Raw genomic sequence first — 115,343 nt, forward strand, 5'->3', positions numbered from 1 at the left:
TCGAATACCCGCGGAAGCAAGGCGAATACCCGCGGAAGCAGGGCGAATACTCGCGGAAGAAAGATAATGCTCATTCGAACTAACAGTGCAAACATTCATTGCAGTAATATAAAGTATTAGAAATGCTCATAAATAATATTTAACCAAAAGAGTATGCTCAAATCAGAGCATACTCTTTTTGGGCTAGGGAGGACGTTTGTCATGTTGTGATAATGACATTGAATTTGAAACATTTACCACATTACAATCGTACGATATAGTAATAACTATGCGGTTAATCGAATTCAACAACATTTGAAAAGAAGGTTTTATTATGTATAGCATTGGGAAATTTTCGAATCTGTGCAATGTTCCTATAAAAACTATTCGTTATTATAGTGATATTGGGTTACTTGAGCCATCCTTTATAGACCAAGTGACAGGTTATCGTTATTATGATTACGATAAAATAAACGAGCTGAAGACTATACAGGTACTTAAACATTGCCATTTTTCATTAAACGAAATTGAACAGATTATTAAAGGGAAAAATGATAAGCAAGATTTAGAGATGAGATTAAATGAAAAAGTTCAGGAATTAGAGCATCAACAAGAAGTAATCGCTGAACTAATTCAAAATATTGTCCAAGTGAAAAATTCTATAAGGAACACTGAAACGTTTAATCCAAAGCCAATATTATCAAGTTGTTACATAGAAGAACGACCAAAAACACAGGTGCTTTCCATCCGTGAAAAGATACATATTATTGAAATGGATAAGCTAGTTCAAAAATTATTTGAACGAATCTATGCGTATCAATTTGAGAAAGATGGGGAGCTTGTTGCAATTCTCCACCAACAGGACAGGAACCAAAATATAGCAGATGTTGAACTTCTGTTACCAGTAAAAGCAACTCAACAAGGGGAGTATATTAAAGTAATACCAGAAGGCGAGTATGCTTGTATAAATGTAAAGGGACCGTATTCAGAGTTACATTTTGGCTATAGTCGCTTGCAGGAATGGCTGACTGAGCAATCCCTCCAAGCAGAAGGGACTTTTATGGAGCAGTACATAAAGGGGTTAATACCAACTGAAGTAGTTAATCCAATTAATATTAAACCAAATATTGAGCTACATCCAAATGATTTTTTGACAAAAGTATTTGTGAAACTAAGAAACTAGCTAAACTCTCCAGTAGATGGAGACTTTATTCTGTATTTAGCAAGGTAAGAAATGTCTTGCTACTAAAATATAGAACGGGGTATATCGATGAAAACAAATACAGGACAGTTTGCATTTCTTAAAGGTAGTTCATATGAGATTGGACAATCACAAGCGAGAGAATTTCAAAATAACCCTTTTGCAAAATCGCTATTCTTTACGGAAAAATTAACTTCGGACAAAGCTTACTTTCAAATGCAAGCACAAATAGAGCAGTATTGCCCAGGTTTAAATAAAGAATTAGAAGGCTTTGCAGAAGGCTTTGGCTATGAGCCTGAACAACTAAATTTTTATCAAAATGCGTGGTTAATTCCTGGGGGATGTAGTTTAGGGGCTATTTTACCTGGAAAGATGGTAGATGGTAAAACATATGTTTTAAGAAATTATGATTTATCACCTGATATTTCGGATATGCGCTTATGTACTACTCGTGTTGAAGGGAAATATACTCATACAGGATTTTCTGTTTCAACATTCGGTCGAAGTGAAGGCTTAAATGAGAAGGGGCTATGTGTTGCATATGCATCATGTGGTATGCCAATTGGCAAATATCCTGGTATGAGACCTCCAGTAGTACCTGGGTTACAGTTTATGGTTATTGTTAGAGCCTTATTAGAGAATTGTAAAAATGTCGAAGAAGCAATTTATATGGTTAACAATATGCCAGTAGGAACGAATATGAATTTACTTTTGGCTGATGCAAATGGTGACGCGGCTTTGATTGGAACATATGACGGCATTAAAGAAGTAAAACGTGCAGAACTTGATTATCTTATTGCAACTAACCATGGCCTATTTTCCGCAATACAAGAAATGGAGCCAGGGAAGCTTGAGCATTCTCAATTAAGGTATGATATTTTAGAGGAGAAATTTAAGGAAAGTGGAAAAAGATCTATTGATGAAATCCAAGAACTTCTTTTAACAGAGTTTCCAAGTGGATTATCAGTTCATAATTATAAAGAAAGCTTTGGAACAGTGCATTCAATTTTGTTTAACCTTACTGATTTACAACTGGAATTTTCATTTGGCTCACCATTACAAAATCAGGTCAACAAAATAGACGTTGGTGAGAATTTAGTGAAAACACAAACATCTGTTGAATTTAATAATAAAAGCTATGGAACTGAATTTTGGAAAATAATAAAATCTTAAACAACAAAAAGACCTTTCCTTTGTGAGAGGCCTTTTTGTCGTGTCCGATTGTTAAAAAGAGAAAGAAATAAAACTCGCCAAATTTAACGCTAGGAGTTGACAATTACTAAAGCGTATTAGCTCGATAAACTTTACATATTATCAGTAGAAAAATCACTATGAGTTGAAATTTTACTTTATGGATCAAATATATTCTGGGGGCTGAGCGAGCTATACAGTGGCTATTATTCGTAGTCAATTCTCTTTATAGGACATACTTGTTTATTAACTTAATTCGTTCGTTACTACTTGGATAAATTCATCTCGATATTGTGATTCAAAAATAGTAACACCTTTTTCTCTGGAAAGTTGTTGTAACTTTTGAATCTTTGCTTCATCTTGCTCTATAAAGGCTTTTTCTACATTTTGTAAATCTTGCAAAATATGATGTATAAATGTATCTCCTTCTCTTTTGATATCTATAGCAATAAAGTCAAAAGATAAAAATGTTTTAGTAGGATTGATAATTTTATCAAACAAATAATTTAAAGCTTTAAAAGGGACATAAGGAATTCCTTTCTTATACTCATATTTCTCAATAATAGGTAGAACCTCATCAATAAATCTTTGTATTTTTTCTATATCGTAAAGCTTTGTATCTTCTAAATCATGCTTCTCAATAATCTGTTGTAATTTATCATATTGATTTTGTTCTAAAAGTTGCTTCATATAAAGGAGCTCTTCTTTGAATTTGGATCGCCCTTTTTTACTTAATTGTCGATGATCAATAACAGCGTATTCGATTAGCTCCCAGTCTATCTCTGGACCAAAATGTGGCCCTAAAAAATACTTAAGTTCTTCAAAATCGCTCACTTCAGTAACTCCCTTAATTAGTATTCTATTAATCGTGAAGTAAAAACAATAGAAAATTTCGTCTAACCACTCATCGTGTTAGGGTGGAATACCTTTGTTTTTACTTAATTTCCAATAATTATTTATTTTACATAAAAAATCATTATATAGAAACATATAATTTTATTTCATTTTTTTAAAAAATAAAATGAACCTTTTACAATCCCCATTTGTATAGTCAGTGAACATATAAAAAGGGAGGGTTTATTTTGGAACTTATTGTGAAGGATATTGTGAAAAAATATAATGGTGTGAACGTTTTGGATGGTGTGTCAGCCACATTTAAATTGGGCTATTGTTATTTATTATTAGGTCAGAATGGAGCGGGTAAATCTACTTTATCAAAATGTATAGCTGGAGATGTAAAACCTGATGGTGGTACCATTCTATTCAATGATTCGTCTAAAAATGTACAAGAGCAAGTTGCGTTACAATACCAATTTTTTTCGAGTTATCAGCATCTTAAAATTCGTGAAGTGTTGGCTCTTTTTACTACATTGACGAACAATAAAAATGATTTGGGAGAGCTATATGAAATATTAGGATTGCCAACTTATGACCACATCTTGTTGAAAAATGCATCAGGCGGTCAACGTAAAGCAGTATCCATCTTCCTTTCTTTTTTATTAAATAAACCAATCATCATATTAGATGAGCCGTTTGCTGATTTAGATTTAACAAAGAAAAAACAATTGATGTTTTACTTACAAGATGAAATTCGTCAACGTAACAAAATGATTATTATTATTAGTCATGAGGTGGCAGGGTTAGAACCTTTATTTGATTATGTAGTGATCTTAAAAGAAGGGAAGCTTATTGAAAATAGCACACAGGATGAACTCTATAGAAAATACACTGACGCGAAATTACCTGGAATCGAAGGTATCTACTATGAAGTGACAGGACAAATTTTAGGAGGAAAAGCGGGATGACTAAACAAATTGCAAAAATGTATATGTTAGAAAGTATTCGCAATCCAGGAATGACTATTGGGAATTTATTACCATCCTTTATATTTATGTTTACTTCAGTGATTTGTAAAAATATAGTGACTGGAGATGCGATAGATTTTATGATTAAAGGTCAGTTTTTACCAATTTCAATTTTAATGTTAATTTTCTCATTTGCATTTTCTAGCGCAACAATATATTTGGCAGATATGAAGGCCCATAGAACGTTTCAATGGGTACAGCGAACAGGCGTTAAGCCACACACTTACTATATTGGGATGGGAATCGGTGTTTTTACATTATTAAATATATTTTTAGTGTTACTACTCATTGGCTATTCCTTCATCATTGATATTTCATTTTCATCTTTTTTTATGATTATTTTGATTAGTAATTTTGTTTTACTGGCATTATATCCATTGAGCTTTATATTGGCAGGTCTATTTAAAAATGAGAAAGTAGCTCAAAGCATGTTAACGCCAATTATGATTTTATTCATGTTTTCAGTAACGATGACAACGGTGTTTTTAACACTTGCAGGGAAAAATCCACATGATTATTATATTTTTCTAAGCTGGAATCCAATGCTTTATTTAAATGATAGCTTGCAAGTGTACTTGAATTTAATTAACGAAACATGGCTTCCGCAATATCAATATTGTATAATTTTAGCAGTTATTAGCTTGGCGTTAGCGGTTATTGCCAAAAAAGTATTTAGAATGAGGTAGGTGATTCCTTTGCCAATTGGATTTATTTGGTCATTGGTTGTTAGTGGAATAATGATGATAATAATATTAACGCTTATGATTCCTATGGATAGAAAATATATTGTTCGTGAACATGGAAAAATAAATTATAAAAAAACAACGATTTATTTGCGTTGGAATGTATTTGATTCGCTAACACTTTTTTTATCGGTTTATACAATTTTCTGTGTGCAGGCGTTAAACATATTACTTTTTTGTGGAAGAACAATTGAAAATTCTTATGTGCAATTCTTTACAAATCAATCACAAGTTTGGATCATTATTATAGTAATTTATTTGGTACTACGTATTTCCGTGACATTAAAATCCATTAAGGCTCATTGGGGGGATGAGCTAGATGATGAGTAATGAGGAGTGGATGGAGGCCTATAAAAACGGTGAAGTAGAGGGCTTTGAACAGCTCTATAATCGTTTGTATGAGCCATTGTACTGCTTTTTATTTCGCTATACTCGGGAAGATCAGCTAAGCATTGATATTGTGCAAGATACCTTTGAGCGTTTACAATATATAAAAACAGATTTTGACCAGCAAAAGGGAACGATTAAGGCGTTTTTATTTCAAATTGCTTATCGCTTAATGATTAATAAATTAAATCGGCGTAAAAAATGGCGCACGCTCTTCCCGTTTTTAGTACCGACGTCAAGCCATCGAATGTCTGCTGACGAGAAATTAACGATTCAAGAAGCGATTCTTCGCTTACCGGATAAGCAACGAGCTGTTATTTTGCTCGTTTACTATCATGATTTGCCACAGGAGGAAATTGCACAAATTTTGTCCATTCCACTTGGTACCGTTAAATCGAGGCTACATAACGCGATAAGGACTTTAAAGGAAGAGCTAAAGGAGGATTTCGATGCTTAAGGATGAATTTCAAAAGGAACAATGGTTAAAAGACAGCTTAGATGATGATAAAGTGGAGATTCCCCAGCAGTTGATGAAATATAAGAAAAGTCGCTGGCAACGTTTTCTTCAGTATTTAGCCTCACCAACGAAGGATCCGTTAGAGTCAATATGTACATCTTCAGTTGGCTACACCTCTTTGAAAATAGTGCCCATTGTCGCGGCAGTATTTATTACAATTCTCCAAATTTTATTGCAATAAATTTTATGACTTACGTTAAATAAAACATTTGTAGCTGACGTTTTGCTTTCGCTACAGAAAATAATTGTAACTGCCGTTTCACTTTCAGTACAATTTGCTGAAAGAAGTTAAATTTCTCACTGCCACAATCACCCGGTTGTGGTATTTTTAATGAATAAAATACTATTCATTGCCCATTTTAAGGAAATATTTGGATTATTTGGAGGTAAATGCTTTGAGGGTTTTAAAAATGATTCCACATCCAAACACGATAAAAGGTCAGCTTCATCGAGCACTTGTTTGGATTACTTTTATTATTGGTCTATGTATTTTTATTCCAACGCTTTATATTGAATATCGGCAAACTATTCAACATCAAAATGAAGAGATGACATATTATTTGGATACCCAAACATATTTTTTTGAAAGCTGGTTATCAGAGCGATCCAGTGATATACATACATTAGCTAACTTAGATTTTATAAAGGCCTTTAATTATAAAAAATCACAAGCTTTTTTTCAAGATTTTAAAGAAAAAACAGATTTTACAGACTTAATATTCGTCAATAAAGAGGGCATCGTGCAATTTGATACAGTTACAGAAAATAATACATCTGGTGTTAGTGTGGATGTAAATGATCGTAAGTATTTTCAAATTGCTAAAAAAACGAAACAACCATACATAACAGATATTTTAATAAGTAAAGTTACAAAGCAGCCTATTATTGCATTTGCTTCACCGATTCTTAATGCACAGCAACAATTCAATGGTGTAGTTTTTGGCGCAGTAAATTTAGACACCATCGATCAACTGCTGCAAGAATCCAGAGTGGGCTTTTTAGGTCATGCTTATATTATAGATCAAGAAGGTACTATGCTCTCTGAATTTAACAATAAAAAACAACGATCTTCAGGAAATTATTTAGTTGATAAGCATATCCTAAACGCAGCCTTAAAAAATAAAACAAGCGGTCTCGAGCTTTATAAAGACGCGAATAATAAGTGGATTCTTGCTAAGAGTAAGCCTATAAATGGAGGGAAATGGTTTATCATATCAGAAATTGGTCTGTTAGAGGCCTATAAACCATTAATCAATAGATTTTTATGGATAACCATTTGTTTAGTAGTAGGGTCATTTTTTATGATTAAAATGATGTTACATCTCTCGAAAAGAATTGAAGAACCTATCCAGCAGCTTCTTACAGGTGTTAGAAAGGTAGAACAAGGTTTTTATGAATATCAAATAGATGATCAACAGCTGACGCCATATGCGCAAGAATTTCAGGAGCTTTGTGCGTCCTTCAATGAAATGAGCGACAAGGTGAGAAAAGATACTATTTTGCTAAAAGAATTATCGATTACCTGTCAGTTGACGAAGCTGTATAATCGTCGTTATTTGATTGAACAGGGGGAGCTTGCTTTTCAGAAATGTTTAGAAGAACAAAACCATTGTTCGTGTATAGCGATTGACATTGATTTTTTCAAAAAGGTCAATGATACATATGGACATTTAATCGGTGATGAAGTACTAAAGCACGTCGCAAACACCATTACAAATTCTGTGCGAAGAATCGACATTGTTACAAGGTATGGGGGAGAGGAGTTTGTCATTTTATCTCCAAATACTACGCTAGAGAGTGCAGTGGAAATTGCGGAAAGAGTCCGGCAACATGTTGAAGATCATCCTTATATTGCGGATGATTTTGAAATCAATGTGACAGTGAGTATTGGCATCGCAGGATACGGTCATTCTGAAAATATTTCAACATTTTACGAGCTGCTTGACAAGGCGGATCAAGCACTTTATATTGCAAAGGAAAGCGGTCGAAATCAACTAAGAGTATATGATAATACAGGTATAGTTGATATAGGACAAATGCTTTAAAAATTACATTTGGAAGTGGTTTTTATATGAAGGAAATAATACTTAGTAAATTAAAAGAAATTGAAAATGAGTATCAAGTGAAAATTTTATATGCAGTAGAATCGGGTAGTCGTGCTTGGGGATTTCCTTCTAAAGATAGTGATTATGATGTTCGTTTCATATATATTCATCAACCTCAGTGGTATCTTTCAATAGACCCTCAAGGGATTGGGGCAAAGAGGGATGTTATTGAAGTACCAATCAATGATTTGTTGGATATTAGTGGTTGGGAAATAACAAAAGCATTAAGGCTATTTCGCAAAAGTAATCCACCTCTTTTAGAATGGCTACGAAGCAATATTATTTATGACCAACAATTTTCATTTATTGACAATGTACGATCATTAGAAAAAGAAGTATTTTATCCAAATGCAAGCTTATATCACTATTTAAATATGGCAAAAAACAATTATTGTGAGTATTTACAGGGCTCTGATGTAAAAATAAAAAAATATTTCTATGTCCTCAGACCAATTTTAGCATGTAAATGGATCGAGAAAAACAATACGGTTCCACCAATTGATTTTCAGGAATTGTTAAATGAATCATTTCTGACGGCCCTTTAAAAACGGAAATTCAGCAACTTTTGCAGAGAAAGATGGCAGGTGATGAACTGAATATGGAGCCTCGAATTGAAAGTATTAATGAGTATTTAGATAAAGAAATAATGCATATTGAGACATACTGTAAAAATCTTCATGTTAAAGTCGATGATCCTACACAAAAATTAGATGCGCTATTTAGAAGTACATTGCAAGAAGTGTGGGGTTAATGGTGATAGAAAACTGAATAATATTTTATTGCAAGGTCATACTAAAAAAGGTTTCACTTATGAAATCTATATTGATGAGGAGGATGGCAAATGAGTAGGTTCGAACAATTAGACCCAAAATCTCAAAAAATCCACCGCAACTGGTCAAGGATTAAACGCTCAAAATCTCAAGTAAATGGTGAAACGGAGATTACCCTCCATAACCGTATCTTGAGAAGTGAAGCAAAAGCCCGTCAGTTTTAATCAGCTAGAAAAGTAAGTGTCATCAAGCCCAGAAATTATTCTGGGTTTTTTTATTTTTTTGGAATTATAAAAATGACCAATTATTATTCTATCTTCAATTATTTGTAATTTATCCGATATAGTCTTTAACACAAATAAAGGGGGGAGACATTTTTATTATGAAGATAACGTCCTATACTAATACGGTAAATTTTCTTCAATCAACGAATGTTCAAACTAAGGGGGGGAATTCTCGAACAGTAAAAAAAGAACAGGATGCTGTAACAATCGGAGCGGAAGCACGTAAATTATTCGATAATCAAATTCAATTGCAAGATGTACCAGACGAAATAGCTCAAAAAATAGCTTCAATTTTTAAGGATGGTGGGAAATTAAATTTTGTTGAAAGTGAGGAGCATCAAGCTATTCGTGCGGAACAGCAGGCGCGATTTGACGAAGCGATTGAACATAATGTTCTTGCTATAATTATTCCGCATATTCAAACAAATGAAAAGCTTGTCAATAGTTTAAATGGAGCGAGTCAGCAAGTACTTGATGCTACATACTCAACAATTTCTCAAAACTTTTTAGTGCACGATGTTGGCAATATGACTGAAGAACAACGTCAAGCTATGATTTCACTTGGTTTAGAAAAAGCACAATATATTGCAGATAACTATTTAACAGGGCAACAGGCAAAAGATTATATGGATGCCATGACAACGATTGCAAAATTTGCTGTCAATGGCGTTAAAAACGACGATGGCAAAGTAGTTTATGCGATCGAAAAGGGCCCTTTAGTACATGCACCTGATGATTATATTCATATCGATGATCTTGTGAAAGAAGCCTTCCCTGAAAAATGGCAGAGCTTTAAAGATAAAATAGTAGCAGCTACTGAAAAACAGGATCAAGACGCACTTCTTGAAGCATTCAAAGACTATAACCAACTAGTTAAATCCATTTATACAAATCAATCACATCTAGTACAAAAGAAAATTGAGAATTATAATGACTGGCAAGAAACAGTCAAAAATACAGTGATTTCAAATCATTTTAGTCAGTTAGATAAAACGTCTCTCTCTAATTTTGTTGAAGATATTATGACAAAAAATTCTTGGTTATCAAATGAATTTTTAGCGAAGGACTTAAAAAACTTCCAAAGATATCTGACTAGAAATCATTAAAATAGTCTCCTTGGGGTTCTCTACTTCTCCAAATAAGACTTTACGATAGACAATCGTAATTTCCGTTTATTAAATGAATTATCTAAAAAGGATTCTTAAGTATAAAAGGAGAGTGGGTTAATGATAGAAAAAATCAAAATTAGAGTTGCTTATCAAGAAGATGCTGAAGCCTTGTTGGAAATCCAAAAAGAAGTTTTAGCAGAAGAAACTTACTTAATCACTACAATTGATGAATTTCAGCGAACGATTGATGACCAAAGAGAGTGGATACAAGTGAAATTAGCAAATGAACGAGAAACAATTTTTATTGCACAATATCAAGAAGAAGTAGTTGGTTGGCTTGTATTTCAATCGCCACAAAGAAAACGATTAGCACATACAGGTACCTTTGGCATGATGGTGCTTAATAAATATCGTGGTCTAGGGATTGGCAAGCTCTTAATTGAAAAGTTACTAGAATGGGCAGGGCACAACCCTTATATTGAAAAAATTAGTCTTGGCGTATTTTCAACAAACGAAAGGGCTATTGCGCTCTATAAAAAGATGGGATTTATTGAAGAAGGAAGAAAAATAAATGACATTAAATTACATGACAATGAATATATAGATGATGTTTTAATGTACAGGATGGTATTAAAAAATTGAAAGGGAACTATGCTGACATGAAAAAATATAATTTCACACAAGAATTGGCCAATCAAATTAATAATTATCAATCGATAGATGCTTTTTATACGAAAATCATGAAAACGGTGGAACCTGCAAATATTGGCTTCATCTATATAGAGCCTGGTGGTGTTGTTGGGATGCATGAAGCGCCTGTACCACAGTTATTTATTGTGATTCAGGGTGAAGGATGGGTTTGCGGTGAGGATCAAGAGAAAGTAATGATAAAGTCTGGGGAAGGTGTTCTTTGGCAAACAGGAGAAGCACATGAATCCAGGAGTGATTCAGGCTTAACAGCACTTGTCATTCAATCCGAGCAAATCAATCTTGCATAGATTACATAAAAAATGTGTAACGGAGTAAGTTATAGCTCCGTTACACTAATTTATATTTAAGCCTAGTTTAACTGTTTTTAATAAATGACCATCAAATAACTCATCAAACTCCTTCAATATCTTGAAGCCCTTCGCTTGATAAAAGTTCATGCCAATCGTATTTTCCTTTTCTACACAAACTAAAAGTGATGTTAAATCTGGAAGCATTTTGATCACTTCCTGTAATAGGGCTGTACCAATTCCTTTGCCCTGAGTTTCAGGAAGTAAATATATTGAGTAAAGTTCTGCTTCACCATCTACAACATTTGAAAAATTCGCAAAGCCTACTATTGATTCTTCAAGTAAAGCAACTAAAAATAGACTTTTTTCTAAGCGACTTAGTAACCGATCACTACAATAAGCAGCTTCTAAAAAACGATCTTGAATCTCATTTGGGATAATGCCTTTGTATGTTTGATGCCAACTCTTTTTGGCAATTTCTTGCACAAAAATGATGCCATTCTTTTGCATATGCCGTATAATTGATATCAATACTTTTCACCTGCTATTCCAATTTTTCTATTTATTGTAACATCAAATCACGCGAAAGGGGATGACTTCATGCAAGTTGTTGAAAAGGCATTTGGCTATATTACGAGAGAGCATGAGGGTCAGTTACAAGTGCTAGTATTTGAGCAAAATACAGAAGGAGCAGGAATTCAAATTCCTAAAGGCACGGTAGAGGAAGGTGAAACGCCGCTAGAGGCAGTAACACGAGAGATGTTTGAAGAGACAGGTTTATCCTATTTAGAAGTGAAGGGGTTAATTGCCCAGGATTATTTTAATCATCATTCAGGGCTATTACAAAAACGCTATTTTTATCATTTAACGACAGATGAAAAACGAGATTCTTGGAAGCATTGCCCGACAGGCGTAAACGAAGCAGGCTTTGAATTTTCACTTTACTGGATAACAGATGAACAAGAAGTAACGTTGGCGAAGGGACATGGAGATTATTTATATAGAGTGTTAGCTCGTGTGAACAACTGATTGTTAAGCATAAACATATAGAAGGTACATTTAATGAACAAAACCGCGTTTCCGTAAATAGGAAACGCGGTTGTTTTGTTGTTTATATAGCCTTTGCGGCAATCACTTCCAATGCCTGAGCGAAATCGGCGATCAGATCGTCAACATGCTCAAGTCCCACTGAGAATCGTAATAATCCATCAGTAATACCACGTTTTGCACGCTCCTCAGGCTCCATTGCTGCATGACTCATTTTAGCAGGGTAGGATAAAATCGATTCAACGCCACCAAGAGAGACAGCGAAAACTGGAATTTTCATCGCTTCTACTAGCGCTTTTGCAGCTTCATAGCTTGGTAGGCGGAAGGATAGTACTGCACCTGCACTAGTTGATTGACTATGATGAATCTCATAGCCAGGATGTGTTGCAAGTCCTGGGTAGTATACTTGCTCAACAAGAGAACTTGCGGCTAAAAACTCCGCAATCTTTTGTGCCGATTCAGTAGAACGACTAAATCGCACATCTGTCGTTTTAATATTTTGCAATAGAGTAAAGCAGTCCTGTACACCTAAAATATTGCCAAATGAATTTTGGATAAAGTACAAATCCTGACCAAGCTTCGCGTCAGCTGTTACTGTCAATCCCGCGATAATATCAGAGTGCCCAGATAAAAACTTTGTAGCACTATGAATTACAACATCGACACCTAGCTCAAGTGGACGTTGGTGTAAAGGTGTCATAAACGTATTGTCTAAAAATGTTAAGCAATTATACTGCTTGGCAAGTGCTACTACTCCGCGAATATCAGTGATGCCAAGTGTTGGGTTTGACGGTGTTTCCATATAGAGTAGCTTTGTAGCTGGTGTAATGGCTGCTTCTACTGCCGCTAAATCTGTGAAATCAACGAAAGTGTGGGAAATACCGAAGCGTGGTAATACTTTGGAGACGAAGCGGTATGTTCCACCATAAACATCCTCCGTAATGACAATATGATCTCCCTGAGATAATAGCATTAATGCTGCAGATACAGCAGCAATCCCAGAAGAAAATGCATGGGCACGTACTCCGCCTTCTAGTTCAGATACTGCTTTTTCTAATGCATCCCGCGTAGGGTTGCCAGAACGTGCGTAATCATATTCACCGAATTCATCGATACTCTCCTGATGGAAAGTAGATGATAAATACATAGGCACATTGACTGCACCTTTTTTATTTTCATAGCCGTCACGGACACCTGAGTGAATGAGGCTTGTTTCAATATGCTGCTTCATTTTTAACCTCTTTTCTAAGGATATCAAATACTTGTTTTAAATCCGCAATTAAATCTTCAGCCTCTTCAACGCCAACAGAGAAGCGCAGTAATCGGTCACATACTCCACGTTCAATACGCTCCTCATAAGGCATATCTGCATGTGTTTGAGTAGCAGGATACGTAATAAAGCTTTCAACACCACCAAGGCTTTCAGCAAAAGTTATTAGCTTCAAGTTTCGAAGGAATGGGTCAATCCACTCCGCCCTTTCCAAGCGGAATGAAAGCATGCCACCTTTTCCTGTGTATAGCACGTCTGTTACAAGCTCTTCTTCCTCTAAATATGCGGCAATTGCTTTGGCGTTCGCATCGTGCTGCTTTAATCGAAGATGCATTGTTTTTAATCCACGAATAAGTAACCAGGAATCCATTGCACCTAAAACCATACCGCTACCATTATGAATAAAGCCAATGCGTTCGGCTAATTCAGCACCCTTTGCGACAACTAAACCAGCTAACACATCATTATGTCCGCCAATATATTTAGTAGCCGAATGAATGACAATGTCTGCACCTAATTCGATTGGACGTTGGAAATAGGGTGTATAAAACGTATTGTCGACAATTAACCATGCTCCATGCTTATGAGCTAATTCAGCATATACTTGCAAATCAAATTCCTGCATAAGCGGATTTGTTGGCGTTTCAATAAATAGAGCACGTGTATGATCATTGATTAATGCTTCTACCTGTTCAACTGATTCAAATTTTGAGTAGACAGGCTTAATATTATATGTGTCTTCAAAGAAATTAAAAAGTCGATATGTACCACCATATAAATCATCAGGCACCACTAATTCATCACCAGGCTTAAACAATGATAGAACTAGTTGAATAGCAGCCATCCCAGAGCTACAGGCAAAGCCCGCATCTCCGCCCTCTAAATCTGCAATTCCTTCTTCTAATAGAGCGCGAGTTGGATTTTTTGTACGTGCATAATCAAACCCAGTGGATTCACCGATACCTGTATGTTTGTAAGCTGTCGATAAATGGATAGGTGGGCTGACAGCGCCTGTTCTAGGATCACTTAAATTCCCAAGTTGTACAAGTTTTGTTTCAATACTTCTGCTGTTTGTCATGTCGTCACTCTTTTCTTCATCATAATAAAAGGGGAGTCTATTAAACCTTCTTTTCCCCATATTCTCAATAATTGTTACCAATTTAACATGTATACTAAAGAAGGACAAGATAATTTCAGAAAATTAGCGAGATTATTTATATTAAATCATCTAGGAATAGTAGGAGATAAAGGAGGGAAGAAAAGGTGGAACAGGAATGCTAAAAGATGTTTCTGTATGGCTTATACAGGAATTTGATAAATGAAGCTGAAAATGATTCGAAATTGTCACCTTTATTAGTTGACTATACTAATTTCAGATTTTTCGAACGGAAAAGCCCAATCCTTCAGGTGTGGGATGAGAGTGAGGTCGGATACGGAGTGCTACTAAAAAACTGAAAGGTTTAATTATGAAAAAGCTGAATCTGAAGAAGACTATTCTAAAGTTGCTGTAAGGGTACTGAATCAACTTAAAACATCTGATATATATTGAATTTCTTCTCGATTAAGATCATCTTTATTTTGGAAGTTCCTAAGATTTTTTACTTAAAATTTAACAGAACCTAAAAAGAATCTGTCTATTACCTCGGATAAGTAGTGGTAATTAGACAGATTCTTTTTAAGCTTGTTCTTTTTTTAATAAATCTCGAATTTCTTTTAGAAGCTCTTCTTTAGCATCCAATTCTGGTGCTGGTTCTTCCACAACAGCCTCTTCTTTTTTACGAGTTAGCTTTGTCATAAGTCTTAATGCCATAAATATTGCAAATGCAATTATTAAAAAGTCAAGGATTGACTGTAAAAATTCGCCTAATTTAACTTTCGCATCTCCTGAGCCAAACACAAAGCTCTCTGTTAAATCAATACCACCAGTTAAGACACCGACTAATGGCATTATGATATTTGCAACTAAGGAAGTAACAATTTTACCGAAAGCACCACCAATTACTACTGCTACTGCTAGATCGACAATATTGCCTTTCATAGCAAACTCTTTAAAGTCTTTCCACAAAATAAATTCCTCCTATTATTATCCATATAAAATAGTCGAATTATATTTTACTATATTTTTACCTTCCTTTTCAACTATTAAAGTAGTGGTAATTATATACTGAAAAATCTGCTATAGATTCGAGAATTTTGGTAATATAGAAATAGAATAAAAGATTAGGTGTGACATATGGCGAAAAAAAAGAAGAAAAAACCGATGCTATCGCCTTCCGCTCAATTAGGCATGATAGCTTTATTAATACCAATAGCGATAACTGTTTGTGTTTTCGCTTTTTTTGCATGGAAGGAGCTACAAACGTTACCTATATTTGAAAAATTAGCAAAGCAAAAAGAACTAGAAGAAATCCAACAAAATTTCGATATGAACATTCCTGAGCAATATATTCCCATCTATGTAGCAGCGGAAGAGAAATACGGCGTACCTTGGACTTTACTTGCCGCACATCATCGAATTGAAACACGATTTTCCTCAATGAAATCGCTCGTTTCACCAGCTGGGGCAGAAGGCCCTATGCAATTTATGCCTTGTACTTTTGTCGGCTGGCAACATCCTTCCTGCTCAGGGTTAGGAAAAGGGGATATATCGAAGGCTGAATTAATGAATCCAGAAACCATCAAAAAATATGGAGGATATGGTGTAGATGCAAATGGAGATGGTATAGCAGATCCTTATGATATTGAGGACGCTATATTTAGTGCCGCGAACTATTTATCGAAAAATGGTGCAGCAGATGGTCATATAAAGCAAGCTGTTTTTAAGTACAATCACAGTGATGAATATGTGAAAAAGGTGTTACATTATTTCAATTTGTATAATGACTATCATGATGAGTTAAAGGAAGCAATCGTTTATAAAGAAAAGTAAAATACCATAAAAAATATTGCAATTTGGCAAAGCGTGGGGTTGATTTCCGTTTCGACAGGGCGCTTTGTTGTTGCTGTCGCTACGCTTTCGCACAGAGCAAGCTTCCTGGGGGCGTCCGATGAGCCGCTTTACTCGCTTCAGGTCTCATCTGTGACGCTGATCCCTAAGGAGTCGCCCTGCCTTCACTCCAATCAACCACATCTCCTGGTATGTAATTTAAATTATTTGTAGTTATAAAAAGGAAATTCGATAATGGATATTTTACATGCGAAAAGGGACTCGACAAACTCATGTAAAGCGATGCCACATCAAAATATTTCCTTAATCATTTTATTTTCAAAAATATATGTAAAGAGCCATCAAAAATGATGGCTCTTTATTACATATTTAGGTTGCTTTACGCATACCCTTTAAAATAATGCTTACGATGAAGATCAGCACGACAGCACCGATTAATGCGGGGAATACGTAAAAATTACTAACTCGCCAACCCCAGTTGCCAAGAACCATACTACCGATCCACGAACCGACAACCCCTGCAACAATATTCCCAATGATGCCGCCGGGTACATTTTTACCTAAAATGACGCCAGCTAACCAACCTAATACTCCGCCGATGATTAAATACCAAATGAAGCTAATCATTTTTTTCATCTCCTTAAACTAAGATATAATGGCGATTATTTAGTTATGCCCTGAATGGAGTATATTACGCGTCTTGCTTCTTAGTAATTATTACAAATTCTCAATAAGGTTTTTATCTTCATTCAGCTTATGCTAACGCTTCGATTTTGCATAGACAAAAGTCATTTTCTGACGCTTCATTTTTGCGCAAAAAATATCTGTAAGTATTTTTTTCTGTAGCAAAGAAACTACAATGACGCCAAGGCAAATTGATTAATTAACAAACTGTTGCGCCTAATGTATGTTCAAAATGACGTAATGCCCATTCATGACCTGCAGCATCAAAACTTGCAACACCATCTGCATAAACAACAGTTGAAATGCCCAAATTATAAGCATCAACTGCTGTATGTAAAATACAAATATCAGTACAAACTCCAACTAAATGAATTTCTTTAATTCCTCGCTCATTCAATAAAATCGATAAATTGGTTCCGGCAAATGCGCTATAGCGAGTTTTATCGAGCCACAAAACTTTATCCTTGTGATGGTTATAAATTTCGCCAACTTGCCCAAATAAATGACGTCCTTTAGTGCCGCGAATATTATGTGGAGGAAATAGCTTTGTTTCAGGATGGAACGGATCATCTTCCTCATGTAGATCATTCGCAAAAACGACAAATTCGTTTTCAGTAATAAATTTTTGAATTAAGGATGAAATTTTTCTATCTAACGCTTGACCGGGCTCTCCACAAGTTAGTTTTCCATCAGAAGCGACAAAATCATACGTGTAATCAATGACTAATAAAGCCTTTTTCAACCTTTTCACTCTCCCTATAGGTATAATTTCACTTTTATCATGCCATATTTGGGCCTGTTTGTCAGAAAAATGATTCGATTTTAATATTACGAATAGTTTGAAAATTGATTTTTCTGAGAGTATAATGTGAAAAAAAGGAGAGTGGTCTATATGAATATGACAGCTATGAAGCGTTTAAATCGCCAAGGATTACTGATTGCAGGCTTACATCTGCTAGTATTGTTAAATTTAGCAGCGGATTTCATATTCTCCTCGTAATCTCTTAAAATAATAGAAAGGTGAGTTAAATGCTTGTCCATTATTAAAAACAACCGTGAAGGCAAATTTGATTACATGTCCACGGTTGTTTTTTATTGTCTAAATATAATTTTTAACAAGAATATCAAAGACAAAGTACAAATAAAGGAATGATAGCATGACCTCTAGATTTGATCACGCGTTTCATAAGCTTGAACGTCCATTTGCTTGGTTGGACTTTGATGCATTGGATCACAATATTTCAACCGTACACAATGCTTGTGGAGAGAAAAATATACGTATCGCTACGAAATCAGTTCGTTCTGTGGAGATATTACGTTATTTACAAAAAAGTCTACCCAATGTGACGGGATTTATGACGTTTACAGCGGCGGAAACAATATTTTTACTGCAACAGCATTTTGATGATTTATTACTAGGATATCCGGTGATGGAAGAAGCTGCTGTTCGTCAGTTATTACATTCCGTAAAGGCGGGAAAAACTGTCACTTTTATGGTGGATAAACGGGAACATGTCAATTTTTTGGCGGAGCTAGGGCAAGAGCTAGGCGTTCGTGTGCAAGTATGTATTGATATTAATGTATCCAATGATTTTAAGCTGCTTTATTTTGGTACGAAACGCTCTTCGCTCCATTCACTTGAGTCACTTACACCTTTCCTCGAATATATTAAAAATCAAGCATTTATTGAGGTAGTTGGAGCAATGGGCTATGAGGCTCAAATTGCAGGAGTCGGTAATCGTCCAGCCAATGCTGTTAAAGGAAAACTGATTGAAGTAATGCAATTGCAAGCTAAAAAGCAAGTTACCCAGTTTCGTAGATTAGCAATCGCGCATATTAAAGCATATTTTCCGAGCTTGCACTTTGTAAATGGTGGTGGTTCAGGAAGTATGGCATACACGGCACAACAGAAGGAAGTAACAGAAATTACAGTTGGCTCTGCATTTTATGCACCAGCTTTGTTTGACCAATTTACACATCTACAGCTAGAAAAGGCAGCTGGATTTGCTTTACGTGTAACAAGAAAGCCAGAAAAAAATATTGTTGTTTGTCATGGTGGCGGTTATACGGCGTCTGGGGCAATTAATATTGATCGATTACCAGTATTCTATGAACCTACCTTTTTTTCATATCTTAGCCTAGAAGGAGTAGGAGAAGTTCAAACACCTGTTAAAGTAAAGCGTAAAAAAGTTAATGTAGGGGACACGCTATATTTTCGACATGCGAAGGCTGGTGAACTTTGTGAAAGATTTCAACAACTACATGGGATTAGAGGAGACAAGTATGTAGGAGCTTATTCAACCTATAGGGGGGATGGTCAATGTTTTCTATAGATAAGTGGAAAAATGGTGAGAAGTGGACAAACTGGGCCGGTAATGTCATCTCATTTCCGTCTGAGATGTACTTGCCCCGATCAATTGAAGAGGTTACGGATATCGTGAAGCATGCACGTGAGTCAGGAAAAACGATTCGTGTCACAGGTGCAGCTCACTCTTTTAGCGCTGTGGCAATGCCTGAGCATATAGCACTTTCTTTACATAATATGCGTGGGCTCATAGCTGTGAATGAGGAGAAGCAAGAGGCGACACTTTGGGCCGGAACGTATTTATATGAAATAGGACCATTGCTTGCGAAGCATGGATTTGCCCTTATAAATATGGGGGATATTCAGGAACAGACGATTGCAGGAGCAGTGTCAACGGGTACCCATGGAACAGGTGTAACACTCGGTTCGTTATCCTCTGCCGTAACAAGGTGGGGTTTTGTAGATGGTACAGGTACTTATCGTGAGCATGTGAGAGGAATGGATGATTTATCTGAAGCTTTGCATGTTTCGCTAGGGATGCTGGGTGTGCTTGTAAAAGTAACGATTAAGGTGATACCTCTATATAGCTTACATTATGTGAGCACAAGAGATACGTTAGAAAATGGGCTGGCGATATTTGCTGAAAATATTCGACAGAATCGACATGTTGAGTGGTTTTATTTTCCGGGTAGTGAAACCATTCAAGTGAAGCGTATGAACGCTATAGCGCCTGTTTATCAGAGTAATTGGAATAAGAGAATCGAAACATTGAAACTTCAAATAGTAGAGAACGGTGCTTTTTTTGCTATGTCCGAGCTATGTAAATGGAGACCTTCGTTAAGTGGCGCTATGAGTAAATTTGCAGCAGCCAATGTTGTGGAGGGGGAGAAAACGGGAATAAGCTATGAAATTTATCCGTCTCCACGTAGCGTCAAATTCCAAGAAAGTGAATATGCTATTCCATTAACGCAATTTAAGGCATGTATGGAGGAGATCCACGCAACCTTTAAAAGTGGAATTTTTAATGTACATTTTCCGATAGAATGTAGGACGACAGCGGGAGAAGCAGGTTTTTTAAGTCCTACCCAAGGACAAGAATCAGCGTTTATTGCCTTTCATATGTATAAAGGAATGCAGGAAGAGCCTTATTTTGAATGGGTCCATACGATGATGAAGAAATATAAAGGACGACCGCATTGGGGCAAGCTAAGTCATTTAACTGCTAAATATGTCTACGAGCTATACCCAGATATCGAGAAATTTTTAGCCATTCGAAGTCAATTCGATCCTGATCATGTGTTTTTGACAGGGTACTTTAGAAAATTATTTACATTGTAAGGAAATAGCTATTCACTTACTTTTGAAGGATTTGGAAATATTATTAATGGATTATTAAAAAAATTAAAATTTGAACAAAATGTCAAAATATTCTCCAAAGCGAGATAAAAGTGATACTTAATGAGCATGAAAACGATTTCAAATTTTGTAAATTATTTAAATTGTTCAAACAATTCTAAAAATACTGTTGACTAGACCTTTTTTTCGTACTATGATTACAACAATTTAACACGTTCGTTACAGCAGTTAGTAATCTTCTAAGAGATTAACATATACGCAAACGGAATAGACAGAACATTTCGTATATAGCAACGAACATAGCAATAAAGAGGGGCGTTTAAAATGAGAAGTGACATGATTAAAGTAGGCGTAGATCGTGCGCCGCATCGAAGTCTTTTATATGCAACAGGCAAAGTAAAAGCGAAAGATTTAGGCAAGCCATTTATTGGGGTTTGTAATTCTTATATCGACATTATACCAGGTCACGTTCATTTACGTACATTTGCTGATGTTGTCAAAGAGGCCATTATTGAAGCGGGTGGTATTCCATTCGAATTTAATACAATCGGTGTAGATGATGGCATTGCAATGGGGCACATTGGTATGCGTTATTCTTTACCGAGTCGTGAAATTATCGCAGATTCTGCTGAAACAGTTATTAATGCACACTGGTTCGATGGAGTATTTTATATTCCTAATTGTGACAAAATCACACCGGGAATGTTAATGGCAGCAGTTCGTACTAATGTACCGTCAATTTTCGTATCTGGTGGTCCAATGGAGGCTGGTACTTCTGCTACAGGCAAGCAACTTTCATTAACTTCAGTTTTTGAAGGTGTAGGAGCTCATAAATCAGGCAATATGTCAGCTGAAGAGCTGTTAGATATTGAAAACAATGCATGCCCAACATGTGGTTCATGTTCCGGGATGTTTACTGCAAACTCTATGAACTGCTTAATGGAAATGTTAGGAGTAGCTTTACCAGGTAATGGAACAATCGTCGCTACTTCTGAAGAGCGCCATAAGCTTATTAAAGAAGCTGCTAAACAATTAGTCAGTATGATTAAAGAGGACATCAAACCTCGTGACATTATTACTAAAGAAGCAATTGATGATGCATTTGCACTTGATATGGCGATGGGTGGTTCGACAAATACAGTCCTCCATACATTAGCAATCGCCAATGAAGCTGAAATCGATTATAACATTGAAGATATTAATAAAGTCGCAGAGCGTGTGCCATATCTAGCTAAAATTATGCCTGCTTCAGATATTTCAATGGATGATATTAATAAAGCGGGTGGCGTTAGTGCCATTATTAATGAATTAGCATCTATCCCAGGTGCCATTCACCCAGATCGACCAACAGTTGCTGGAGTAACAATGGGTGAGCTTGTAAAAGATTATCATATTACAAATGCTGAAGTTATCCGTACGAAAGACAATCCGTATAGCCCAGTTGGTGGTTTATCGGTGTTATTTGGTAATATCGCGCCAGATGGTTCTGTTATTAAAGTAGGAGCTGTAGACCCTTCTATTAAAGTATTCAGAGGCGAAGCAATCGTCTTCGAATCACAAGAAGCGGCACAGGAAAATATCGATAACGGGACAGTTAAAGAGGGCCATGTAGTCGTCATTCGCTACGAAGGACCAAAAGGTGGCCCAGGGATGCCTGAAATGCTTGCACCAACGTCCGCGATTCAAGGTCGTGGTCTTGGCACAAAGGTTGCGTTAATCACAGATGGACGTTTCTCAGGCGCATCTCGTGGTATTTCAATCGGACATATTTCACCAGAGGCAGCAGAAGGCGGTCCAATCGCTTTAGTAGAGAACGGTGACATGATCACAATTGATCTACCAAACCGTACTATCAATTTAGAAGTTTCAGATGAATTATTAGCTGAACGTCGTGCAAAACTACCGGAATTTGAACCGAAAATTAAGCGCGGTTGGCTAGCAAGATATTCAAAATTAGTAACAAGCGCCTCTACAGGTGGCGTTATGAAAATTTAAAAAGTTAAAGCGTTGATGAGGTTAAAGGTTCTAGAGCCTTGTATTTACCAGAGAGCCGGTCGTGCTGGAAGCCGGCAATACAACTAGATCCGACATCCCCTCTGAGTGAGCTATTAAACGCGTATTCGCCATTAGATAGCTCCGGGCATAATCGAAAGTGCTCGTTATTAATGAATAAATAATTTATGACACCGTATTGGATGCGAATGATCTCGCATTGGTTCATAAATGCTAATATTTATTCACGAGGTAGCAATTATTTGCTATAAAAAAGGGTGGTACCATGGAAAGTCTTTTTCATCCCTACGTAAGGTAATTCTTTGCGTGTGGAGAAAAAGGCTTTTTATTTTTTTACGGCGTAAGAAAGAGTCTGTTATCTCTTTTCAAGGAGATGATCAGCTTGTAATACTTCAATGATGCGCATTACTAATGTGAAATTGAATGATAAGAAGGAGGCATATTTGATGAGTACGAATGTTTCTATCAATGAGAAAGAAGAATTAGCAACAGTAGCAAAAGTTGAACAAACCTATCAAGCGAAAGATGGTGCTGATGTATTAGTGCAAGCACTGCATGAACAAGGTGTTGAAATTGTTTTTGGTTACCCAGGTGGAGCGGTACTACCAATCTATGATGCGATGTATAAAAATCCGATTCGTCATATTTTAACTAGACATGAACAAGGTGCAATCCATGCAGCGGAAGGTTATGCACGTGTTTCCAATAAAACAGGTGTTGTTATTGCGACAAGCGGTCCGGGGGCAACAAACTTAGTAACTGGTATTGCTGATGCGATGATTGACTCCATCCCATTAGTTGTATTCACAGGTCAAGTTTCAACATCTGTGATTGGGACAGATGCTTTCCAAGAAGCGGATATTATGGGGATTACGACACCAATTACGAAGCACAATTATCAGGTACAGGATGTTAATGATATCCCGCGTATTGTTAAAGAGGCTTTCCATATTGCAAGCACTGGTCGGAAGGGTCCTGTTGTAGTAGATTTCCCGAAAAACGTTTCTCAAATGTTATTTGATGTGGAAAATCCACCACAGGCTCCTGATGAAATATATTTACCGGGTTATCAACCAACATATAAACCGAATTATTTACAAGTTCAAAAGGCCATTCAAGCGATTTCATTGGCCAAAAATCCAGTCATTTTAGCTGGAGCTGGTGTCCTCTTTGCAGACGCAAAAGAAGAGTTAACAGCATTCGCTGAAAAATATCGAATTCCAGTAGCAAACACTCTACTAGGACTTGGTTCAATCCATGGAGAGCATGAATTATTCCTTGGTATGGCAGGAATGCATGGAACCGCAACGTCGAACACAGCTATTACAAAATCAGATTTATTGTTGAATATCGGAGCTCGCTTTGATGACCGTTTAACTGGTAATTTAGCAACATTCGCTCCAAATGCAACAATCATACACATCGATATCGATCCAGCGGAAATTGGAAAAAACGTGCCGACAGATATTCCGATCGTTGCAGATGCTAAAGAAGCATTAAAAGCATTATTGAAAAAGGACTTCGATGGCCCTGATACAACAGAATGGCTAGCGTTCTTAAATAATCATGCAAAAGAATATCCATTATGGTACAGCAAGGAGTCAGCGGACAAAGAAGTTTTACCGCAGGAAGCATTAGAGCTTGTGCATAAAATTACAGAAGGTGACGCGATTGTCACTACAGATGTTGGTCAGCATCAAATGTGGGCTGCACAATATTATCGCTTAAACAATGATCACGGATGGGTAACGTCTGGTGGACTTGGTACGATGGGCTTCGGCTTCCCAGCTGCAATTGGCGCCCAGTTTGCGAAACCAGACAAAAAAGTTGTTTCCATTGTAGGTGATGCAGGATTCCAAATGACTGCACAAGAGCTTTCTATACTACAAGAATTCAACTTACCGGTAAAAGTAGTGATTATAAATAATAGCTGTCTAGGAATGGTACGCCAATGGCAAGAAACATTCTACGAGGAGCGTTATTCATCTTCATTAATGCCGATCCAACCAGATTTTGTTAAATTAGCGGATGCATATGGTCTTAAGGGCTACCGAATTAACACAATCGATGAAGCGGAAAGTATTTTCCGCGAGGCACTACTTTCTGATGAGCCAGTGTTAATTGATTGTCGTGTTAAACAGAGCCAATGTGTTTACCCAATGGTAGCACCAGGTAAAGGCCTACATGAAATGATTGGGGTGAAAAAGAATTGAAACGAGTAATTACAGTAACAGTGATTAACCAAAGCGGTGTATTAAATCGCGTAACAGGCTTACTTATGAAGCGTCAATTTAATATTGAATCAATCACAGTTGGTCATACAGAACAGCCAAACTTTTCGAAAATGACTTTTGTTGTAAACGTTGAGGATGAGCGTAAAATTGAACAGCTAGTGAAGCAGTTATCGAAGCAAATTGATGTGTTAAAGGTCAATGACATTACAGATAAATCAATCGTGCTACGCGAGTTAGCGCTTGTGAAGGTAATTTCACCACCAAACTTACGATTGGAAATGAATTCAATAGTTGAACCATTCCGTCCACAAATTATTGATACAGCGAAAAACGTTGTCACATATCAAGTAGTAGGCGATCCAGATAAGATTGATGCCTTTATTGAACTAATTCGACCTTATGGTATTAAAGAATTAACGCGTACAGGGGCTACTGCATCTGTTCGTGAAACACAAAAAATCTCAAATACGCAGCTCTCTATTTTAAAATAGTTTGCATATAAAATTCACAGCTTAGGATGCGTAGCCCTTGTTGGCTTACTTGCATCCGAGGTTGAAAAAACAAACCCAAAATTAGGAGGAAACAAACAATGGCTACTATGTACTATGAACAAAACATCAACGAGGAAGTATTAAAAGGGAAAAAAATCGCAATCATCGGTTATGGTTCACAAGGTCATGCACATGCATTAAACCTTAAAGAATCAGGATTCGATGTAGTAGTAGGAGTTCGTCCAGGCGGATCATTCGATGCAGCAAAAGCGGATGGAATAGATGTAAAAACTGTTGCTGAAGCAGCGCAAGAAGCAGATGTTATCCAAATTTTACTTCCAGATGAGCGCCAAAAAGCTGTATATGAGGCTGAAATTGCTCCACATCTTGAAGCTGGTAAAGCACTTATGTTTGCACATGGCTTTAACATTCATTTCGGTCAAATTACACCACCAGCAGATGTGGACGTATTCTTAGTTGCGCCGAAAGGTCCAGGACACTTAGTTCGTCGTCAATTCCAAGAAGGTGCTGGGGTACCAGGATTATTCGCAATTCATCAAGATGCAACTGGTCAAGCAAAAGATTTAGCTCTTGCATACGGTAAAGGAATCGGTGCAGCTCGTGGCGGTTTACTTGAAACAACATTCAAAGAAGAAACTGAAACTGATTTATTCGGTGAGCAAGCAGTACTTTGCGGTGGTGCTACACAATTAGTAAAAGCAGGTTTCGAAACATTAGTAGAAGCTGGCTACCAACCAGAATTAGCATACTTTGAAACGCTTCATGAACTAAAATTAATTGTTGACCTAATGTTTGAAGGTGGTATGGCAACAATGCGTTACTCAGTATCGGATACTGCAGAGTGGGGTGACTATGTGGCAGGACCACGTCTTATCGACGACTCTGTAAAAGCTCGTATGAAAGATGTATTAACGGATATTCAAGATGGTACATTCGCTCGCCGTTGGATTCAAGAAAATGAAAACGGTCGTCCAGAATATACAAAATTCAAAGAAGCTGGTGCAAACCACCAAATCGAAGAAGTTGGTGCTAAATTACGTGCTATGATGCCATTCATCAACGAAGGTAAAGAAAAGGTTGTAAGAGAAGTGGCTGCAAGTGCGAAAAATTGATATTTTCGATACAACACTTCGCGACGGCGAACAATCTGCTGGTATTAATCTAAACACAGCAGAGAAGATTGAAATCGCCAAGCAACTAGAGCGCCTAGGAGTGACAATTATTGAAGCAGGTTTTCCTGCTTCGTCACCCGGTGACTTTGAGGCGGTAAATCGTATTGCAGGAACAGTGAAAAACTCGATCGTAACAGGCTTAGCTCGCTGTATACAAAAAGATATCGACACAACTTGGGAAGCCATTAAAGTGGCCGAACAACCACACATTCATATTTTCCTAGCAACATCTCCCATTCATATGGAATACAAACTAAAAAAATCACCTGATCAAGTGGTAGAACAAGCGGTTGAAGCCGTAAAATATGCGAAAAAATTCTTTCCGCTTGTACAATGGTCTGCAGAAGATGCATTTCGCTCAGATCGTGATTTTTTAGTACGTATTATGAATGATGTTGTTGCGGCAGGTGCAACTACCATTAATGTACCTGACACAGTAGGATATGCATCACCACAAGAATATGGTGCATTATTTAAATTCCTACTTGAAAACGTAAAAGGTGCTGATAAGGTAAAATTCTCTGCGCATTGCCATGATGATTTAGGTATGGCAACCGCTAACACGATTGCAGCCATTGAAAATGGTGCCTCACAAGTTGAGGGTACGATTAACGGTATCGGAGAGCGTGCTGGAAATGTAGCGCTTGAAGAAATCGCAGTTGCCCTTCATATCCGTAAAGATATCTACCCTGTAGCAACAGGTATTCATTTACAAGAAATTAAGCGTACATCTCAATTAGTCAGTAAACTTACGAATGTGGTTATTCAGCCGAATAAAGCGATTGTTGGTAAAAACGCATTTGCACACGAATCTGGTATTCACCAAGATGGTGTGTTAAAAAATCCTGAAACGTACGAGATTATTACACCTGCCCTTATTGGTGAAGGGGAGGTACCACTCGTTCTAGGTAAACACTCAGGCCGCGCAGCATTCCGTGACAGAGCGGAAACAATGGGATTCAATCTTTCGGATGAAAAACTAAATAAAGCATTTACTGAATTTAAAAAGCTTGCTGATCGTAAAAAAGAAATTACAGAAGAAGATTTACTAACGCTTCTTACTGAGCAACAAGTTCAAATAGAAGATGTTCCACTCTACGAATTAAAGATGGTACAGGTACAATATGGTACAGAAAATATACCAACAGCAACAGCGATTGTTTTAACACCAGAAGGTTTGGAAAAGACAGTTGTGGCAACAGGTTCTGGCTCAGTTGAAGCTATTTTCAATACGCTTGAGCAACTTGTTCAAGGAGATATTCATGTGGTTGATTATCGAGTTAAGTCTGTTGGTAAGGGACGAGATGCATTAGGAGAAGCTGTGATTAATATTCGATATGATGGCATTTCAACAACCGGACGAAACTCATCACAGGATGTTTTAGAAGCATCGGCAAAAGCTTATTTAAATGCGATTAACCGTCATTTAATACAAGCAAGCCTTCGTACACAGCCTGTAAGTTAATCGATCACCCAGCTTTTTATGAATTTAGTAGATTTAACGGTAGTGAATTGAGTCAGCATCATTCATATCCCAAAGGCAATGTGCCAATTTCGTGTAGTCGTAATATTGATGACCTCACCTATTAATATAGGTGAGAGTCTTACTAAAATAGCGTAGTTCAACGCTATACAAAGAAAGGTGTTTTGACGATGGAGAAAAAAATTACAGTACTTCCTGGTGACGGAATTGGGCCAGAGGTTGTTGCTTCTGCTGTACGTGTATTACAGGTGATTGGTAAGCGATTCAACCATACATTCCATTTAGGTTATGCAACAATCGGAGGCGCTGCCATCGACCAACACAATAATCCACTACCAGATGAAACAATTGAGATGTGTGAAAATAGTGACGCAGTTATACTTGGTGCCGTTGGCGGCCCGAAATGGGATAATAATCCACCTGAATTACGTCCAGAAAAAGGATTACTACGTATTCGCAAACACTTTGACTTATTCGCAAACCTACGTCCAGTAAAGGCGTTCCCGAGTTTACTAGATGCTTCACCATTAAAGCGTGAAGTAGCCGAAAACGTCGATTTAATGATTGTACGTGAATTAACAGGCGGCGTATACTTCGGGGAACCACGTATGCGTACTGAGAATGGCGCGATTGATACAACTGTTTACTCAACTGCAGAAGTTGAGCGTATTGTTGAAAATGCCTTTGAATTAGCACGTTTACGTGGAGGCAAATTATGCTCAGTTGATAAAGCAAATGTACTTGAAACAAGTCGTTTATGGCGAGAAGTTGTTGAAGCGAAGAAAAAAGAGTATCCAGATGTACAGGTGGAGCACAATTTAGTAGACTCAGTTGCGATGAAATTAATTACTAACCCTGGTCATTATGATGTGGTAGTTACTGAAAATATGTTTGGAGATATTTTAAGTGATGAAGCATCTGTTATTACAGGCTCTTTAGGCGTATTACCATCTGCATCCATTCGCGGAGATAATTTTGGTCTATATGAACCAGTACATGGCTCAGCACCAGAAATTGCCGGTCAAGGCGTTGCAAATCCAGCCGCAACCATTCTTTCAGTGGCCATGATGTTACAATATTCATTTGGCTTAAAAGAAGAAGCAGCAGAAATCGAACGTGCTGTAAGTGCAGTATTTGATGATGGCTATTTCACAGCAGATCTTGCGCGTGATGGTAGTCGTATACTATCGACGAATGAATGGACAGATAAAGTCATTAACGAGATTGATACAAGCTTTGTTTCAGAAAGCATTATGACAACATACATTTAAGAAATAGGTGAAGATAATGGGCAAAAATATAATTGAAAAGATTTGGGATAAACATTTGGTTTATCAGGAAGAGGGCAAACCGGACCTGTTATATATTGATCTCCATTTAATTCATGAAGTAACTTCTCCGCAAGCCTTTGAAGGTCTACGAATGAACGGACGTCAAGTGCGTCGCACGGATTTAAGCTTTGCGACAATGGATCATAACGTGCCTACAAAAAATCTACCAACGATTCATGATCCGATTGCGCGTAACCAAATCGAAACGTTAGCTAAAAATGCTGAAGAATTTGGCGTTGAACTTGCGGGAATGGGCCATCCTGACCAAGGAATTGTTCACGTAATTGGACCAGAGCTAGGTTTAACGCAGCCTGGTAAAACGATTGTCTGTGGTGACTCCCATACGTCTACACATGGCGCGTTCGGAGCGATTGCTTTCGGGATTGGTACATCTGAGGTAGAACATGTATTGTCAACACAGACATTATGGCAAAATAAGCCGAAAACAATGGAAATTCGTGTAGAGGGTGAGCTTCCTGTAGGTGTAGCTGCCAAAGATATTATTCTAGCGATTATTTCGAAATTCGGTATCGGTGTCGGCACAGGACATATTGTGGAATTCACTGGAGAGGCTATCCACAAGCTTGCTATGGAAGAACGGATGACAATTTGTAATATGTCAATCGAAGCGGGTGCAAAGGCAGGGCTAATTTCGCCTGACCAAACGACTGTTGACTATATCCGTGGTCGTAAACATGCACCACAAGGAGAAAAGTTTGAGGAAGCAGCAGATTATTGGTTAAGCTTAGCATCCGAAGAAGATGCAACATATGATACAGTTCGTATCATTCAAGCTGAAGAAATTGAGCCAATCATCACTTGGGGAACGAATCCGTCAATGGGTTCAGGTGTTTCAAGTAATGTTCCAACACAGGCCGATTATGAGGATGAGTCAGATAAAGCTGCTCTTCGCAAAGCACTTGCCTACATGGGCTTAGAGGAAGGTCAACCATTAACTTCAATCGATATTCAACACGTATTTATCGGTTCTTGTACAAACTCACGCATCAGTGATTTACGGGCAGCTGCAAATGTCATCGAAGGGCGTAAGGTACATGAAAATGTAACAGCAATCGTTGTGCCAGGCTCATATTCGACGAAAAAACAAGCAGAAGCAGAAGGATTAGATAAAATCTTTACAGCTGCTGGCTTTGAATGGCGTGAGACAGGTTGCTCAATGTGTCTGGCAATGAATGATGATGTAGTACCAGCTGGTGAACGCTGTGCATCAACTTCAAACCGTAACTTTGAAGGACGCCAAGGAGCTGGTTCTCGTACACACTTAGTATCGCCACCAATGGCAGCAGCTGCAGCAATTGCTGGTCACTTTGTAGATGTTCGTGAATTCGTAAAGGAAACTGTGTAATTTCCATTTACACGGAAGGGATGATTGCAAATGGAACCAATTAATATCGTAAACAGTGTGATAACACCACTCGATCGTAAAAATGTCGATACAGACCAAATTATTTCAAAAGAGTTTTTAAAGCGTATTGAGCGTACAGGTTTTGGTCAGTATTTATTTTACCATTGGCGCTTTGATGCAGAGGGCAATGAAATGAAGGATTTTGTATTAAACAAACCTGAATTTAAAGACTCTAAAATTTTAGTAGCTCAAGATAACTTCGGCTGTGGTTCATCTCGTGAACATGCACCGTGGGCAATCTTAGACTATGGCTTCAATGTAGTAATTGCACCATCATTCGCAGATATTTTCCATAATAACTGCTTCAAAAATGGGATTTTACCAATCAAACTAACTGCAGCAGAGTGTGATGAAATTTTAGCAAAAAGCTTAGAAAATCCGTACAAGATGGAAGTCAATTTAGAAGCACAAACAGTAACGGGTGAAGATGGTACAGTTTATAAATTTAGCATCGATCCTTACTATAAAGAAACATTGCTAAATGGTTGGGATGAGATTGCTCTAACCTTTAAATACGAAGAACATATTGCTGCTTACGAAGCACAGCGTATTGTATTTTAATAGATTGAGCGCTGACCTTTTGACTGAAGACATATTAAGTTGTCTTCAGTTTTTTTTGTTGCTTAAAGAAGGGGGGGCTTTGATTGAAGTGGAAATTGCTCAGGTAACAGGGAAACCTCCTAACTCCTATATTGGTAAATGATTATTCCTTACTAAATAACATAGTTCCAATTAAAAACCACTTTAGTTATTTAAATGTTTATTTTCAAAAAACGCAACAAATTGAAGTAATATTTTGATAATATAAAAATAGAGTTACGGGGAATAAATGGAACATTATCCAGATTATTGTCCCAACACTATAAGTTAGGGATGACATTTGTTAAAACATATCTCGTGCATATAAGTTGGGACGGAAATTATCTACACGTTTTCGTGATGAGTCAGTTTATTTAAACATTTACCAGAATACTTTTGTGAAAAGTAATAAAGGGAGGAACTATATAATGAAAATCCTTCGAAAATACAGCTTATTAATTGGAGGCTTAGGTTTTTCAAAATTAGGGGACTGGATTTACCTTGTAGCGCTAAATTTATTTGTATGGCATTTAACACAATCGCCGGCAGCGATGGCTGGAATCTTTATTGTCGGACCAATAGCAAGAGTTTTAACAAGTTAGGTAGCTGGCTCTTTTATTGATCGTATGAATAAACGCAAGTTGATGATTGCAACTGATATTATACGAGGTTTCATTGTTTTTTGTATGCCGTTTATGGAATCAATTTGGCTCATCTATACACTGTTATTTTTAGCGAATATAGCGAGTAGTTTCTTTGGGCCTAGTAGTACATATTATATTACAAAGTTTGTTCCTTCAGAAGATAGACAACGATTCAACGCAATACTTGGCACGTTCAATTCAGGCTCGTTTTTAGTAGGTCCAGCTCTTGCAGGACTCCTCATCATGCTTTTTAATACAACATTTACGATTTGGTTTAACAGCTTTACATTTTTTGTTTGTGCTTTGATCATTTACTTATTACCTGATGTAGATGATGTGAAGGAAACTTCACTGCAACGTATTACTTGGCAAATACTAAAAAATGACTATCTAACTGTAATAGCTTTCATTCGACAAAATTCATTATTTATAATGATTTATTTACTGTTTCAAAGTACATTAATGATTGCTTTTGCGCTTGATTCTCAGGAAACAACATTTATAAAACAAGATTTGGCTTTATCCGATAGCTTATATGGAGCCTTTGTGAGTAGTGCAGGAGCTGGAGCAATTTTAGGTGGAATGGTTGCTGCAAGCTTCGCCAAAAAATGGTCCACTCGGTCATATATGGCTTTTGGTTTGTTCCTGACAATGCTGTTTTATACAGCTTTTTATGCCTCGACATCGAGTATTTTGACATTTGTAAGTTTCGTTTTTTTAGGCTTTTTTATGGCATTTAGTAATACTGGTTATGAAGCGTTTTATCAGCAAAATGTACCACCTGAAATGATGGGGAGATTCGGTAGTATTTCTAGTATTTTTCAAAATATTTTACAAATCTCCTTTACTTTACTATTAGGTCTGTTTGCAGAATTATTTACGCTTCAAATGACTGCAATTGTTTTCGGTATTATCAGTATTTTATTGTCAATCTCATTATATTTTGTGCTATATTCCCCGAAAAACTACATCGGGTTAAAGGAGGAAGTATCATGATTAGCTATAAGGTTCATTGTATTTTTTGTAAGAAAATATTTGAAGTTGTAGAAGGTACAAGGAAATATAAACTATATAAAGAAAATATGGACGGGAAGTTTTCCTGTGAAGATTGTGATAGAAAAATTGAATTAGAGGCAAGGAAAGGTTTATTGGGAAAAATTAATTGAAAATAACCCCATATTTTTCAAATGTAAATGACCTGTCCTTCTATTGTTTTCTCAGTTAAAATGGAAAAATAAGATGGAAGGTAGGTCAAAAGATGATTACAGTTATAGGTAGTATAAATATGGATTTAGTTGTACAAATGGGGGGTTTTCCAAAGCAGGGTGAAACGATTCTTGGTAAAGATTTTCAAACGATTCCAGGAGGAAAAGGGGCTAATCAGGCAATTGCTGCGGCACGTCTTGGAAGTGAAGTCACAATGATCGGCTGTGTAGGCTCCGATAGTTTTGGAGAAACATTGCGCACAGTTTTACAGCAGGAGCATGTTCAAACTGAAGCTATTACAAGCGTTTCGGCACCTACTGGGATTGCTAATATTTTAATCTACAATAATGATAACCGTATTATAGTAGTGCCTGGGGCAAATTATGAACTAATGCCTGCGCATATAGAGGCAGCGAAAGAAATCATTCAAAAAAGTCAAATGGTCATTATGCAGCTAGAAATCCCAGTGGAAACGACTGCTTATGCGATAAAACTTTGTAAAGAAGCGAATGTACCTGTTTTATTAAATCCTGCACCAGCGGCTAATTTTGATGTGCAATGGATGGAGGATATTACCTATATCACACCAAATGAAACGGAGTGTGCCGAAATTTTTGGAGATGATGTTGAGCGAATATTAGAAAAGTATCCTAATAAAATGATTATTACGCAAGGTAGTGATGGCGCACGCTATTTTGATGGTGAATATCCTATTCATGTTCCGGGTTATTTGACGAAAGCGGTAGATACAACAGGTGCAGGTGATACGTTTAACGGTGCACTCGCTTATGCTTTAGTAGAAGGGCAATCATTGGATCAGGCTGTGTATTTTGCAAATATTGCAGCTTCATTATCGGTGGAGGAATTCGGTGCGCAAGGTGGAATGCCAACACTTGGAGCGGTGTACTCACGTATGGCTGGAATTGAAGAATGAAGAAGAAACTAACTCTCTTACGAATTTATAATAATAATTTTTATTTCTTTTAGTCTGAATGAGTAATAATATCTGAGATAGTCTGTTCAATAGCGTAAGATTAATTACCTATTTGTGACACTTATATTTAAGTATATTGTCCTTTTTTGTCGTTATTTCTTAGTACTATGTATTAATAAGTGAATATTTTCATTTATAATAACTTTAGATACATACGAAAAGAGGTTTTGAGGATGACAAATATTGATAATGTGCCGATCGAATATACAGCCTCAGCGAATAATATTTTGCCACAGCTTGTTGATCATTTTCGACAATTACATGGCATTATTGTACAAAATACATATGTAAAAGATACAGCTAAACATTTAAATCGTATCATTCAAGATGCTAACAACGAAACGATGATTCTTATTGTTGGGAAAGAGCGTGTTGGAAAAACAACACTTGTAAATGGACTTTTAGGACGTCAAGTTTTGCCTGTTAGTGATCAGCATCCAACAGGGGTAAATACATTTTTGCGATACGGTGAGCATGAAGAAATAAAGGCGTATTTTTTAGATGGCGTTGTAGCAATATTCGATATGAGCAAGCTAGAATTATTGACAACTAGCGATACTTTTGCATCTCAAATACTACGAGAACATTTAGATTACTTAGAAGTATATTTGAAAAACGATTTATTAAAATCAGTAACAATTATTGATTCTGTTTCATTGGAAGCTGGGGGAGGAGAAATGGCCTACTTCCCAGAAGCATTAATGAACCGTGTTGACGAAATTTTTTGGGTATTACGCTCAGGTTCGATGGCTATTTATCCTGAAATTTTATTGATGGAAACGCTAAAAAACAAAGGTGTTGAGCCCCTTTGTGTCATCAATGCTATCGATTCAAATGAAAATACGCAGACGTTTATTAATGCTGAGAGAGAACGAATTGGACATTTAATAAGTGATTTTGTTGCTATCTCTGCAAGAGAAGCGATTGAAGCTAAACAGACTAATAGTGATGAGCTTTGGGAAAAAAGTCAGTATGAGCAATTAATTTCAGAAATTCATCGAGTTGCAGAAAATAGTGATAAGAAAACGTATGGCATTTTAATTCGCTTCTTGCAATGGCTTGAACGATTCCGCTTCGAATTAACTGTTATTCCACAAAGAGATCCATTCCAATCTGCGGTTGAGAACATTGAAAAGTATGCAGGCGATACACAATACGAATTTTCACGTTATCAACGTGATTTAGCGATTGTGACTGAATATGAGCAAGAATATGAGCAGGTTGCCAATGTATTTAAAAATGTTCAAACATTATACCAACTTTTACAAACCATTTCACAAAATGATTATTTACAGGATGAAATAGTGGAAAGCTTTACAGAAAAGGCTGTTTTTTATCAACAAATGTTACGAGAATATCGTAATATGCATAGCGATTATATACGTGAATATGATCGATTGGATGCCCAGCATAAAAAAATTCACGGAAAAGGTCTTATGAAGGCTATCTTTGGTCAGCATACACAAAATGGATTTTTCAAAGAACGTGTCAGCAAGTTAAATGAGCAGCAAGTTGTTTGTATTGCACAATATGAAAAAGTGCAAGAAGCGGAGGCAATGATGCTTCAGTCCATTAATTCAATACAAAGTTATCTTATGGAGTTAACGAAAAAACGTTTGGTACGTATTGAGCAGAAAGTGCAAGAGCTAAATCACCAACGTTCAAAAGAAAAACGCCAATTAAAGTTATACGCAAATAAATTAAATGAATTTTCTTGTTTAATAGAGGCGCAGGGCTATATTAAAGAAACTATTCAACCATTTTTAATGGACGAACAAATGCCGCTAAAAGAAAAAGATATTGTAATGCTAAAAGAAACGATTAACAGTATCATAAGCATTGACCTGACGAATAATGGTCTACTTGCACGTAGTCAAATGAACAATAAAATGGAGAGCACTGCGATTCCTTTCGATGTTCAGAAAAAATATCCTTTACATACGTTAGCTTTAGCAGAAGTAGATGTAAAATCAAACGATATACCAGAAATACCGAAAAAATTAGATATTCAATATGAAGAATAAACGTTAAAAGAAAATGTTCTAAAATTTATTTATAATTTTAGAACAATTTTTTATGTATTTTCTAGTTTTCTATAAATTGGGATTAATTATATAAAATTGAAACTAAATAAGACGATTTTCGTATAGATAGTAGGAGGGATTAAAATGATTCAAATTAAAGGACGTTTTACTGAAGCGAAAATTTATTCAAAGACAGCCTTACAATCAGCTATCGATCAAATTAAAGAATTGGCAAATCAAGCCTTTATGGAAGGAACAAAAGTACGGATTATGCCAGATTATCACGCAGGGAAGGGTTGTGTTATTGGTACAACGATTCAGCTTCAAAATCGTGTAGTGCCTAATCTTGTAGGCATTGATGTTGGTTGCGGTGTATTTGTAGCTGAGCTAAATGAGACGGATATCGATTTTTCTAAACTTGATGCTACAATTCGAGCACATATACCAAGCGGACAGAATATCCATCAGGAAGTATCTTCTGCACGTCATTTTGTTGAATTCGAGGGGAGACAGTTTGTAGCGAGTGGCTTAAAGGATGACTATACGAATCTATCGCTTGGTACACTTGGGGGAGGCAATCATTTTATAGAGCTTGCAAAAGACGAAGCAGGCACACATTACTTACTTATCCATACTGGGTCGCGTTATGTCGGAGCGAAGGTAGCGAATTGGCATCAAAAAAGAGCCTATGAAACATTACAACGAGAAGATTTAAAAGAAAAAATTGCCGATTTGAAAAATCAGGGGCGCGAAAAAGAAATTCAAGCAATGATTAAAGCTAGTAAAGAGCAAAACCCTATTGTACCAAAAGATTTAGCCTATTTAGAGGGTGAGTATTTCCATGATTATATTCACGATATGAAAATTGCTCAGCAATATGCTCGGATGAATCGTTGGACAATTGCTGAAACAATCTCCAAGCATATGAACTGGCGTTTTAACGAAACGTTCGATACGATCCATAACTATATTGATACAGAAACAATGACGTTAAGAAAAGGAGCCGTTCGAGCAAATAAAGGGGAGAAGCTCGTTATTCCTATGAATATGCGAGATGGCTCACTCATTTGTATCGGGAAAGGGAATGCAGATTGGAATTACTCAGCACCACATGGGGCAGGGCGAATGTATTCTCGCCGTGCAGCAAAAGAAGCACTAAACATGGAAGATTTTAAAGAGATGATGCAAGGTATTTGGACAACATCTGTAAACGAAGAAACATTAGATGAAGCCCCTATGGCATATAAGCCGATGTCAGAAATTACATCTGTTCTCGAGGAAACTGCAGATATATTAAAAGTGATTACACCTGTTTATAATTTTAAAGCTAGCGAAGTAGCTAAGCCTTATGAGCGGAAAAATAAAAATAATTCCTAATAATAGAAAGTGCTTGCATTCGTGGTTATCTATTAACAATATATCTGTAATGATATAAAATAGGCTTACAAAGATGAAGTGGGTGGTTTTTTGGTATCTTCAAAAGATGTGGCAAAGTATGCGGGTGTCTCGCAAACAACGGTTTCAAGAGTGTTAAATACTCCTGAACTCGTAAAGCCGAAGACTGTCGAAAAAGTAATGCAGGCTATTGAGGAATTAAACTATATTCCAAATGATGTTGCTAGATCGCTTGTACAGAAAAAAACAGGCATTATTACTTTGATATCAGGGCCTTTACATAATCCTTTTTTTGTCGATACAACAACTGCAATCGTTAATTATGTTAATGCTCGGGGCTATAAAGTAAATGTTTATTTTGGTACGGAAGATAATTTAGATTCTATTTATAATTCTGTTTTGGAAACCAGGGCTGATGCGATAATTTTATCGTCTATGTTATATGAAGATGACTTATTTTTTAAGCTTGAAAAACGAGGCATACCTTTTATCATGTATAATCGCAAGCATCAAGAAAACAGGTATTTTGTAGAAATTGATAATGTGGAAGCTGGCTATATAGCGACGAATCATATTTTAACTTTAGGTCATCATGACATATGCTGGATTGGCGGTCCACATGAAATAAGTACTTTTTATGAAAGGTACAATGGCTTTAAAAATGCATTAAAGGACAGCGGAATAGGTATAAATACAGTGCCAGCATTTTTTACAAATACTAAAAAAGACGATATTGAACGAATATTTGAAGAAATACTTAAGCTTCCTACGAGACCTACTGCTATTTGTGCCGCAACAGATGCAATTGCTATTGAAATTTTAAACCTTTGCTTAGAGAGGGGCTTTCATGTTCCTAAAGATTTTAATGTTATTGGCATTGATAATGTTGAGCTCAGTAAGCACCATTCAATTGCTTTAACAACAGTAGGTTTAGCATCCGAAAAAAACCTCGGATTTATTGCTATTGAAAAATTATTTGAGGTAATGGAGAAAAAAAGTACTTGCATCCAACAAACAGAATCTGTTAAGCTTTTCCCGAGAAATACAACATGTAAAAAAATAAACTGATGACCTCAGTTTATTTTTTAAAACTTAAAATGGTTACGTATTCATTTTTTTATTTTCAGAAATGAATACGTAACCATTCCGAAAGAGGAGTGAGTCAGGTCTTGAAAAAAAGCTTATTTATTAATGGACAATGGCAAATGACAGATGAATTTATGGAGGTTCAATCCCCCTACTCAAAAGAGGTCATTGCTCAATTTGCGATGGCAACTGAAGATGATGTACAGCGCGCAATTGAAAGTGCTCATTTAGCAGAGTCTGAAATGGCAGCTTTAACGGCATTCCAAAGAGCAGAAATTTTAGAACAATTATCTGAACTATTTGCAGTAAATAGAGATGAGGCAGCTAATATTATCTCATTAGAATCAGCAAAGCCGTTGAAGTATGCGTATGCTGAGATTGATCGAACGATTGAAACTTACAAATTTGCAGCAGAAGAAGCGAAGCGACTATCTGGTGAAATGATTCCGATGGATGCATCTAAAAGTGGAGAGGGTAGATTTGGTTATACAATCCGCGAACCATTAGGCGTTATTGCGGCCATTACACCTTTTAATTTTCCACAAAATTTAGTAGCCCATAAAGTTGGACCAGCATTAGCAGCTGGAAATACGATTGTTTTGAAACCTGCAACACAAACAGCTTTATCTGCTCATTTTCTAGCAAAACTATTGGCACAAACAAACTTACCAGCAGGTGCATTTAACTTAGTAACTGGGCAAGGAAAACTAGTAGGGGATGTATTTTTAGCACATCCAAAAGTAAAAATGATTACATTTACGGGAAGTCCTGCTGTAGGCATTTCTCTTCGTAATCGCGCAGGATTAAAGAAAGTTACATTAGAACTTGGTTCGAATGCTGGTGTTATTGTTGATGAAGGGATTCAACTCGATAAAATCATGGACCGAATTGTTATGGGAGCTTTTTCAAATCAAGGTCAAGTGTGCATCTCCCTACAGCGTATATATGTAAAAGAAAATATAATAGATGTATTTTTAGAAAAACTAAAAGCAAAAATAGAACAGCTAACAATAGGGGACCCACTAGATGTAACAACAGATTTAGCGATGATGATTTCAGAAACTGAGCAACAGCGTGCTGTCACATGGATAGAAGAAGCGGTAGCAGAAGGTGCCGAAGTACTGACGGGTGGTCGTATTGAAAATAATATTTTACTTCCAACAGTATTATTTAATGTATCCTCTCATAGCCGTGTATCTTGTGAGGAAATATTTGCACCTGTTGTAATTGTCAATACTGTTTCTTCAATAGAAGAAGCCATTGATGCTGTCAATGATTCAAATTATGGCTTACAGGCAGGAATATTTACACCTTCAATCGAGATGGCCTTTAAAGCTTCAAAGAAATTACAAGTAGGGGGTGTCATTATAAATGACGTTCCGACATACCGTGTTGACCATATGCCATATGGCGGCATTAAAGAAAGCGGAACCGGTCGAGAAGGAATCAAATATGCAGTTGAGGAAATGACAGAAATGAAGCTAGTGATTTGGAATAACAATTAACTTCTTCAGCGAATGTTTTATGTAGCGAAAGCAAAGAGTCGGCTACAAATGTTTTATGTAGTGAAAGCAAAGCGTCAGCTACAATTACGCCGAGGCACAAATGATTCAGAAATGGAGATGGTTGTAAATGAACATAATCAAACAGCATCCGAAATTGTATGTTATGGATAATGGAACAATGCGAATGGATAAAAACTATATGATTGCCATGCATAACCCTGCAACGATCGATCATCCAAACCAGCCAAATGAATTTGTAGAATTTCCAGTTTATACAGTATTAATTGATCATCCAGAAGGAAAAATATTGTTTGATACAGCTTGTAACCCAAACTCAATGGGACCTGAAGGACGCTGGGGTGAATTTACTCAAAAAGCATTCCCAATTAATATGCCAGAAGAATGCTATTTACATCATCGTTTGGAAGAGTTAAATGTGCGTCCAGAAGATATTAAATATGTTGTTGCTTCACATTTACACTTAGATCATGCAGGCTGTTTAGAACTTTTTACGAATGCAACAATAATTGTGCAGGAAGATGAATTCAATGGAACTTTACAAACATATGCAAGAAATGTAAAAGAAGGTGCATATATTTGGGGTGACATTGATATGTGGATAAAGAACAACTTACAATGGCGCTTAATTAAGCGTGGTGAGGATAATGTGAAGCTTGCAGAAGGAATCCAAGTTTTGAATTTTGGTAGCGGTCATGCATGGGGAATGCTAGGTTTGCATATTAATATGCCAGAAACGGGTGGAATTATTTTAGCTTCAGATACCATTTACACTGCTGAAAGCTTTGGGCCACCTGTCAAGCCACCTGGAATACTATATGATTCTGTTGGTTATAATTCTACGGTTGAACGAATTAGAAGATTAGCAAATGAAACAAATTCACAAGTTTGGTTTGGTCATGATTCTGCCCAATTTAAGTCTTTTAGAAAATCGACAGAAGGTTATTATGAATAGATAGGAGCATAACAATTATGCATAAATTAACTTTTACTCCTGCAAGTTATACAGGCTGGGGTTGTTTGAACCAGTTATTATCAGAAGTAGAAAAATTAAAGGTGAAAAATATTTTAATTATTACTGATCCATTTTTAAAAGAGTTAGGTTTAACAGATAATGTTGAAAAGCCTTTACAAGACAATGGGTACTCTACAACCATTTATACCGATATTGCTCCTGAGCCACCGCTCGCAATTGGTGAAAAACTAGTTGATTTTACAAGAAAGCATCATTTTGATTTAGTCATTGGTCTAGGGGGAGGAAGTGCATTAGACTTAGCGAAACTTGCCGCTGTTTTAGCAACACATGATGGAAAAGTGGCAGATTACTTAAATTTAACGGGAACAAAAACTCTTGAAAATAAAGGGTTACCTAAGATATTAATTCCAACTACATCTGGCACAGGTTCAGAAGTGACAAATATATCCGTACTATCACTTGAAACAACTAAGGATGTTGTTACACATGATTACTTATTAGCAGATGTCTCCATTATAGATCCTGCGTTAACGATTTCCTTACCACCAAAAGTGACCGCTGCTACAGGCGTAGATGCTTTAACACATGCAATAGAGGCTTATGTTTCTATAAATGCCAATGAAGTAACTGATGCACTTGCACTACAAGCCATTAAATTAATTAGTGGCTCTATTCGAACTGCAGTGCATGACTCTCAGAATAAACAGGCTCGTTCGGATATGAGTTATGGCAGTTATTTGGCAGGCTTAGCCTTTTTTAATGCTGGTGTTGCAGGAGTACATGCTTTAGCTTATCCACTTGGTGGCCAGTTCCATATTGCTCATGGAGATTCCAACGCAGTGCTATTACCATATGTAATGGGCTATATTCGTCAAAGTTGCGAAAAACGTATGAAAGATATTTTAGATGCAATGGGTATTTCATCTGCGTATTTATCGCAAGAAGAGGCTTCCTATAAATGTGTAGATGCATTAAAGCAACTTGTTCACGATGTTAATATTCCGTCAACATTAAAAGGATTCAATATACCAGAATTAGCACTGGAACAACTAACTGGTGATGCGACAAAGCAAACAAGAATCTTAGCACGTAGTCCGATGCCGCTTAAGCGAGAAGATATCTATACTATTTATCGAGCTGCATTTGATGGAGAAGTTCGAGAACCTCATCTACTATAATGAATAAAAGAGAAACGTTGATTGCGGGCGTTTCTCTTTTTTTAGACTGTTTTCTCAAAGATTGTTTGGATATTTCTTGAATCGAAAATTTAACTAAAGTCCCTGTTAGTGAAATGACTATATACTTTCAGGTAAATAATGTTTATACATTTCCAATGCATCAGTATGCTCTTTTAATACAGCAATGGTTTTATGGTTTGGTTTTGCAAAAATAATAGAATAATCCTCTTCGTTAAGTTCCTTGTTAATTGAAAAAGCTAATTTTTCTTCATCTAATGAAAATTGAGCATTAACACCTGTTTTGTTTCCGCGAGCATCTAATCGTATCCACTTATTATGGGACTTTAAATAAACAGCATTCAAAGCGTGAATCGAATAGCCTTTTTCTGGAGTATCAAACAACATTAAACGCTGATAACAAAAACCTGTTGGAATTCCTTGCGAGCGTAATAGTGCTGCCAAAAGGTTTGATTTTGCATAGCAAATACCTTGTTTATACTTCAATACATCTGATGCGTGACAAGTAACTTTTTTCCCTTGAATATCCCAAGAATGTGATATTTCATCACGAACAAATTCAAAAGCAATTTTTGTTTTTTCAATTTCTGTTTGAGTTGACTTAAAAAGTTCCTCAATTTTTTCTTTAATAATTGAATTAGAGTAATCAACCACATCTAATTCAATTAAATAATCACCTAAATTTTCAGATTCAAATACAAAACCCATAAACCACCAACCCTTTCTGTTGAATTTTTATTTGTGGTTAAGTATTAATATACAACGAAGATAGGTGGTTAGTATATATTTTTCAACTGACGGTACAGTTTAGTTTAATTAGAAAAATGATATATACCATTGCCGAGGAGATAAAATAGAGGGTAGATTGAATCGAACTATATCTAAGAAAACAAAAAGGTCTGCTTTTATGAAAGCAGACCTTTTGTATATGCTAATGGTATTTATATTATCTTATATCGCTATTATAGCACGCATTGTTTTGAATTATAAGACTATTTATTCTGTTGTACATAATATACCATAATATGGAATGCGAAGGGAGGGGAAGGCAATGATTTTTGATCAGCTTTTATATGAGAGGCCTAACATCGTAAAATTTGAAGAAGTGGTATTTGAACTATTAGGAAAGTTTGACTCTGTAAACTCATTCGAAGAGCAATTTAAGCTAATAGATAAGATTAATTCGCTTAGAAATCATGTTTTAACAATGATGACTATTGCGGAGATAAGAGCACAATTAGATACCTCAGATAAGAATTATCAAGAAGAGCAAAAGTTTATCAATAAAAATTGGCCGGTATATGAAAAAGTTGTAGCGAGTTATTATGAACGCTTAATAAGGTCCACATTTAAAGAACAAATTAAGCAAAAGTATGGAAAACAATTACTGAATCTTGCTGAAATTAATGTAAATACTATTGGTTCATCAGTTATTGATAAATTAAAAAGAGAGAACAATCTTATAAGTGAATATACAAGATTGATGGCAAATGCCAAGATTGAATTTAAAGGAGAAGAGAGAAATCTATCTCAATTAGATAAATTTGTTTCATCTCCAGATAGAATGCTTAGAAAGCAGGCTATTGAAAAAAAATATGAACTATTGGAGCAATACGAAAATAGAATTGATGAACTTTTTGATTCTTTAATTCAAGTAAGAACGCAAATAGCAAAAGAGCTCGGTTACAATTCTTTTGTGGAACTTGGATATGCTAGACTTTCTAGGGTTGACTATGGTCAACAAGAGGTGGCTGATTTTAGAAAAATGATTTTGAAATATATGGTTCCTATATCCGAGAAATTAAGGGAAAAGCAACGGATTCGGATTGGGATTGGGATTGAGAACTTAACCTACTATGATGAAGAAGTGAGGTTTAAAACCGGAGAGGCTATCCTTAAAGGAGATTCTAATTGGATGATAGAAAAATTTAAAACTATTTTCCAACAATTATCTAATCAACCTGGTGAGATTTTCAAGTTAATGCATGAGAATAAATATATGGATTTAACCATTAAAGAAAATAAAGCAAGAGGTGCTTATACTACTTATTTATGTAATGAAAAGATACCATATATCTTTGCAAACTTTAATGGATCAAGAAAGGATGTAAAGGTACTGGCACATGAATTTGGTCATGCATTCCAAATGGCTATTTTTAACCAAAATAACAACATACCAGAATTTATACTTCCCACTAAGGAAGCTTGTGAGATTAGCTCAATTACAATGGAATTTCTTATTTGGCCTTACATGGAAGAAATATTTGGGGATGACGCAATGAATTATAGATATTCACACTTAGAAGATGCTATCTTTGCAATGCCTTATAGGGCTAGTATTGATGAGTTTCAACATTTTATCTATACAAATCCTAACTTATCATCAGTGGAGCGAAAGAAAAAATGGATTGAAATTGAACAAAAATATATGCCATATAAAACTACCTACAATCACTCTTACTTAAAAAAAGGGAACTTTTGGCACCAACAAACTCATTTATTTAAATTTCCATTTTACTATATCGACTATGCAATGGCTCAAATTTGTGCCTTGCAGATTTGGTCAATCGCACAAAAAGATATTTATACTGCTTGGAATGTATATATGGACATATGCAAACAGGGGGGACGTTTATCTTTCCTAGACTTACTTGATCATTCAGGAATCGCCTCACCATTTAAAGAAGAAGCATTTGAAAATATGATAAATTCCATTGATACATGGTTTAGTAAGAATGATTAATTACGACAAAATGCCATTAAAGAATCCCTATATAAAATAATTATAATATCTGATAAAAGTAACAAGTAACTTCTTAGTTAAACGAACGGGGCAGATTAGTTGAAGATAATATCTATATATAACTAATAGCATTTTGTTAATTTTTACATTTTGCTTCCTTATACAAAGATAGTACAATTTCAGTAAGGCTTATATAAACAAGAAGAGTAAGCAATTTTATAAACTTGTGGTGAGAAAATGTATAAAATTAGACATATTAATGTTCCCGTGGAAGGCTCGGATCTATTCGTTACAGCTGAATTCGAAAAGAAAGTTACACTTTGGTCATGGGCTACCAAAAAGAAATTGTCAGAATTTGAAACTATTTTAGATTTTGGTGGGCAAAGAATGTTGTTAATCCCTTTTCCTAGTCCAATTGTAGTTACAGCGGCGTACTCTCGTAAAGGTGTTGCTGCTTACGATGCATTAACTGGAGAAAAATTGTGGCACCGCAAAGATCTTACAAAAGTACAAGATGTTGATAGATTAATAATAGAGGATGAAATAGTTATCGGTTTAGGACGTAGCCAAGGTCCTTATACGATAGTAAATATAAGAGATGGTTCTACTAAGGAACAAATAAGAGGTGTTAGAAGGATCTTTACAGACAACGAGGTTTAAAAAGGTTTGTTGTAAAAGATTCTCAAGATCAACTTATTGATGTTACCAATAATAAAGTTCTATTTAAGGATAAAATCAATCCTAAAAGCGTTGAATTCCTAGATGAACATTTTGTAGTTAACACATATGAAAAAATTGCTTGCTACGACTTTGAGGGTCAAATTGTATGGCAATATAACTGTCCTGAAGGGCATATTTTTCATAATTTAAGTAGGGATGTCAAAGAAGATGAGTGGCTATTTATTCTCTGGAATTGCCAAACTGGGGGACCAAAATCTATTTGTAGAATAAACGATTCTGGAATATTAGTAAGTAATAAAATTCTGGGTAATGTATTTCTATATGAATTCATAAAGCAAGGTGAATTTGTGATCACCTCTGATGGTGAGGTAAGAAATACGGATACACTTAGTGTTGAATGGAAGTTCTGTAATAAACTAATACAAAATAGTTAGTAATATCATTTATATTGCCAATAGGATGAGAATAGTTTTGGTCTAATTTCGTTAGTGCAAAATGTGAAATGTAACACTTAAAATAACGAGTGGTTTAGTTAAATATTCGATTTACGAAATATCAAACATAAAAACAGAGTTGATTCTACACATTTTGTAGATTGACTCTGTTTTTATGTTTTAACAGCAACAATAATTGATTTATTCTATCCCTTGATTCTTTGCATTTCGGAAGTTTTTCTAATAAATTTCATCACCATAGAGAATTTCTGCAACTTGGAACAGAGAATGCAATGACTGTTAGGATAACCCTTGGTATTTGAATAATATATCTCCATCTATAACAAAATTTGACGCTGTTTCAAAAAAGATATATTATACGAGTAAGACAATTGACTTAAATGAAAGGGGTGAGTAAATATGAAAAAATTGCCTGAAGCAGAATTTGAGATTATGAGGATAGTTTGGGAAAGTAATCCTCCAATTACTACAGGTATAATAATGAGAGAAATAGGAAATGAGAAAGGTTGGAAGATCCAAACCGTAGTATCCCTTATGCAAAGATTAACTGAACGTGGATTTCTTCGCAGTGAGAAAAAAGGTAAGGAGAGATTTTATTACCCTATAGTAGAAAAAGATGCCTATCTAAGTTTTGAAACAGAGCATTTTATGAAGCTCTACCATAAAAATTCCTTTATGAATTTAGTGGGGACACTCTATAAATCCGATACTATTTCTAATGAAGATTTAGCTTCATTAATTAAATGGGTGGAAGAAAAGAGGGATTAATATGCACAGTATCATGGTAGGTTTATTCTTTAAATCAGTAGTTATGTCCTTTATTGGACTACTCTTTATAGCTGTAACGCCTTCCCTTTTAAAACGGTACAGTGCTAGATGGCTTTATTATGGCTGGTTCGCTATCCTTGCAGGTTTTATTTTACCATTTTCAATCAATAATATATCGACCCCAGTTTTCAATCTATCAGAATCGGTGCAAGTACCATCTAAAGAACCTGTTCCAACTAACAGTAGTCAGATAACGCTTGTGTCCTCATCTGTAGATACAGTGACAGCACTTTCTGTTTGGCAGATGGTGATGATAATTTGGATTTTAGGAATCGTTGTATTTTTGGCAGTTCATCTTGTAAGACATTATCGTTTTATGTACATGGTGAAAAGATGGGGGCAAACGATAACTGAACCGAAAACCCTTCATTTACTTGAAAAAGTTAAAAGTGAAATGAATATCACTAAGGAAATCGCATTGAAAGAATGTAGCTTTATCCATTCCCCCATGTTAGTGGGATTTACTAAAAATACTATCTGGCTACCTAATAATGCTTATCGAGAAGAAGAACTAAACATGATATTGAAGCATGAGTTAGTTCATTTAAAACGAAAGGATTTATGGTATAAAGCTTTTGTATTGCTGATTAGTAGTATTCATTGGTTCAATCCATTGTTCTATCTATTCGCTAAAGAACTGGACAACCTTTGTGAACACGCTTGTGATGAAGAAGTAGTAAAAAATACTGACATCCAACTTAGAAAAACGTATAGTCAGACGATACTACATGCTGAGAAATTAAAAAGAGGAGAAGGTGTTTTATCTACAAATTTTCTAGGGAGTACACAAATTCTAAAAAAGAGAATACTCTCCATTATGGATATGAGTAAGAAGAAATCCGGAATCGTTGTGATGGCACTATTAATTTTACTTTCAACAGGTGGAATGGCTGTCAGTTCAGCATTTGCTATTTCCAGTAAGCCGTTGAACTATTTAGACGAAACATTTATGAAAGAATCCATTTTAAATGGTGCATCAAGAGGCAACTTTGCATCAGACAAATTTATTATTTACCCAAAGAATATGGGGGATAGAAAAATTGTGCCACCTGAGCCTACTATAAACAAAGAGCTCTATCGTGATGTGTTTTCAGCGGGTGTCATTGGAACTGAAGCAAGATACCGATACCCGATTGAAATTGTGCATAAACAGAATGGACAAAAATATACAACGGTAATTCATATTGAATATGATTATGAGCTACTAGCACCTGTTGAATATGATGAGCTCAATACCCTTATCGAAGCCTATTTGTTGCCTTTTAATGAGTTAAAGTCTATACCATATGCAGATTTCATCACACCAAATTACCTAGAAAATAGATTGAAAGACTATATGCGAGATATTGATACACAGAATACAGACGCACGAGTGGAATTCACATTTCGTTTTGGTGGCTGGGTAACGAACAATGATCATCTGCCTTTCTCAAGTCAGAATCCTATAGGTACTACACCACGATATATGAAGTCTACACCATAGAAATCGTGTTGTATAGCTGAGTGATGTAGGCTTCTCCCTAATATTATTAAGAAACTTAGCATCTCTCGAACTATCACATATTAAGGGATGTGATACCACCTTCGAATCTAAGTAGAAATAGTTAAAAGGTTGTGTTCACCTTGTTCAACTCCCTTGAAAGAACTTAATCATCTTTTATCTTCTATGGTGAAGTGCTAATTTTTGCGCTACATGGGTGGCTAACGGGGTGCTGTAGTTAAATATTCGATTTACGAAATATCAAACATAAAAACAGAGTTGATTCTACACATTTTGTAGATTGACTCTGTTTTTATGTTTTAACAGCAACAATCATTTAAAAGCCTTTTTTAATATTTCTATGAAGTAGTTTTGGATACAGAATTATAATGAAAAATGAAATTTGTTACAATTGATTAAATTGTTGAAAATAAATCGAACGAAATTGGCAGCTCGACTGTCTAATAAGTAGAAGGGAGTGAATGTGATGGATGAACAAGCATTGGTGAAGCGTGCGATAGCTGGGGATGAAGATGCTTTTTTACATCTAATAAAACAATATGAACAGACGATGTACCGTATGGCATTCGCCTACTTAAAAAATGAGCATGATGCCATTGAAGCGGTACAAGAAGCTACATATCGAAGCTTAAAAAAGATACATACCGTAAAAGAACCAGGTTATTTTAGTACGTGGCTTGTCCGAATTTTACTCAATATTTGCCATGATATGCGTGAAAGAAGCAGACGTCTTGATTTCCAGGAAGACATAGAAATCAGCGATAACGCTCCCAATCACGAGCGCTTTGAAATGACAGATATTATTACAAAGCTACCAAAAGAGCAGCAAGAGCTTATTTTTCTAAAATATTTTCAAGATTATAAAAATCGAGATATTGCTATGTTACAAAATATTCCAGAAGGAACTGTGAAGTCAAGGTTACATGCGGCATTGAAAAGACTTAAACTATATTTTACGGAGAAGGGAGAGCTATAGATGAAACAGGTAGAAAAGCATGACTATGATATTTTTGTCAAAGAACTAGCGAAAATTGACATACCACATGAGCAATTAGAAGAGTCGCGTAGGAACAGTGTCATACGCTTCCAAAAAGAAAAGCGTAATCGACAACGTACATGGAAAAGCATTGTTGTTACTTGTGCATTATTGTTACTTTTTGTAACGTCTATTCGTGTATCTCCAGCTTTTGCTAGTGCCATCGCAAAAATCCCAGGCTTTGCTCCATTAGTTGAGATGATTACGTATGATAAAGGGGTCAAAGATATACTCCATAATAACTATTATGAGGATCTAGGACTGTCACAAACGAAAAATGGTTTATCATTTACACTTCAAGGAGTTATTGCTGATGAAACAGGTATGATTTTGCCTTATACATTTTCAGCGCCGTTCGATGTTCATGATTTAGAGACTAAGAAAATGGAGCTCCGTCTAAATGGTGAGGTATTACCCGCTGGAATAAGTTATAGCTGGTATAGAGAAAAAGAAACATCTTTAATTGAAGATAAATTTGAGTTTTCATTTGAAAATCCTATAAATTATGACAATGCTAATTTTGAATTATATATCCAATTTGCAGATGAAAAACAAACAGAGTTTACGATTCCATTCTCACTTAAAAAGCCAATAGCGAAAACGAAGTCCTATGAATTGAATGAAAAAATGAGCTTTGAAGGACAGCAAATCACCATCAAGTCTGTCTCTATTTCACCGCTCCGTACAGGTGTTACAATCGCTCTCGATCCACATAATGATCAGCGAATTTTAGGATTTGATGATATTCGTCTATTGGATGAAAAAGGGGAGGAATGGACGACAATCAATAATGGCTTAACAGCTACAGGTAATCTAATAGATGGCGAAGAAACATTCTTTATGCAAAGTAATTATTTTAGGGAGCCTAAAAAGTTAACATTATCCATTGGAAAAGTAAAAGCATTGCCAAAAGGTCAGGATTTTATCGAGGTAGATTTTAATCAAAAGAAAGTGCTTTCCAAACCACCTCTCTCTGGCTTAAAAGTTCAAGTTAATAAGCACATGGTAACAATAAATGTTCCAACTTCTTATGAAAATAAAAATATCAGTTTACTTGGTACAGCAATAGATGCAAATGGTGAAACAGTTTATAGTAATTCAGGAAGTTATCATAGACCTGATGATTATGTAATTGAACAAACAGAAACATATGATATAAAGGGAGTTGCCAATCCAGTCCGCATCTATTTCTCACATTATGAAAATTTTTTAGATGGAACTCAAACGGTTGATATTCCATTGAAATAGTCAAACAAAAAAGAATCTGCTCATACAGATTCTTTTTGTTTACATTAAATTTTAAGCTTCAGCATCTGGTGTAAATGAACGTGTCGCTAATTCAGCGTCAAGCATAAAGATTGCGTTAGAATCATTTTCTATGCGTTCAATTTTACGGATTAACGTGTCGAATGTTGATTCTTCTTCCACTTGCTCGTCAATGAACCATTTTAAGAAAGCCATTGTTGCATGCTCGCGTTCGTCTAAAGCGATATCCGATAAATTATAAATACGGCGAGTCACTTCTTTCTCGTGTGAAAGGGCAGTTTTGAAGGCATGTAAAATAGACTCGAAATGATTATCTGGGCTATCGAAGCCTTGGATTGTTGCACGGTAGCCCATATCACTTAGGAAATTATAAAATTTCATCGCATGGAAGCGCTCTTCTTCAGCCTGTACTAAAAAGAAGTTGGCAAAACCATCGTAATCTTGATCTGTGCAATATGCCGCCATCGCCATATAAGCATGCGCAGAGTAAAATTCAAAATTCATTTGTTCGTTTAGTGCTGTGTGTAGTTTTTCAGATAACATAAAAGTTTTCCTCCCTTTGCAGTAAATACCTGCTGCTATTCTTATAGTATACAGCGAAAAAAGGCAATGTTGCAAAACTTAATTGATGTTTATTCTCAATTAGGGAATTTAATCAAATATTTTTTTTATGCGCCAAATTACTTCTAAAAGATTGATAAATAAATTAATGAAATCTAAATAAAGATTTAAAGCCATCCCAACGACCTCAGCATCTGAAACGTGATTATGTCGGATTTGGTTAAAGTCATAAACAGTATAGAGACTAAAAAGTAGTACAGTAATTCCTGCAATAATTAATCCGACCATATTGCTAACCGGTATAAACATAGAGATTAATGAAAATACAATAACGACGATTAATACGGTGAATAAATAGCTTCCCCAATTGGAAATGTCTTTATTCATCATCATACCAATCAGTGCTAACACAATAAAAATAGCTACAGTCGCTACGAAAACAAGTAAAACAAGCTGTTGTCCTAGCTCCGCAATGTAAAATTGTGTTGTCCAAAATAGTAAAATTCCCATTAAAAAGGGGATTGTATACATAATGGAATTAGCAAGCTTCAGGTTTCGTACAAAGATGACAATGATCAGAAGTACAAGCGCAATAATGGATATTGGCATGACAATTGCAGGAGGTAATAATGTTGCTATGTACATTCCGACAACTGTTAATACCCACATAAAAGCAAAGTGTTTTAAGATTTTATTTAAGTTTTGATTTTTAGCATACGCCATATAGAAAAGTCCTTTCTTTTGTAAAATAACTTTTATATAGTAACATACGAATCAACATTGAAAAAGATTCAATCATAAAAAATATGTATTATTATCATAATGTGGTGCTCACTGGGTACCAAGTATCCTGGTTTGGTGAGACAAACAATACCCGGCCTTCGCTAGGACCGGGTAATATTTTTGGGCATTATTTTACATTTTTTCTTTGGTTTTTCACACCAACTAAATAACCACCAAGGGCAATTGCAACTAAGACAATCCAGAAAATGGCCTTCCAAAGTGTTGAGTGTGGAAATTCATGTGGAATTATACCTAGTTTTTCGTGTGCTAATGTTAGAACAGCCAGCTTTACACCAACCCAACCAACGATTAAGAAGGCAGCTGTTTCAAGTGATGGAAATTGATCGAGTATTTTCACGAACCAACGAGCAGCAAAACGCATCATAATAACACCGATAATACCACCTAAAAACATCACGGCGAATTGCCCGGCATTAATGCCGCCAACATCGAAATTTCCGATATGAGGTAGTGTAACTGCAATGGCGACAGCAGCTAATATTGAATCTATGGCAAAGGCAATGTCAGCAAACTCAACCTTCAGTACGGTCATCCAGAAACCAGATTGTTTTTTATTCTCATGAATTTCCTCGGGATTTTGTTTGGCTTTTCGGGAATCATAAATATGCTTCGTCGACATAAATAATAAATAGGCAGCACCTAGAGCTTGAATTTGCCAAAAGTTAACGAGCGTTGTAATAAGAAATAGTGCCGCAAAGCGAAAAACAAATGCTCCCACTAAACCATATAGCAGTGCTTTTTGCTGTTGATTTTTTGGTAAATGCTTAACCATAACGGCCATAACAACGGCATTGTCTGCAGCTAATAAACCTTCCAGTACAATTAATACGATGAGGACCCATGCGTATTCTAGTAAAATTGCCTCCAAGTGTATTTCCTCCTTTATACTTTGAACAGAAATGAATAAACTGCCTTTAACGTATTCTTTGCTTTTTTAGGCAAAATAAAAAGACCCATGCCTAAAAAATAGGCAAAGGTCTTGCTAAGCTGATTAATTGGTTGTTGCACAGAATATCTGTACGCCAAGATATGCCTTCACACCCGATGGTAATAACCATGTAATGACGAATGTGAAATCAGATGCTTTGTTCACATCTGCTAGCTACTCCCCTTTGACATAATTGTCAAAAGCTATTCAATTCTTTATACATGAATTATAGCATGCTGATCACCAATTGCAAATCAAAATGTAAAGCTATGTTAAAAGTTCGGAAAGTTGTTGCTAGGAAAAGCTATTCTACAGTATTCTATTTAAATGATTTTTTGAGGATTGGATAAAAATAAGCATTCAGTATATAAATAACTATAAAGACAATAGCGCAGGATATTTCAAAGGGGATATATATAAACAAAAAGAGGAAGTTATTTGATACATTATCTCATCACCATAACATGTGGTTGATTTCCGTTCCGACTGGGCAATGGGGGTGTCCGGTTCTGAGCCGTTTCACTCGCTGCAAAGTTTCCGGGCTAGTGCGATATTGATCACTCAGTCGTGTGTTGTTGTTGCTGTCGCTGCGCTTTCGCACAAATCAATTGCCACAGGACGTGGCGCTCTTTAGACTGAGTTCCTCTATAATCGGTAGGTGTTTGAATAACCACTGAAAAGGAACTACATCCACATTCATCTTACCACCTTTGGGAGTTTTCTACTGAATGAAGATAATTGGAAAATGTTTTAACAAATATATTCCGCAATTTTTGGTGATGAGTCGATAAATTAAAATATCCTCTTAAATAGTTATGTACATTTAAGGGGATATTTTTAGTTTAATCATTAAATGTTCCCGTAAATGTTTTACGGCCAGAATTTACTTGGTTAACGTCTATTTCTAATTTACTAATAGAACTGGGCGTTAATGGGATCTTTCCATCCTTCTCTAGTCTTTTCCATACTTTCACATTTTTTCGGTATAGATGTTCAGAAAGACGATAAATATCAATATCTTTCGCTAATGCTTCTTTATACGTTGTTCTAATTTCTTTCTTCACTTCTTTTATAATCTTTTTTCTTATTTCATCTTCTGAAACATTAGTTTTTAACCCATTTAAAGTTGCATTTAATTTTACAACTACTTCAAATGTAACTTGATTATTTTTAACAAGTGGTTCAATATCTACCTTTATTTTTTCCAATGTTACCGTTAAAAAATCTGTTTCGTCATCTAACTTAAAGGTTATTTCACCTCTGTGCGTTCTATTATGCATCCATTGCATGCCTCTTGCAGCATCATTCTTAATTAAGCCTTTAAACCCACTTTTTGAAAGAACCCCGACCCCTATAAAGGTAGTATCCTGTCCTTGTTGCTCTGCCGTTTCCCAGTTTTTATTGATCGTTACATAAGGGATACCAATTTCGTGATTTGGTTCATTTAAGCCAATAACTAAATTACGGAAATTAACAGGCTCAACGAATGTTTCTTGATCATCTGTATCTAAAGGCGTACTAAGCTTTGATGATATAAGAGATTTATTCAAAATCGGCGTTAAAAGAAGGATGTCTTTTATAGAATCTTGAGTACAATAGGTCCATATTTGATACCTCGTTTCCCTATACCGCAACACAGTGTCTATAATGGAGAGGGCATTTTTATCTTTCAGTGCTTCCTCGGAGAAAATTATAAATGTCATATGCCCCCAAAACACTTTTTGGTCAATGGATCGAAATAATTTAAAAAGTGCTTCTTCCAACGTTTTTCCCTTCGCTTGTCCAACCTCTGCAGGTACTGTTTGAGGATTAGGATATTCGGATTTTGCAACATTGGTGAAGTTAATTAATTGCAAATATATTTCATACTGACCATCTTTATAATCAATACCAAGTCCATCTACATAATACATTCTTTGAGCTTCATTAATATCCCAACATCCTGAAAGAAGTAGTGAAGTAGCTAAGCCTGAAAGTAAAATGAATTTTTTCTTCATTGCTTCTTCCTGCTTGAGGTACGCGTGTTATCCTGGGGTGCAAGTGCTTTATTGCGCTCAGTGTAGCCCTTTGGTGATAAGCGGAAGATCGATTTTTTAATTGTTGCCCAGTTTAAATCTGTGGCAAGATTCATGTAAGAGTAACCATAAATCCGGATATTACATAAGTAAAGAAGTGTAAAGTATAGTGAGATGAAAAATCCAAATAAACCTAAAAATGCACTAGCAATAATGAACGTAATACGCAATATACTGATGGTTGTGACAAGGGATTGATTGACAAGGGTAAATGATGCAATTGTAGAAATCGCGATAACTACAATCATTTCTGGACTTGTCACACCTGCGCGAATGGCTGCATCACCAATAATTAAACCTCCAACAACGCTTATCGTACCTCCAATAACAGAAGGCAGACGTAAGCCAGCTTCTCGAAACAATTCAAACATTAGTAGCATTATTAGCATTTCGAGAGAGGAGGGGAGAGGTAGACCTGTTTTTGCCTGGACGACTGTTGCTAAAAGTTGGAATGGCAATTGATTTTGGTGATAAGTCGTCAGAGAGAGCCAAAAGGCAGGTAACAGCAAACCAATTAATATGCCAGTAATCCTTAAAAGCCGTTCTATAGAACTGAAAACGATGGGATATTCATTATCTTCAGCGGATTTTAATAATAAAAATAAATTTACAGGTGTGATGACGGCATATGCTACACCATCGACAAAAATGAGAAAACGACCTCTTACTAGAGCCTGAATAGCATAATCAGGTCGTCCGGTATAATCAAATTTTGGGAAAAGCTTCGAGTTTTTGTTAATTCGCTCCATCAGGATATCCCCACTAAAGACAATATCAGTATCTACAGCGGCCAGTTGCTTTTTAATTCCGTGTAAAATATCCATATCGACAATATCGTCAAAATAAAGAATTGCCACTGTTGTTTTCGAACGTTTACCAAGCTCTACTTTTTCTACACAAAATGAATTCGTAGGTAAACGTTTTCGCAATAGCGCAATGTTGACGCGGATGTCTTCAATAAAGTTATCCCTTGGCCCCTTAACGATAACCTCCATCCTCGTTTCTTCGGGATTTCGATTGGGCTTTTTAGCAATGTTACTAGCGTATAAAAGTTCTTCCTCTTCAAAATAAAGCAGTAGAAACCCAGTATATACAAAGGTAATGGCTTCTTCTTTATCTTTGATTTTTTGAAGAGTTGGGACATGAAGTTGTTGTGTAATATTTTCTTCAAAGGTTGTATCAGCTAAATTGTCATAAAGAAATTGAATACGCCGAATAATGACTTCGTTTAGCAGTTGCTGGTCTATCATCGCATCACAGGTAATGAATTGCACCTTTTTTTGATTAAATGTATATTCCTGAAATTGAATATCTGCTGATTTTTGAAATAGTTTTTTTAAAGTGTTTAGGTCTATCGCCTTCTCCTGCTGAGGCATTATGATTCACCACTTTCCATTTCTTGTTTTTTAGGTTTATCCTTTTTAGAAGACTTACCTGAAAAGAAAGCTACTAGTACGAAAAATATGGACAAAAGGAAAAAGAAAATAAAAGTAATTGATAATATATAGTTCCCTTTCACCTTCAAAAATATGTTTTCATTTAAAATAATTAGCGGTAGACAAAGTAGAAAGAAGGGGGGAGCAATCATTTTCCATATTTGCTTCGGATCCCCAGTCATCTTCAATAAATCTGCTATAATATATAAGATGAAGCTAACTCGTATAAATGTTCCTGTAAGCCATTGGTAAATAGAGAAAAAGTCAAGATGCTCAATATAGCGACCAATCGATACTAATCCCCATTCCTCGTAGGCAGGATATCTTTGTTTTGCAGCTTCGGTTGGACCAAATTCAGCAACTGCGGCCACTAGTGGTCCTAAAGTAAGCCCCATTAAAATGATAAGCATGATGCCAAAATGATACCAACGAATGCGCTCTTTAAATTGGTGCTGTAAAAATATAAGCATTAATAATTCAATAAATCCTGATGCCGGGTAAATCATCCCTTTTATAACAGGTTGGAATCCGTGCTCAAAAAATGGACGTAATAACTCGTAATCTTTAACCTGTATATTTGTAAATGCTACGAAAAAACCAAAGACTATTACACCGAATAATACAAAGACATTTAAAATAACAATGGTTTGTAAGCTTGTTGTAACGAGTAAAAGACAAAGAATCGTATAAATGAGTAATAATACAATGACCGGTGTTTCAGGTAAAAACGTAGTGTTTACCCATTGCAATGTTTCGACCATCGTAAAAGCAGCTAGAATGAGTAAAAAAATAACTATAATATAGATGACAATTGTAGAGCCCATTTTCCCGATTTCCCCATCTAACCAGTCTCTAATAGGTTCCTGATTCGTCTTTTTTTGTATATAAACTAAAAGAAATAGCCAGAAGAATATAATAAATGCGGCCATTAAAACAGATGCCCAACCATCTCTCCCTACAACGCCGAGTAGTGGGGGTATAATTGTCACGTGATTTTTTAAGCCGATAACAGTCATAGATAAGAAGACAACATGTAAAATACTAATTGATCCTACACCTTTCATATAAAAACCCTCTAACGTTAATTGATACACTTTAGCTTAGACAAAAAGTGAGGGGATTATAAGTATGACAAACTACTCTGAATAGAGATTTTTAACTTCTTTCAGCGGTTGATAGCGACAGCTACAATTATGCCGAGGCATAATTGATATCGTTCATGAAAAAATATTTTATAGAAAAAAACGAGGTAATTGACGGTTCAAATACCTCGTTTTTTAAAATTATATTTTAAAGGGCAGTAAGTCTCCCCCATAAAGAAGTGAGGTGAGAGACTTACTGCCCGTAAAAGCCCGATTGGTGAAGATTAATAATCCGTGGATATAGAAACCCCCACGGATTTAGGTTTCACTTTATTGCAAATGATTAATGAATATAATTAGAGCTTACAAGATCTTTTTTAAGGACATCGGTTGGGATTTCGAATTCTACAACGCCCATATAGCCAGGTGCCACTTCATATTTATCGAAGGAAATCACAAGTTTCCCTTTATCAGAAATATAAAATTGCTGGTCTGCTTTAATAGCTGTAAAGTTGTCCGTAACTTCTTCATCTGGAAGCCCTGCACCTTTTACCCAGTATACTTTATCTGAGTCAGATGCAGCTTGTTTACGCATCTGTTCAATAATGTTTTCGCTGATCGATTTAATATAACGATCGTCTTTAAATAGCATTGGTAGTGTAATTAAAATTTCATTTTGTTTATCAATTGTATCGTAGTGCATCGTTGTAGAAGATGATGCAACTGTATTGACAGTATAGCGACCAATCGACAAGATTTGGTCATTATCTGTTTTTACGTCGTAGCCACTATCTACACCTAGATGGCCGCCACCGTTAGCCTTTAAATCACCAACTTCGGCAATAAAGTCATTATAAAGAGCTTTGCCTTCTGAACGGTATTTCTCATTTAAAGCATTAGCAAGATCTTTATTTTCTAAGTTTTCGATAGAAGGTACCTTAATGTCTGCATCATACGTTTCTTCTTTTACTTCATATTCAGTCCAAGTTAAGACTTTTACGACACTACCAACAACAGGAATATCTGAAAGTGTTCGTGCCATTGCCGGACTGACATTTAAACCAGCTGTAAAAAGCATTGCAGCTGCCGCAGATCCAAGTAACCATTGTGGTGCTCGTTTTTTTCTTTTCTTTTTACCTTGTTTTAAAGCGTTTTCAACCACAAAATCAAGCTCCTTTGGGATAGATACCTCATTATATTGTTTTTCTAATTCTTTTAATTTTTCATCCATGTGCTGTTTCTCCCTTCACATCTTCTAACTGTATTTTCAATAGTTTTAACGCTTTATAAAGACGTGATTTAGCAGTACTCAGCTTAATGTTAAGGATATTTGCAACATCAGCGAGTTTTAAATCTTCAAAATAATGTAAAATAACAACTTCACGATACATTACGGGTAAGTCATCTAACGCATGTTCTAAATCAACGTTTTCGTAGACATCCTCTTGTGCAGGTGTTAAAAATTGCAATGTATCATCGTCTGTCACTTGTAAGCGTTTATGCTTACGTAAAAAATCTATAGATGTACGTACGACGATTTTGTAAAACCAGCTTTTCATATACTCGACATTTTCTAATCGATCTAGAGAAAGCATTGCTTTTTGAATACTGTCTTGTACAACATCAAGTGCGTCCTGTTCATTTTTCGTATAGCTATACGCGAGCAAATAAAAACGCTCTTTCTGTTCACGAATTAACTGGACAAACACCTCTTCATGTTGAAATGCATTTCTTGTTTTCATGTCCAAAGAAGCTCCTTTATAACATTTTCAAATTGTATACAACTACTAGACGTGTGAAAGGGGAAAAAAAGTTTATCGCATAAAAAACTTATCTTATTTTTGTTAACTTCAAAGATAAGTCATTGGTACTTGGTAATTTACCCCGCATAACTGTCAGTAAAAAATCGATTTGTAATAATCATCAGTGCGGATTAAGAAATCCTCCACTGGTAAAGTTGCACTATGCTGTACATTTTACTGTGGTGAAAAATCATAGCAAATTATAATCCTTTTACAATTGCTTAGAAAGGGGAAAGAGTAAATTGGTCACAATTACAAATAAAATTGGCTGGGGGAGGAAGAGCATCTGAGTAGCTGGAATTGCAATCGAAGAAAATATCCTAAAAATATGATTGAAATGAGAAAGTGTCTCTGGAATTTTTTCTACATGAACCATCTCGTACATATAGTAGAGTGAAAATACAAGCAATTACTCCTTTAGCTGCTTTTTGGCAGGATTTCTTTTATGTATGTTGATTGTATATCTTTCTTTAAGTTTTGCTCTTGGCCCTGGAATAGGTGGAATTTTTTCTCAGAAAGGAACATTAGGTATGAAAAAGTCAAAAGACGCTAAAGATTTAAAAGATAGTTTAATACCATTGGGAATCATTTTTGGTAGTGCTTTCGGTGAGATTTTTGGCATGTACTTCAAACCAAACTTTTTAGTATTTACAATTAGCTTGGGGGCTGGAATAGGTTATTTATTTGGAGTTATTGCTTATGGAATTTATAGTAAGAAAGAATAATTATAGACAGAGAAGTATGAGTAACTGAACTTTAATAGAAGCATGCTGTATTTTTAACATGCTTCTATTTGGTTGATAAATTGATAACTTCTTATACAATTTCATTAATGAAAAATGCCACAGCTAGTTTGATCTTCATTATAACTGCATGGAAAAATTGATAGATATAAGGAATCAATCATGAAAAATAGTCATATGTATTTTTCAAAAGTAATAGAATTGTCACAACGATAAATAAATTACGCACGTACCCGCTACCACGTTTAATGGCAAATTTAGAACCAACAATAGCTCCAGCAATTTGCGCAAGTCCCATTGGTAAACCATAGGCATAATTTATTTGCCCTAAGTATATAAACATAAGAAGGGCGGCGATATTACTTCCGAAATTTAAAAACTTGGCATTTCCCGCAGATTTTAAAAAGTCAAAGCCAACAATTAAAAAGGCAAACAGTAGAAACGAGCCTGTCCCTGGCCCTAAAAAGCCATCATAAAAGCCGATTAAGGTAATGATCACCACGAAAAATGCGTAGCGTTTAGGTGTCAATTTTTTATAGGTAGAAATGCTACCCCAGTCTTTTTTGAAAATAGTATAAATTGCCACAGCTGCTAGCATGACAAGCATAAGTGGCTTTAATACGCTGGGATCCATAAGATGGACAATCCATGCACCAATCATGGAACCTATAAAAACAAAAGGGAACAATTTATAAACGGCTTTAATATCCAATTTTCCGGAGCGATAAAATGTAATGGTGCTCGTTAATGACCCCATGGTGCCCGCTAACTTATTGGTAGCCACGGCTGCAGATGGTGGAAGACCAACAAACATAAGAGCTGGTAATGAAATTAGTCCGCCTCCTCCTACAACAGAATCAATAAATGCAGCTAGAAAGCCCAAAATAATAAGAATGAGTAAAATGTTTACATCTAAATCAAAAGGCACGGTGGTCATCTCTTTTCTATAATAATATTCTGATAGTAGCGAAATGAATCGTGACTGTAAATAGCTCAAATAGTATTTCTCTATTAATTTTGAGAATTAAATATTTTTAAATATTTTAAAATTCTACAAAAATCAAAAATATTCTACTTTGTGTATATATTTTAATGTATTATGTAGGTGATGATGTTTTTTGCGTAAAGGGGACGTGATAGCATTTGAGTTTAGGGAATCATGTAAGAGTATTTATTTGTGTTGTGTTTATGGGGCTACTTGTCGGATATATATATAATGCCAAAAAAGATATAACTGATAATGAATATATCGATACTGTAAAAGAAGGGTATTTGGGGGGTTTTTCAGAAGTATCTGTGCGTAATGCATTTAATTATGCATTTTTCGAACCATATTGGCGATATTATCAGGCAAAAACAGGCGAGCATGTTGTCGAATTATCAGGTGATATTACATTTGAAGATGAAAAAGGACATGCCATTTTACAGTTCGTAGTGGATGAAAAAACAAAGCAATTTTCTATTTATGCAATGAAATTTAATGATGTCGTATTGAGTCCCAAACAAAACCGGTTGCTTATTGGCATGGTTTATGACACATGGCATGCAAATCGGCTTGCCTATGAGTAAGGTCTTTTGCTTTGTAAAAAGAACTTCCTATATTACAGTAAGGAGGAATGCTTAGACAGAGAGGGTGTTTTCAATGAGATTAAGTATTTTAGATCAAATGCCTATACCAAAAGATCATACTGCTGAGGAGGCTTTTCAGCGTACAGAACAAATAGCGCTCTTAGGTGAAGAACTTGGCTATCATCGTATGTGGTTAGCGGAGCACCATAATAGCCATTCACTGGCAAGTTCAGCTCCCGAGGTTACAGCTGCTTTCCTAGCAGCGAAAACAAAACGTCTTCGTATCGGTACTGGAGGCGTGATGATGATGCACTATTCTCCATATAAGCTGGCAGAGGTTTTTAAAACATTAAGTGGCTTAGCGCCGAACCGTATTGATTTTGGCGTCGGCAGAGCCCCTGGTGGTGACCATGCCTCTATTTATGCACTAGCAGAGGGAAGAAGACAACGTTTTACAGAGCAATACGATAAGCTCGAAATAACTTTAAAACTGATGAATAATCAAAAAACAGGCGAAGATGTCTATGATCAAGTGATAGCGGCCCCAGCTAATATCCAATTACCTGAGGCTTGGTTACTTGGGTCTAGTGGTCAAAGTGCTATGCAGGCAGGAAGATTAGGTGTGGGCTATTCATATGCGCAATTTTTCACTGGCAACATGTCAAAGGATATATTTGATACGTATAGAGATTACTTTATACCTTCCTATTACATGGAGAAGCCACAAATTATCGTTACTTATGCGGCGACAGTTGCAGATACACTAGAGGAAGCGGAATATTTGGCAAAGCCGATTGATATTACACGCCTCCATCTCATGAAGGGACAAATCATTCAAGCGATGTCGCCTGAGGAAGCAAAAGATTTTCCACTTACGGAGTTGGATAAAATGACAATCGCTAATAATCGAAAAGCCAATCTTGTCGGAACTCCTAAGGAAATTGCTAAATTTTTAGTAGCAGAGCAAGAGCATTATGGATTTGACGAGGTAATGCTAAACTGCAATCAATACGCACTAGAAAGTCGCATGAATACTTATAAGCTAATTGCAAAGGAATTAATATGAATCACACAGTGTTAGTGGCATTAAGTAAAACCTACTAAACAACAAGAGAAGCTCCTAATTTGCTAGCGAAAAAACTATATGAATCTTGTAAAAGGCAGTACTGCAAATAATCAAGAAAAATCGAGTTGAATTCATGTGGTAGTAAAAATATAAGAAGTTTTTATGAAAAATAACATAAAAGAAGCGATGTTTAGTTCGGAAACATCGCTTTTTTCATATAAACTTATTTGCCTTCGAAGACTTTGTGTAGGTCTTTAAAGAAATTCATGATTTTATAAATAACAAAATACGTTTTGATGTTATAAAGAGGTTTAGTAGTGCGTCCATGCTATAATGTTAGTAATAAAAAAGAGGTGATCTCTGATGAATCGAAAAGCAATACGAAGAATTCCGTTAGAAAAGTTTTTTGATTTAAAGGTTGATTTTGCCTTCAAGCAATTGTTCGGTAATAAAAAGAATAAAAAAATTACTATTGTCTTTTTGAATGCGATTTTAAAACTTACCGGACGAGATACTATTAAAGAAGTAACGTTCATTCAGCAAGAATTGGGCGGTGAATTTCAGAATGATAAACAATCTCGGCTCGATATTCTTGTGAAAACACAAAATGGTGACTTTATCAATGTGGAAATTCAACTATCCAATCAGCAAGATATGACAAAAAGAACGCTATATTATTGGGCAAAAATGTATGAGTCACAACTAGTTAGAGGTATGGGCTATAGTGAATTACGTCCAACCATTACGATTAATATATGCAATTTTACAATGTTTAAAGACAACAAAAATTATCATAGTACTTATCATCTGTATGAAGACAGAACATTATCAAGGCTAATGCCAGAAGAAGATGTGCTGGAAATTCACTTTATAGAAATGAACAAGTTTATTGCTCTTTGGCATGAAGAAAAATTGGATGCTCTTGATGACATATTAATTCGATGGTTGTTATTACTTGGTATGGTCGATGGTCGCAAAAAGAAAGTATATGCAGAGATTTATCGTGAATTGGAGGGGTTAGCGATGAAGGATGAAAACTTACGTGCAGCATTTGATACATGGGAAGAAATTAGCCAATCCCCTGAAACAATTCTTGCTTACCAGTCACGCTTAAAGTATATCCTAGATGAAGAAGCCCGCTACATTGATGGAATCAATAAGGGAAGAGAACAAGGATTAGAACAAGGTCGTAAACAAGAACGAATAGAGTTAGTGAAAAAATTACTTAAACGTCATGAACCGATTGAAGAAATAATGGATTTAATAGGCTTATCGAGAGAAGAAATTGAAAGAATAAAAAGTTTAAATTCACCTCAAGAATAAGCACAGAAAACCATTAAAAGGAAATTAGTAAGTTTAAATGACTCTTTTCAATGGTATGCTTTAATTATATAAGGATATGAAAAATCACACATATAAAGGATCACTTTTTCTTATAGTTGTTGGCAAGGGAAAGCTATCGACATCAGGACTTAACAGAACATATATTGTTAAAGCAAAAATATCATAAATCCTATAAAAAATGTCCAATGCAAATGTATGCATTGGACATTTTTTCTTTTTACACTCTAGCAGAGCCACTAACAAACTTCGTATCTTTATAATACATATTTTGAACAAGAACGTTAGGACCTAAGCATTTTACTGCGGGACAGTGACAGTTTAGTGATTTCGCCAAATCTGTTGCCATCCATTTATCGAAAATCGCTGGTAATTCGTCGTTTACAATATTGCCTAGCGCAGGTGTGTCGCCAAAGTCTGTTACAATGACATCACCTGTAAAGATATTGACATTTAAGCGAGAGCGACCATCTGGGTCATTACGCATCGTCACGTTTTTTTCTTCTCTTAGTCGTTTTAGAAGCTTTTGATCTTCTTCATTCATGCTGCATGGATAGAAAGGTAACGTACCAAATAGCATCCAAGTGTTTTCATCTCGAACATCGAGTAGATGATGAATCGCCTCACGAGTTTCCTCAAGTGATAAAGATGTAAGGGCACTAGCAAAATCTGAAGGGTACATCGGATGTACCTCGTGGCGTGCGCATTTCATTTCGTTGATGATTTGGTTATGGATATGCTCTAAGTACGGTAGAGTTTTCTTGTTTAACATTGTTTCCGCCGATACCATTACGCCATGTTCTGCTAGCATTTTTGAGTTATCAATCATGCGTTGGAACAAAGCTGCACGTTGTTCATAAGTCGGTTTTCGCTCCATCATGGCAAAGCCTGTTTCAACGAATTCATCGATAGTACCCCAGTTATGTGAAATATGTAGTACATCTAAATATGGTGCAATCAGTAAATAACGTTCGGGTTCCAATGTTAAGTTGGAGTTGATTTGTGTTCGCACGCCACGTTCATGCGCATATTTCAATAAAGGCAATACATAGTTTTGAACGGATTTCTTAGACATCATCGGTTCTCCACCAGTGATTGAGATTGTTTTAAGGTGTGGAATTTCATCGAGACGCTTTATGATTAGCTCAATTGGTAAAGCATCTGGATCTTTAGTTTGTAAAGTATATCCAACTGCGCAGTGTGAACAGCGCATATTACAAAGAGTCGTTGTTGTGAATTCAATATTAGATAGGGTCATATGCCCATGTTGTTCAACATCTAAATACGCTTCCCATGGATCAAAGGCAGGCGTAATTTTTTGTAGAGTCGTCATAATTCGTACATCTTCCTTTCTAGCATTCTATTGTCTCATATTCGCTGTTATTTTCAAATACGAAATTATCGAAAGGGCTATTTTTAGGCAAGATGATCATTTTTGTTACTCAATGAAGGAAATATTTTTAATAACTTACCTTCATCTAAGATTTCCTAAAATTCTGTAAAATAGAGTGATAGATAGATTTGCTGTTATTTTTCTCAAAAAACGATATGATAGAAGGAGTGAAATGGTAATACAGCACCAAAGAAAGTAGGAAATGACATGACTAAGTATGAAACATTATTGTTTGACGTGGATGACACATTATTAGATTTTGACTTAGCTGAAAATGCAGCACTTGACCGTTTATTTAAGCAGGAAAATATTGCAGTAACTCCAACGATGATTGCTCGTTATAAAGAGATTAATGAATCTATGTGGCGTGCTTTTGAACGTGGTGAGGTGTCTAAAGAAGCACTACATAACACTCGATTTTCAATTGCTTTAAAGGAATTCGGCGTAGAAGTAGATGGAGAGTATTTTGAGGCAATTTTTCAAAAATATTTGAAAGAGGCACATCATTATGTAGACGGTGCCTACGAAGTAATTGAACAGCTTGCAGATAACTATGAGTTATATGTCGTTTCAAATGGTAAAACAATTACCCAAAATAAACGACTAGAGGATGCAAATTTAGCACAATTTTTCAAAGGCATTTTTGTCTCGGAGCAAACAGGTTATCAAAAGCCAATGCCAGCTTTTTTCGATTATGTTTTTGAACGTATCGATCATATAAATAAAGATAAAACCTTGATTATTGGTGATTCCTTAACATCTGATGTTAAAGGTGGACTACAAGCTGGAATTGATACATGCTGGTTTAATATACGTGATATAGAAAATACAAGCGATATTCAACCACAATATGAAATTAAAAAGCTTCATGATTTACACTTGTTGTTAGATAACAAAGTGGCGATATTTTAGGTAAATATTTATACTACGCTTCAACTGTTCGTAAGCTCGATCAATTGAAGTGTAGTTTTTTGGATAGAACAATTCTCTGAAAACACTATATTCTTGATAGTTAAATCCAATGTGATTGTAGATGAAAAGAAGGGAGAAATAAGATGAAGGGGAAAATTTCAAAGGGTGTATTGGTTGGATTGTTAGGCGTATCATTGGCCATTCCAATGCAGGCATATGCCTATCAAGAGCCAACCAGTTATGTACATATGAAAACGCCAAATATGACGGTGTACTCTGCATATGGTGCTACAATTAATGCATCAGAAAAAGGAGATATTTTTAGTATTAAAGCAAATATTGTCAATAACCGTCAGCCATTAGAAGTGGAAATTTTTAAGAATGGTCAGGATGGGGTCTTAAAACAAGTTGCTAAAAAAGGAGAATTGGAGCCGGTTGCTTATCGAGATTTAAATGACCGAGTCATTGCCACTATTCATAATAATGCAGAATTGAAATTTGATAATTCACCGCCTAATTATTTTCGTGATATAGGGAGATCATCGTATAGTTCGTATATTACTACTTTATCGAATAGGGGTATAGTTCAAGGCAAAACAGCTGATAATTTTGGTGTTAATGATTCGTTAACACGTGCTCAAGTTAGTGCATTATTAACTCGTGCATTCAGCTTTCAACAAGTACAAACAAAACAATTTAAAGACATTGATGTCAAAAAATCTTGGTATGGAGGTTATGTTGGTGCCTTGCATTCGTTAGGAATCATAAACGGAAAAACGCCAACTATATTTGATCCAAATGGAAAAATCACACGCCAGCAGGCAATTTTAATGCTTGGTCGAACATTAGAAGCTGTTGATTTTGTCCAAGAAGAAGAGTATGTGATTTTACCGTATCAGGATGGCTACTATCTTCATGAGGAAGCATTGCGTCACACTGAGACTTTGTATGCAATCGGTGCTCTAGATATCAATACAAATCTATTACCAAATCAATTTATTACCCGTGGAGAGTTTGCAAAAATGTTAGCAGTGACTTTACTCGCAGCTGGAAGATTGTAATTATTTACAATCAATTTCGCCTTGGCGTAATCGTTGCTGACGCTTCGCTTTCGCACAGAAATACTTACTGAATAAAGATAAATTTTGCCGAGCGTAACAACGTCTCGGCTTTTTTTGTTGAGATATATTTTCAATGGAACGGATAGAAGAACTAGAGCAACGGAGCGAACGTCAGAGGAAGCTAGACATTGTGCTCATGTATAAAAATCTATAGAACGGGCAAAACCTTTTATGAGACTAGTTTCTATGGAAGGGGAAAATACGATGAATACTGTTTTAACTGTAAAAAAACGCGATAAAGGGCGTCAATCATCATTAACTCAACTTAGACAAAACGGTGCTATTCCGGGCGTTGTATATGGCTATCAAATGGAATCAACAGCAGTATCACTGGATGCCAGACAATTTGCAAAAATGTTAGCTCAATTCGGCAATAAAAATGTTTTTCAATTAGATGTAGACGGTAAACAGATCAACGCAGTGTTAACAGAAGTACAACGTTGTGCGTTAAAGGGTAATGTTAAGCATGTAGATTTCAAGTCCATTAATATGGCAGAGGAACTAGAGGTTGATATTCCTGTAACGGTTACTGGTAAAGCTATTGGAGTTGCAGATGGTGGATTCCTATTACAGCCTAATCGTGAAGTTCGCATAAAAGTAAGTCCAACAGAAATCCCTGAAACAATAGAGGTTGATGTGACTGATGTAGCCATCGGGACATCACTTTATGTAGGAGATATTCGCGAAAAGTTTACCTTTGAAATTTTACAAGAAGATGATTATACATTAGTGACGATTACGCCGCCTGCTGCTGAAAATGTGCAGGAGGACATAGTAGATGGAACCCCTGAAGTAATCGAGGCTACTGGGAAAAATACAGAGGAATCGTAAAAAGAAAAAAGCTACATCATTCCATCAGATTCGCCTAATGGATGATGTAGTTTTTATTATGTGTTTTAACAGATTTTTTAGATTTTATTTATATAAATAGGTTTACTGCATTCAATACTCTAGTTTTGTATAATGGAGGAGAAAGGGTGTGATAGTATGATAGAACAATTTTTGACTTCGTATTTTGTCAAAAATGGGGAACACCTTGAAGTATCTCCAAAGTATATTACAGATACAATTAAGCAGTATACGGTAGTAAAACAAACTGCACGAACGTATCGCAATGTATCGTTTTTAAAGGTAGGGCAACTAACAAAAACAAAGCCATCACAAGAGCTTCTAAATTATAAATTCACAAAAAATGCAAAGCGAAATCTAACAGAAGATTTTTCTACAATTCAAAGCTGGATAGAGGAAGGGTGGATTATAGAAGAAATTGTTTTTGCACAAGATGGACGCACCGCAAAAGCAATCCATTACCGAATTGGACCAAGTTTAAAGTGCTATTTTGAAGCACAGAACGAGCAGCAGACGCAAAGGCTAGAAAATTATGCATTGCAGTTGCAAAAAAGTGCTAACATACTACCGATAAAAGAACTTCAACATGCTGTGCAACAATTAAATGAATTTGTATCAATGCCGATTGAAAAATTAGCACATACGACAAAATTAATGTCCCATTGGTCGATTGAAAAACGATTGCGTTTTTTACATTTTTCAATCGGCTTTTTCCAATTGGCAAATGAAGGAGTACTGTTCGATTTTAAAGAAATAGGTGCAACGCTTTTTGATAAAATTGGTGGCTCAAAAGTTTTCGACCGTGAGCAAAAGGAATTTATCGAAGAGCTAGAGCGTGTCTTCTCTGTACAAACAGGCGATTGCGGATTAATTAGTTTAGGTAAAATTACTCCTGTCTTTTTTGCAGGTGAGTTAACGGGGACATTTAGCCATTATCAACAAGGCGTTATTCATGCATTAACCGATGACGCCATTCTAAAAGATACTTATAAAACAGAGGCGAACATTATTTGGCTTGTTGAAAATAGAGCTATTCTAACACGAATGGCAAAGGAAACGAGCTTTTTGCAGATTACTAATTCATTTATTTTATGTTTAGATGGTCAAATAAGATCTGCGCATAAAATGTTGATTCGTCAGATAGTCGCCACTCAAACTGTGATTGTTTGGACAGATTTTGATAGTGCAGGCTTAACAATAGCTATGCATGCAGTACAAATGATTAATACACCGTATAAAATCATTGCTAGGGATAATCAGATTTTTTCTGATATTGAAGTCTATAAAAATTGGCTACTTGGTGAGCTTGAAGTAGCTGAACACGAACAAGAGCAGCAATTAGGAGATGTAGAACAATGGATGAAATGGATACAGTAAAGCGTGCACCAATCTCTATTTTTAATGTTGAATCGAACACAGCTGAGCTTAAAACATCAATGCGTGATATTGCCTCATTGGCTGGAGTATTAAACGAGCTTGGGAGCCAGCAAATTTATGAGTCACCGCTTGAAATCTTGCGCTTTCTGAATACGATTCAGCTTTTATATGAAGAATCTTTAGGCTTAGCAGACGTAATTGAAGATACAGAAATGCTGTATTATCGCTATCGCAATACATATATCGACGATGCACCACCAACTATTAAGCAGCTTGATCACATAATTTACATTTTGGCACGAAATAGCTGGCTTACAAAGCAAACGCGTCAAATAAAATTATTAGACCGTGGTAAACGGATGATGGATGCACTTATTCGTCTTGCGAACGATTCATTAGCCTATTATTTACAGGATGATATTGGACGATCACTCTTTCAAGCACGTCGAGATGCGGAGCTTAGTGCAGCTTATGATGATAATGGAATCTCAGGTGGCAATAAAATTGCATCTATGATTCACAATGTTGAAGATGCAATTCAAAAACTGGAACATCGTCAATTAGAATTTTTTGCTGATCGAAATGCTTTACCACAGCTTGAAATTATTCATCAGCTAATGCAGGAACTTGAAATAAAAATGCAAGAGCGACTTAGTCAATTCCAAACAGTAGAAGAGAGCTTAGTGATGAGTGATCTAGTACAACGTGGGACAACAGTTTTATCAAAGGGAACAGCGCTTAGTCTAGGAATGCTTACGAAATATATTCGCTTTGTAACGATGCAGGATACGCCTCTCTCAGATTCGATTTCACCAGAAAAGATACGTACTTTTATATTAAATATGTACAACCCACCAATCGATTCAAATATCCCAAATGCGTACGATTTATTTAGTTTTATGGAGCAAGCACAGTATAAGGATGAGGAACTGGACGGTATTTGGATGCCAATTAAATTTGCAGCTCCAATAGGTGGACAAGATATTGATGAAGCTATTCACTATTTAGAAAACTATGAGCCAAAAGTAAATGATCCAATAGAGACTGAGGAGGAAATCGACATCGACTTTGAAGAAACGTTTGTTAAAGGTGAATCCGTTCAACAATTGTTTGAAGATGCAGCTTGGCAAATGACGAAGGCGGTTATTAATACGGATGTAATCGAACACTATTTAGACGTACATGGCGAAAGTGAACTAGAGGAAGTAATAATTGAATCCAGCTCTGATGAATGGGGAGACGCAATTCGATCACTTTTAGCTGTATCAGCTTTAACGAGTAAACAAAAGGTGAATATGAAAGAAGTATCGGATACAAAACAATTCGATAAACGATGGGAGTGGGTAGAAGATGACGACAGACGATTTACATTACAACAATATAAACGCACAACTCGCGACAATGAGTAATTTACGCGCCTACTTATCGGCAGAGGAAGAGCTAGCATTCATGCAGTTATTATTTTCATCCTCTGCAAGTGTCCTAGGCAGCAATTATGGTTTACGGCGTAAGGATTTAGAAAAGCTATTAAACATAAAAAATGATGACAATGCTTTCTATTCTTTTATCGAGCGTGTAAATGCAGCAGTACATCGCTACTTTCGTGTAATTTATGATGAAAAAAGAACGCGCGTGATCGTGATGATGCGAGTTTCTGCTAAGGATGCAAAGTCGACATTAAGCAAAGAGGCACTGGCCATTTTACTGTATATGTTTTATCAGCAGGAAGTGCTAAATCATGAATATACATTAGTACAGCAAATATTAACAGATTTCGGACATGAGCTGTTAAATGCAAGTGCTAAATTATTAAAAAACATCGACCAACTGAAAAAAATCGGTGCAGTAGAAGAAAATGACATTTCAAAAAATGAAAAAGCTTACTCGTTAACAGCGATTGGTGTACATATGTTTTCAGATTCATTTTTACGAAGAACAGCTGAATTTGCCCAATCTACTCAACTAAATAAAGAAGAAGTATTGAAATTTTTCAAACGCTATAATCTATATATTCGGGAGGATGCACTATGATTCCCTATCGTCTGCAGTTCAGTGGTATACGTGACTATAAGCCAACGCGCATTTTATTTGGTCAAGCTAATGATCATATCCTAATCACGGGTCCAAATGGCACAGGAAAATCGACTATATCCTTTTGTATGGGAGCGGTATTATATTCGTCAAAAATTGATTTAGAGGGCTTGCGCTCAAATAATTTGCCAAGTCATCAAAGATGGAAAGGAATGGTAGAGCTAACCTTTAAAAATGAAGGGCCTTCTCGAATTGACGCAGCACCTTTTGTTTCGTTTCGTTTAATGATTGAGCAGGAAGCAAATCGGGGCGCATTGCAGCGTGAATATCATGTCCTAACAGGAGAAACAGAGGATACTTTGACTGTCAGTGATATTTATCGTTCAGGTGATGTAAACCAACGTAATTTTACAACATATAAAGAAGATTTACAGTTTAAATACAAAATTGACTCAGATTTATTTTATTTGATTTGGTATCAACAAGAAGTAAATCAGTTTGCAGTTATGGCACCAGAAGAGCGTTTTCGTCGATTTAGTGAAATGCATAATATTACTGAAATCCAGCAGTCGTGGGAAACGGCTATTGAAGGTGTTAAAGAGCTAGAACAAGAACTTGTAGCTGCAAAAACAGTCGTTAAGCAGGCTGAATTTAATCTGAAATTAGCAAAAGAAGAATTTGATCGTTTGAAAAATAACAAGGCTCGTCTATATGAAGCAGGAAAAGCGCATATCCTTAATACCATGTCACTTGTACAATTATACAACAATCAAAAGCAAGAACTTGTAGAGAAACAGAAAAAGCAATCAGACATTCAAATAGATATAGAAGAAAAGATTGGAATAATAAAGAAGCAAATCGAAAAAGCAAAACTCTTATTACAAGATTTGAGTAAAAAGCAGCTGCAAATGGATGAGGAAAAGCGATCAAAATCAACATTGCTTGAACAGTTTTCCAAGAAACGAGAGACCTTAATTGTGACTGAGCATGAATTAAAGAATCAACTCGTTCATACAGAAGAACAGCGTAAACAGCTTCGATTTACAGAGGATGTAACAAAAGCAAAATTCAATGATGCACAGCGAAACATAGCTATAATTGAACAGCAATATAAACAATTTCAGCAGCAATTAACAAATTTGGTTATGCAAAAGGATGAGCTGAATGAAAATCGATTAACCCTTAAATGGGAGCTAGAGAAAATTGAAAAAGAGGAACAGGAAGCAATCGCACTTCTATCAGAGCATACGAGTGCCCACCAAGTACAACAAAAAATTACACATCTTGAAGTGCGGATTCAAAATTATTATAAGAAAAAAGTTTCCTTAGAGCAGAAACTTGAAAATACAACAATTGAAATTACACAACGTGAAAACAATCAAATATATTCAACTCGTCAATTAGCGGGCTTACAACAATTCAAGCAACGAGACATCTCAGCTTATACATTCCGAGATTTAGTTACGTTAGATGAAGGTGCCACAATAGAACATGAAAATCGTTTAAATTCAATTAAATACACCATTTTTTATGATGCAAAAGAGAAAGTAGCGTTTAATGATTTGTATCATGTGTCGTTACGTTCCATTGTACCAGAACGTTTTACAACTAGTTTACCAGCGCAAAAACTAGTTATTCGACAAGGAATATCGGAAAAAGAACAAAATTTTGCGGTAAAAGCATTATGGTGGGCGCAGCAATTTTTCGAGATCCAAGTGCCAAAAAAGATCCAAGGTGAATTATTAGTGGACGAGCACGGCTATCGAGGTGCGCAAGAAAAAAATACAGTTATTTTAAATGATAAAATGTTGACAGAGCAGTTACACACAATGCGTCAATTAAGAACACAGCTTGAAACACAGTTATCAGAAGCGACAACACAATTTAAAGAAGATCAAATTAATTTGCAAATGTTAAATAGCATTATAAAGGATGTACAGAAGGCAGAAGCAAGTGTTATAGATGCTGAATTTAAGCATCATAAGCTACAATACAAAACAAAGCTAGACGAACAGTTTGCAACGCTTCAGAAACTAGAAATACAGACGACAACAGCACTACAAAACGAGCAAGAGAAAAAAATAGCTATCCAATTTGAATTAGAAAAGCTAAACACCGAGCTAGATATTTATGAGCAACTTGGAGTTTTAAAGAAAGTTCAAGAACAGCTTGCAGAAACGAAATCAAAGTTAAAAGACATGAATGATACTATTGATGAGACGAATAGCAAACTTAATCAATTAAAGGATGAGAGCTATAAACTTCATGATGTTTGTAGACAGAAGGAAAGTGATATTCGATCGCTTGAGCGTGATTTAACGGATGCGGAAAATGAAGTGCAAGGTACGAAGAAGCTGCTTGTCAAATATCAGGAAGAATTTGAAGTGGCAGAAGCCTCCATTTTACAAGAACAGCTTCGTTTGGAAGAGCTAGCAACAATTATTCCGGATATTTTTGCTGCAGTGCAAGAAGTACCTCTATCATTAAATAGTACTATTCCAAAGTTGAAGAGTGATAATACCACAGCCCGTATCAACTTTGAAAATGCACGAGTAGAAGATGTAAATCCAGAGGCAGAGCGTAATTATATTGCAGTAAAAGATGACTTTAACCTAAAAAAAGAGACAGTAGATCAGACACAGGAATACTTAGAAATCCACAGAAATCGAGCATTAGAAAATGAGAATCGTCTTGAAACAACCATTAATATGAATGTCCTTAAAATTAATAATTTATTTTCAAAATATATGGATGAATTTCAATTTGAAGGGAAAATTGAGTATGAACGTTTTGAAGATAAAAAAGGTCGTACAATTTTTAAATTGTATATTAAAGCACGAAAAATTGGACATAGTGGTCGTTTGGATGATGTTGGTACAAAGGCCAGACATGGTAAGCTTGGAAAAGGTGTGTCAGGCGGAGAAGAGTCATTAAGCTCATTATTATTTGCACTTGCTTTGCTACAAAATTTAAATACTTCACCAAGCTTCATCGTCCTAGATGAATTTGATAGTGCTTTAGATGAAGAACGGAAAGAAAAAGTGTTTGATTTATATGTAAACGAATTACAACGAAAGCTTATTATTTTATCTCCTAAGGCTCACGATGACCATTATTATAATAAATTTTCAACCGTTGTTGTCGTCGAGCACGATTCAGCAGTACCGATTAGTCGTACAAAAACGATTCGATTGCTCCCGCATTAGATAAGAACCTGAGAATATATGTAATAAGAGCCATTTTGATAGTATCCCCTTAAGTAGAAAATGTTACTGTAATCTGTAGTTATCATTCTACTTAAAGGGGATTTTTCGATGCTTAGAAAAAATAATTCATATACAAATGATTTTAAATTAGAAGTTAGCTCCTTGCAGTTTACTCTATAAGTTTCTGTATGGATTGGCGATAACGGAAATACGTGACTAGGTACATGCTGCCAGTTGCTAAAAATAGCAATGGTGGGATAGTGCGCATGATGGCGAATGGTGTTTCAAATAAAAAAGGAAATAGAAAATCAAAACCCTTTGCATCCCATAAACCTGGCGTAAAATAAGCATCTTTTATATTGAAAAAGTAATAATAATTGTCATTGGAATAAAAAATCATTAACCATATAAAAGAGAGAACTGCCCAATTGCTGGCATGCTTCATCAATCGTTTGTATTTAGCAATTTGCGAATCATTATCAGAAAATAATTCATCGTTGCCATCTTTTCTTTTTAACCAATAATAAGTGCCATCATATGATTTTTCCTTTAATGCTTGCCATCCAAAATCCTCATATAACTGTTTATAGTTAGTTCGTTTTTCACTCCGAAGATCTTGCTGATAATCAATACGGATAACTTGTTCGAGATCAGCTGTCTTTTTAAATGTATAAAATCCGCCAGAACTCACATTTGTACAAACCCAACCGTTGGACAACATATTATTTAACCATTGCTCTTCCTTTTCAATATCAAAAAAGATTTTAAACTTTATCATGTCCATCAACTCCCTCATATAAAGATAAAATTCGCTGCAATCGTTGTTGCTCGACCGCCAATATTTCTAGTCCCTCAGCTGTTGTTTGATAAACTTTGCGCCTTGTATCCTGGGTCTCTACAGGCGAAATCCAATGATATTTCAACAGATTTTCAATTGCTCCATACATAGTGCCAGCAGCAATCCTTACACTACCAGCGCTCATTTCCTCGATTTTTTGCATCATTGCATAGCCATGTAACGGTTCACGTAAGGCGAGTAGAATATAATGCATGGTTTCAGATAATGGTAGTAATTTATGTTTTTTCACAAGTTCACCTCATATACAGTTCAACTATATAGTTTGATTATATATAGTTGAACTGTATATTTCAACTGAATAAAAAAAGACAATGCATTATTTGCATTGTCTTGTAAGCTTAAATCACAGCGCTTTTCACGCCAGTCCATTTTGTAAATAATTTCTCGTTAAATGTTAGTGCGAATTGTATAATTGGCCCAAGACCAAAAGCCATTAGAGCTGTTCCAACCCCAATTGGCCCGCCAAGTAAAAAACCAAGTATAGCAACTGATACTTCCAAAGTTGTTCGTGCACGTGTGACACTCCAGCCCAGCTTATTAACAAATAGAAGCATCAATGTATCTCGAGGACCGATTCCTAAATTTGCCACCATATACATACCGCAGCCCCAGCCAAGTAATATTAAGCCAGATACATAAGCGAATAGCTGCATCCAAAAACCATCTATATCTGGTATCCAATAGTTAAAAATATCAATAAAAATACCTGCTAAAAACATATCTATAAATGTGCCTGGCAGTGGAAATCTCTTCGTGATAACCATATCAAATGCTAAAATGGCTAGTCCGACGAGAATTGACCAAGTACCAATGGTTAATCCTAATGTATTAGCTAGCCCAATATGTAACACATCCCACGAACCAACACCAAAAACCTGACCTTTAATTGTTAACGTTATACCTAAGGATAAAACTAAAATACCTGTTAAAAAGAACAGACACCGTGTGAAAAAAGCTTGCTTCATCATTATAACCTCATTCTAAAAATTCGTGTTGTCTAACAAAATATTATAGCAATAAATTTATAAATAAGCCGAAGATTGTCATTTCACATTTTTCAAAAAATAAGGTTAGACTCGCTAAAAAAGGACAAAATAAAGGAAATCAGAAAGGATGAGATGACATGACCTCTGTACGAGATGAAATATTAGAAGTTTTAAATCGGGAAAAAATAGGAACGATGGCAACAGTTGCGAATGGCAAACCGTTCTCACGCTATATGACATTCCAACATGAAGATTTTGTTTTGTACACAGTAACGAATAAACATTCTGAAAAAATGGAGGAGCTTCGTAAAAATCCATATACACATATATTGTATGGATACGAAAATAGAGGCTTTGGTGATACGTATGTTGAAATTGAAGGAAAGCTAACAGAAATTCTAGAGGATGGAATAAAAAATAAGTTAGCAGAATTTTTTACAAGCATTTTCGTTGGTAATCATGATGAAATGATTACACTAAAAATCGAACCAATTCGTATGCGTTTGATGAATAAAAAAGGGGAACCACCTAAGGAACTCGAATTTACAAACGACCATTAAGCTGTGGTCGTTTTTTGATTATTTATTGAAAATGAAGAAAATATTCATTGTTAAATGATAAATCTTAACTTGAATTTAGGCGAGTGTTCATGCATGATAATTCAAAAAGAAAACAGGGGTGCAGAGAATGACAACAGCTTGCACAAAATATATTAACAACGTAAGGAAAAATTGAGGCGGATTTTATTTTACGTAATGCACAAATTGCAGATGTTTTATCTGTGCGAAAGCGAAGCGTCAGCAACAAAGCGCTCAGTCGGAACGGAAATCAACCCCTCGTTTTGCCGAAGGGGCATACTACTATTTATTAGGACACCTTAATTTTCACCAAGATTTCCTCGACCATTTTGTTTACAACATAATGAAACGACCTAAAAGCATAGCCGCTTTCAGGTCGTTTTTTAAATGGGATAAATACGTGCTTTTAATTTCTTATTTAATATGGATGCCTGCGTCAGTGCTTGTTCATCATGAATTATCTCACCAGGTTTGTTTGCTTCACCGATAATATATGAGGAGAACGGCATCTTTAAGAAGTCAAAAATATATTGGAATTGTTGAATCATTGGTAGACCCTTTATATATGGGTCGTCACCACCGACAGCAAGAACAATGGCTTCTGTAGTTTGTAGTTTCTCTTTTAGCTGTGGAAACCGCTCATCTCGGATAGCTTGACTCAGTCGATCCACCATGTTCTTCATGATTCCCGACATGCTGTACCAATATATCGGTGTTGCAAAAATAACGAGATCGCTTGTTAAAAATGCATGGATAATTTGATCATAATCATCATCTACAAACTGAAAGCCATCGTTATCATGACGTAAATCGTTGATGGGCTCAATCGTTAATTTTTTTAGATCTATTTTTACATGATTTATGCCATCTAATACATAATCAGCTAGTTGTTCACTATTACTACCGGCTCTAGAGCTTCCGATAAAAGTGGTAATATTCATTAGAATCCTCCTCTATTCTTCAGACTATAACAAGTGTAAACTTATATTTATTATCGATAAAGCAGAATCTTTCGATGAAATATATCGAAAAAAACGATTTAGAGGTGGGAAAGATGGATCTTAAACAACTGCAAACGTTTTTAACAGCTTCAGAAACGTTAAGTTTTACCCAGACTGCACAGCTACTAGGCTATGCTCAGTCGAGTATTACAGCACAAATTAAATCGCTTGAAGAAGAGCTTGGTGTAGTTCTTTTTGAGAGGCTTGGAAAACGCATTACCCTTACAGAGGAGGGCAAGCGATTACAACAGTATGCTCAAAAAATGTTAGATTTAAATATGGATATGAAAAAAGCTGTATTAAATGAAAAAGCACAAGCAGTGTTAAAAATAGGTGCACAGGAAAGTCAATGTGTGTACCGTCTGCCGAGTATTTTACAACAATTTCAGAAAGCCCATCCGCAAGTAAAAATCATTTTTAAGCCTGTCAATACAACCGAAATCGCCAAAGAATTATTGCAGTCAGGCAATCTAGATATCGCGTTTATTACAGATGCGTATAAGGAAACACCCATGTTACATCGTGAGCGACTTATTCGAGAGCAATTAGTATTTGTCAGTGCTTCTACTAGTAACAACGCGGAGAAAAAGGTATTTTCTGTACAGCAACTTTCAAATGAAACGATGCTTTTGGCGGAAAGCGGCTGCTCCTACCGTAATCAATTGGAAGTACAGCTTCAGCAGGAAGGTGCGCTACCAATACAAATGATTGAATTTGCAAGTATTGAAGCTATTAAGCAATGTGTGATGTCTGGTTTAGGTATTACATTCTTACCCAAAATGGTGGTGGAGAAGGAATTAGAAAACAATCGTTTAAAAGAACTGACTACATCCATGAATTTAGCTGATATTTTTACGGATATCGCTTGGCATAAGGATAAACACATATCTCCGTATCTCGCTGATTTTATAGAGATTGCCATGAAGATGTATAAGCAGTTTTAAAGGTATATTTTGTTGTACCAGACTTCGATTTAGAATCCATTTTGATTGATTTTTTAAAATAATTAAAAAAGTGCGAATGATTTTTTTATCCATTTCGCACTTTTTAGTTCTTTTCACTAAGAAAGAGTATTATTGTGATTTATAAAAGTACCTCAAGGGTGTTTCTTTATTTTCAGTTGGCCTATGGAAAACTCATTGTTTCTTTAAAGTGCCAGAAAAATTAGTTCCTTCATCATGCTCTGTACGACAATCTACCTCGGTAATTTTAAGCGCATTATTAAGGCGCTCAAATTCTAATACACAACGATTGCCATTTGAGGATTTGTTCATCACAGCCTTAGTGCTAGAATTAATCGTTGCTGTCCCGTCGACACTCCCTGTAGCTGTCCCATCATTGGCAGTAATAAATATAGTAAAGCTTTTGCTTGTTGCGTTTGAAATATAGACATCACGACGATTAAAATCAGTTGAGCCTGTACCCCATTTATAGTAATACGAATAGTTACCATCCCAAGCACTTTTAGAAGGTGTTATCAGCTGCATTGTTTGATCTAGCTGACTTTGACCATTTTTCGCTCGTGTATTTAAAGAAGCCTTACTCGTATTTTCATGAATGGCCTGTGCGTCCTCTGAAATTTCATAAAAATTTCTTTCATCCATACGGTGTAGCATTGTCACGACTTGAGCTCGTGTCATATTGTTAGATACGCCAAAAAATTTCTGTAAATTGCGGTTTTCATACTGGAAGTTTTGACCAGTGGAAATATAATAATCGATTAAAAACTTTATGGATTGATCTAATCCACTTTTACCATTAGCTAAATGTGTAATTGCCTGTGCCACAACACCTCGCTTCACACTAGCTGCGCGAATATTATTATCGAAATATCCGTTTAATGGAACACCGTAGCTCGCAAGACGATTATAATATTCGTCAGACCCGTTTGCAGCAGGGGTTTGTTTTTTTAACTCATCATAAGGTGATTCAAGCTCATAAAAATTAGCAAGTAGTTTTGCGAATTGTTGCTCTGTGATTGTTGCATTGGGCTTAAATGTACCATCTGGATAGCCATTAACGATATCATATTCCTCTGCCCACATGATGGCTTCATAGGCATAGTGATCTTCTGGCACATCTTTAAAGCCAGCAGCTTGTACAGTGTATCCAGTTGCCACAACAAGTAGGGGAAGCAATAAAGTGCACACTAATTTTTTCATTAGTCACAGTCATCCTTTCTTTCTAGTCATGTTAATAGTTTGAAGGATATGGATATAAACTGCAAATTTTTCTAGTTTATAAACTAAAGAAAACTATTCTTTTATGAAAGAAGGAATAAAAAGAGATGTTGAATAGTTTTAATAAATACCTTCAAAAATGGATGCCTATTTTAACACCGCTTAGCTTAGTGATTGGTGTGTTGTTTGAGAACGTAGGGCATCAGCTCTTATTTTTAGTGCCGTGGTTGTTTGCTTTTATGACATTTGCAGGTAGTTTAAGCATGAATTTTGAAGGAATAAAAAATCTTAAAAAATACCCAACAGCTATATTAATTGTTATTGCATTTTTACACCTACTCATGCCAATTTGGGCTTATTTTGTATCAAACATCATCTTTCAAGATCATCTACTAACAATTGGTTTTGTTATAGCAGTCGCTATACCAACAGGAGTAACTAGCTTTATTTGGGTTAGTATTTGTAGGGGGCATCTTACATTGTGTCTTGCAATTATTTTAATCGATACACTCATTTCGCCCGTTGTCATTCCTGCATTACTTCATATTGTTGTAGGGCAAACAATCGAAATTGATACAGTTGGTCTCATTCTAGATTTACTTTGGATGATTGTTGTGCCTTCTCTAATAGGTGTAGCGTTAAATGAGTTTACTAAAGGTGAAATTGAGCTGACACTAGATAAGAAATTAGCCCCTTTTTCAAAACTTAGCTTATTTAGTATTGTAATGATTAATAGTAGTGCAATTGCACCGTATATTAAAAATATTAATTTGGAGCTTGTTAGTGTTATTTTGGTCGTATTTCTACTTGCTGTATCAGGATATGCTTTTTGTTTAGTGTTAGGGCATATACTTTGGAAGGATAAAAGTATTGTTACGATGTTCGTTTTTACAGGAGGGATGCGTAATATTGCTGTAGGGGTTGTAGTAGCGACTACATACTTTCCTGCAAAGACGGTTATGCCTGTAGTGTTTGGTATGCTATTTCAGCAAGTTTTAGCCTCGTTTTTTAGCCGAGTAATGGAAAAGTATCAGCTGAAATATGCGGAAGGTTAAATATAGGTTAAATGCAAAAATATTCGTGATTGTTCGGGAAGAAGCGAGTATGTAAGAATTCAGTGCTGCTATCATCGACTGTTAGTAAAGCGTTGCATCATTTTGTAACAATTAATGATGGTGCTAAAAATTTTGATGCAAAATCATCAAGTGAAAATAAAAAAGCAGAAGGTTTCCATTATGCTACCTTCAGAATATGATGAAGATAAGCAATATCCATGTTATTTAAATGTAGGATGGGGGAGATATGTCATATCAAAAAATATAAATTCGAGAGTAAACACCAGCACTTTTTATACAAGAAATTTTAGTGTTTTATGCTTGTTGGAAGTATTTGAGTACTAATTATGTCACTTAAGAAAGAAGAGTGCATGAATGAAAGAGTTAGATGATCTAAAGCTAACGATTCTTCCGTTAATTATTTTGCTAATTCTTATACTTTTATGGAAACTGACCGAGTCTGTTGGTGCAGGGATGATGGTCATTATTTTCTGGATAGGCTGGCGTCGCCTTGTAAGAAAATTAAAATAAATTGAAAGCGAGATATCTTGCTAATTTTTCGTAGACCCAGTTTTGACGTGCCTCATAAATGCCTGATTTGCCTTAAAACTCCCATAAAGCTTTATGTAAAAACATAACGTTTATCTATTGTATGTAGCTTTGTAATTTTGATTAAATTAACAATATCAACTTTGATATAAGGACAAATTCAAAGAGCATGTTTTGAAAAAAGATTAATCAAAACATGCTCTTATTTTATGTGGCAAATAAAATTTATTATAAAAAGTTTGATTATTTTTGATACGCTTGTTGCACTAAAGCCCCTGTTAGTTAATGAAAAATTAAAACAATTTTTATGTGTTCATACAACTTAATCGTTCATTCAATGCACCTCTTCCTTGAGTTTGAATAGCCTTGTATATTATTTACTCTCTAAAGTAATTAAAATTATTTTAAAGAGTAAATTTTTATTGCGTTATAACTCCATTTAATTTACTATATAGAGTAAAGGAGGGGAATTGTGGAAAAATGGATGACTTGAGATTAAACGTAAGCTTATTACGCAGGAAAGTACCGAATTTAACAAGTGCAGCCCGGCAAGTTGGCTTGCGATCAGCAACCGTTTCTAACCTATGCACGGGAAAAATACCTGTTGGTAGAGCCGAGGTTCGGACTTTAGTTGCACTTGCATCATTAGCCGATTGCAGCTTGGATAATCTGATTATCAGAGGGGAGAAAATTGAAATGATAGAAACTAAAATCAAAACTTTAGATTTATTTGCTCCTTTAGCAAAAGGAGGTACTGTCGGATTGGTTGCACGCCCTGGAATGGGGCAGCTCGTTGTATTAGCAGAATTACTCTATCGATTTAAAAATGAAGCATATAAAACAATCCTTTTAATGCCTGAAGGTGAACATCAAGGATTAAATGACCTTGTTGAAAATGTAGAAATCATTACAAACACCATTGAAGACACGTATGAGAGTATTGCGAATATTGGTGGAGACAAGGATATTATGTTCGTTGCAGACAGAACCCATGTTATAACAGGAGGAATCCAACAACTGCAGGAGAATCTCCAAGGGATTGGAATTCATTCTGTTACAACTTTCCTTGTAGATTTAACAGGTGAAGTTGTTGATGAAGATTTACCTTATGGACCACTTGAAACCTTTTGGCAGTTTGATGCTGATCTTGCTGCAAGACACCGCTATCCAGCTGTTAATCCTCTTAGTTCAACATCAACTGTTCTCGAAGGAGCACATTTAGATCAGGAACATTTCACAATTCAACAAAAAGCCCTAAAACTTCTTCGCCGTTATCGGGAACTACGTTCATTAGTGAATGCTAGTGGGATTGAACGGATTCCGGCCTCTGAGTTACAAACATATCAAAGAGGAGAGAGACTTGAAGCATATCTAACTCAGCCTTTTTATACTGCTGAGCCCTTTACAAATAAACCGGGCCAATCTGTCAGCCTTAAGGATACTTTGAATGATGTACAAGAAATTATGAACGGTGCTTTAGATTCTAGAGATGCATCAGAATTAGTGTTTATTGGGAGTCTACAATCCTAGAATAGGGTAAGAGGTCTTTTCTATTGTTTTGAAAGTTTCTTCTTCGACTAACCTAACCTGTAAGTTTAAGTGCATTTCTTTATAAACAATCAATCTTTTTATAAAAGCTACACGGACATCGTTTGATAATGGAATCAAACGATGTTTTTTATCGCTTTCCTGATGTGATCGATAAGGCGATATTACATAATTAAAGAACTAAATATATTCAAGACATACATATAATTAAATTATTGTAAAATGACTATGTGTTAATATTTGTAATTTTGTTACGATTTATTAATTAATGATACAACAAGGAGATACAGCATGTGGCGTAATCGGAATGTATGGATAATTTTATTAGGTGAATTTGTTGTAGGTCTTGGTTTGTGGGCTGGCATTATAGGGAATCTAGCTTTTATGCAAAAAGTCGTTCCGTCTGACTTTCAGAAATCATTAATTATTTCTAGTGGTATATTGGCGGGTTTAGTTGTAGGTCCGTTGGCTGGGCGTATTATTGACAAGTCGATGAAAAAAACAGTTATACAGCGGGCTAGTGTAGGGCGAATTATAAGTGTTTTATTTATGTTTATGGCACTTTATACAAATTCGGTTATTTGGATGATTCTTTTTTTAATTACGTTGCAAATAGCAGCCGCTTTTTATATGCCTGCTCTACAATCTATTATTCCAATGATCGTTAAGGATAAGGATTTAATTACATTAAATGCTTGGCAAATGAATGCTCGAACGATTTCAAGGATTATTGGTACTGCTGCAGCGGGATTCATGCTAAGTTTCTTTGAGCTGAAATGGTTGTACATCATTTCATTTATTGTCTATATAATGATGTTTGTTATTACGAACTCCCTACAATTAGATGAAACGGCAAATCAATCGTCGGCAACTAAAGAAAATGGCGACTTTAAAGAAGTGTTACCGATGGTGAGGGAGCACCCTGTTGTTTTAATGACACTTGTCTTAATGTTAATTCCAACATTATTTTTAGGTTCCTTTAATTTAGTTATTATGAAAATTTCTGAGATTCATCATTCAACGACAATATCAGGATAAAGTTTGTTTTATTAGAATCGTTTTCTTCTGTTTTGGCGAAATAAAGCATATCTGTAATTATTTTTTCATTCTATCAACTTGTTTGTTAATGGTTGCAAGATAAGTTCCATCATCCATATCATCTTCAATTCCACTGGAATATACTCTAACTAATGCTAAGGGAGTTTTAAGCTCATGTGTTAAACCTATCATAAATTGCTTTAAGTCAATGTTCCGTCTAGATAGATCCTGCTGCGCTTTTTCTAGTGCTTTACTCATCTTATTAATACTTTTTGCAAGATCCTCGATTTCATCTCCTGTCAGAATTTTAGCCTGTTTAAAATCCAACTCGCCAATTTCTTTTACAACTTTTTTGAGTTCATTTAACGGTCTTGTTAGTTTTCGAGATAGAAAGGTAGTAATAACAATAATTACCAAGACGCTGACTATCAAAAAGAATATGTTAAAACGATTAATAAAATAAGCTATATCAATAAAATTAGCCATAGAGGCTCCAATCATAATTAGCGATAAAACTGGACTTTTGTTTTCCTTAATTATAAACCTTGCCGACAATCTTATCCTCATCAACTTTTTGTAGTACTTTTTCGGAAACCCAAATATATTAAGTGCAATATGTTCTCTTGCAAGTTGCTGTTTTAAATTTTCATTTAGGACATTAATATTATCTTCTAGTGATATTAAGAATAGTTACATCAAATTGATGCTCGACCAAACTCTTATCTTCAAATTCCTTTTACGCTGAAAAAGCATTCGTTACTTTTTGGTTCAATTGATGAAGATAATATTTTGGTAGAAAAAATTGACATACCGCAAGTGAGATGCTAAATGTGATGATAACAACAAGAGTTGTATAAATAGTTAATTTTGTTCCAATTTTCCGTTTCATTCCCTTGTGCTATATCCAACACCATGATGCGTTTGGATAATATCCTCTCCAATTTTTTCACGTAGACGCCGAATATGTGTATCTACCGTTCGTGGATCACCCTCATAGTCTATTCCCCATACTAAATGTAGTTGATCTCGCGATAATATTTGTCTTCTATTTAGGCTAAATATACGTAAAAGCTAGTATTCGTCTTTGTTAAAATCAATTCTTTTCCGGATTTCCAAACACGTTTGCCTGAAATATCAATTGAAATATCGTATATTCGTTGAATGGATTCCAGTTGCAACAATTTTTTCGCCCTCATTAATAAAACTTTTGGAAAAAATGGATTATTTACATAATCATCAGCACCATCAGATAGGGCAATAAATTCATCTTCTCCTGTATCTCTAGGTCTATAAAAATGAATGTTGTTAATGTGCGATTTTTGTACTGCTGTAGAAGGGTTAAAAAGCTAATTCGATAGATTGGAGTAAGGATTGATAGTTACTTTACCATATTTAGCCGATTTCAACTCAAGTGTTACACAATAATGAAAGAAATATAAAGAGGCTGGAACTTAAGTGTTTTCAAAATTTAAAGCGCGAAAAATCAATGTCTAAAATTGATTTCTCGCATTTTTTTAATGTTTTGAGCAGTTATATATCAACCTCGTCGTTTTTGTGCTAGGCAAAAGTAAAAAATGTGTAAATTTTTTAGAAGAAAAAACCTTCTTTCGAGAAATTTTTGTAAAGGGGTTGATTTTTTTTCGTATTGGGCATATATTTTTCTTTAAGGAAACAAAATATCATTCAGGAAATAAAAATGTGTGAATGAAAGAATCGGATAATTTGAAACTGACGATTTTTTCGTGAGATATTTCATTAATTTTCGCATTTTATGGAAAATAACCGAGTCTGTCGAAGCGGGAATGATGACAATTGTTTTCTGAATAAGCTGGCGCCAGTTTGTAAAGAAAATCAGATAAAATAGGCTATTGGTGATATGAACTAGATGTTGACAGCATTCGATTTGGTGGGTATAGCAAACAATTGACCTTCTGAAAAAAGTGATAACAGGAAGTAGCGCGTTATTGCCCGTAAAAGATGTCTAGTTGTCAGAATGATCATATCAACTACGGATTATGCCTAAAATATAAAGAGAAAGAAGAGGTATTGAAATTCATGAAACGCTTTTTAGGAGTACTTGTTTTATCATTTTCACTATTGCTATTTGGTTGTTCTACTGAAATAGAGGGTGAAAAGAAAGGAGTTGTGGTTGCAACAACTGGTCAAATTGCAGATGCAATTAAAGAAATTAGCGGCGATCATTTAAAGGTAACAGCTTTGATGGGACCAGGGGTAGATCCCCATTTATACAAAGCTACACAAAGTGATTTGTCAAAATTAGATAAAGCAGAAGTTATTTTTTATAACGGATTACATCTAGAGGGGCAAATGCTTGATATTTTTGAGCAAATGTCAAAAAACAAAACTGTGCTCGCTGTTGGTGAAAAATTAAATAAGAAGGATCTACTTGTTAGTGATGATGAAACTTTGATACATGATCCACATATTTGGTTTGATATTGAACTTTGGAAAGGAGTCGTACAGGCAATCGGAGACCAACTTCAGGAAGAATATCCGCAATATAAAGAGGATTTTGAAAAAAATGAGGAAGCTTATTTGAAAAAGCTTGATGAATTACAAACATATGCAAAGGATCGAGTAAACGAAATCCCAGAAAAGCAGCGTATATTAGTAACAGCCCATGACGCGTTTAATTATTTTGGTAGAAGTCAAGGATTTGAAGTGCGTGGCTTACAGGGGCTAAGTACAGATTCAGAATATGGTGTGAAAGATGTGCAAGAAATGGTGGACTTTTTAGTGGTAAACAAAATTAAAGCCATTTTTATTGAATCAAGTGTCTCCGATAAAGCAATGAAAGCTGTTATTGAAGGTGCAAAAGAAAAAGGTCATGACATTGTGATTGGTGGAGAATTGTTCTCGGATGCTATGGGTGCTGAGGGAACAAAAGAAGGTACATATATCGGTATGTATCAACATAACATCGATACAATCGTCGATTCATTGAAGTAGGTGAAAAATATGAATGCATTAACAGTTGAAAATTTATCAGTCGCATATGATAAGAAAATAGTATTAGAAAATGCCTGTGTTTCAGTTCCTACGGGACATCTCTCAGCCATTATAGGTCCAAATGGAGCGGGGAAATCTACATTTTTAAAGGCCATCTTAAATCAACTACCAAATAAGGTAGGAAGAGTTGAAATTCTTGGGAAAATTTTTGAACCAAAAAGCTTAGTAGTTGGGTATGTTCCTCAGCGCAATGCTGTAGATTGGGATTTTCCAACTAATGCTCTTGATATTGTACTAATGGGACGTTACGGACATACTGGATTATTTAAAAGACCAACTAAGAAGGATAAAACTTTAGCACAACAGGCTCTTGCTAGTGTAGGCATGCAGGATTTCGCTGACCGTTCTATCGGTCAACTTTCTGGCGGACAACAGCAACGGGTGTTCTTAGCAAGAGCGCTATCCCAAAATGCAGATATTTATTTCTTAGATGAACCATTTGCAGGGGTAGATGCTGCTACAGAAAAAACGATAATCGATATTTTAAAAGATTTAAAAGCTCAAGGCAAAAGTATTTTTGTCGTACATCATGATTTACAAACAGTAAAAGAATACTTTGATTATACAATTCTTTTAAATAAAACAATTTTAGCATCAGGAGCAACAGAAGATGTTTTTACACCGGAGCAATTACAAAAAACTTATGGTGGTAAACTGTTCATGCTACAAAATGTATAAGGAGGGAGAATATGTTAAGTGGTAACTTACTTTGGGTACTAATCGGTACGATGTTACTTGGAATAGCTGCAGGTATAACTGGGACCTTCTCCTTCCTCCAAAAGCAAAGTTTGGTAGGCGATGCGGCGGCACATGCTGCACTGCCAGGAATCGCACTTGCCTTTCTATTAACAGGGCAAAAAGAATTACCTATATTAATGCTTGGAGCTGGCATTACATCTGCTTTGTCTGTGTATTGTATACAATGGATTGTTTCTTTTTCGAAGTTGAAAGCAGATGCAGCGATTGGGTTGGTTTTAACTGTATTTTTTGGGATTGGCGTTGTATTTTTAACAGTTGTCAATCGAAGTCCATTAGGCAATCAAAGTGGTCTAAATAATTTTATTTTTGGGAAAGCAGCGACGATGACAAAAGCTGATTTAATGTGGTTACTTTTAAGTGCAACCATAATTATTGTGGTCAGCCTGCTTCTTTATAAAGAATGGAAGCTCCTTATCTTTGACCCTGTTTATGCCAAGGGAATTGGCTTACCGATTGAAGCTTTAAAAGCTACCCTAACTGTTTTAATTGTCATGACTATTGTCACAGGCATACAGGCAGTGGGTGTAATTTTAATGTCGGCATTATTAATCATTCCAGCCGCTAGTGCTAAATTATGGACAAGAAAGCTGAGCTCAATGCTTGTACTTAGTGCAGCAATTGGTGGAGTGTCAGGTATTACTGGAACCTTTATTAGCTCAATACGAACAGGATTATCGACAGGTCCTATTATTGTATTAGTAGCAGCTGCCATTTTCTTTATTTCCTATTTCATTAGTCCAGCTGGGCAATTTAATAAATATCGTAGGAAAATGCAGTTTCGAAAGCAAGGTGAGTTAGGTTGATTGAATTTTGGGTTGTTTTTACCGGCATATTAGTCGGAATTACATGCGGGATTGCAGGTGTCTTTCTAATTTTACGAAAAATGTCGATGATAGCAGATGCGATTAGTCATACAGTATTGTTTGGCATCGTCATGGCTTATATTATTACTCAAACATTAAATGGCTTTTGGATGTTAATTGGGGCAGCATTCGCAGGAATTCTGACGGCCTACCTTGTGCAATTACTAAATTCCTCTGGCATTCAGGAGGACGCTGCCATTGGTGTTGTCTTTACGTCCTTGTTTGCTGCAGGTGTTCTACTCATCACATTATTTGCTGGTAATGTACATTTAGATGTTGAGCATGTATTAATGGGTGAAATTGCATTTGTACCTTGGGATAGATGGACATTACTGTCAATCACAATGCCAAAGGCCGTATGGATGCTATTGTTTGTACTGATAGTTAACATTGGGTTCCTTCTATTATTCTTTAAGGAAATGAAGTTAACTACCTTTGACCCAGTTTATGCTGCTTCCATCGGTTTACCAGTAATTTTTCTACATTATGGCTTTATGACAACCATTTCCTTTACAACCGTTTCTGCATTTGATAGTGTCGGCGCGATTTTAGTTGTCGCTATGTTAATAGGACCAGCTGCCACCTCCTATTTAATAAGCAAAACGATTAAACAAATGTTTATGTATAGTATGCTATTTGGGGCTGCAGCATCGGTAATAGGCTATTATTTAGCGAAGCTTTGGGATACGTCCATTGCAGGGATGATGGCAACAACCGTGGGTTTAATATTTATCATTGTATTAGTAGGTCAAAAAATCGCCGAGCGCCGAAGAAAATCGCTCGTTAGTCAATTAGAAGCTATGTAAAGATGAAACATCGTTTGATCATGTATCAAATGATGTCAGCTTGTCGACAAAAGAATAAATATAAATTAGTGTGTATCAATAAATAGTTGATTTTCACTCCGAGTGACGCTTTCCACGGGCTTGGCTTCAATCTCCACATCAACAGTAAGAGTCGACAAGCTGAAACCAAAATAATATGATGGCTATGCTTTACACTATATAAAAAACTAGCCTTACCACATAAACTTCAGGAGGAAAATGTGACAGTATCGACGCTCCTCACAGAATGCTAAATGGTAGGTTTGCTGATTAAAATTATCATAAAGTTTTATACAAAAAAAGTAACGTTTATCTACAGTCTGACATCGTTTGATAATAGAATCAAACGATGTTTTTTGTCATTTGCCTGTTGATTATTTCAAACTTTTGCCTGATTTTTACTTTCTATAAAAATAGTATACTGTTTAAAGCAATTCGAAAAGGCAAGAAAACATAATGAAAGGTCTAAACGGAATACATATTTATAGAGTAGAAAATATTTTTTAACATTCATAAAAATACAATTATTGTAAAACGCCTCTGTGCGAATATTTGTAATTTTATTACTATGTAATGATTACTAAATGAAACAACAAGGAGATACGCATGTGGCATAATCGGAATGTATGGATAATTTTATTAGGTGAATTTGTTGTAGGTCTTGGCTTGTGGGCTGGGATTATAGGGAATCTTGCTTTTATGCAGGAGGTCGTTCCGTCTGACTTTCACAAATCATTAATTATTTCTAGCGGTATATTGGCGGGTTTAGTTGTAGGTCCGTTGGCTGGGCGTATTATTGACAAGTCGATGAAAAAAACAGTTGTACAGTGGGCTAGTGTAGGGCGAATTATAAGTGTTTTATTTATGTTTATGGCACTTTATACAAATTCGGTTATTTGGATGATTCTTTTTTTAATTACGTTGCAAATAGCAGCCGCCTTTTATATGCCTGCTCTACAATCTATTATTCCAATGATCGTTAAGGATAAGGATTTAATTACATTAAATGCTTGGCAAATGAATGCTCGAACGATTTCAAGGATTATAGGTACTGCTGCAGCGGGATTCATGCTAAGTTTCTTTGAGCTGAAATGGTTGTACATCATTTCATTTATTGTCTATATAATGATGTTTGTTATTACGAACTTCCTACAATTAGATGAAACGGCAAATCAATCGTCGGCAACTAAAGAAAATGGCGACTTTAAAGAAGTGTTACCGATGGTGAGGGAGCACCCTGTTGTTTTAATGACACTTGTCTTAATGTTAATTCCAACATTATTTTTAGGTTCCTTTAATTTAGTTATTATGAAAATTTCTGAGATTCATCATTCAACGACAATATCAGGATTATTATATACAGTTGAGGGCATAGGTTTTATGCTAGGTGCAGCTGGTTTGAAATTTATTACAGAACGGCTGAACACTGGAACACTACTTTTTATATTAGCATTTATCATCGGTTCGATGGAGCTAATGCTAATATTCTCGGATATTAAAATTTTGGCATTAGTGGCTTTTGGAGTTTTTGGTTTTTCAGTAGGCTGTTTTTTCCCAACGACAATGGTGATTTTTCAAAAGCAAGTGCCAAAAGATTTTCATGGGCGATTTTTCTCATTTCGTAATATGATTGATTCTGTCATCTTTCAGGTCGTCTTATTATCAACAGGCATGATGCTGGATTTAGTTGGTTTAAGTGGATTGGGGCTTGTTTTTGGAATTATTAGCTTAAGTTTAACTATCACTTTTTTACTTTATTCAAAGAAAAAGAATGTTGTTATGCATGCTCATTAAATATAACCAGAAAAAGAACTGTCAAATCTGTAAGCGGTTTTTGACAGTTCTTATTTCTTAGTTAAGTCTACATTTTTATTGATTTTCCGAACGGGAATGCCCAATCCATCAGGTGTGGGATGAGCGTGAGCTTGGATAGGGAGTGCCACTAAAACCAGAAAGATTTGTGGTGCATCTAGTATCCGAAAATCCCACTCTTTTTTGTATGTATATTGTGGTTTATAAAAAAACTGATACATTGTGTAGGTGAACGAATATAGAAGAACAGACACAACCGTATGATTATTTACTATCATTTCGTTATTTGTCCCCGGTACAGAAGAAAGATTTTTCTTCGTGCAGATGTAGGGGAAAGTAGAAAGAAGGTGTTGAAAGATGCTTGGAAAAGCACAAGAAGTGACAGACAGTTATATTGATTCACCTGAAAAGCTAAAGGGCTTATATAAGCGAGTGCTAATCGTAGTTAGTCTCTCACAAGTTTTTGGTGGGGCAGGGCTAGCAGCAGGTATTACGGTAGGGGCACTTTTAGCTCAACAAATGCTGGGAACGGATGCTTATGCAGGAGTACCATCCGCTTTATTTACTTTAGGATCGGCAGGTGCGGCTTTAGTTGTAGGGAAATTATCACAACGTTATGGGCGTCGCACAGGTTTATCAACAGGTTTTATTGTTGGAGGACTCGGTGCAATTGGTGTAGTAATTGCCGCCATGATGAATAGTGTTATTTTATTATTCGCTTCTCTAGTAATCTACGGTGCAGGGACTGCAACAAATCTACAGGCTCGCTATGCAGGGACAGATTTAGCCAATAATAAACAACGAGCAACGGCTATCAGTACAACAATGATGATGACAACGTTCGGTGCTGTGGCAGGGCCAAATTTAGTAGATTTTATGGGGAAATTTGCTGTATCCATTGGTGTTCCGGCGCTTGCAGGTCCATTTATCTTATCTGCAACAGCATTTATTTTAGCGGGTCTTGTCCTTTTTGTTATGTTGCGTCCTGATCCGTTAGAAATAGCAAAAATGATAGAAGCGAACAAACGAGAGAATGAATATGGAAATAAGATGGAATCCCTTAGTGAAAAAGCTATCAATAAAAGAGGTCTTACAGTTGGTGCAACGGTTATGGTTCTTACTCAGATCGTAATGGTTGCTATCATGACGATGACACCAGTACATATGAAACATCATGGTCATGGTTTATCGGAAGTAGGAATTGTTATAGGATTTCATGTTGGTTCCATGTATCTTCCGTCGCTCGTAACAGGTATTCTTGTTGATAAAATTGGACGAACAGCCATGAGTATAGCTTCGGGAGTGACGTTGTTATGTGCAGGTTTAATAGCAGCATTCGCACCGAGCGATTCTATGGTTCTTTTAATCGTAGCTCTTTCTTTACTTGGATTGGGCTGGAACTTTGGTTTAATTAGTGGTACTGCTCAAATTGTTGATTCGACAGAGCCTTCCACTCGTGCGAAGACGCAAGGAAAAATTGATGTTTTAGTTGCATTAGCAGGAGCTTCAGGTGGTGCTCTTTCGGGGATGGTAGTGGCTAATGCGAGTTATGCGACATTATCTTTAGCTGGAGGTCTATTATCTTTAATCCTTATTCCAGTTGTCATTTGGTCAAGAAAAGCTTGAGATAAATTATTGATACTAAAATTTTTAATGGTTATTAAAATAGTTTCTAAGTAACCAATGTAATCTTTTTTTTAACATGCAGTAAAATCAAGAATTTAGTGTGAACTTAAATAAAATTTTATTAAAAAATAACTTAATTTAAGGTTCTTTTGTTGGCATTCGGTACTCCGAAATGTAAATCAAAAGAACCTTTTCCTCTTAATAAAAGCAAATAACTATGTAATTAGCTATTTGTTTTATAATCTGCTTCTGTTTGATTACATGCCTTAATTACCTCATTAAAGGCTGCTATAATTTTCTCAATTGTATATCTCGCTTCGAGTAATTCATTAGTTGTTTGTTCTAATTTATTTTGTAGTAAGGCTCTTACCTTTTTGATTAAAACTAAATAACTTTATTAATTCGAATCAAAAGATGGAATGAGTTATAAAACAGTAGCGAAAGAATTAAAAGTTGATTCAATGGTAAGACGTTGGGTTTCAGATAAGAAACCACTAAAGTGCCGCAGTAGAGAATTCTAATATGCGATAAAAATTCCTCAAATAGCCGTTTTTAATGGACTTCTGGTTAATTCAAATCTTTTAAATACCAGGCATTCATAGTAGAATGTTCAGAACCTGAGAGTGGCTCATGTAAAAGTGTAAATCCAAATTTTTTATATACCATACATGCAGTTTTTAATTGATGCATTGTTTCTAAGTAGCACTGTGCATAATGTTTAGATGCAAATGACAAAGCTGTTTCCATTAGCATCTTTCCAAATCCTAAACCTTGTGTTTTTGTACTTAAGTATAGCTTTTGCAATTCACAAACTTTATCATGTTCGTTAAGAGGTGCTATACCAATTCCACCAACTACCTCTCCTTCCATTTCTACTACCCAATAGTTTGCATGTTTTAAATTATTATAATATTGGTGAAGGTCGTTAAGTTGAGGGTCAAAATAAGCTGTCCCAGGAATCGCTAATCCAAGTGATTTTAGTGAATCTTGTATTATTTCCTTTACCTTTGCATTGTCTTCTTTTCTAATTTTTCGAATAATCATATTATATAATCTCCTTTAATTCGGTAATAATAAAGATAAGATTGCGAAAGATTTTTTGAAAATGGCATCCCTAAAACATGGACAAAGTCCACATTTTAAGGATATAGTTATATTAATGTTAAAAGTGGACAAAGTCAACTAAAGGAGAATATATGGATAAAGAGATTATTTACGATATCAGACAATTCAATAGATTTTACACAAAGGTACTTGGTTTATTTAATAACCAAATTCTTGATACATATTATTCACTGACTGAAGCACGAATACTATTTGAAATAAGCGAGAGAACTGAGTGTATTGCGAATATTCTCGTGCAAGAACTTAATATTGATAGAAGCTATATGAGCAGAATTTTACGTAAGTTAGAGAAGGAAGAATTAATAGAGAAAAAAAGCTCAACGATTGACAGTAGAAAAAACCTTCTATTATTGACAAAAAAGGGAGAAGAATTGCTAGAGAAAATTAATATTCAGTCAGATCAACAAATAATTCAATTGTTTAGTGGACTAACGGATAGTGAAATTAATGTAATTCGTAACTCGATGATGGTAATAAAAGAAAAATTTCATAAAAATAGATTTTAAAAGTGTTTAAATATTCAACGGATTTTGGAAGAGATGTTTAACTATTCGTATTCGTTTTTTAAAATTGAAACAAGTACTGCTCAAAAAGTCGATTCAACTGGGCCTTCCTCTCGCGCAAAAACAAAAGGTAAAATAGATGTTTTAGTTGCACTAGCAGGGGCTTCAGGCAGTGCTATATCAGGCATGGTAGTGGCTAATGTAAGTTATGCTACATTATCATTAGCTGGGTGTCAAAGTAACCAATGAGTTGCAAGAGCTTAAGATACAGCCTCCATTTTTGGCTGCTGTATCTTAAGCTATCGTGCAGATTAGTTAATACTTTAACGTCAAGCATTTGTTTATGTTTTAAACTTTACATATGGGAATCTTTATGATATGGTACTTATTACTAATATTGACAAGAAAGAGGTGAAAGCAATGATAACAGTTTTTAGAATTTTGTATGGTAAAAATGCAAAAATTGGAAATGGTTTGGCGTACAAAGGGAGTAGTCTGTCCTTTTTTAAGCCAAATAACCATACAAAAACAGTTATCGGAGCTTTTTCTCTACGGCAAATAAACTCTAATTCAATGACATAATGTCCTTGTTTATTTGTGCGTGATTTTATTTAAGCATAACACCGATAATTGTGTCGGTGTTTTTTTTGTGCCTAATTTTTATAAAAAGGTTAGATGATAACTCCCTTCTATTTACTCAAACAAACCAGAGTTTTATGGAAGGATGAGAAAACATGCAACAAAAAAACAAGTATATAAGAATTCAAGAGTTCTTGATGCAGAATAAATTTCCTAATTTTAGAATGAATCAAATCTCAAATGCTATATTCCAAGGGAGAATAAATAATTTCAATGACATAACGGTTCTTCCTAAATCCCTAAGAAAAATGTTAATTAAGGAGTTTGGAGAATCGATTTTAAATATTGCTGCTTTAAAGGCACAACATTCTGAACAAGTTATAAAAGTCTTATTTGGAATTTCAGGAGACGAAAAAATAGAAACGGTAAATATGAAATATAAAGCTGGTTGGGAGTCATTTTGTATATCCTCGCAGTGCGGTTGCAATTTTGGTTGTAAATTTTGTGCAACAGGAGATATAGGTTTAAAACGCAACTTAACGTCAGATGAAATTACTGATCAAATTTTGTACTTTCACTTAAAAGGACATTCAATTGATAGTATTTCTTTTATGGGAATGGGAGAAGCATTAGCTAATGTGCAAGTTTTTGATGCTTTAAATGTACTTACAAATCCGGAGTTATTTGCTTTAAGTCCTCGCAGGTTATCTATTTCGACTATAGGCATTATTCCGGGCATAAAAAAAATGACTGAAAACTATCCGCAGGTCAACCTGACGTTTTCATTACATTCTCCTTTTAATGAACAACGTAGCAAGTTAATGCCAATTAATGAACGCTACCCATTATTGGATGTAATGGACACATTAGATGAGCATATACGTGTGACCTCAAGAAAAGTTTATATTGCTTATATTATGTTGCCTGGAGTTAATGATTCTATTGACCATGCGAAAAAAGTAGTAAGCCTTTTAAGAGGTAGATATAAGAGAGGGAACTTGTTTCATGTAAACATCATAAGATATAACCCTACTGTTAGTTCACCTATGAGGTTTGAAGAAGTAAATGAGAATCAAGTTGTAAACTTCTATAAAGAATTAAAGTCAGCAGGAATTAACGTTACCATTAGAAGCCAATTTGGTATTGATATAGATGCTGCTTGCGGGCAGTTGTATGGAAACTATCAAAAAACAATAACCAATAAATAAGGGTGAGAGTAATGTTTAGAACGTGGGAAGTACCCTAATAATTTATTACTAACAATAAATTAAATTATTAGGAGGATATTTATGATAAAAGGAATCTTAGGGAGAAAAATAGGCATGTCTCAAGTGTTTAGTGATAGTGGAAATCCCATAGTTGTGACGGTTGTCGAAGTGGAAGAGAATGTGGTGTTACAGAAGAAAACCTTGGAAAATGACGGATACGATGCAATCCAAATTGGATTTTCTGATAAAAAGAATCCAATCAAAGCGGAAATTGGAAGAAGTCAAAAGGCAAATACCGTTCCTAAAAGATATGTTAAAGAAATTCGTGGAGCATCATTAGATGTTGGAAAACGTATTAGTGCAGATATATTCCAAGAAGGCGACATAGTAGATGTTACTGGTATATCTAAAGGAAAAGGATTTCAAGGTGTCATTAAAAGACATAGATTAAGTGGCGGTCCTGCATCTCACGGTTCAAGATTCCATCGAGCTCCTGGTTCCATCGGTGTAATCGCCAAAAATGATGGCATGAAAGTATTCAAAGGAAAGAAAATGCCCGGACGTATGGGTGGAAAACAGACCACTATTCAAAATCTTACAATCATAAAGGTTGATAGTGAACGCAACCTATTGTTAATTAAAGGAAATATCCCTGGAGCTAAAAAGTCGTTTGTAAAAATAGAAACTGCAATTAAAAAATTGACTGAAAATGGTGATGATTAGTGATAAACAAACAAAATAATTCCAGCCAAAGTATAAGTAGAGAGGATGTAGTTATTACGGATTTTTTGATGTTGACTGACAATGAAAAAATCCAACTACCATTCATCGTGGCAAGAGTTAACGATTATGAAATAAATTTAAACTATTTAAATATTGAGCTGATTAACGACATGAAGTTGGGTATCATACCTTCTGAAATGTCTTCATCAGACCTTCTTGAGTGTTATTATTGTGCTCTTGAATCAGTCATTGAACATGAGCTTATTGTACAAAAAATGAATGAGGATAGAAGCATTTCCGGATGGAAACCTGATAAAGAACAAATTACTGATTGTATGCAAGAATTATTTGACGAGTTTGGAATTGATGAATCAGAAGATTACTCTAAACTGGAGATTGAACAATTAGTATTGCAAGAATTGCGTATGCAACGATTTATTGATAATCAGTTGGGAGACAACAGTGTATCCAAGGAAGAAATTGAACATGAATACCAAAAATCACCTGAAAACGGAGATATGCAAAAGGAATACATTCGTGTCATCCTTGAATATGAAAAGCGTGAAGAGAAATATAAAGCCTTTGTTCTCGAATTGAAAAAAGCAGCGTCAATTGAAGCTTTTTTATAATTTCACTTTTCTATAATGAGTATACGTCCTAAACCTTAATTACATTCTAATGAAGTAGAGACGGGAAGGATATACCAAAGCTCTGATCATTTTGTTAGATTAGGTTTGTATAAGAATATTTTGTATAAATCTTATTTTAAACCAACAAATACTAACTCAATAGATTGGAATAAGGATTGATAACTACTTTACCTCTTTAGACGATTTCAAATCAAGCGTTATACAATAAGAGAAAGATTGAAAGGCTTAGGAGATATTCCTAAGCCTTTTTAAAGATTTAAATAAAAAAAGTGTTATGAGTATAGCATTGATTTTTTATGTATTCAAAAAGATTCCTTTGTTGGCGTTGATACACCGAATACTGGCAGCCCTGTTCGTAACTAAATAGGCAACAGACCGCCCTAAAATTGTTATAGCAGAAAATTTTTGTCTATTTGTAACATGGTAACTAAATAACAACATTTGGGGCTGTGGCAGGGCCAAATTTAGTAAATATTATGGGTGAATTTGCTGTTTGGTGTTCCGGCGCTTGCAGGCCCATTTATCTTATCTACATTTAAAATTCGATAAAAGCTTAGTAAAGTCTTCTTTGATGATGGCTCTTTAATTTGCTTCGGCTTCACTTCACAGTTAACATCAATCAGAATTTTAAGTGCAGGTTCTAAAGCAAATCTAAATTCAATGAGGACCTAGCACTCTTTTTTACATTAGGAACATTGCTAATAAAAATACGTCCGAAGACAGGCTTAAACCCGCTTTTCTGCCTCCCTACAGCCCATAACTTAACCTGATCGAAGACTTATGGAAATAGTTGGAAAAGTCTTCTGTTAATAATATTTTTTCCCAAACGTTCAAAAGGTCACTTTGAAAGTAAGAGAATTTATTCTTGATGTTGAAACTACCACCCATCCTTTCGATCGAGTGCGTTGGCATACTAGCTCGGAAAGTTCTAGGAGGAGAACACTAATTTCATCAAGAAAGTAGAAATCAAATGGGAAAGTCATCTGATGTCCAAAAACTTTTTGCAAATTATGGGTAGTTGGGTGGACTGGAGAATCAATTTTCTAGAGAAAAATTAAGATAAGTATTGATAAATGGGTTTAGACACAGTATTCAAAGGTTAATTTATCTGTATAATTATGCCCTTAAAATGGATTCTTTCCAACAGACTATCTCAATAGTCTTGACAACTACAGACTATCGCAGTAGTATTAGGGTGTGGCAAACTATTGCAATAGTCCACTTAAGAAAAGGAGCATGCGCGTATGCAAGTTAAATTGTTTGATTCGGAATTACAAGTCATGAATATTTTATGGGAAGAAGGCGATTTGACAGCTAAACAGCTCTCACAAATGTTAAACGAACGAATAGGTTGGAATAAAAATACCACCTATACCGTCATAAAGAAATGTATAAAAAAAGAGGCCATCGAAAGAATTGAACCTAACTTTATCTGTCATCCAATCGTCAGAAAAGAACAGATACAAGAACAAGAAACGACGGAATTGATTGATAAAATATTTAATGGTTCTAAATCTTTACTATTCGCATCCTTACTAGACAAGAAAAAAATGTCCGCGAGTGAGATTGATAAATTAAAACAAATTGTTAAAGATCTTGAGTGAGGAATTATGATATGAGTATTCTCAACATGAGTGTAGACGCATCTCTCATCCTCATCATTGTGCTATTGATGAGGATGTTAGTAAGAAATAAAGTGCCAAAGCAAACATTTTTAATTCTTTGGGGAATCGTTGCATTTAAACTACTCATCCCCTATTCTTTTTATTCAAAGTTGAGCATACAGCCTATGCTGAAAAACGTATTTGTTACGCTCACTCACTCAAATGATTCGGAAAGTATGCACCATACAATCGAAATCGCACAAACATCAAGCACGTTTTCTCATCAGCTTTTGATGACAAGCGATTCCGTCCAGTACCTTTGGGCCTGTGGGGGTATCGGGGTTTTTCTATTCTTTATAGTGGCCTATGTTAGATTTTATAAAGAATTTAAAACTGCCATCCCAGTGAAGAATAATGAGTATCTCGATCGATGGCTAAACGATCATAAATTAAAAAGAACGATTCAAATTGCAGTATCAGATAGAATTAAAACCCCGTTAACATATGGAATCTTTAAACCAGTCATCTTATTGCCGAAATCAACAAATTGGGAAGACGCTGCAAGTATTCAGTTTATTCTCACGCATGAATTAATTCATATTAAACGCTTTGACGTTTTGTGGAAAGTAATTTTAACGATTATGGTAGCTTTGCATTGGTTTAATCCCTTAGTTTGGTTTATGTATTTTTTAGTAAACAGAGACATTGAATTGTCTTGCGACGAAAGGGTTATTAGACAGTTTGGAGATAAGGCAAAGTCAACATATGCACTATCTCTCATCAATATGGCAGATGAAACCTATACGGTTACGCCGCTTTGTAATCATTTTAGTAAAAATGGGATTGAAGAAAGGATAGTGTCCATTATGACCTTAAAGAAAAAGTCGGTTTTAGGAACAGCATTAGCGTGTACATTAGTCATTGGAGGGGTGACCGTCTTTGCGGCAACTGGTCAAGAGCAACCAACGCTGAAAGAAGGCAAAGAACGAAATGGAGTTATTGTTACTGATGCAACAAATAGTACGACGGAACCACATGTAATCGCAACAAATAAAGACAAAGAACAAAATACAGTTATTGTTACTGATGCAACAAATAGTACGACGGAACCACGTGTAATCGCAACAAATAAAGGCAAAGAACGAAATGGAGTTATTGTTACTGATGCATCAAATAGTACGACGGAACCACATGTAATCGCAACAAATAAAGGCAAAGAACAAAATGCAGTTATTGTTACTGATGCATCAAATAGTACGACGGAACCACGTGTAATCGCAACAAATAAAGAATAAATAAGTTATTCCAAAGACTAGTCCTGAAATCCGGGACTAGTCTTTCATTTACTCCATCATTTTTTCATAATAAAACTAAATGCCTTCCACTTTGTTGGTGTGGTTTTAAAATAAAGTTTGATAAGAAATCCTATTAGCTTTAAAGTTAATAGGATTTCTTATTTCACTAACGTGCTGGTTAGTTGAACAAGCAAAAGTAATAATTATAAGTTACAAAACAGAGCGAAAGAATTAGAAATTGATCATTTAATGGTAAGACGTTGGGTTTCAGGCAAGAGATTACTAAAGTGCCACAGCAGAAGAATTTTATTACTCTTTGAAATATGGTTACTAGCCAACAACACTTGGTGCTGTGGCAGGGCCAAGTTTAGTAGATATTATGGGGAAATTTGCTGTATCCATTGGTGTTCCGGCTCTTGCAGGTCCATTTATCTTATCAGCAACAGCATTTATTTTAGCAGGTCTTGTCCTTTTTGTTATGTTGCGTCCTGATCCGTTAGAAATAGCAAAAATGATAGAAGCGAACAGACGAGAGAATGAATATGGAAATAAGATGGAATCCCTTAGTGAAAAAGCTATCAATAAAAGAGGACTTACAGTCGGTGCAACTGTTATGGTTCTTACTCAGATCGTAATGGTTGCTATCATGACGATGACACCAGTACATATGAAACATCATGGTCATGGTTTATCGGAAGTAGGAATTGTTAAAGGATTTCATGTAGGTTCCATGTATCTTCCGTCGCTCGTAACAGGCGTTCTTGTTGATAAAATTGGACGAACAGCCATGAGTATAGCTTCGGGAGTGACGTTGTTATGCGCAGGTTTATTAGCAGCATTCGCACCGAGCGATTCTATGGTTCTATTAATCGTAGCTCTTTCTTTACTTGGATTGGGCTGGAACTTTGGTTTAATCAGTGGTACTGCTCAAATTGTTGATTCGACTGAACCTTCTACACGTGCAAAAACGCAAGGGAAAATAGATGTTTTAGTTGCACTAGCAGGAGCTTCAGGTGGTGCTCTCTCCGGCATGGTAGTAGCTAATGCCAGCTATGCAACATTATCTTTAGCTGGAGGTCTATTTTCTTTAATCCTTATTCCAGTTGTCATTTGGTCAAAAAAAGCTTGAGATACATGATATAATACTAAAATTTTTAATGGTTACTAAAATAGTTTCAAAGTAACCTATGCAATCTTTTTTAAACCATGCAGTAATATCAAGAATTTAGAGTGAATTTAAATAAAACTTTATTAAAAAACAACTTAATTCGGTATTCCGAAATGTACATCAAAAGAACCTTTTACTCTTAATAAAAACAAATAACTATGTAATTAGCTATTTGTTTTATCATCAGCTTCTGTTTGATTACATGCATTAATTACCTCATTAAAGGCTGCTATAATTTCCTCGATTGTATATCCCGCTTCGGGTAATTCATTAGTTATTTGTTCTAATTTTTCATATGCTCATTCCTTGATAATTTTTAAAATCTAATTAGTCGTTATAAAATTGTAGCCATTGACAATAATTAAATTATCAGTTTTGAGAACAAAAGTACATTTAAAAGACAGCGGATTGGCACTTAATGATTTAAGGTTAGGGAAATACTTTATCCATTATGTACCTAAAAGTTTTGCCTTTTGGATATTTTTGTTTTGAAATTCATAGTGGGTAATACATTCGTTGTTAAATTCTAATTAGTGCGTTTTTACAATAAGTTGAGACACTTTCAGGTTAGTTCAATAAAAATGCTATAATCTAAGGTATTAAGAAGATAGTAGGGTTTATCATTTGAATCATGTAATATTAGACACAGATATATGGATTTATTTAGCCCAAGATACATATACAGGAGCTCTTCTGCAACTGAAGAAATGATTGATGTTGGAAAGTTAATAATTCTAGTTCCAGAACAAGTGAAAGCTGAATGGGATACGAGGGGAGATTAATGACGGATTTCTCAAAATGGCAATTGTGGTATGGAGTAGTTTCACAAGATACAGAATATGTTAAAGTCGGACAGTCGTCTGTCAAAGTAACTACAAATGATGTCAATACTACATCAGCGAGTAGACTAAGATCAGTACAATTTAACTTATCAATTGCCAAAATAATGATGATACGTTTCTACGTAGAAGATGGAACAAACTTTGGAAACGACTAAGTTGGATTACTTAGGAAACAGGAGAAGGTACATACTGTTCGGACAAGGATTATAGGTCCAAATTACAATAGACAAAATAAATACTGGAGAGTTTACTGAACGTTTATTCCAATTAGAAAATCGTTCGTTTTATAAACCTACATTTGAATAACATCGGAAGCTAGGAGGCAGCTCCTCAGCCACCACAAGCGATTCTGTTCGAGCTTGCGCAGAAGCACGGTGGTGGAGTCTGGAAGAAGAATCACTTGTAGAAAGTAATCTACATGCAATAGATTTTATTATTTCTTAAAGCATTAAAAAGCGTAAAAGCTTAAGCCCTTACGCTTTTTGTATGAATAATTATTTACTTTCTTTCTTTCTTCTGTTGATGTATCTGCATCTTCAGTCGTTGTATTTGTTTCAGCAGCAGCTAAAAACTCATCTAACGCTGTTTTTATATCTTCATCTTTAATCTTGATATCAGCATCTTTTATCATTTTCGCTACTTTTGTTAATAGTGTTGAAGTATTCGCTTTTGCTAGTTTTAATTGCTTTTCAAGCTCGGCTTTTTTATCTTCGTATGATTCTTTAATCTCACGCTTGTCCGTCACTTCGATAATATGATAGCCAAAGCTAGATTGAATTGGATCGCTGATAACATTTTTTTTCAATGCGAAAGCACCTTCTAAAAACTGTTGATCCATATTAGTTGCTTTGTTAAACCAACCTAAATCCCCACCAGTTGTTTGTGCTGCTTGTTCAATAGAATACTCTTTTGCAACTTTTGCAAAATCTTTTCCAGTTTCAAGTTCCGCTTTCACCTTTTTAGCAGTCTCTTCATCTTTTACTACTATATGACGAGCTTGGATTTCATTTTTGATATTTTCGTATTCAGCTTTAATTTCATCTTCTGTTACTTCCACATCTTCAACTAATGCCTTTTCTTGCATCAATTTAAGTTCTAGGGATTTTTTGTACAAAGATTCTGTTTGTCCTTGTTGTGCAATGAAGGTTTCGAAGTCATCGCCTAATTGCTTTTTGTCAGCTTCTAATTGAGCGTTTACTTCATCTTCTGTCACTTTATATTTCCCTGAAAGTACTTTTTTAATTATTAGAAGTTGAAATGCTTGCTCTCCCGTAGATGCTTTCATTTCTTCATATAAATCATTTTGAGTGATATCTCCAACTTTAGAAGTAGCGATTACTTCGTCCTTAGTTGCTGAATCATTACTACAAGCACCTAATGCAAGAACTGATGCTGCGAGTGTGAATGTTAATACTGTTTTTTTTCATGGAATTCTCTCCTAACTTCTTGTTGTTGCAGTTGTAAAACAAAGTCTATTTCTATTTCTATTTCTATTTCTATTTCTATTTCTATTTCTATAATTATTTTTACAGAGAAAGATTATCTCCATATAAACAGTACCTTAAGAAAACCTTAACAATTCATTAGAATTTGGCCAGAAAGCTAAGTCATATAACATCAAACAATATACCACCTAAAACTAGGGATTAACCATATATTGGTTATGGGTAGCGTTGTGCAATAACAATGTGGGGCGATGCAATGCAACAGATTGCAATCCCGAAATCAATATGTGTTATGGGATAAAAACATGTGTGGAAGGATGAGAAAGAGCCACCTCTTTAGAGAAATGGCAAAATAGCAAATTGAAGAATTAGAAAAATGAGGGATACCTTGTGATCTAATTAATTTAAAAGGGTCACTTGGGACAGTGACCCGAAGCCAATAAATTTTAAGGTGCAGTGTGGAGCTAAACTAATTTGCTTAACACTACTATAACTATGTTGTAATATCAGGTTTTGCATAGTGGATTACCTAGAAAATCGAATTTAAAGAATAAGGTTGTTACAGTGTGAGTAATATTTTTTCTGAACAATAAAAGATTTTTAAAGGGATAGCATGTGCGATAATAGTGTGTTTTAAAAAGATTCATTTGTTGGCGTTTGGCACTCTGGAAGAATGAAACAAAGAAAATTTTTTGTATATGAGAAGGTTTCGAAATGCTTATTCTTGATTAGAAAAAAACAATCGTACAGAAAATCTTTAGATAAAAAAGGATACAAAAAATCTAAGTGTAATACTGATGGTCGGGGGGCGAACCGACATTCCAAAGGAACACGATTTTGTGTCGTAACACTAGCGGAAACTAAGTCAAAGAAAAGGAATCTAACCCGCGGAAAGCCTTGTAAAATCAAGGTTTTTATTGGGTTTTTCCGTTTTTCTAAGTCTCTATATGGCTTCGCAGGAACTCAAACTCTATGTTTAGAGAATAATACTAAGCGACTTCTTTCTTGATTTTAACATAGCGTAAGAAGTTTTTTCTATAATGTAGGAGAGGTTCATACTTGATATTTTGGTCGCTCACAAAACCAAAGTGTACCAATCCACTTTTCCCCATCCTGTAAAATTTTTGATCCATGTAATGATTGCGGGTCAGGAATAGATGTACCTGGTTGGCAGTTTTCAAAAACTAATAACGTTCCAGTTGTCGGAGAAACTTCGATATTTAAATTCGGAAAATATGTTTCTCCTCCAGAGACAACATCATTCAAATATAAGAGCGCAGTATATAACCGTTGCCCTGAACGCTCAAGAAACGTTTTATATGCTTCTTCTGTTAAATCATAACAATCCAAATGAGCCTCAAATTTCCCGCCTACTCCATAATGAGCTACTTGTAAAGTTTCCGCGTAATGAATCGGTTGCTCAACAATTTCTGCGATTTGTTTACATACGCTTTGTACAACTTCATTATGATCATGGCTAAACCAAGCCAAATCTGAAACCCTTATTTCAGAAACTTCTAACCCGGATTGACCTACCACGGTTGCTGGTGTTAACTGACCACAAGCCAAATTAATCAAAGATTGACAAGTTTCTGGCGAGATCAGTGAAGGATAGCACCCTATAAACGGTTGTTGATTCAGTAGCTGTGTGGGTTTTTGCACCGTTTTAATGAAAGTTATAAAATCAATTTTGAAAAACGGCATATTGTATGTCGTTTTTTCTTTTTGTATGCTTTGAAAAAGAGGCTAAGACATAACTAACAGATTCTTTCATAAAGCCGAATAATCTCTAAATTAACAAAACACGATAAATAGAAAAACCGAACTATTCCGAAACATTTCATGAGCGTTTTAGTGGATAGTTCGGTATTTTTGTTGGCTGAAATACTTTTGTCCCAGCCTCTCTGATTATGAAGTTTTATGTATTTTACAATAGCAATTAACCTCAAAAACACTACAACTAAAAAGAGAATGAGAGATATGCCATTTGTTATCGTTTATTACCCTGAATGTCTTTCGAATAAAGAAGAATTAAAAAAAGGTGAGCAATAGTAGTCACTGTTCGTTAATCGAATGTTTCGAAATTCCTGAAGATTGTTACTTTCAAATGTTTTTTCCTTATCTATCTAATCAATTTTTTACGATACGTAGCCGTAGAATCAGTATTGATGGTTCTGAACCATCTTCATTTTCTGTGATGAAGCGCTGATTATGAACTTCATGGATTGCTAACGGGCAGATTAGTTGAGGAGTGGGTGTAATAGTGAAAGAACATTTCCTTGAACTAAGAAAAAACCTCACTTAATTCCTCATTTAAAGGAATTTAAGAAAGGTTTGTTTTATTTGTTGCTCTTCGAAAAATATTTCCGAGTATCTTCACGTATTTGTTTAGGTAATACTCTTTCAAGTTCTTCATTTAACCATGAAAGTGTTTTACTACGTAAATCATCACGCATTTTTTCTTCAGCGGAGAGCATAACTAAATTGATGGTACAAAAGGTGGGAGCTGAACAGCAGCTTTCTCTATACAAATATCCATTATCTTTAATATTTTTACATTGAAAAATAGGCTTAGGACCTTCAACTGCTTCAACTACATCCCAAAAGGAAATTTCTTCAGGGGACTTAGATAACCTATATCCACCCTTTACACCGGGGACAGAACTTACAATGCCAGCCTTAGATAATTTACCGAAAACTTTTGAAAGAAATGTCTCAGAAAGTCCTTGGAACTCTGCCAAATCCTTAATCCCAACACTTTCCTTGGAAGGAACACCAATTAAATAGACCAAACAATGTAAAGCATATTCAACTCCAACACTATATTGCATATAAACTCACCTACTTTTGATAAAGTATTATCAATTGTATCTTAAGAGGATTTAGAGTACTAGTCAAATAAATGAAACCTCCTTCTTTGGTAAGTTTACTTAATTGACAAAAATAAATATAACATATATTATGGATTGTGTTAATCGTCGATTAATTTAGTCTTTAATTAAAACGTGTTTAAGAGTAAATTAGAAAAAGACTGGGGCTACAAAAATAATCAAATTAATAGAGGTGGAACAATGAAAATTTTACAGTTAATGACTCATCCTGATTACAACAATCAAAAAAGAGCAGCAAACCGCTTAGCAGATGTTGGATTAAAAACTTTACAAGGAAAATTAAATGGTCAAGGAACAATCGAAGTATTAAACGTTTACGATCCAAATAATTTTATCCCGCAAGTTACTGCTGACACTTTAAATTTTACAAATCCTAAAGAAATGACTGCTGAACGATTAAAAAAACATGAAGCACAATATAAATTAATTAAACAATGGAAGTCAGTAGACTATATTTATATTTATATGCCTTTGCACAATTGGAATGTACCTGCAAAGTTTAAAGACTATCTGGATAATATTCTTACAGCAAGAGAAACATTCAAATACACAGAAACTGGTTCAGTTGGATTAATGTCAGACGAAACTACTAAGGTCACATTTATCCTTACGAGTGGAAGTGAATCTGATACTAATTACAGATATGTAAATTTAGATTTTGCGCCACAATATATGCGCGGAGTTCTGCACATGATGGGGATTAACCAAATGAAATTAATACGTGCTCAAGGCTTAGACATGTCTACTAACGACAAAGAAGAAATAATGAAATCAACTGAAAAAGCATTAGTAGGTTATATTAACTCACAATCTTTCTAAACTAGGAAAACCAGCGACCTAAAGGGCGCTGATTTTTTTAAAAGCAAAGGCGGATATTCTTTTTACTCCCACGTAAATATTTGACTATAATCGAATTGGATTTCTGACACGTACTTAAAAGAATTGAGTTTACTAGTTCCTTGGTTGCGTATGGGACGGAGGAGCCTAGCAGATTATACCTGCTACACTTCCAACATTAATAATTGCTGAATCCTCTCCTTTATTAAATAAGGTACAGTTGCTTTAATACAGTAAAATATTTTCTATAATTTAGATTACACATATTAGCATTCTCTGTTAAATGAACGCTTTTAAAGCGTTACCATATGGTCATTTTTTACTCAGTATTAACGCTGTAGCTGCTTTAGGCCATCCAACATAGAAGGCCATATGTGTTATCAAAGCAATAATTTCCTTAAAAAATCCGAAATTTTATTATTTAATTTTCTCGTAAAAGAAAAATTTATGAATTAGTAATTAGCATTTAGTAGTTGAAAAGTTTATGTACTCAATATAGTCTGTGTTTTTTCTAGTTTCTAATTTATTTACTACTATTAAAAATAATTCATTCCATCACTTGTCTTACCCTTTTTCATTTATGTTGTAATTCATTTAGTAGTCATTAATTCGATTTGCGGATCGTATTGAGGACATGCAGGATTTAAGTCTGTTAATAATGAGTGTACATGGTTAAAAATAGACGATGAAAATCAAACGACTTACGGAATAGGACATGAAATTATAAATGAACTTATGGTTAAAGAAGTGGGCAATTTAAAATGGGAAAATGGCAAGATAGATTTATTAGGTTATCTTAAGTTAAGGGGTACTATTGGTGCATAATTAATTCACTTTAGCTATTGGGATTTATTTTTTATTCTATACACAGATCTGTTCATTTTTAATTAAGCAATAGTAGATAAAGGAAGAATGTGATTATGAACGAGAATAGCGATTGGGTTTTTGCCTAACAAGTTAATTTCCGTGGAGGAGCTCCAAAAGTTTTGGAAAATGGAATGTACTTAAAATAATGTCCATTGTGCTATACTTATTTGACTATAAATCAGAGAACGATGTATGCTATATTGCCAATGTTGGTGTTCATCCAGACCATCGAAGTAAAGGTGTAGGAAAGTAGCTAATGCAGCGGGCACAGGATTTTTCTCAAGTAGGGCCAAATATTGATTGGCTAAGTTTATACGTTTCGGGTAAAAATCAATGGTCCAAGGTTTATACGAGAAATTTTCATTCCATACACATTTACAAGAAAAATAGTTTCGTCTGGTAATTTCATGTTTCTAGAAAAGGAGCCTATACTTATGAATTATAAAGAATTAAAAAAGATTGCAGCTGCGGTTACTTCACCTACAGAATTAAATGATTTTGTTCAGTACGGAAGTGTTGGTGCAGCGATTGAAACCGTAGATAGTAATATCTATACAGGGATTAGTATAGATACAGCTTGTTCCATGGGTTTTTGTGCAGAGCATGCGGCGGTCGCAGATATGTTGAAAAATGGCGAATATCAAATAAAAGCTTTTGTAGCAGTTGACTCGGAAGGAAATGCTGTTCCACCATGTGGACGCTGCCGTGAGTTGATCAGTCAGCTTTCAAAAGAAAATTTAGAAGCTGTTGTAGAGGTTGAAAATGACAGGTTTGTTTTATTGAAAGAGATTTTGCCGTATGACTGGAAAACCAATCGAGGTAGGGAATGGTAATTGGTCAAGTTTGAAACTTTATGTTTACTTGCTATCGATTTAAAAGTAAAAGCCTAGCAAAAAGTGCGCTTTCGGGGGAGAACACTATGTTGGTATCCTTCATGGACTGAATGCAGCGGATTTAACTTACTTTTCTTACTTGTTTAAACATAAAACACCCAGTTAGATAATTAATATCAAAAGGGCTGAAATAGTACATCCTTTTTCCAACATGAAGACACAAATATTGAAATAACTTAAATTCAATGCTATTATGGATATGTAAAGTCTTTTATTGGAGTGAATAACAGTAATGAAATATTCTAAAGCTACTAATTATGCACTACACACAATGCTTTTTCTCGCAAAGGAAACACCGGATAAACCAGTAGGTGTCCAACAATTAGCTGAAATGCAACATGTTTCTCCAACGTATTTGTCTAAAATCTTAACTAAGTTAGTAAAAGAGGGAATGATTAATTCTGCATCTGGTGCCAATGGTGGTTATACACTTAGTCAGAATTGGGAAGATATTTCATTTTTAGATATAATACATGCAATTGAAGGCAAATCGTCTTTGTTTGATTGTTGTTTATATAACGATCCTAAGTGTGTAATAAAAGAAGTAATGCTATCTGCAGAGGAAACACTAGAGAATGAGTTAAGAAACAGAAAAATATCGGATCTGGTGAAAAAATAGTTGTGGATTTAGTCCACCATTATTTTTTTGCACAATCAGAGATATAAAGAGTCTCTTAAGTCTGTAAATAAACTTAATGAACTTAGAAATTTTACACTCTAAGCTCTTGGTTTTGTACTTCTATAAATTTTCAAGTGATTATAGCTTAAAATCATTCTGTTTTAAACTTTAATTTGAGCTAGAATGCATGTTGTGATATACCGAAATGAAAATTTTTAACGAAACAATATGTACTCTAAACAACTTATGAAGGAGAGTTTCATGATGGAATTATTTGATTGTGCAATTATTGGTGCAGGTGGCGCTGGGCTAAATGCAAGTTTGATTTTAGGAAGGTCTCGAAAAAAAGTCGTTCTATTTGATAATGGAACAAATCGGAATCGCGTGACTCAGGAATCACATGGATTTCTTACACGTGATGGAATTAAACCTGCAGAGTTTAAAGAAATAGCTTTGAATGATGTAAAAAAATACCCATCAGTTCATTTTTATCAAAACACGGTTATGAATATAACAAAACAATCAAAGGGTTTGTTTAAAATTGAGACGTTAGAAGATCAAGAGTATGTTGCTGAGAGAATTATTTTGGCAACGGGTGTTCAAGAAGAATTCCCGCTGATTCCGGATATGAGAAATTACTATGGAAAAAGTTTATTCAGCTGCCCAACTTGTGATGGGTGGGAATTAAGAGATAAGCCTCTAATTATAATTTCAGAAGATGAAGAACAAACCCTGTTTAAAGGAAAACTTATCTATAACTGGTCAAAAGATTTAGTAATAGCCACAAATGGTCATGAACTTTCTAATTCGACATTGAATGAACTACAAAGAAAAGATATAACTGTTATTACTGAACCTATTCAACATTTAAAGGGTGTGGATGGTTATTTAAACAAAGTAGTGTTTAATTCAGGACTTGAAATCGAAAGAGTTGGAGGATTTATTGTACCTAATTTTGTGCGTCCAAACCGATTTGCAGAGCAGCTCGGTTGTCAACTAAATGAAAATGGTAGCATTGTTGTGGATGAAGCGGGGCGTACATTACAGGAAAATGTTTATGCAGCGGGGGAGACAGCTAAACTAGGTCAGTCTTCGTTAATAGTTGCTGCTGCTGAAGGATATAAAACCGCGATGGCAGTTGTTTTCGATAGTACAATTTAAAAAATTTTAGATTAATTACAGATATTAAATGCCTTTAATGTTCATTGAAAGGGGGATAGAAGTTTTAGATTATATCTTTAAGATTTTGATTTCCGCGGAGGAGGAAAAAGTTATGTCAATTACTCATGTAACAACAAAGCAAGAATTAGGAGAACACTTAAAAACTGAAAAGATTGTGTTAATAAATTTTTGGGCGGAGTGGTGTAGCCCTTGTAAAATGTTCGGAATGGTTCTTAACCAACTCAATGAAGAACGCGGTGATAAGGTGGAAATTTTAAGGGTGAATGTTGATAAAAGCCTAGAACTTGCAGCGGAATACCAGGTACTAGGGATCCCTCATTCTCGTTTGATTATTCATAATAAATTACATGAACCAATTGTTGGATATATTCCTTTAGAAAATCTAAAGCAAATTATTGGAGTTTGATTTAAAATAGGAGGGAAAACATGGAGATTCTTGAGTGTGCAATTATTGGTGGAGGACCTGCAGGATTAAATGCAGCATTATTGCTAGGTAGAGCGAATCGTTTAGTAGCATTGTTTGATACAAATAATGACCACTTTGCATTCGAGCTTCAAGAGAGTATTTCCAGAAATGGAAATGCTGCTATCGAATTCATGCAAGTAGCAAAAGAAAAATTAAATCAATATCCTAATATTCATTCCATCGTTAGTCAAAATGTTAGGGTCATTAAACAATCAGACAATAAGCTTTTTAAAATTTATGCTGAAGATGGAGAGAGCTTTCTTGCTGAAAAAATCCTTCTGACAGATGATGCTAAAATACAGACAGATATTCCCGACTTCGAGCAATATTACAATAAAAGTATTTTTAGATCTCCATATAGTTATGGTTGGGAGTTAAAGGATAAAAAGTTGATTTATATAAATTAAACAAGGGACGTTGCGCTAACGGCCAAAATAATTCACAATCTATCAAATGATTTAATCGTGGCAACAAACGGTAATGAAATAAAAGAAAATGAAAGAAGAGAGTTAGAAGAAAAGGGAATAAACGTAATTACTGAAAAAATTAAAGAAGTAAAAGGAGATAATGGGATTTTGAGGAGCGTAGTCTTTCAAAATGGAATAGAGGTAGAAAGAGAAGCGGGCTTTATTACACCGTCCAATTTCACAACAAATATAATTGGTCAAGGATTGACTTGTGATCTTGATGAGCACGGATTAATTGTTGTTGACCATTTTGGAAGAACTTCGGAAAAAAATGTTTATTCAGCTGGTGATGCTGCTCAGCCTGCGCCAACGGAAATCGTACTTTCAGAAGCAACAGGTATACAGGTAGCAATGACTATTAATTCAGATATTTCGATTGAAAAGTTTTAAATAGTAATGAACTATAAGTGCAATTTTGTAAGACATAGTAAAGAAGTTGCTTAAGGGGAGGATTCGTTTTGCCAACCAAGGATTTTTTTGTTGGCAAGATTTTTACTGCTCATTTCCCGAATATTAGCTATTCATTGTATCCCGAGCATTGGTAGATGCTTTCGAGTATGATAAGTAAGTGCCAATGCAATGCACTGTTTTAATTTCGTTGATTGGTATTTCATCATTTTCAGCAAATACAATCGCTCGATTACCTTATAGCTGAATAAACCTCTATAAACCTCATTTAACTGAAATTTTTTTCCGTTGAAGAGCAACAGTATAAAATGATTAAACTTTTTTATAAAAATTGAACAATACTTCACAAAGAAAGAATCCGTTTTGATGAGGGCACTGAAAAAGTCCATATCTTCTCACATTGCGAGGTATTCAACGATTAAATCGTTGAATACCTCGCTTTTTTCATTTGGCACTGTGACTCTACTGTTGTTTTCCGAAGCATTCCGCTCGCTTTCCCGCAGGAGTCGAGCGATGCTTCTCCAAACAACGCAATGTATCAAACTATTATTTTAGTCACGCTTTCCTTGTGAAGAATCAATTAGCTTACTGTAAGGGAGTCATTTCAGTCATTGAAAAGGAACCACAAATTGCACAAATACCGGCTGTCAAAGAAAAGCTGAATGTCTTAAAAGAAGTCGTAGAAATTTTCAAGAACATCTAAATTACTCTTCTGATGCGGATGCGCGAAAAGGGCATAAGACGGTGGAATCTTCTTTCTTTGGGTACAAGACACATATCGCGATGAGTGATGAACGTATTATTACAGCGGCTGTCATTACAACAGGTGAAAAAAGTGATGGGAAATATCTTCAAGAATTAATTGAAAAAAGCACACAAGCAGGTATGAAAATTAATACAGTTATTGGAGACGCAGCTTACTCTGAAAAGGCAAATATCGAATATACTAAAGAAGAGAAAATCGCCCTTGTGGTAAAGTTGAATCCTATTCTTACACAAGGACCACGAAAAGAAGAAGACAAGTTTGAGTTTAATAAAGATGCTGGAATGTTTGTTTGTAAGGCTGGCCATCTCGCGACAAGAAAAGCACGTACGGGTAAAAAAGGAACGAGTAAGAGTCAAAGTCAGACATATTATTTTGATATTGAAAAATGCAAAGTATGTCCAATGAGAGAGGGCTGTTATAAAGAAGGCGCAAAAAGTAAAACGTATTCTGTCACAATTAAGTCGGATACACATGCCGAACAAGAGGCATTTCAAAATACGGAAGCATTTAAGTAATTAGCCGCAAATCGCTACAAAGTAGAAGCGAAGAATAGTGAATTAAAAAACGGACACGGGTACGATACGGCATCGACAGCGGGTCTATTTGGCATGGGAATTCAAGGTGCTACAACGATATTCGCTGTCAATTTGAAACGGATATTAAAGCTACTAAACGAAAATGAATAAGGAATAGAGACAGAAATAAGGTTCGCTTTTATGAAAACGTAAGTTTTTCAGTG

At 35.4% G+C, this 115,343-nt stretch carries 108 protein-coding genes and 7 pseudogenes; 84 read left to right on the forward strand and 31 right to left on the reverse strand.

Annotated elements, in window-relative coordinates:
* Positions 1-313: 313 nt before the first annotated feature.
* Together ACQKOG_RS03275 and ACQKOG_RS03280 are read left to right on the forward strand one after the other, a co-directional pair.
* Positions 314-1,162, forward strand: a complete 849-nt coding sequence (locus ACQKOG_RS03275) for a MerR family transcriptional regulator (RefSeq protein WP_427445013.1) — start codon at positions 314-316, stop codon at positions 1,160-1,162.
* 87 nt (positions 1,163-1,249) lie between these two features.
* Positions 1,250-2,353, forward strand: coding sequence for a C45 family autoproteolytic acyltransferase/hydolase (locus tag ACQKOG_RS03280; RefSeq protein WP_427445016.1), 1,104 nt, complete (start codon positions 1,250-1,252; stop codon positions 2,351-2,353).
* 264 nt (positions 2,354-2,617) lie between these two features.
* Here the strand turns inward: ACQKOG_RS03280 and ACQKOG_RS03285 are convergent, their stop codons facing one another.
* On the reverse strand, positions 2,618-3,205 hold the full coding sequence (locus tag ACQKOG_RS03285) for a hypothetical protein (protein ID WP_370080479.1): 588 nt from the start codon (positions 3,203-3,205) through the stop codon (positions 2,618-2,620).
* Positions 3,206-3,453: 248 nt separating this feature from the next.
* Between ACQKOG_RS03285 and ACQKOG_RS03290 the strand changes: the two genes are divergently transcribed.
* From ACQKOG_RS03290 to ACQKOG_RS03340, 11 genes and pseudogenes are all read left to right on the forward strand, one after another.
* Positions 3,454-4,176 carry an ATP-binding cassette domain-containing protein gene (locus tag ACQKOG_RS03290; protein WP_370080477.1) on the forward strand — a complete coding sequence of 241 codons (723 nt, stop codon included), beginning with the start codon at positions 3,454-3,456 and terminating at the stop codon, positions 4,174-4,176.
* Positions 4,173-4,922, forward strand: a complete 750-nt coding sequence (locus ACQKOG_RS03295) for an ABC transporter permease (RefSeq protein ID WP_370080475.1) — start codon at positions 4,173-4,175, stop codon at positions 4,920-4,922. Before ACQKOG_RS03290 ends, ACQKOG_RS03295 begins: the two co-directional genes overlap by 4 nt.
* On the forward strand, positions 4,923-5,309 hold the full coding sequence (locus ACQKOG_RS03300) for a group-specific protein (protein WP_370080473.1): 387 nt from the start codon (positions 4,923-4,925) through the stop codon (positions 5,307-5,309). It abuts the gene before it with no gap.
* 10 nt (positions 5,310-5,319) lie between these two features.
* Positions 5,320-5,823: an RNA polymerase sigma factor gene (locus tag ACQKOG_RS03305; RefSeq protein ID WP_370080491.1), complete on the forward strand. Its 504-nt coding sequence runs from the start codon at positions 5,320-5,322 to the stop codon at positions 5,821-5,823.
* The gene (locus ACQKOG_RS03310) at positions 5,816-6,064 is read left to right on the forward strand and encodes a hypothetical protein (RefSeq protein WP_370080471.1); all 249 of its coding nucleotides are present in this window, start codon (positions 5,816-5,818) and stop codon (positions 6,062-6,064) included. Before ACQKOG_RS03305 ends, ACQKOG_RS03310 begins: the two co-directional genes overlap by 8 nt.
* Positions 6,065-6,278: 214 nt before the next feature.
* On the forward strand, positions 6,279-7,928 hold the full coding sequence (locus ACQKOG_RS03315; protein ID WP_370080469.1) for a sensor domain-containing diguanylate cyclase: 1,650 nt from the start codon (positions 6,279-6,281) through the stop codon (positions 7,926-7,928).
* 26 nt (positions 7,929-7,954) lie between these two features.
* Positions 7,955-8,739, forward strand: a pseudogene (locus ACQKOG_RS03320) (nucleotidyltransferase domain-containing protein).
* A 90-nt stretch (positions 8,740-8,829) separates the two neighbouring features.
* Complete coding sequence (locus ACQKOG_RS03325) at positions 8,830-8,982, forward strand: YpzG family protein (RefSeq protein ID WP_082172689.1); 153 nt, start codon at positions 8,830-8,832, stop codon at positions 8,980-8,982.
* A 158-nt stretch (positions 8,983-9,140) separates the two neighbouring features.
* Entirely contained in the window at positions 9,141-10,148 is a 1,008-nt protein-coding gene (locus tag ACQKOG_RS03330) for a hypothetical protein (protein ID WP_402871262.1), read from the forward strand.
* 120 nt (positions 10,149-10,268) lie between these two features.
* Positions 10,269-10,793, forward strand: a complete 525-nt coding sequence (locus tag ACQKOG_RS03335; RefSeq protein WP_427445024.1) for an N-acetyltransferase family protein — start codon at positions 10,269-10,271, stop codon at positions 10,791-10,793.
* On the forward strand, positions 10,790-11,149 hold the full coding sequence (locus ACQKOG_RS03340; protein ID WP_370080459.1) for a cupin domain-containing protein: 360 nt from the start codon (positions 10,790-10,792) through the stop codon (positions 11,147-11,149). The genes ACQKOG_RS03335 and ACQKOG_RS03340 overlap by 4 nt, the downstream gene beginning before the upstream one ends.
* Before the next feature lie 45 nt (positions 11,150-11,194).
* Here ACQKOG_RS03340 and ACQKOG_RS03345 read toward each other — a convergent pair whose 3' ends face one another.
* Positions 11,195-11,680: an N-acetyltransferase family protein gene (locus ACQKOG_RS03345; protein ID WP_370080457.1), complete on the reverse strand. Its 486-nt coding sequence runs from the start codon at positions 11,678-11,680 to the stop codon at positions 11,195-11,197.
* 69 nt (positions 11,681-11,749) lie between these two features.
* Here ACQKOG_RS03345 and ACQKOG_RS03350 point away from each other — a divergent pair, with 69 nt between their 5' ends.
* Positions 11,750-12,178, forward strand: a complete 429-nt coding sequence (locus tag ACQKOG_RS03350) for an NUDIX hydrolase (RefSeq protein ID WP_370080455.1) — start codon at positions 11,750-11,752, stop codon at positions 12,176-12,178.
* An 82-nt stretch (positions 12,179-12,260) separates the two neighbouring features.
* Here ACQKOG_RS03350 and ACQKOG_RS03355 read toward each other — a convergent pair whose 3' ends face one another.
* The 3 genes from ACQKOG_RS03355 to mscL all read right to left on the reverse strand — a co-directional run bounded on the left by ACQKOG_RS03355 (position 12,261) and on the right by mscL (position 15,531).
* Positions 12,261-13,427: an aminotransferase class I/II-fold pyridoxal phosphate-dependent enzyme gene (locus ACQKOG_RS03355; RefSeq protein WP_402871257.1), complete on the reverse strand. Its 1,167-nt coding sequence runs from the start codon at positions 13,425-13,427 to the stop codon at positions 12,261-12,263.
* Positions 13,411-14,544 (reverse strand): methionine biosynthesis PLP-dependent protein, encoded by a 1,134-nt coding sequence (locus ACQKOG_RS03360; protein ID WP_370080451.1) that lies wholly within the window; start codon positions 14,542-14,544, stop codon positions 13,411-13,413. The genes ACQKOG_RS03355 and ACQKOG_RS03360 overlap by 17 nt, the downstream gene beginning before the upstream one ends.
* Positions 14,545-15,141: 597 nt before the next feature.
* Positions 15,142-15,531: a large conductance mechanosensitive channel protein MscL gene (gene mscL, locus ACQKOG_RS03365; RefSeq protein ID WP_402871254.1), complete on the reverse strand. Its 390-nt coding sequence runs from the start codon at positions 15,529-15,531 to the stop codon at positions 15,142-15,144.
* Positions 15,532-15,699: 168 nt separating this feature from the next.
* On the opposite strand from mscL, the gene ACQKOG_RS03370 reads away from it, so the two are divergent.
* Positions 15,700-16,395, forward strand: coding sequence for a lytic transglycosylase domain-containing protein (locus ACQKOG_RS03370; protein WP_370080447.1), 696 nt, complete (start codon positions 15,700-15,702; stop codon positions 16,393-16,395).
* Between the two features lie 387 nt (positions 16,396-16,782).
* Here ACQKOG_RS03370 and ACQKOG_RS03375 read toward each other — a convergent pair whose 3' ends face one another.
* Both ACQKOG_RS03375 and ACQKOG_RS03380 read right to left on the reverse strand, forming a co-directional pair.
* Positions 16,783-17,040 (reverse strand): GlsB/YeaQ/YmgE family stress response membrane protein, encoded by a 258-nt coding sequence (locus ACQKOG_RS03375; protein ID WP_370080445.1) that lies wholly within the window; start codon positions 17,038-17,040, stop codon positions 16,783-16,785.
* A gap of 256 nt (positions 17,041-17,296) precedes the next feature.
* Positions 17,297-17,839 carry a cysteine hydrolase family protein gene (locus ACQKOG_RS03380; protein ID WP_427445030.1) on the reverse strand — a complete coding sequence of 181 codons (543 nt, stop codon included), beginning with the start codon at positions 17,837-17,839 and terminating at the stop codon, positions 17,297-17,299.
* Between the two features lie 415 nt (positions 17,840-18,254).
* On the opposite strand from ACQKOG_RS03380, the gene ACQKOG_RS03385 reads away from it, so the two are divergent.
* The 21 genes and pseudogenes from ACQKOG_RS03385 (at position 18,255) to ACQKOG_RS03485 (ending at position 42,534) form a co-directional block, all read left to right on the forward strand.
* Complete coding sequence (locus tag ACQKOG_RS03385; protein WP_370080441.1) at positions 18,255-19,430, forward strand: amino acid deaminase/aldolase; 1,176 nt, start codon at positions 18,255-18,257, stop codon at positions 19,428-19,430.
* Entirely contained in the window at positions 19,418-20,740 is a 1,323-nt protein-coding gene (locus ACQKOG_RS03390; protein ID WP_370080439.1) for a D-arabinono-1,4-lactone oxidase, read from the forward strand. Before ACQKOG_RS03385 ends, ACQKOG_RS03390 begins: the two co-directional genes overlap by 13 nt.
* A gap of 342 nt (positions 20,741-21,082) precedes the next feature.
* Positions 21,083-22,753 carry a dihydroxy-acid dehydratase gene (gene ilvD / locus ACQKOG_RS03395; RefSeq protein ID WP_370080437.1) on the forward strand — a complete coding sequence of 557 codons (1,671 nt, stop codon included), beginning with the start codon at positions 21,083-21,085 and terminating at the stop codon, positions 22,751-22,753.
* A 464-nt stretch (positions 22,754-23,217) separates the two neighbouring features.
* On the forward strand, positions 23,218-24,984 hold the full coding sequence (gene ilvB, locus ACQKOG_RS03400; RefSeq protein WP_370080435.1) for a biosynthetic-type acetolactate synthase large subunit: 1,767 nt from the start codon (positions 23,218-23,220) through the stop codon (positions 24,982-24,984).
* Entirely contained in the window at positions 24,981-25,496 is a 516-nt protein-coding gene (ilvN, locus tag ACQKOG_RS03405) for an acetolactate synthase small subunit (protein WP_049664470.1), read from the forward strand. The genes ilvB and ilvN overlap by 4 nt, the downstream gene beginning before the upstream one ends.
* Before the next feature lie 98 nt (positions 25,497-25,594).
* Positions 25,595-26,629, forward strand: coding sequence for a ketol-acid reductoisomerase (gene ilvC / locus ACQKOG_RS03410; RefSeq protein ID WP_370080433.1), 1,035 nt, complete (start codon positions 25,595-25,597; stop codon positions 26,627-26,629).
* Complete coding sequence (locus tag ACQKOG_RS03415; RefSeq protein ID WP_370080431.1) at positions 26,616-28,154, forward strand: 2-isopropylmalate synthase; 1,539 nt, start codon at positions 26,616-26,618, stop codon at positions 28,152-28,154. Before ilvC ends, ACQKOG_RS03415 begins: the two co-directional genes overlap by 14 nt.
* 188 nt (positions 28,155-28,342) lie before the next feature.
* Positions 28,343-29,443: a 3-isopropylmalate dehydrogenase gene (gene leuB / locus ACQKOG_RS03420; RefSeq protein WP_370080429.1), complete on the forward strand. Its 1,101-nt coding sequence runs from the start codon at positions 28,343-28,345 to the stop codon at positions 29,441-29,443.
* 16 nt (positions 29,444-29,459) lie between these two features.
* The gene (gene leuC, locus ACQKOG_RS03425; RefSeq protein ID WP_370080427.1) at positions 29,460-30,869 is read left to right on the forward strand and encodes a 3-isopropylmalate dehydratase large subunit; all 1,410 of its coding nucleotides are present in this window, start codon (positions 29,460-29,462) and stop codon (positions 30,867-30,869) included.
* A 30-nt stretch (positions 30,870-30,899) separates the two neighbouring features.
* A complete protein-coding gene (leuD, locus tag ACQKOG_RS03430; protein WP_402871242.1) occupies positions 30,900-31,490 on the forward strand; it encodes a 3-isopropylmalate dehydratase small subunit in 591 nt (196 codons plus the stop codon).
* 446 nt (positions 31,491-31,936) lie between these two features.
* On the forward strand, positions 31,937-32,110 hold the full coding sequence (locus ACQKOG_RS03435; protein WP_427445038.1) for a hypothetical protein: 174 nt from the start codon (positions 31,937-31,939) through the stop codon (positions 32,108-32,110).
* 12 nt (positions 32,111-32,122) lie between these two features.
* Positions 32,123-33,148: pseudogene (locus ACQKOG_RS03440) on the forward strand (MFS transporter); the annotation flags it as partial.
* The gene (locus tag ACQKOG_RS03445; RefSeq protein WP_370080424.1) at positions 33,145-33,318 is read left to right on the forward strand and encodes a DUF2197 domain-containing protein; all 174 of its coding nucleotides are present in this window, start codon (positions 33,145-33,147) and stop codon (positions 33,316-33,318) included. The pseudogene ACQKOG_RS03440 and the gene ACQKOG_RS03445, both read left to right, overlap by 4 nt.
* Before the next feature lie 92 nt (positions 33,319-33,410).
* A complete protein-coding gene (rbsK, locus tag ACQKOG_RS03450; RefSeq protein WP_427445041.1) occupies positions 33,411-34,292 on the forward strand; it encodes a ribokinase in 882 nt (293 codons plus the stop codon).
* 233 nt (positions 34,293-34,525) lie between these two features.
* Positions 34,526-36,376 carry a dynamin family protein gene (locus tag ACQKOG_RS03455; protein ID WP_370080422.1) on the forward strand — a complete coding sequence of 617 codons (1,851 nt, stop codon included), beginning with the start codon at positions 34,526-34,528 and terminating at the stop codon, positions 36,374-36,376.
* A gap of 144 nt (positions 36,377-36,520) precedes the next feature.
* A complete protein-coding gene (locus ACQKOG_RS03460; RefSeq protein ID WP_370080421.1) occupies positions 36,521-37,753 on the forward strand; it encodes an RtcB family protein in 1,233 nt (410 codons plus the stop codon).
* A gap of 90 nt (positions 37,754-37,843) precedes the next feature.
* Entirely contained in the window at positions 37,844-38,839 is a 996-nt protein-coding gene (locus ACQKOG_RS03465; protein WP_370080419.1) for a LacI family DNA-binding transcriptional regulator, read from the forward strand.
* Positions 38,840-38,940: 101 nt separating this feature from the next.
* On the forward strand, positions 38,941-40,362 hold the full coding sequence (locus tag ACQKOG_RS03470) for an aldehyde dehydrogenase family protein (RefSeq protein ID WP_370080417.1): 1,422 nt from the start codon (positions 38,941-38,943) through the stop codon (positions 40,360-40,362).
* Between the two features lie 48 nt (positions 40,363-40,410).
* Positions 40,411-40,533 carry a hypothetical protein gene (locus tag ACQKOG_RS03475; protein ID WP_370080415.1) on the forward strand — a complete coding sequence of 41 codons (123 nt, stop codon included), beginning with the start codon at positions 40,411-40,413 and terminating at the stop codon, positions 40,531-40,533.
* The gene (ahlS, locus tag ACQKOG_RS03480) at positions 40,490-41,335 is read left to right on the forward strand and encodes an AhlS family quorum-quenching N-acyl homoserine lactonase (RefSeq protein ID WP_370080413.1); all 846 of its coding nucleotides are present in this window, start codon (positions 40,490-40,492) and stop codon (positions 41,333-41,335) included. The genes ACQKOG_RS03475 and ahlS overlap by 44 nt, the downstream gene beginning before the upstream one ends.
* Positions 41,336-41,352: 17 nt before the next feature.
* Positions 41,353-42,534, forward strand: a complete 1,182-nt coding sequence (locus ACQKOG_RS03485; RefSeq protein ID WP_427445048.1) for an iron-containing alcohol dehydrogenase — start codon at positions 41,353-41,355, stop codon at positions 42,532-42,534.
* A 117-nt stretch (positions 42,535-42,651) separates the two neighbouring features.
* Here the strand turns inward: ACQKOG_RS03485 and ACQKOG_RS03490 are convergent, their stop codons facing one another.
* Positions 42,652-43,260, reverse strand: coding sequence for a transglutaminase-like domain-containing protein (locus ACQKOG_RS03490; protein ID WP_370080409.1), 609 nt, complete (start codon positions 43,258-43,260; stop codon positions 42,652-42,654).
* 343 nt (positions 43,261-43,603) lie between these two features.
* Between ACQKOG_RS03490 and ACQKOG_RS03495 the strand changes: the two genes are divergently transcribed.
* The 6 genes from ACQKOG_RS03495 (at position 43,604) to ACQKOG_RS03520 (ending at position 51,044) form a co-directional block, all read left to right on the forward strand.
* A complete protein-coding gene (locus ACQKOG_RS03495; RefSeq protein ID WP_427445052.1) occupies positions 43,604-45,295 on the forward strand; it encodes a M3 family oligoendopeptidase in 1,692 nt (563 codons plus the stop codon).
* A gap of 237 nt (positions 45,296-45,532) precedes the next feature.
* Entirely contained in the window at positions 45,533-45,955 is a 423-nt protein-coding gene (locus ACQKOG_RS03500; protein WP_427445055.1) for a hypothetical protein, read from the forward strand.
* A gap of 875 nt (positions 45,956-46,830) precedes the next feature.
* On the forward strand, positions 46,831-47,199 hold the full coding sequence (locus tag ACQKOG_RS03505) for a BlaI/MecI/CopY family transcriptional regulator (RefSeq protein ID WP_370080404.1): 369 nt from the start codon (positions 46,831-46,833) through the stop codon (positions 47,197-47,199).
* Between the two features lies 1 nt (position 47,200).
* Complete coding sequence (locus ACQKOG_RS03510) at positions 47,201-48,742, forward strand: M56 family metallopeptidase (RefSeq protein ID WP_370080402.1); 1,542 nt, start codon at positions 47,201-47,203, stop codon at positions 48,740-48,742.
* A gap of 484 nt (positions 48,743-49,226) precedes the next feature.
* On the forward strand, positions 49,227-49,736 hold the full coding sequence (locus ACQKOG_RS03515; protein ID WP_370080400.1) for a sigma-70 family RNA polymerase sigma factor: 510 nt from the start codon (positions 49,227-49,229) through the stop codon (positions 49,734-49,736).
* On the forward strand, positions 49,737-51,044 hold the full coding sequence (locus ACQKOG_RS03520) for a DUF4179 domain-containing protein (RefSeq protein WP_427445060.1): 1,308 nt from the start codon (positions 49,737-49,739) through the stop codon (positions 51,042-51,044). It abuts the gene before it with no gap.
* A 51-nt stretch (positions 51,045-51,095) separates the two neighbouring features.
* On the opposite strand, the gene ACQKOG_RS03525 is transcribed toward ACQKOG_RS03520, so the two are convergent.
* From ACQKOG_RS03525 to ACQKOG_RS03560, 8 genes are all read right to left on the reverse strand, one after another.
* Positions 51,096-51,605, reverse strand: a complete 510-nt coding sequence (locus tag ACQKOG_RS03525; protein ID WP_370044429.1) for a ferritin — start codon at positions 51,603-51,605, stop codon at positions 51,096-51,098.
* A 108-nt stretch (positions 51,606-51,713) separates the two neighbouring features.
* Positions 51,714-52,346 (reverse strand): Bax inhibitor-1/YccA family protein, encoded by a 633-nt coding sequence (locus tag ACQKOG_RS03530; RefSeq protein ID WP_370080396.1) that lies wholly within the window; start codon positions 52,344-52,346, stop codon positions 51,714-51,716.
* Between the two features lie 187 nt (positions 52,347-52,533).
* Positions 52,534-53,295, reverse strand: coding sequence for a TerC family protein (locus ACQKOG_RS03535; RefSeq protein ID WP_370080394.1), 762 nt, complete (start codon positions 53,293-53,295; stop codon positions 52,534-52,536).
* Between the two features lie 902 nt (positions 53,296-54,197).
* Positions 54,198-55,352 carry a Ger(x)C family spore germination protein gene (locus ACQKOG_RS03540; RefSeq protein WP_370080392.1) on the reverse strand — a complete coding sequence of 385 codons (1,155 nt, stop codon included), beginning with the start codon at positions 55,350-55,352 and terminating at the stop codon, positions 54,198-54,200.
* Positions 55,349-56,806, reverse strand: coding sequence for a spore germination protein (locus ACQKOG_RS03545; RefSeq protein WP_370080390.1), 1,458 nt, complete (start codon positions 56,804-56,806; stop codon positions 55,349-55,351). Before ACQKOG_RS03545 ends, ACQKOG_RS03540 begins: the two co-directional genes overlap by 4 nt.
* On the reverse strand, positions 56,806-57,930 hold the full coding sequence (locus ACQKOG_RS03550; RefSeq protein WP_370080388.1) for an endospore germination permease: 1,125 nt from the start codon (positions 57,928-57,930) through the stop codon (positions 56,806-56,808). The genes ACQKOG_RS03545 and ACQKOG_RS03550 overlap by 1 nt, the downstream gene beginning before the upstream one ends.
* Positions 57,931-58,291: 361 nt before the next feature.
* Positions 58,292-59,179 (reverse strand): DUF3298 and DUF4163 domain-containing protein, encoded by an 888-nt coding sequence (locus ACQKOG_RS03555; RefSeq protein WP_370080386.1) that lies wholly within the window; start codon positions 59,177-59,179, stop codon positions 58,292-58,294.
* A complete protein-coding gene (locus ACQKOG_RS03560) occupies positions 59,172-59,690 on the reverse strand; it encodes a sigma-70 family RNA polymerase sigma factor (protein ID WP_100543794.1) in 519 nt (172 codons plus the stop codon). Before ACQKOG_RS03560 ends, ACQKOG_RS03555 begins: the two co-directional genes overlap by 8 nt.
* A 509-nt stretch (positions 59,691-60,199) precedes the next feature.
* Here ACQKOG_RS03560 and ACQKOG_RS03565 point away from each other — a divergent pair.
* Positions 60,200-60,475: a hypothetical protein gene (locus ACQKOG_RS03565; RefSeq protein WP_370080384.1), complete on the forward strand. Its 276-nt coding sequence runs from the start codon at positions 60,200-60,202 to the stop codon at positions 60,473-60,475.
* Positions 60,476-60,653: 178 nt separating this feature from the next.
* On the opposite strand, the gene ACQKOG_RS03570 is transcribed toward ACQKOG_RS03565, so the two are convergent.
* Positions 60,654-61,421 carry a sulfite exporter TauE/SafE family protein gene (locus tag ACQKOG_RS03570; RefSeq protein WP_370080382.1) on the reverse strand — a complete coding sequence of 256 codons (768 nt, stop codon included), beginning with the start codon at positions 61,419-61,421 and terminating at the stop codon, positions 60,654-60,656.
* Between the two features lie 215 nt (positions 61,422-61,636).
* Here ACQKOG_RS03570 and ACQKOG_RS03575 point away from each other — a divergent pair, with 215 nt between their 5' ends.
* From ACQKOG_RS03575 to ACQKOG_RS03585, 3 genes are all read left to right on the forward strand, one after another.
* Entirely contained in the window at positions 61,637-62,062 is a 426-nt protein-coding gene (locus ACQKOG_RS03575) for a hypothetical protein (protein WP_370080380.1), read from the forward strand.
* 73 nt (positions 62,063-62,135) lie between these two features.
* Positions 62,136-63,128 (forward strand): LLM class flavin-dependent oxidoreductase, encoded by a 993-nt coding sequence (locus tag ACQKOG_RS03580; RefSeq protein ID WP_370080378.1) that lies wholly within the window; start codon positions 62,136-62,138, stop codon positions 63,126-63,128.
* 363 nt (positions 63,129-63,491) lie between these two features.
* Complete coding sequence (locus tag ACQKOG_RS03585) at positions 63,492-64,451, forward strand: Rpn family recombination-promoting nuclease/putative transposase (protein WP_370080376.1); 960 nt, start codon at positions 63,492-63,494, stop codon at positions 64,449-64,451.
* A gap of 238 nt (positions 64,452-64,689) precedes the next feature.
* Here the strand turns inward: ACQKOG_RS03585 and yfkAB are convergent, their stop codons facing one another.
* Positions 64,690-65,802 (reverse strand): radical SAM/CxCxxxxC motif protein YfkAB, encoded by a 1,113-nt coding sequence (gene yfkAB / locus ACQKOG_RS03590; RefSeq protein ID WP_370080374.1) that lies wholly within the window; start codon positions 65,800-65,802, stop codon positions 64,690-64,692.
* Positions 65,803-66,069: 267 nt separating this feature from the next.
* On the opposite strand from yfkAB, the gene ACQKOG_RS03595 reads away from it, so the two are divergent.
* The 7 genes from ACQKOG_RS03595 to ACQKOG_RS03625 all read left to right on the forward strand — a co-directional run bounded on the left by ACQKOG_RS03595 (position 66,070) and on the right by ACQKOG_RS03625 (position 75,358).
* Positions 66,070-66,774: a YjjG family noncanonical pyrimidine nucleotidase gene (locus ACQKOG_RS03595; RefSeq protein ID WP_370080372.1), complete on the forward strand. Its 705-nt coding sequence runs from the start codon at positions 66,070-66,072 to the stop codon at positions 66,772-66,774.
* Between the two features lie 143 nt (positions 66,775-66,917).
* Positions 66,918-67,835 carry an S-layer homology domain-containing protein gene (locus tag ACQKOG_RS03600; protein ID WP_370080370.1) on the forward strand — a complete coding sequence of 306 codons (918 nt, stop codon included), beginning with the start codon at positions 66,918-66,920 and terminating at the stop codon, positions 67,833-67,835.
* Between the two features lie 264 nt (positions 67,836-68,099).
* Positions 68,100-68,726 (forward strand): 50S ribosomal protein L25/general stress protein Ctc, encoded by a 627-nt coding sequence (locus ACQKOG_RS03605; RefSeq protein ID WP_402871209.1) that lies wholly within the window; start codon positions 68,100-68,102, stop codon positions 68,724-68,726.
* Positions 68,727-68,882: 156 nt separating this feature from the next.
* Entirely contained in the window at positions 68,883-70,121 is a 1,239-nt protein-coding gene (locus ACQKOG_RS03610) for a DUF2399 domain-containing protein (protein WP_370080366.1), read from the forward strand.
* Positions 70,100-71,530 (forward strand): hypothetical protein, encoded by a 1,431-nt coding sequence (locus ACQKOG_RS03615; RefSeq protein WP_370080364.1) that lies wholly within the window; start codon positions 70,100-70,102, stop codon positions 71,528-71,530. The genes ACQKOG_RS03610 and ACQKOG_RS03615 overlap by 22 nt, the downstream gene beginning before the upstream one ends.
* Positions 71,472-72,152: a hypothetical protein gene (locus tag ACQKOG_RS03620; RefSeq protein WP_370080363.1), complete on the forward strand. Its 681-nt coding sequence runs from the start codon at positions 71,472-71,474 to the stop codon at positions 72,150-72,152. The genes ACQKOG_RS03615 and ACQKOG_RS03620 overlap by 59 nt, the downstream gene beginning before the upstream one ends.
* Positions 72,149-75,358 (forward strand): AAA family ATPase, encoded by a 3,210-nt coding sequence (locus tag ACQKOG_RS03625; protein ID WP_370080361.1) that lies wholly within the window; start codon positions 72,149-72,151, stop codon positions 75,356-75,358. The genes ACQKOG_RS03620 and ACQKOG_RS03625 overlap by 4 nt, the downstream gene beginning before the upstream one ends.
* A 169-nt stretch (positions 75,359-75,527) precedes the next feature.
* Here the strand turns inward: ACQKOG_RS03625 and ACQKOG_RS03630 are convergent, their stop codons facing one another.
* The 3 genes from ACQKOG_RS03630 to ACQKOG_RS03640 form a co-directional block, all read right to left on the reverse strand.
* Positions 75,528-76,136 carry a DUF2812 domain-containing protein gene (locus ACQKOG_RS03630; protein ID WP_370080359.1) on the reverse strand — a complete coding sequence of 203 codons (609 nt, stop codon included), beginning with the start codon at positions 76,134-76,136 and terminating at the stop codon, positions 75,528-75,530.
* Positions 76,123-76,410, reverse strand: coding sequence for a PadR family transcriptional regulator (locus tag ACQKOG_RS03635; RefSeq protein WP_370080489.1), 288 nt, complete (start codon positions 76,408-76,410; stop codon positions 76,123-76,125). The genes ACQKOG_RS03630 and ACQKOG_RS03635 overlap by 14 nt, the downstream gene beginning before the upstream one ends.
* A gap of 145 nt (positions 76,411-76,555) precedes the next feature.
* Entirely contained in the window at positions 76,556-77,182 is a 627-nt protein-coding gene (locus ACQKOG_RS03640; protein WP_370080357.1) for a YczE/YyaS/YitT family protein, read from the reverse strand.
* 158 nt (positions 77,183-77,340) lie between these two features.
* On the opposite strand from ACQKOG_RS03640, the gene ACQKOG_RS03645 reads away from it, so the two are divergent.
* Entirely contained in the window at positions 77,341-77,763 is a 423-nt protein-coding gene (locus ACQKOG_RS03645; protein WP_370080355.1) for a pyridoxamine 5'-phosphate oxidase family protein, read from the forward strand.
* Between the two features lie 401 nt (positions 77,764-78,164).
* Here the strand turns inward: ACQKOG_RS03645 and ACQKOG_RS03650 are convergent, their stop codons facing one another.
* Entirely contained in the window at positions 78,165-78,722 is a 558-nt protein-coding gene (locus tag ACQKOG_RS03650) for a flavodoxin family protein (RefSeq protein WP_370080353.1), read from the reverse strand.
* A gap of 113 nt (positions 78,723-78,835) precedes the next feature.
* Between ACQKOG_RS03650 and ACQKOG_RS03655 the strand changes: the two genes are divergently transcribed.
* Complete coding sequence (locus tag ACQKOG_RS03655) at positions 78,836-79,726, forward strand: LysR family transcriptional regulator (protein ID WP_370080487.1); 891 nt, start codon at positions 78,836-78,838, stop codon at positions 79,724-79,726.
* A gap of 192 nt (positions 79,727-79,918) precedes the next feature.
* Here the strand turns inward: ACQKOG_RS03655 and ACQKOG_RS03660 are convergent, their stop codons facing one another.
* Entirely contained in the window at positions 79,919-80,944 is a 1,026-nt protein-coding gene (locus ACQKOG_RS03660; protein WP_370080351.1) for an S-layer homology domain-containing protein, read from the reverse strand.
* Between the two features lie 125 nt (positions 80,945-81,069).
* On the opposite strand from ACQKOG_RS03660, the gene ACQKOG_RS03665 reads away from it, so the two are divergent.
* The 4 genes from ACQKOG_RS03665 to ACQKOG_RS03680 all read left to right on the forward strand — a co-directional run bounded on the left by ACQKOG_RS03665 (position 81,070) and on the right by ACQKOG_RS03680 (position 85,152).
* Positions 81,070-82,017: a bile acid:sodium symporter family protein gene (locus ACQKOG_RS03665; protein ID WP_370080349.1), complete on the forward strand. Its 948-nt coding sequence runs from the start codon at positions 81,070-81,072 to the stop codon at positions 82,015-82,017.
* A 375-nt stretch (positions 82,018-82,392) separates the two neighbouring features.
* Positions 82,393-82,548 carry a hypothetical protein gene (locus ACQKOG_RS03670; protein WP_370080347.1) on the forward strand — a complete coding sequence of 52 codons (156 nt, stop codon included), beginning with the start codon at positions 82,393-82,395 and terminating at the stop codon, positions 82,546-82,548.
* A 498-nt stretch (positions 82,549-83,046) separates the two neighbouring features.
* Entirely contained in the window at positions 83,047-84,096 is a 1,050-nt protein-coding gene (locus ACQKOG_RS03675) for a hypothetical protein (RefSeq protein ID WP_370080345.1), read from the forward strand.
* 309 nt (positions 84,097-84,405) lie between these two features.
* Complete coding sequence (locus ACQKOG_RS03680) at positions 84,406-85,152, forward strand: MFS transporter (RefSeq protein ID WP_370080343.1); 747 nt, start codon at positions 84,406-84,408, stop codon at positions 85,150-85,152.
* 57 nt (positions 85,153-85,209) lie between these two features.
* Here ACQKOG_RS03680 and ACQKOG_RS03685 read toward each other — a convergent pair whose 3' ends face one another.
* Both ACQKOG_RS03685 and ACQKOG_RS03690 read right to left on the reverse strand, forming a co-directional pair.
* Positions 85,210-85,707 carry a HAMP domain-containing protein gene (locus ACQKOG_RS03685; protein WP_370080341.1) on the reverse strand — a complete coding sequence of 166 codons (498 nt, stop codon included), beginning with the start codon at positions 85,705-85,707 and terminating at the stop codon, positions 85,210-85,212.
* Positions 85,708-86,037: 330 nt separating this feature from the next.
* Entirely contained in the window at positions 86,038-86,214 is a 177-nt protein-coding gene (locus ACQKOG_RS03690) for a winged helix-turn-helix domain-containing protein (protein ID WP_427445315.1), read from the reverse strand.
* Positions 86,215-87,207: 993 nt separating this feature from the next.
* Here ACQKOG_RS03690 and ACQKOG_RS03695 point away from each other — a divergent pair.
* The 6 genes from ACQKOG_RS03695 to ACQKOG_RS03720 all read left to right on the forward strand — a co-directional run bounded on the left by ACQKOG_RS03695 (position 87,208) and on the right by ACQKOG_RS03720 (position 94,066).
* Positions 87,208-88,122 carry a metal ABC transporter solute-binding protein, Zn/Mn family gene (locus ACQKOG_RS03695; RefSeq protein ID WP_370080339.1) on the forward strand — a complete coding sequence of 305 codons (915 nt, stop codon included), beginning with the start codon at positions 87,208-87,210 and terminating at the stop codon, positions 88,120-88,122.
* 9 nt (positions 88,123-88,131) lie between these two features.
* A complete protein-coding gene (locus tag ACQKOG_RS03700; RefSeq protein ID WP_370080337.1) occupies positions 88,132-88,860 on the forward strand; it encodes a metal ABC transporter ATP-binding protein in 729 nt (242 codons plus the stop codon).
* Positions 88,861-88,871: 11 nt separating this feature from the next.
* A complete protein-coding gene (locus tag ACQKOG_RS03705; protein WP_370080335.1) occupies positions 88,872-89,744 on the forward strand; it encodes a metal ABC transporter permease in 873 nt (290 codons plus the stop codon).
* The gene (locus ACQKOG_RS03710; protein ID WP_370080333.1) at positions 89,741-90,610 is read left to right on the forward strand and encodes a metal ABC transporter permease; all 870 of its coding nucleotides are present in this window, start codon (positions 89,741-89,743) and stop codon (positions 90,608-90,610) included. Before ACQKOG_RS03705 ends, ACQKOG_RS03710 begins: the two co-directional genes overlap by 4 nt.
* A gap of 624 nt (positions 90,611-91,234) precedes the next feature.
* Positions 91,235-92,422: an MFS transporter gene (locus tag ACQKOG_RS03715; RefSeq protein WP_370080331.1), complete on the forward strand. Its 1,188-nt coding sequence runs from the start codon at positions 91,235-91,237 to the stop codon at positions 92,420-92,422.
* A 375-nt stretch (positions 92,423-92,797) separates the two neighbouring features.
* On the forward strand, positions 92,798-94,066 hold the full coding sequence (locus ACQKOG_RS03720; RefSeq protein ID WP_370080329.1) for an MFS transporter: 1,269 nt from the start codon (positions 92,798-92,800) through the stop codon (positions 94,064-94,066).
* Positions 94,067-94,633: 567 nt separating this feature from the next.
* Here the strand turns inward: ACQKOG_RS03720 and ACQKOG_RS03725 are convergent.
* Entirely contained in the window at positions 94,634-95,110 is a 477-nt protein-coding gene (locus ACQKOG_RS03725) for a GNAT family N-acetyltransferase (RefSeq protein ID WP_370080327.1), read from the reverse strand.
* Positions 95,111-95,262: 152 nt separating this feature from the next.
* Here ACQKOG_RS03725 and ACQKOG_RS03730 point away from each other — a divergent pair, with 152 nt between their 5' ends.
* The 5 genes and pseudogenes from ACQKOG_RS03730 to ACQKOG_RS03750 all read left to right on the forward strand — a co-directional run bounded on the left by ACQKOG_RS03730 (position 95,263) and on the right by ACQKOG_RS03750 (position 98,833).
* Positions 95,263-95,697, forward strand: coding sequence for a MarR family winged helix-turn-helix transcriptional regulator (locus tag ACQKOG_RS03730; RefSeq protein WP_427445086.1), 435 nt, complete (start codon positions 95,263-95,265; stop codon positions 95,695-95,697).
* 69 nt (positions 95,698-95,766) lie between these two features.
* Positions 95,767-95,943, forward strand: a pseudogene (locus ACQKOG_RS03735) (MFS transporter); the annotation flags it as partial.
* A gap of 485 nt (positions 95,944-96,428) precedes the next feature.
* Positions 96,429-97,481 (forward strand): Cfr family 23S rRNA (adenine(2503)-C(8))-methyltransferase, encoded by a 1,053-nt coding sequence (locus ACQKOG_RS03740; RefSeq protein ID WP_370080323.1) that lies wholly within the window; start codon positions 96,429-96,431, stop codon positions 97,479-97,481.
* Positions 97,482-97,562: 81 nt separating this feature from the next.
* Complete coding sequence (gene rplC, locus ACQKOG_RS03745; protein WP_370080321.1) at positions 97,563-98,204, forward strand: 50S ribosomal protein L3; 642 nt, start codon at positions 97,563-97,565, stop codon at positions 98,202-98,204.
* Positions 98,204-98,833, forward strand: coding sequence for a hypothetical protein (locus ACQKOG_RS03750; RefSeq protein ID WP_370080319.1), 630 nt, complete (start codon positions 98,204-98,206; stop codon positions 98,831-98,833). Before rplC ends, ACQKOG_RS03750 begins: the two co-directional genes overlap by 1 nt.
* An 851-nt stretch (positions 98,834-99,684) precedes the next feature.
* Here ACQKOG_RS03750 and ACQKOG_RS03755 read toward each other — a convergent pair.
* Positions 99,685-99,861 (reverse strand): hypothetical protein, encoded by a 177-nt coding sequence (locus ACQKOG_RS03755; protein WP_370083474.1) that lies wholly within the window; start codon positions 99,859-99,861, stop codon positions 99,685-99,687.
* Between the two features lie 237 nt (positions 99,862-100,098).
* Between ACQKOG_RS03755 and ACQKOG_RS03760 the strand changes: the two genes are divergently transcribed.
* From ACQKOG_RS03760 to ACQKOG_RS03775, 4 genes and pseudogenes are all read left to right on the forward strand, one after another.
* Positions 100,099-100,458, forward strand: a complete 360-nt coding sequence (locus ACQKOG_RS03760) for a BlaI/MecI/CopY family transcriptional regulator (protein ID WP_370083475.1) — start codon at positions 100,099-100,101, stop codon at positions 100,456-100,458.
* 11 nt (positions 100,459-100,469) lie between these two features.
* On the forward strand, positions 100,470-101,753 hold the full coding sequence (locus ACQKOG_RS03765) for a M56 family metallopeptidase (protein ID WP_370083477.1): 1,284 nt from the start codon (positions 100,470-100,472) through the stop codon (positions 101,751-101,753).
* Between the two features lie 337 nt (positions 101,754-102,090).
* Positions 102,091-102,882: pseudogene (locus ACQKOG_RS03770) on the forward strand (MFS transporter); the annotation flags it as partial.
* 820 nt (positions 102,883-103,702) lie between these two features.
* Positions 103,703-103,918, forward strand: a complete 216-nt coding sequence (locus tag ACQKOG_RS03775) for a hypothetical protein (RefSeq protein ID WP_370083479.1) — start codon at positions 103,703-103,705, stop codon at positions 103,916-103,918.
* 293 nt (positions 103,919-104,211) lie between these two features.
* On the opposite strand, the gene ACQKOG_RS03780 is transcribed toward ACQKOG_RS03775, so the two are convergent.
* Both ACQKOG_RS03780 and ACQKOG_RS03785 read right to left on the reverse strand, forming a co-directional pair.
* Entirely contained in the window at positions 104,212-104,976 is a 765-nt protein-coding gene (locus tag ACQKOG_RS03780; protein ID WP_427445093.1) for a peptidylprolyl isomerase, read from the reverse strand.
* 1,285 nt (positions 104,977-106,261) lie between these two features.
* Positions 106,262-106,699, reverse strand: a complete 438-nt coding sequence (locus ACQKOG_RS03785; protein WP_427445096.1) for a prolyl hydroxylase family protein — start codon at positions 106,697-106,699, stop codon at positions 106,262-106,264.
* A 489-nt stretch (positions 106,700-107,188) separates the two neighbouring features.
* Between ACQKOG_RS03785 and ACQKOG_RS03790 the strand changes: the two are divergent.
* A pseudogene (locus ACQKOG_RS03790) lies at positions 107,189-107,348 on the forward strand (tautomerase family protein); the annotation flags it as partial.
* Between the two features lie 199 nt (positions 107,349-107,547).
* On the opposite strand, the gene ACQKOG_RS03795 reads toward ACQKOG_RS03790, so the two are convergent.
* On the reverse strand, positions 107,548-108,039 hold the full coding sequence (locus tag ACQKOG_RS03795) for an RrF2 family transcriptional regulator (RefSeq protein WP_427445099.1): 492 nt from the start codon (positions 108,037-108,039) through the stop codon (positions 107,548-107,550).
* Positions 108,040-108,279: 240 nt separating this feature from the next.
* Between ACQKOG_RS03795 and ACQKOG_RS03800 the strand changes: the two genes are divergently transcribed.
* Positions 108,280-108,918 (forward strand): NAD(P)H-dependent oxidoreductase, encoded by a 639-nt coding sequence (locus ACQKOG_RS03800; RefSeq protein WP_370083486.1) that lies wholly within the window; start codon positions 108,280-108,282, stop codon positions 108,916-108,918.
* Positions 108,919-109,248: 330 nt separating this feature from the next.
* On the opposite strand, the pseudogene ACQKOG_RS03805 reads toward ACQKOG_RS03800, so the two are convergent.
* A pseudogene (locus ACQKOG_RS03805) lies at positions 109,249-109,335 on the reverse strand (carboxymuconolactone decarboxylase family protein); the annotation flags it as partial.
* A 613-nt stretch (positions 109,336-109,948) separates the two neighbouring features.
* Between ACQKOG_RS03805 and ACQKOG_RS03810 the strand changes: the two are divergent.
* The 8 genes and pseudogenes from ACQKOG_RS03810 to ACQKOG_RS03845 form a co-directional block, all read left to right on the forward strand.
* Positions 109,949-110,056, forward strand: a complete 108-nt coding sequence (locus tag ACQKOG_RS03810) for a GNAT family N-acetyltransferase (protein ID WP_427445102.1) — start codon at positions 109,949-109,951, stop codon at positions 110,054-110,056.
* Positions 110,057-110,237: 181 nt separating this feature from the next.
* Entirely contained in the window at positions 110,238-110,636 is a 399-nt protein-coding gene (locus ACQKOG_RS03815) for a cytidine deaminase family protein (protein WP_370083490.1), read from the forward strand.
* Positions 110,637-110,928: 292 nt separating this feature from the next.
* A complete protein-coding gene (locus ACQKOG_RS03820) occupies positions 110,929-111,315 on the forward strand; it encodes an Rrf2 family transcriptional regulator (protein ID WP_402874854.1) in 387 nt (128 codons plus the stop codon).
* A 264-nt stretch (positions 111,316-111,579) separates the two neighbouring features.
* Positions 111,580-112,476 carry an NAD(P)/FAD-dependent oxidoreductase gene (locus tag ACQKOG_RS03825; RefSeq protein WP_427445318.1) on the forward strand — a complete coding sequence of 299 codons (897 nt, stop codon included), beginning with the start codon at positions 111,580-111,582 and terminating at the stop codon, positions 112,474-112,476.
* A gap of 112 nt (positions 112,477-112,588) precedes the next feature.
* The gene (locus ACQKOG_RS03830) at positions 112,589-112,903 is read left to right on the forward strand and encodes a thioredoxin family protein (RefSeq protein ID WP_427445107.1); all 315 of its coding nucleotides are present in this window, start codon (positions 112,589-112,591) and stop codon (positions 112,901-112,903) included.
* A gap of 20 nt (positions 112,904-112,923) precedes the next feature.
* Positions 112,924-113,370 (forward strand): FAD-dependent oxidoreductase, encoded by a 447-nt coding sequence (locus ACQKOG_RS03835; protein WP_427445110.1) that lies wholly within the window; start codon positions 112,924-112,926, stop codon positions 113,368-113,370.
* A 30-nt stretch (positions 113,371-113,400) separates the two neighbouring features.
* Entirely contained in the window at positions 113,401-113,820 is a 420-nt protein-coding gene (locus tag ACQKOG_RS03840; protein ID WP_427445321.1) for an FAD-dependent oxidoreductase, read from the forward strand.
* Positions 113,821-114,418: 598 nt separating this feature from the next.
* Positions 114,419-115,290 (forward strand): annotated as a pseudogene (locus ACQKOG_RS03845) (transposase); the annotation flags it as partial.
* Between the last annotated feature and the right edge of the window lie 53 nt (positions 115,291-115,343).

This window comes from Lysinibacillus sp. NPDC093216, assembly GCF_050280325.1.
In the GTDB taxonomy this organism is placed as follows: domain Bacteria; phylum Bacillota; class Bacilli; order Bacillales_A; family Planococcaceae; genus Lysinibacillus.

What these genes read in the sequence shown, in the direction of transcription:
- ACQKOG_RS03720 (WP_370080329.1), top strand. Translation starts at nt 92,798, where the DNA reads ATGCTTGGAAAAGCACAAGAAGTGACAGACAGTTATATTGATTCACCT.
- ACQKOG_RS03545 (WP_370080390.1), bottom strand. Translation starts at nt 56,806, where the DNA reads ATGCCTCAGCAGGAGAAGGCGATAGACCTAAACACTTTAAAAAAACTA.
- ACQKOG_RS03715 (WP_370080331.1), top strand. Translation starts at nt 91,235, where the DNA reads ATGTGGCATAATCGGAATGTATGGATAATTTTATTAGGTGAATTTGTT.
- ACQKOG_RS03630 (WP_370080359.1), bottom strand. Translation starts at nt 76,136, where the DNA reads ATGATAAAGTTTAAAATCTTTTTTGATATTGAAAAGGAAGAGCAATGG.
- ACQKOG_RS03510 (WP_370080402.1), top strand. Translation starts at nt 47,201, where the DNA reads ATGCACAGTATCATGGTAGGTTTATTCTTTAAATCAGTAGTTATGTCC.
- ACQKOG_RS03830 (WP_427445107.1), top strand. Translation starts at nt 112,589, where the DNA reads ATGTCAATTACTCATGTAACAACAAAGCAAGAATTAGGAGAACACTTA.
- ACQKOG_RS03645 (WP_370080355.1), top strand. Translation starts at nt 77,341, where the DNA reads ATGACCTCTGTACGAGATGAAATATTAGAAGTTTTAAATCGGGAAAAA.
- ACQKOG_RS03760 (WP_370083475.1), top strand. Translation starts at nt 100,099, where the DNA reads ATGCAAGTTAAATTGTTTGATTCGGAATTACAAGTCATGAATATTTTA.
- ACQKOG_RS03490 (WP_370080409.1), bottom strand. Translation starts at nt 43,260, where the DNA reads ATGGGTTTTGTATTTGAATCTGAAAATTTAGGTGATTATTTAATTGAA.
- ACQKOG_RS03540 (WP_370080392.1), bottom strand. Translation starts at nt 55,352, where the DNA reads ATGAAGAAAAAATTCATTTTACTTTCAGGCTTAGCTACTTCACTACTT.
- ACQKOG_RS03360 (WP_370080451.1), bottom strand. Translation starts at nt 14,544, where the DNA reads ATGACAAACAGCAGAAGTATTGAAACAAAACTTGTACAACTTGGGAAT.
- ACQKOG_RS03740 (WP_370080323.1), top strand. Translation starts at nt 96,429, where the DNA reads ATGCAACAAAAAAACAAGTATATAAGAATTCAAGAGTTCTTGATGCAG.
- yfkAB (WP_370080374.1), bottom strand. Translation starts at nt 65,802, where the DNA reads ATGACGACTCTACAAAAAATTACGCCTGCCTTTGATCCATGGGAAGCG.
- ACQKOG_RS03445 (WP_370080424.1), top strand. Translation starts at nt 33,145, where the DNA reads ATGATTAGCTATAAGGTTCATTGTATTTTTTGTAAGAAAATATTTGAA.
- ACQKOG_RS03605 (WP_402871209.1), top strand. Translation starts at nt 68,100, where the DNA reads ATGAATACTGTTTTAACTGTAAAAAAACGCGATAAAGGGCGTCAATCA.
- ACQKOG_RS03435 (WP_427445038.1), top strand. Translation starts at nt 31,937, where the DNA reads ATGAAAATCCTTCGAAAATACAGCTTATTAATTGGAGGCTTAGGTTTT.
- ACQKOG_RS03565 (WP_370080384.1), top strand. Translation starts at nt 60,200, where the DNA reads ATGTTGATTGTATATCTTTCTTTAAGTTTTGCTCTTGGCCCTGGAATA.
- ACQKOG_RS03600 (WP_370080370.1), top strand. Translation starts at nt 66,918, where the DNA reads ATGAAGGGGAAAATTTCAAAGGGTGTATTGGTTGGATTGTTAGGCGTA.
- ACQKOG_RS03670 (WP_370080347.1), top strand. Translation starts at nt 82,393, where the DNA reads ATGAAAGAGTTAGATGATCTAAAGCTAACGATTCTTCCGTTAATTATT.
- ACQKOG_RS03610 (WP_370080366.1), top strand. Translation starts at nt 68,883, where the DNA reads ATGATAGAACAATTTTTGACTTCGTATTTTGTCAAAAATGGGGAACAC.
- ACQKOG_RS03615 (WP_370080364.1), top strand. Translation starts at nt 70,100, where the DNA reads ATGGATGAAATGGATACAGTAAAGCGTGCACCAATCTCTATTTTTAAT.
- ACQKOG_RS03700 (WP_370080337.1), top strand. Translation starts at nt 88,132, where the DNA reads ATGAATGCATTAACAGTTGAAAATTTATCAGTCGCATATGATAAGAAA.
- ACQKOG_RS03305 (WP_370080491.1), top strand. Translation starts at nt 5,320, where the DNA reads ATGGAGGCCTATAAAAACGGTGAAGTAGAGGGCTTTGAACAGCTCTAT.
- leuD (WP_402871242.1), top strand. Translation starts at nt 30,900, where the DNA reads ATGGAACCAATTAATATCGTAAACAGTGTGATAACACCACTCGATCGT.
- ahlS (WP_370080413.1), top strand. Translation starts at nt 40,490, where the DNA reads ATGAACATAATCAAACAGCATCCGAAATTGTATGTTATGGATAATGGA.
- ACQKOG_RS03330 (WP_402871262.1), top strand. Translation starts at nt 9,141, where the DNA reads ATGAAGATAACGTCCTATACTAATACGGTAAATTTTCTTCAATCAACG.
- ACQKOG_RS03640 (WP_370080357.1), bottom strand. Translation starts at nt 77,182, where the DNA reads ATGAAGCAAGCTTTTTTCACACGGTGTCTGTTCTTTTTAACAGGTATT.
- ACQKOG_RS03695 (WP_370080339.1), top strand. Translation starts at nt 87,208, where the DNA reads ATGAAACGCTTTTTAGGAGTACTTGTTTTATCATTTTCACTATTGCTA.
- ACQKOG_RS03310 (WP_370080471.1), top strand. Translation starts at nt 5,816, where the DNA reads ATGCTTAAGGATGAATTTCAAAAGGAACAATGGTTAAAAGACAGCTTA.
- ACQKOG_RS03350 (WP_370080455.1), top strand. Translation starts at nt 11,750, where the DNA reads ATGCAAGTTGTTGAAAAGGCATTTGGCTATATTACGAGAGAGCATGAG.
- ACQKOG_RS03625 (WP_370080361.1), top strand. Translation starts at nt 72,149, where the DNA reads ATGATTCCCTATCGTCTGCAGTTCAGTGGTATACGTGACTATAAGCCA.
- rplC (WP_370080321.1), top strand. Translation starts at nt 97,563, where the DNA reads ATGATAAAAGGAATCTTAGGGAGAAAAATAGGCATGTCTCAAGTGTTT.
- ACQKOG_RS03620 (WP_370080363.1), top strand. Translation starts at nt 71,472, where the DNA reads ATGACGACAGACGATTTACATTACAACAATATAAACGCACAACTCGCG.
- ACQKOG_RS03660 (WP_370080351.1), bottom strand. Translation starts at nt 80,944, where the DNA reads ATGAAAAAATTAGTGTGCACTTTATTGCTTCCCCTACTTGTTGTGGCA.
- ACQKOG_RS03390 (WP_370080439.1), top strand. Translation starts at nt 19,418, where the DNA reads ATGTTTTCTATAGATAAGTGGAAAAATGGTGAGAAGTGGACAAACTGG.
- ACQKOG_RS03815 (WP_370083490.1), top strand. Translation starts at nt 110,238, where the DNA reads ATGAATTATAAAGAATTAAAAAAGATTGCAGCTGCGGTTACTTCACCT.
- ACQKOG_RS03665 (WP_370080349.1), top strand. Translation starts at nt 81,070, where the DNA reads ATGTTGAATAGTTTTAATAAATACCTTCAAAAATGGATGCCTATTTTA.
- ACQKOG_RS03505 (WP_370080404.1), top strand. Translation starts at nt 46,831, where the DNA reads ATGAAAAAATTGCCTGAAGCAGAATTTGAGATTATGAGGATAGTTTGG.
- ACQKOG_RS03730 (WP_427445086.1), top strand. Translation starts at nt 95,263, where the DNA reads ATGGATAAAGAGATTATTTACGATATCAGACAATTCAATAGATTTTAC.
- ACQKOG_RS03800 (WP_370083486.1), top strand. Translation starts at nt 108,280, where the DNA reads ATGAAAATTTTACAGTTAATGACTCATCCTGATTACAACAATCAAAAA.
- ACQKOG_RS03655 (WP_370080487.1), top strand. Translation starts at nt 78,836, where the DNA reads ATGGATCTTAAACAACTGCAAACGTTTTTAACAGCTTCAGAAACGTTA.
- ACQKOG_RS03530 (WP_370080396.1), bottom strand. Translation starts at nt 52,346, where the DNA reads ATGGCGTATGCTAAAAATCAAAACTTAAATAAAATCTTAAAACACTTT.
- ACQKOG_RS03675 (WP_370080345.1), top strand. Translation starts at nt 83,047, where the DNA reads ATGGATGACTTGAGATTAAACGTAAGCTTATTACGCAGGAAAGTACCG.
- ACQKOG_RS03370 (WP_370080447.1), top strand. Translation starts at nt 15,700, where the DNA reads ATGGCGAAAAAAAAGAAGAAAAAACCGATGCTATCGCCTTCCGCTCAA.
- ACQKOG_RS03520 (WP_427445060.1), top strand. Translation starts at nt 49,737, where the DNA reads ATGAAACAGGTAGAAAAGCATGACTATGATATTTTTGTCAAAGAACTA.
- ACQKOG_RS03295 (WP_370080475.1), top strand. Translation starts at nt 4,173, where the DNA reads ATGACTAAACAAATTGCAAAAATGTATATGTTAGAAAGTATTCGCAAT.
- ACQKOG_RS03375 (WP_370080445.1), bottom strand. Translation starts at nt 17,040, where the DNA reads ATGATTAGCTTCATTTGGTATTTAATCATCGGCGGAGTATTAGGTTGG.
- ACQKOG_RS03335 (WP_427445024.1), top strand. Translation starts at nt 10,269, where the DNA reads ATGATAGAAAAAATCAAAATTAGAGTTGCTTATCAAGAAGATGCTGAA.
- ilvD (WP_370080437.1), top strand. Translation starts at nt 21,083, where the DNA reads ATGAGAAGTGACATGATTAAAGTAGGCGTAGATCGTGCGCCGCATCGA.
- ACQKOG_RS03280 (WP_427445016.1), top strand. Translation starts at nt 1,250, where the DNA reads ATGAAAACAAATACAGGACAGTTTGCATTTCTTAAAGGTAGTTCATAT.
- ACQKOG_RS03495 (WP_427445052.1), top strand. Translation starts at nt 43,604, where the DNA reads ATGATTTTTGATCAGCTTTTATATGAGAGGCCTAACATCGTAAAATTT.
- ACQKOG_RS03795 (WP_427445099.1), bottom strand. Translation starts at nt 108,039, where the DNA reads ATGCAATATAGTGTTGGAGTTGAATATGCTTTACATTGTTTGGTCTAT.
- ilvC (WP_370080433.1), top strand. Translation starts at nt 25,595, where the DNA reads ATGGCTACTATGTACTATGAACAAAACATCAACGAGGAAGTATTAAAA.
- ilvB (WP_370080435.1), top strand. Translation starts at nt 23,218, where the DNA reads ATGAGTACGAATGTTTCTATCAATGAGAAAGAAGAATTAGCAACAGTA.
- ACQKOG_RS03275 (WP_427445013.1), top strand. Translation starts at nt 314, where the DNA reads ATGTATAGCATTGGGAAATTTTCGAATCTGTGCAATGTTCCTATAAAA.
- ACQKOG_RS03500 (WP_427445055.1), top strand. Translation starts at nt 45,533, where the DNA reads ATGTATAAAATTAGACATATTAATGTTCCCGTGGAAGGCTCGGATCTA.
- ACQKOG_RS03705 (WP_370080335.1), top strand. Translation starts at nt 88,872, where the DNA reads ATGTTAAGTGGTAACTTACTTTGGGTACTAATCGGTACGATGTTACTT.
- ACQKOG_RS03835 (WP_427445110.1), top strand. Translation starts at nt 112,924, where the DNA reads ATGGAGATTCTTGAGTGTGCAATTATTGGTGGAGGACCTGCAGGATTA.
- ACQKOG_RS03525 (WP_370044429.1), bottom strand. Translation starts at nt 51,605, where the DNA reads ATGTTATCTGAAAAACTACACACAGCACTAAACGAACAAATGAATTTT.
- ACQKOG_RS03460 (WP_370080421.1), top strand. Translation starts at nt 36,521, where the DNA reads ATGATTCAAATTAAAGGACGTTTTACTGAAGCGAAAATTTATTCAAAG.
- ACQKOG_RS03550 (WP_370080388.1), bottom strand. Translation starts at nt 57,930, where the DNA reads ATGAAAGGTGTAGGATCAATTAGTATTTTACATGTTGTCTTCTTATCT.
- ACQKOG_RS03580 (WP_370080378.1), top strand. Translation starts at nt 62,136, where the DNA reads ATGAGATTAAGTATTTTAGATCAAATGCCTATACCAAAAGATCATACT.
- ACQKOG_RS03725 (WP_370080327.1), bottom strand. Translation starts at nt 95,110, where the DNA reads ATGATTATTCGAAAAATTAGAAAAGAAGACAATGCAAAGGTAAAGGAA.
- ACQKOG_RS03355 (WP_402871257.1), bottom strand. Translation starts at nt 13,427, where the DNA reads ATGAAGCAGCATATTGAAACAAGCCTCATTCACTCAGGTGTCCGTGAC.
- ACQKOG_RS03560 (WP_100543794.1), bottom strand. Translation starts at nt 59,690, where the DNA reads ATGAAAACAAGAAATGCATTTCAACATGAAGAGGTGTTTGTCCAGTTA.
- ACQKOG_RS03555 (WP_370080386.1), bottom strand. Translation starts at nt 59,179, where the DNA reads ATGGATGAAAAATTAAAAGAATTAGAAAAACAATATAATGAGGTATCT.
- ACQKOG_RS03385 (WP_370080441.1), top strand. Translation starts at nt 18,255, where the DNA reads ATGACCTCTAGATTTGATCACGCGTTTCATAAGCTTGAACGTCCATTT.
- ACQKOG_RS03325 (WP_082172689.1), top strand. Translation starts at nt 8,830, where the DNA reads ATGAGTAGGTTCGAACAATTAGACCCAAAATCTCAAAAAATCCACCGC.
- leuB (WP_370080429.1), top strand. Translation starts at nt 28,343, where the DNA reads ATGGAGAAAAAAATTACAGTACTTCCTGGTGACGGAATTGGGCCAGAG.
- ACQKOG_RS03475 (WP_370080415.1), top strand. Translation starts at nt 40,411, where the DNA reads ATGTTTTATGTAGTGAAAGCAAAGCGTCAGCTACAATTACGCCGAGGC.
- ACQKOG_RS03595 (WP_370080372.1), top strand. Translation starts at nt 66,070, where the DNA reads ATGACTAAGTATGAAACATTATTGTTTGACGTGGATGACACATTATTA.
- leuC (WP_370080427.1), top strand. Translation starts at nt 29,460, where the DNA reads ATGGGCAAAAATATAATTGAAAAGATTTGGGATAAACATTTGGTTTAT.
- ACQKOG_RS03680 (WP_370080343.1), top strand. Translation starts at nt 84,406, where the DNA reads ATGTGGCGTAATCGGAATGTATGGATAATTTTATTAGGTGAATTTGTT.
- ACQKOG_RS03765 (WP_370083477.1), top strand. Translation starts at nt 100,470, where the DNA reads ATGAGTATTCTCAACATGAGTGTAGACGCATCTCTCATCCTCATCATT.
- ACQKOG_RS03775 (WP_370083479.1), top strand. Translation starts at nt 103,703, where the DNA reads ATGACGGATTTCTCAAAATGGCAATTGTGGTATGGAGTAGTTTCACAA.
- ACQKOG_RS03485 (WP_427445048.1), top strand. Translation starts at nt 41,353, where the DNA reads ATGCATAAATTAACTTTTACTCCTGCAAGTTATACAGGCTGGGGTTGT.
- ACQKOG_RS03810 (WP_427445102.1), top strand. Translation starts at nt 109,949, where the DNA reads ATGTCCATTGTGCTATACTTATTTGACTATAAATCAGAGAACGATGTA.
- rbsK (WP_427445041.1), top strand. Translation starts at nt 33,411, where the DNA reads ATGATTACAGTTATAGGTAGTATAAATATGGATTTAGTTGTACAAATG.
- ACQKOG_RS03635 (WP_370080489.1), bottom strand. Translation starts at nt 76,410, where the DNA reads ATGCATTATATTCTACTCGCCTTACGTGAACCGTTACATGGCTATGCA.
- ACQKOG_RS03455 (WP_370080422.1), top strand. Translation starts at nt 34,526, where the DNA reads ATGACAAATATTGATAATGTGCCGATCGAATATACAGCCTCAGCGAAT.
- ACQKOG_RS03820 (WP_402874854.1), top strand. Translation starts at nt 110,929, where the DNA reads ATGAAATATTCTAAAGCTACTAATTATGCACTACACACAATGCTTTTT.
- ACQKOG_RS03825 (WP_427445318.1), top strand. Translation starts at nt 111,580, where the DNA reads ATGGAATTATTTGATTGTGCAATTATTGGTGCAGGTGGCGCTGGGCTA.
- ACQKOG_RS03650 (WP_370080353.1), bottom strand. Translation starts at nt 78,722, where the DNA reads ATGAATATTACCACTTTTATCGGAAGCTCTAGAGCCGGTAGTAATAGT.
- ACQKOG_RS03515 (WP_370080400.1), top strand. Translation starts at nt 49,227, where the DNA reads ATGGATGAACAAGCATTGGTGAAGCGTGCGATAGCTGGGGATGAAGAT.
- ACQKOG_RS03585 (WP_370080376.1), top strand. Translation starts at nt 63,492, where the DNA reads ATGAATCGAAAAGCAATACGAAGAATTCCGTTAGAAAAGTTTTTTGAT.